100 protein-coding genes and 1 pseudogene (1 of these 101 cut by a window edge) are annotated in these 115343 nt (G+C 72.7%); 42 read left to right on the top strand and 59 right to left on the bottom strand.

Translation table 11 applies throughout. From position 1 onward, the window contains the following. Together CLV56_RS13940 and CLV56_RS13935 are read left to right on the top strand one after the other, a co-directional pair. Window positions 1-890: the 3' portion of an isopenicillin N synthase family dioxygenase gene (locus tag CLV56_RS13940; protein WP_039367689.1), read on the top strand. Its footprint begins 148 nt before the window's first position; 890 of the gene's 1038 nt are visible here — the last part of the coding sequence; the start codon falls outside the window, past its left edge; it ends in the stop codon at window positions 888-890. Between the two features lie 105 nt (window positions 891-995). Continuing rightward, window positions 996-3668: a hypothetical protein gene (locus CLV56_RS13935; protein WP_100414980.1), complete on the top strand. Its 2673-nt coding sequence runs from the start codon at window positions 996-998 to the stop codon at window positions 3666-3668. Between the two features lie 66 nt (window positions 3669-3734). On the opposite strand, the gene CLV56_RS13930 is transcribed toward CLV56_RS13935, so the two are convergent. The 3 genes from CLV56_RS13930 to CLV56_RS13920 form a co-directional block, all read right to left on the bottom strand. Further along, complete coding sequence (locus tag CLV56_RS13930) at window positions 3735-4796, bottom strand: ABC transporter permease (protein WP_039367692.1); 1062 nt, start codon at window positions 4794-4796, stop codon at window positions 3735-3737. Further along, window positions 4793-5695 (bottom strand): ABC transporter ATP-binding protein, encoded by a 903-nt coding sequence (locus tag CLV56_RS13925; RefSeq protein ID WP_100414979.1) that lies wholly within the window; start codon window positions 5693-5695, stop codon window positions 4793-4795. Before CLV56_RS13925 ends, CLV56_RS13930 begins: the two co-directional genes overlap by 4 nt. 75 nt (window positions 5696-5770) lie before the next feature. Continuing rightward, entirely contained in the window at window positions 5771-10549 is a 4779-nt protein-coding gene (locus CLV56_RS13920) for an NAD-glutamate dehydrogenase (RefSeq protein ID WP_100414978.1), read from the bottom strand. A gap of 87 nt (window positions 10550-10636) precedes the next feature. Here CLV56_RS13920 and CLV56_RS13915 point away from each other — a divergent pair, with 87 nt between their 5' ends. After that, window positions 10637-11128, top strand: coding sequence for a DUF2505 domain-containing protein (locus tag CLV56_RS13915; RefSeq protein WP_039367695.1), 492 nt, complete (start codon window positions 10637-10639; stop codon window positions 11126-11128). Between the two features lie 6 nt (window positions 11129-11134). Here the strand turns inward: CLV56_RS13915 and CLV56_RS13910 are convergent, their stop codons facing one another. The 6 genes from CLV56_RS13910 to CLV56_RS13885 form a co-directional block, all read right to left on the bottom strand. Beyond that, the gene (locus CLV56_RS13910) at window positions 11135-11602 is read right to left on the bottom strand and encodes an RDD family protein (protein ID WP_100414977.1); all 468 of its coding nucleotides are present in this window, start codon (window positions 11600-11602) and stop codon (window positions 11135-11137) included. Then, a complete protein-coding gene (locus CLV56_RS13905; protein ID WP_157805165.1) occupies window positions 11599-12372 on the bottom strand; it encodes a hypothetical protein in 774 nt (257 codons plus the stop codon). Before CLV56_RS13905 ends, CLV56_RS13910 begins: the two co-directional genes overlap by 4 nt. A gap of 103 nt (window positions 12373-12475) precedes the next feature. Continuing rightward, complete coding sequence (locus CLV56_RS13900) at window positions 12476-12790, bottom strand: hypothetical protein (RefSeq protein WP_039347059.1); 315 nt, start codon at window positions 12788-12790, stop codon at window positions 12476-12478. Continuing rightward, the gene (locus CLV56_RS13895; protein WP_039347057.1) at window positions 12787-14223 is read right to left on the bottom strand and encodes a wax ester/triacylglycerol synthase family O-acyltransferase; all 1437 of its coding nucleotides are present in this window, start codon (window positions 14221-14223) and stop codon (window positions 12787-12789) included. The genes CLV56_RS13900 and CLV56_RS13895 overlap by 4 nt, the downstream gene beginning before the upstream one ends. Before the next feature lie 9 nt (window positions 14224-14232). Beyond that, on the bottom strand, window positions 14233-15531 hold the full coding sequence (locus CLV56_RS13890; protein ID WP_039347056.1) for a CpaE/TadZ family protein: 1299 nt from the start codon (window positions 15529-15531) through the stop codon (window positions 14233-14235). Then, window positions 15528-16199, bottom strand: a complete 672-nt coding sequence (locus tag CLV56_RS13885) for a hypothetical protein (protein WP_039347053.1) — start codon at window positions 16197-16199, stop codon at window positions 15528-15530. Before CLV56_RS13885 ends, CLV56_RS13890 begins: the two co-directional genes overlap by 4 nt. Window positions 16200-16300: 101 nt before the next feature. On the opposite strand from CLV56_RS13885, the gene CLV56_RS13880 reads away from it, so the two are divergent. Further along, on the top strand, window positions 16301-16552 hold the full coding sequence (locus CLV56_RS13880) for a helix-turn-helix domain-containing protein (protein ID WP_039347049.1): 252 nt from the start codon (window positions 16301-16303) through the stop codon (window positions 16550-16552). Here the strand turns inward: CLV56_RS13880 and CLV56_RS13875 are convergent. Beyond that, window positions 16536-17045, bottom strand: a complete 510-nt coding sequence (locus CLV56_RS13875) for a hypothetical protein (RefSeq protein WP_039347046.1) — start codon at window positions 17043-17045, stop codon at window positions 16536-16538. The two genes, CLV56_RS13880 and CLV56_RS13875, sit on opposite strands and share 17 nt — an antisense overlap. A 98-nt stretch (window positions 17046-17143) precedes the next feature. Between CLV56_RS13875 and CLV56_RS13870 the strand changes: the two genes are divergently transcribed. Together CLV56_RS13870 and CLV56_RS13865 are read left to right on the top strand one after the other, a co-directional pair. Continuing rightward, the gene (locus CLV56_RS13870; RefSeq protein ID WP_039347042.1) at window positions 17144-17992 is read left to right on the top strand and encodes a LysM peptidoglycan-binding domain-containing protein; all 849 of its coding nucleotides are present in this window, start codon (window positions 17144-17146) and stop codon (window positions 17990-17992) included. Next, window positions 17989-18513, top strand: a complete 525-nt coding sequence (locus tag CLV56_RS13865; protein ID WP_039347039.1) for an Rv3235 family protein — start codon at window positions 17989-17991, stop codon at window positions 18511-18513. Before CLV56_RS13870 ends, CLV56_RS13865 begins: the two co-directional genes overlap by 4 nt. 23 nt (window positions 18514-18536) lie before the next feature. Here the strand turns inward: CLV56_RS13865 and secA are convergent, their stop codons facing one another. From secA to CLV56_RS13800, 13 genes are all read right to left on the bottom strand, one after another. Beyond that, on the bottom strand, window positions 18537-21266 hold the full coding sequence (gene secA, locus CLV56_RS13860) for a preprotein translocase subunit SecA (protein WP_039347036.1): 2730 nt from the start codon (window positions 21264-21266) through the stop codon (window positions 18537-18539). Window positions 21267-21381: 115 nt separating this feature from the next. Then, window positions 21382-22593, bottom strand: a complete 1212-nt coding sequence (locus CLV56_RS13855) for a winged helix-turn-helix domain-containing protein (protein ID WP_039347033.1) — start codon at window positions 22591-22593, stop codon at window positions 21382-21384. Beyond that, window positions 22590-23261 carry a response regulator gene (locus tag CLV56_RS13850; RefSeq protein ID WP_039347030.1) on the bottom strand — a complete coding sequence of 224 codons (672 nt, stop codon included), beginning with the start codon at window positions 23259-23261 and terminating at the stop codon, window positions 22590-22592. The genes CLV56_RS13855 and CLV56_RS13850 overlap by 4 nt, the downstream gene beginning before the upstream one ends. 27 nt (window positions 23262-23288) lie before the next feature. Further along, window positions 23289-23960: a ribosome hibernation-promoting factor, HPF/YfiA family gene (hpf, locus tag CLV56_RS13845; protein WP_039347027.1), complete on the bottom strand. Its 672-nt coding sequence runs from the start codon at window positions 23958-23960 to the stop codon at window positions 23289-23291. 113 nt (window positions 23961-24073) lie between these two features. Further along, the gene (locus CLV56_RS13840; protein ID WP_039347024.1) at window positions 24074-24859 is read right to left on the bottom strand and encodes a ComF family protein; all 786 of its coding nucleotides are present in this window, start codon (window positions 24857-24859) and stop codon (window positions 24074-24076) included. Window positions 24860-24968: 109 nt separating this feature from the next. Next, window positions 24969-26720: an LpqB family beta-propeller domain-containing protein gene (locus CLV56_RS13835; RefSeq protein WP_039347023.1), complete on the bottom strand. Its 1752-nt coding sequence runs from the start codon at window positions 26718-26720 to the stop codon at window positions 24969-24971. Beyond that, on the bottom strand, window positions 26717-28360 hold the full coding sequence (mtrB, locus tag CLV56_RS13830) for an MtrAB system histidine kinase MtrB (protein ID WP_100414975.1): 1644 nt from the start codon (window positions 28358-28360) through the stop codon (window positions 26717-26719). Before mtrB ends, CLV56_RS13835 begins: the two co-directional genes overlap by 4 nt. Before the next feature lie 4 nt (window positions 28361-28364). Then, window positions 28365-29093: an MtrAB system response regulator MtrA gene (mtrA, locus tag CLV56_RS13825; RefSeq protein ID WP_100414974.1), complete on the bottom strand. Its 729-nt coding sequence runs from the start codon at window positions 29091-29093 to the stop codon at window positions 28365-28367. Window positions 29094-29107: 14 nt separating this feature from the next. Beyond that, window positions 29108-30538, bottom strand: coding sequence for an adenosylhomocysteinase (ahcY, locus tag CLV56_RS13820; RefSeq protein ID WP_039347021.1), 1431 nt, complete (start codon window positions 30536-30538; stop codon window positions 29108-29110). A 78-nt stretch (window positions 30539-30616) separates the two neighbouring features. Next, window positions 30617-31615: an SIS domain-containing protein gene (locus CLV56_RS13815; RefSeq protein ID WP_039347019.1), complete on the bottom strand. Its 999-nt coding sequence runs from the start codon at window positions 31613-31615 to the stop codon at window positions 30617-30619. 15 nt (window positions 31616-31630) lie between these two features. Then, a complete protein-coding gene (locus CLV56_RS13810) occupies window positions 31631-31804 on the bottom strand; it encodes a Trm112 family protein (RefSeq protein WP_245857831.1) in 174 nt (57 codons plus the stop codon). Continuing rightward, entirely contained in the window at window positions 31801-33180 is a 1380-nt protein-coding gene (locus CLV56_RS13805) for a phosphomannomutase/phosphoglucomutase (RefSeq protein ID WP_245857829.1), read from the bottom strand. The genes CLV56_RS13810 and CLV56_RS13805 overlap by 4 nt, the downstream gene beginning before the upstream one ends. Window positions 33181-33182: 2 nt before the next feature. After that, window positions 33183-33530 (bottom strand): DUF3499 domain-containing protein, encoded by a 348-nt coding sequence (locus CLV56_RS13800; protein WP_039347017.1) that lies wholly within the window; start codon window positions 33528-33530, stop codon window positions 33183-33185. A gap of 94 nt (window positions 33531-33624) precedes the next feature. Here CLV56_RS13800 and CLV56_RS13795 point away from each other — a divergent pair, with 94 nt between their 5' ends. After that, entirely contained in the window at window positions 33625-34080 is a 456-nt protein-coding gene (locus CLV56_RS13795) for a metallopeptidase family protein (RefSeq protein ID WP_211288069.1), read from the top strand. 86 nt (window positions 34081-34166) lie between these two features. Here the strand turns inward: CLV56_RS13795 and CLV56_RS13790 are convergent, their stop codons facing one another. From CLV56_RS13790 to CLV56_RS13775, 4 genes are all read right to left on the bottom strand, one after another. Beyond that, complete coding sequence (locus tag CLV56_RS13790; RefSeq protein WP_100414973.1) at window positions 34167-35690, bottom strand: DUF5719 family protein; 1524 nt, start codon at window positions 35688-35690, stop codon at window positions 34167-34169. After that, the gene (locus tag CLV56_RS13785; protein ID WP_100414972.1) at window positions 35687-38527 is read right to left on the bottom strand and encodes a glycosyltransferase; all 2841 of its coding nucleotides are present in this window, start codon (window positions 38525-38527) and stop codon (window positions 35687-35689) included. Before CLV56_RS13785 ends, CLV56_RS13790 begins: the two co-directional genes overlap by 4 nt. Before the next feature lie 88 nt (window positions 38528-38615). After that, on the bottom strand, window positions 38616-38867 hold the full coding sequence (locus CLV56_RS13780) for a WhiB family transcriptional regulator (protein ID WP_170224796.1): 252 nt from the start codon (window positions 38865-38867) through the stop codon (window positions 38616-38618). 253 nt (window positions 38868-39120) lie between these two features. Next, window positions 39121-40533 (bottom strand): hypothetical protein, encoded by a 1413-nt coding sequence (locus CLV56_RS13775; protein ID WP_039347013.1) that lies wholly within the window; start codon window positions 40531-40533, stop codon window positions 39121-39123. A gap of 167 nt (window positions 40534-40700) precedes the next feature. Here CLV56_RS13775 and cofD point away from each other — a divergent pair, with 167 nt between their 5' ends. Genes cofD through CLV56_RS13760 form a run of 3 tightly spaced genes read left to right on the top strand, consistent with a single transcriptional unit; the run spans window position 40701 to window position 43408 of the window. Beyond that, window positions 40701-41681: a 2-phospho-L-lactate transferase gene (gene cofD / locus CLV56_RS13770; protein ID WP_039347011.1), complete on the top strand. Its 981-nt coding sequence runs from the start codon at window positions 40701-40703 to the stop codon at window positions 41679-41681. Then, window positions 41678-42691, top strand: a complete 1014-nt coding sequence (cofE, locus tag CLV56_RS13765) for a coenzyme F420-0:L-glutamate ligase (protein WP_039347009.1) — start codon at window positions 41678-41680, stop codon at window positions 42689-42691. Before cofD ends, cofE begins: the two co-directional genes overlap by 4 nt. A 9-nt stretch (window positions 42692-42700) precedes the next feature. Beyond that, window positions 42701-43408, top strand: a complete 708-nt coding sequence (locus CLV56_RS13760; RefSeq protein ID WP_039347008.1) for a TIGR03089 family protein — start codon at window positions 42701-42703, stop codon at window positions 43406-43408. A gap of 34 nt (window positions 43409-43442) precedes the next feature. Here the strand turns inward: CLV56_RS13760 and CLV56_RS13755 are convergent, their stop codons facing one another. Next, window positions 43443-44912, bottom strand: a complete 1470-nt coding sequence (locus tag CLV56_RS13755; RefSeq protein WP_100414969.1) for an LCP family protein — start codon at window positions 44910-44912, stop codon at window positions 43443-43445. Between the two features lie 171 nt (window positions 44913-45083). Here CLV56_RS13755 and CLV56_RS13750 point away from each other — a divergent pair, with 171 nt between their 5' ends. The 4 genes from CLV56_RS13750 to xylB all read left to right on the top strand — a co-directional run bounded on the left by CLV56_RS13750 (window position 45084) and on the right by xylB (window position 50828). Further along, window positions 45084-46256: an LCP family protein gene (locus CLV56_RS13750; protein ID WP_039347005.1), complete on the top strand. Its 1173-nt coding sequence runs from the start codon at window positions 45084-45086 to the stop codon at window positions 46254-46256. Window positions 46257-46299: 43 nt separating this feature from the next. Further along, window positions 46300-47319 carry a LacI family DNA-binding transcriptional regulator gene (locus tag CLV56_RS13745; RefSeq protein ID WP_039347084.1) on the top strand — a complete coding sequence of 340 codons (1020 nt, stop codon included), beginning with the start codon at window positions 46300-46302 and terminating at the stop codon, window positions 47317-47319. 118 nt (window positions 47320-47437) lie between these two features. Continuing rightward, a complete protein-coding gene (locus CLV56_RS13740; protein WP_039347004.1) occupies window positions 47438-49375 on the top strand; it encodes an alpha/beta hydrolase family protein in 1938 nt (645 codons plus the stop codon). A gap of 76 nt (window positions 49376-49451) precedes the next feature. Then, on the top strand, window positions 49452-50828 hold the full coding sequence (xylB, locus tag CLV56_RS13735) for a xylulokinase (protein WP_039347001.1): 1377 nt from the start codon (window positions 49452-49454) through the stop codon (window positions 50826-50828). 81 nt (window positions 50829-50909) lie between these two features. Here xylB and CLV56_RS13730 read toward each other — a convergent pair whose 3' ends face one another. Both CLV56_RS13730 and CLV56_RS13725 read right to left on the bottom strand, forming a co-directional pair. Next, on the bottom strand, window positions 50910-52079 hold the full coding sequence (locus CLV56_RS13730; protein ID WP_039346998.1) for an acyl-CoA dehydrogenase family protein: 1170 nt from the start codon (window positions 52077-52079) through the stop codon (window positions 50910-50912). 22 nt (window positions 52080-52101) lie between these two features. Next, window positions 52102-52947 carry a 3-hydroxybutyryl-CoA dehydrogenase gene (locus tag CLV56_RS13725; protein ID WP_281254247.1) on the bottom strand — a complete coding sequence of 282 codons (846 nt, stop codon included), beginning with the start codon at window positions 52945-52947 and terminating at the stop codon, window positions 52102-52104. A 141-nt stretch (window positions 52948-53088) separates the two neighbouring features. Here CLV56_RS13725 and CLV56_RS13720 point away from each other — a divergent pair, with 141 nt between their 5' ends. Further along, window positions 53089-53790, top strand: a complete 702-nt coding sequence (locus tag CLV56_RS13720; protein WP_039346993.1) for a TetR/AcrR family transcriptional regulator — start codon at window positions 53089-53091, stop codon at window positions 53788-53790. Window positions 53791-53877: 87 nt separating this feature from the next. Next, window positions 53878-54495, top strand: coding sequence for an MSMEG_1061 family FMN-dependent PPOX-type flavoprotein (locus CLV56_RS13715; protein WP_039346991.1), 618 nt, complete (start codon window positions 53878-53880; stop codon window positions 54493-54495). Window positions 54496-54602: 107 nt separating this feature from the next. Here the strand turns inward: CLV56_RS13715 and CLV56_RS13710 are convergent, their stop codons facing one another. From CLV56_RS13710 to CLV56_RS13685, 6 genes are all read right to left on the bottom strand, one after another. Next, entirely contained in the window at window positions 54603-55601 is a 999-nt protein-coding gene (locus CLV56_RS13710) for an esterase/lipase family protein (protein ID WP_100414968.1), read from the bottom strand. A gap of 118 nt (window positions 55602-55719) precedes the next feature. Further along, window positions 55720-56217: a 5-(carboxyamino)imidazole ribonucleotide mutase gene (gene purE, locus CLV56_RS13705; RefSeq protein ID WP_039346989.1), complete on the bottom strand. Its 498-nt coding sequence runs from the start codon at window positions 56215-56217 to the stop codon at window positions 55720-55722. Further along, window positions 56214-57419: a 5-(carboxyamino)imidazole ribonucleotide synthase gene (locus CLV56_RS13700; RefSeq protein ID WP_100414967.1), complete on the bottom strand. Its 1206-nt coding sequence runs from the start codon at window positions 57417-57419 to the stop codon at window positions 56214-56216. Before CLV56_RS13700 ends, purE begins: the two co-directional genes overlap by 4 nt. A gap of 19 nt (window positions 57420-57438) precedes the next feature. Beyond that, window positions 57439-58413 carry an adenylate/guanylate cyclase domain-containing protein gene (locus CLV56_RS13695; protein WP_039346987.1) on the bottom strand — a complete coding sequence of 325 codons (975 nt, stop codon included), beginning with the start codon at window positions 58411-58413 and terminating at the stop codon, window positions 57439-57441. Between the two features lies 1 nt (window position 58414). Next, on the bottom strand, window positions 58415-58918 hold the full coding sequence (locus CLV56_RS13690) for a PH domain-containing protein (RefSeq protein ID WP_039346984.1): 504 nt from the start codon (window positions 58916-58918) through the stop codon (window positions 58415-58417). Window positions 58919-58930: 12 nt separating this feature from the next. Beyond that, complete coding sequence (locus tag CLV56_RS13685) at window positions 58931-59752, bottom strand: biotin--[acetyl-CoA-carboxylase] ligase (RefSeq protein WP_245857827.1); 822 nt, start codon at window positions 59750-59752, stop codon at window positions 58931-58933. 121 nt (window positions 59753-59873) lie between these two features. Between CLV56_RS13685 and CLV56_RS13680 the strand changes: the two are divergent. Next, window positions 59874-60481: pseudogene (locus CLV56_RS13680) on the top strand (Maf family protein); the annotation flags it as partial. Here the strand turns inward: CLV56_RS13680 and CLV56_RS13675 are convergent. After that, window positions 60477-61769 carry an endonuclease/exonuclease/phosphatase family protein gene (locus CLV56_RS13675; protein ID WP_039346980.1) on the bottom strand — a complete coding sequence of 431 codons (1293 nt, stop codon included), beginning with the start codon at window positions 61767-61769 and terminating at the stop codon, window positions 60477-60479. The pseudogene CLV56_RS13680 and the gene CLV56_RS13675 overlap by 5 nt on opposite strands. A gap of 121 nt (window positions 61770-61890) precedes the next feature. On the opposite strand from CLV56_RS13675, the gene CLV56_RS20640 reads away from it, so the two are divergent. Next, window positions 61891-62058, top strand: a complete 168-nt coding sequence (locus CLV56_RS20640) for a hypothetical protein (RefSeq protein WP_157805164.1) — start codon at window positions 61891-61893, stop codon at window positions 62056-62058. 4 nt (window positions 62059-62062) lie between these two features. Here the strand turns inward: CLV56_RS20640 and CLV56_RS13670 are convergent, their stop codons facing one another. After that, the gene (locus CLV56_RS13670) at window positions 62063-62635 is read right to left on the bottom strand and encodes a GNAT family N-acetyltransferase (protein WP_100414965.1); all 573 of its coding nucleotides are present in this window, start codon (window positions 62633-62635) and stop codon (window positions 62063-62065) included. An 83-nt stretch (window positions 62636-62718) separates the two neighbouring features. Further along, window positions 62719-64239 (bottom strand): PucR family transcriptional regulator, encoded by a 1521-nt coding sequence (locus CLV56_RS13665; protein ID WP_039346973.1) that lies wholly within the window; start codon window positions 64237-64239, stop codon window positions 62719-62721. Between the two features lie 149 nt (window positions 64240-64388). Here CLV56_RS13665 and CLV56_RS13660 point away from each other — a divergent pair, with 149 nt between their 5' ends. From CLV56_RS13660 to CLV56_RS13640, 5 genes are read left to right on the top strand one after another with little or no spacing between them, the layout of a single operon-like run. After that, entirely contained in the window at window positions 64389-65468 is a 1080-nt protein-coding gene (locus tag CLV56_RS13660) for a BMP family protein (RefSeq protein WP_039347069.1), read from the top strand. Next, the gene (locus CLV56_RS13655) at window positions 65465-67063 is read left to right on the top strand and encodes an ABC transporter ATP-binding protein (RefSeq protein ID WP_100414964.1); all 1599 of its coding nucleotides are present in this window, start codon (window positions 65465-65467) and stop codon (window positions 67061-67063) included. The genes CLV56_RS13660 and CLV56_RS13655 overlap by 4 nt, the downstream gene beginning before the upstream one ends. Continuing rightward, on the top strand, window positions 67063-68172 hold the full coding sequence (locus CLV56_RS13650) for an ABC transporter permease (RefSeq protein WP_100414963.1): 1110 nt from the start codon (window positions 67063-67065) through the stop codon (window positions 68170-68172). Before CLV56_RS13655 ends, CLV56_RS13650 begins: the two co-directional genes overlap by 1 nt. Continuing rightward, the gene (locus tag CLV56_RS13645) at window positions 68169-69068 is read left to right on the top strand and encodes an ABC transporter permease (protein WP_039346971.1); all 900 of its coding nucleotides are present in this window, start codon (window positions 68169-68171) and stop codon (window positions 69066-69068) included. Before CLV56_RS13650 ends, CLV56_RS13645 begins: the two co-directional genes overlap by 4 nt. Before the next feature lie 53 nt (window positions 69069-69121). Further along, complete coding sequence (locus CLV56_RS13640; RefSeq protein ID WP_039346968.1) at window positions 69122-69583, top strand: nucleoside deaminase; 462 nt, start codon at window positions 69122-69124, stop codon at window positions 69581-69583. Between the two features lie 85 nt (window positions 69584-69668). On the opposite strand, the gene CLV56_RS13635 is transcribed toward CLV56_RS13640, so the two are convergent. After that, complete coding sequence (locus tag CLV56_RS13635) at window positions 69669-70838, bottom strand: acyl-CoA dehydrogenase family protein (RefSeq protein ID WP_039346966.1); 1170 nt, start codon at window positions 70836-70838, stop codon at window positions 69669-69671. Window positions 70839-70967: 129 nt separating this feature from the next. Here CLV56_RS13635 and CLV56_RS13625 point away from each other — a divergent pair, with 129 nt between their 5' ends. From CLV56_RS13625 to CLV56_RS13605, 5 genes are all read left to right on the top strand, one after another. Beyond that, window positions 70968-72407, top strand: coding sequence for a hypothetical protein (locus CLV56_RS13625; protein ID WP_157805163.1), 1440 nt, complete (start codon window positions 70968-70970; stop codon window positions 72405-72407). Beyond that, window positions 72404-73075, top strand: a complete 672-nt coding sequence (locus CLV56_RS13620) for a hypothetical protein (RefSeq protein ID WP_039346962.1) — start codon at window positions 72404-72406, stop codon at window positions 73073-73075. The genes CLV56_RS13625 and CLV56_RS13620 overlap by 4 nt, the downstream gene beginning before the upstream one ends. Beyond that, entirely contained in the window at window positions 73072-74280 is a 1209-nt protein-coding gene (locus CLV56_RS13615) for a hypothetical protein (protein WP_039346960.1), read from the top strand. Before CLV56_RS13620 ends, CLV56_RS13615 begins: the two co-directional genes overlap by 4 nt. 137 nt (window positions 74281-74417) lie before the next feature. Continuing rightward, a complete protein-coding gene (locus CLV56_RS13610; protein WP_100414962.1) occupies window positions 74418-77795 on the top strand; it encodes a pyruvate carboxylase in 3378 nt (1125 codons plus the stop codon). A 146-nt stretch (window positions 77796-77941) separates the two neighbouring features. Continuing rightward, window positions 77942-78859 carry a DUF559 domain-containing protein gene (locus tag CLV56_RS13605; RefSeq protein WP_100414961.1) on the top strand — a complete coding sequence of 306 codons (918 nt, stop codon included), beginning with the start codon at window positions 77942-77944 and terminating at the stop codon, window positions 78857-78859. Window positions 78860-78945: 86 nt separating this feature from the next. On the opposite strand, the gene CLV56_RS13600 is transcribed toward CLV56_RS13605, so the two are convergent. Beyond that, window positions 78946-80319, bottom strand: coding sequence for an NAD(P)H-quinone dehydrogenase (locus CLV56_RS13600; protein ID WP_245857825.1), 1374 nt, complete (start codon window positions 80317-80319; stop codon window positions 78946-78948). A 136-nt stretch (window positions 80320-80455) separates the two neighbouring features. Continuing rightward, on the bottom strand, window positions 80456-81094 hold the full coding sequence (locus tag CLV56_RS13595) for a biliverdin-producing heme oxygenase (RefSeq protein ID WP_039352690.1): 639 nt from the start codon (window positions 81092-81094) through the stop codon (window positions 80456-80458). A gap of 207 nt (window positions 81095-81301) precedes the next feature. On the opposite strand from CLV56_RS13595, the gene CLV56_RS13590 reads away from it, so the two are divergent. The 6 genes from CLV56_RS13590 to CLV56_RS13565 all read left to right on the top strand — a co-directional run bounded on the left by CLV56_RS13590 (window position 81302) and on the right by CLV56_RS13565 (window position 89132). After that, a complete protein-coding gene (locus CLV56_RS13590) occupies window positions 81302-82417 on the top strand; it encodes a heme/hemin ABC transporter substrate-binding protein (RefSeq protein WP_245857823.1) in 1116 nt (371 codons plus the stop codon). Continuing rightward, complete coding sequence (locus tag CLV56_RS13585) at window positions 82414-83484, top strand: FecCD family ABC transporter permease (RefSeq protein ID WP_039352685.1); 1071 nt, start codon at window positions 82414-82416, stop codon at window positions 83482-83484. Before CLV56_RS13590 ends, CLV56_RS13585 begins: the two co-directional genes overlap by 4 nt. Then, window positions 83481-84290: a heme ABC transporter ATP-binding protein gene (locus CLV56_RS13580; protein WP_039352683.1), complete on the top strand. Its 810-nt coding sequence runs from the start codon at window positions 83481-83483 to the stop codon at window positions 84288-84290. The genes CLV56_RS13585 and CLV56_RS13580 overlap by 4 nt, the downstream gene beginning before the upstream one ends. Further along, window positions 84287-85408, top strand: a complete 1122-nt coding sequence (locus CLV56_RS13575) for a hypothetical protein (RefSeq protein WP_039352682.1) — start codon at window positions 84287-84289, stop codon at window positions 85406-85408. The genes CLV56_RS13580 and CLV56_RS13575 overlap by 4 nt, the downstream gene beginning before the upstream one ends. Next, window positions 85408-87534, top strand: a complete 2127-nt coding sequence (locus CLV56_RS13570; RefSeq protein ID WP_039352680.1) for a hypothetical protein — start codon at window positions 85408-85410, stop codon at window positions 87532-87534. Before CLV56_RS13575 ends, CLV56_RS13570 begins: the two co-directional genes overlap by 1 nt. 89 nt (window positions 87535-87623) lie before the next feature. Next, the gene (locus tag CLV56_RS13565) at window positions 87624-89132 is read left to right on the top strand and encodes an Ig-like domain repeat protein (RefSeq protein ID WP_100414960.1); all 1509 of its coding nucleotides are present in this window, start codon (window positions 87624-87626) and stop codon (window positions 89130-89132) included. Between the two features lie 13 nt (window positions 89133-89145). Here the strand turns inward: CLV56_RS13565 and CLV56_RS13560 are convergent, their stop codons facing one another. Beyond that, the gene (locus CLV56_RS13560) at window positions 89146-89742 is read right to left on the bottom strand and encodes a TetR/AcrR family transcriptional regulator (RefSeq protein ID WP_039352678.1); all 597 of its coding nucleotides are present in this window, start codon (window positions 89740-89742) and stop codon (window positions 89146-89148) included. A 40-nt stretch (window positions 89743-89782) separates the two neighbouring features. On the opposite strand from CLV56_RS13560, the gene CLV56_RS13555 reads away from it, so the two are divergent. Both CLV56_RS13555 and CLV56_RS13550 read left to right on the top strand, forming a co-directional pair. Continuing rightward, a complete protein-coding gene (locus tag CLV56_RS13555) occupies window positions 89783-90592 on the top strand; it encodes a purine-nucleoside phosphorylase (protein ID WP_483869449.1) in 810 nt (269 codons plus the stop codon). Between the two features lie 7 nt (window positions 90593-90599). Then, the gene (locus tag CLV56_RS13550) at window positions 90600-92225 is read left to right on the top strand and encodes a phospho-sugar mutase (RefSeq protein ID WP_039352676.1); all 1626 of its coding nucleotides are present in this window, start codon (window positions 90600-90602) and stop codon (window positions 92223-92225) included. A gap of 40 nt (window positions 92226-92265) precedes the next feature. Here the strand turns inward: CLV56_RS13550 and CLV56_RS13545 are convergent, their stop codons facing one another. After that, window positions 92266-92946, bottom strand: a complete 681-nt coding sequence (locus CLV56_RS13545; protein WP_039352674.1) for a TIGR00266 family protein — start codon at window positions 92944-92946, stop codon at window positions 92266-92268. 104 nt (window positions 92947-93050) lie between these two features. Next, window positions 93051-93884 carry a universal stress protein gene (locus CLV56_RS13540; protein ID WP_039352671.1) on the bottom strand — a complete coding sequence of 278 codons (834 nt, stop codon included), beginning with the start codon at window positions 93882-93884 and terminating at the stop codon, window positions 93051-93053. 78 nt (window positions 93885-93962) lie between these two features. On the opposite strand from CLV56_RS13540, the gene deoC reads away from it, so the two are divergent. Genes deoC through CLV56_RS13520 form a run of 4 tightly spaced genes read left to right on the top strand, consistent with a single transcriptional unit; the run spans window position 93963 to window position 97843 of the window. Beyond that, complete coding sequence (gene deoC / locus CLV56_RS13535) at window positions 93963-94907, top strand: deoxyribose-phosphate aldolase (protein WP_039352668.1); 945 nt, start codon at window positions 93963-93965, stop codon at window positions 94905-94907. A gap of 7 nt (window positions 94908-94914) precedes the next feature. After that, window positions 94915-96387, top strand: a complete 1473-nt coding sequence (locus CLV56_RS13530) for an aldehyde dehydrogenase family protein (protein ID WP_039352666.1) — start codon at window positions 94915-94917, stop codon at window positions 96385-96387. Then, window positions 96384-97244, top strand: a complete 861-nt coding sequence (locus CLV56_RS13525) for an aldehyde dehydrogenase family protein (RefSeq protein ID WP_039352662.1) — start codon at window positions 96384-96386, stop codon at window positions 97242-97244. Before CLV56_RS13530 ends, CLV56_RS13525 begins: the two co-directional genes overlap by 4 nt. Then, a complete protein-coding gene (locus CLV56_RS13520) occupies window positions 97241-97843 on the top strand; it encodes a nucleoside/nucleotide kinase family protein (RefSeq protein WP_039352659.1) in 603 nt (200 codons plus the stop codon). Before CLV56_RS13525 ends, CLV56_RS13520 begins: the two co-directional genes overlap by 4 nt. A gap of 85 nt (window positions 97844-97928) precedes the next feature. Here the strand turns inward: CLV56_RS13520 and CLV56_RS13515 are convergent, their stop codons facing one another. The 10 genes from CLV56_RS13515 to CLV56_RS13470 all read right to left on the bottom strand — a co-directional run bounded on the left by CLV56_RS13515 (window position 97929) and on the right by CLV56_RS13470 (window position 109205). Then, entirely contained in the window at window positions 97929-99509 is a 1581-nt protein-coding gene (locus tag CLV56_RS13515; protein ID WP_039352711.1) for a VWA domain-containing protein, read from the bottom strand. A 99-nt stretch (window positions 99510-99608) separates the two neighbouring features. Beyond that, a complete protein-coding gene (locus CLV56_RS13510) occupies window positions 99609-100694 on the bottom strand; it encodes an adenosine deaminase (RefSeq protein WP_039352657.1) in 1086 nt (361 codons plus the stop codon). 30 nt (window positions 100695-100724) lie between these two features. Next, window positions 100725-101180: a MaoC family dehydratase gene (locus CLV56_RS13505; RefSeq protein ID WP_039352654.1), complete on the bottom strand. Its 456-nt coding sequence runs from the start codon at window positions 101178-101180 to the stop codon at window positions 100725-100727. 42 nt (window positions 101181-101222) lie between these two features. Further along, window positions 101223-102512: a thymidine phosphorylase gene (locus CLV56_RS13500; protein ID WP_039352650.1), complete on the bottom strand. Its 1290-nt coding sequence runs from the start codon at window positions 102510-102512 to the stop codon at window positions 101223-101225. Next, a complete protein-coding gene (locus tag CLV56_RS13495) occupies window positions 102509-103729 on the bottom strand; it encodes a cytochrome P450 (RefSeq protein ID WP_039352648.1) in 1221 nt (406 codons plus the stop codon). The genes CLV56_RS13500 and CLV56_RS13495 overlap by 4 nt, the downstream gene beginning before the upstream one ends. Window positions 103730-103753: 24 nt before the next feature. Continuing rightward, window positions 103754-104167 carry a cytidine deaminase gene (locus CLV56_RS13490; RefSeq protein WP_039352645.1) on the bottom strand — a complete coding sequence of 138 codons (414 nt, stop codon included), beginning with the start codon at window positions 104165-104167 and terminating at the stop codon, window positions 103754-103756. After that, window positions 104167-105423, bottom strand: a complete 1257-nt coding sequence (locus CLV56_RS13485) for an ABC transporter permease (protein ID WP_039352642.1) — start codon at window positions 105421-105423, stop codon at window positions 104167-104169. The genes CLV56_RS13490 and CLV56_RS13485 overlap by 1 nt, the downstream gene beginning before the upstream one ends. Continuing rightward, window positions 105420-106517 carry an ABC transporter permease gene (locus tag CLV56_RS13480; RefSeq protein ID WP_039352639.1) on the bottom strand — a complete coding sequence of 366 codons (1098 nt, stop codon included), beginning with the start codon at window positions 106515-106517 and terminating at the stop codon, window positions 105420-105422. Before CLV56_RS13480 ends, CLV56_RS13485 begins: the two co-directional genes overlap by 4 nt. Further along, the gene (locus CLV56_RS13475) at window positions 106514-108016 is read right to left on the bottom strand and encodes an ABC transporter ATP-binding protein (RefSeq protein ID WP_039352636.1); all 1503 of its coding nucleotides are present in this window, start codon (window positions 108014-108016) and stop codon (window positions 106514-106516) included. The genes CLV56_RS13480 and CLV56_RS13475 overlap by 4 nt, the downstream gene beginning before the upstream one ends. A gap of 109 nt (window positions 108017-108125) precedes the next feature. Continuing rightward, window positions 108126-109205 (bottom strand): BMP family lipoprotein, encoded by a 1080-nt coding sequence (locus CLV56_RS13470; protein ID WP_100414958.1) that lies wholly within the window; start codon window positions 109203-109205, stop codon window positions 108126-108128. Between the two features lie 676 nt (window positions 109206-109881). Here CLV56_RS13470 and CLV56_RS20635 point away from each other — a divergent pair. After that, window positions 109882-110109, top strand: coding sequence for a hypothetical protein (locus CLV56_RS20635; protein ID WP_157805162.1), 228 nt, complete (start codon window positions 109882-109884; stop codon window positions 110107-110109). 42 nt (window positions 110110-110151) lie between these two features. Here CLV56_RS20635 and CLV56_RS13460 read toward each other — a convergent pair whose 3' ends face one another. Next, complete coding sequence (locus CLV56_RS13460; protein ID WP_039352624.1) at window positions 110152-111330, bottom strand: amidohydrolase; 1179 nt, start codon at window positions 111328-111330, stop codon at window positions 110152-110154. Window positions 111331-111400: 70 nt separating this feature from the next. On the opposite strand from CLV56_RS13460, the gene CLV56_RS13455 reads away from it, so the two are divergent. Beyond that, on the top strand, window positions 111401-111712 hold the full coding sequence (locus tag CLV56_RS13455) for an SHOCT domain-containing protein (protein ID WP_100414956.1): 312 nt from the start codon (window positions 111401-111403) through the stop codon (window positions 111710-111712). Between the two features lie 168 nt (window positions 111713-111880). Here the strand turns inward: CLV56_RS13455 and CLV56_RS13450 are convergent, their stop codons facing one another. From CLV56_RS13450 to CLV56_RS13440, 3 genes are read right to left on the bottom strand one after another with little or no spacing between them, the layout of a single operon-like run. Further along, on the bottom strand, window positions 111881-112627 hold the full coding sequence (locus CLV56_RS13450) for a succinate dehydrogenase/fumarate reductase iron-sulfur subunit (protein ID WP_039352621.1): 747 nt from the start codon (window positions 112625-112627) through the stop codon (window positions 111881-111883). After that, a complete protein-coding gene (locus CLV56_RS13445) occupies window positions 112624-114603 on the bottom strand; it encodes a fumarate reductase/succinate dehydrogenase flavoprotein subunit (RefSeq protein WP_100414955.1) in 1980 nt (659 codons plus the stop codon). The genes CLV56_RS13450 and CLV56_RS13445 overlap by 4 nt, the downstream gene beginning before the upstream one ends. 4 nt (window positions 114604-114607) lie before the next feature. Beyond that, the gene (locus CLV56_RS13440; protein ID WP_039352618.1) at window positions 114608-115324 is read right to left on the bottom strand and encodes a succinate dehydrogenase cytochrome b subunit; all 717 of its coding nucleotides are present in this window, start codon (window positions 115322-115324) and stop codon (window positions 114608-114610) included. Window positions 115325-115343 lie beyond the last annotated feature (19 nt).

Genomic DNA, 115343 nt, shown 5'->3' with positions numbered 1-115343 from the left:
AGACGATCGCCGCGTTCGCCGACGCGCTCGACTCCTTCTTCGGTCTCCCGCTGGAGACGAAGAAGGAGTACCGCACTCCCCCGCGGATCAACCGTGGGTACGCCCCACCCAAGACCGAGTCGCTGTCCTTGAGCCTCGGGGTGGAGTCCGCGAACCGGATGAACGACTTCTTCGAGGCGTTCAACGTCGGCGTGACCGCGGACGCGTACCCGGACCTCGACCTGCCGGCCGACGACTACGCCGAGAACCTGTGGCCGAGCGAGACGCCGGACTTCCCGGCGCCCGTGCAGGCCTACTTCGCCGAGGCCGGCCGCGTCGCCCGCACGCTGACGCGGATCTTCGCCGACGCGCTCGACCTCGAGCCCGGCTACTTCGCCCCCTACACCGACCACTCGCTCGACGTCCTGCGGATGAACAACTACGCGCTCCCGCCGGGCGACATCACGCTCGACGGCGACCTGACCGGCATGGGCGAGCACACCGACTACGGGATCTGCACCGTGCTGTGGGCCGACCAGGTCGCGGGGCTCCAGGTGCTCGGCCACGACGGCGCGTGGCACGACGTCAGCCCCGCCGACGGCGCCCTCCTGGTCAACCTCGGTGACCTGATGGCGCGGTGGACGAACGAACGCTGGATGTCGACGCTGCACCGCGTGAAGCCTCCGATCGTCGAGGGGACGATCCAGCGTCGCCGATCCGCGGCCTACTTCCACGACGGCAACATCGACGCCCTGATCTCGACCCTCCCTTCGTGCGTGGGCGAGGGCAGCCGGTACGAGCCGATCACGGTGGCCGAGCACATCAGCGCGAAGCTCGCCGGCTCGCGTGCCGGTGTGCGCAACGACACCGCCCAGCGCGAGGCCGCCCGGGTCCGCGCCGCGACGGCGTGAGGATCGGCACCACGGAGGCGCAGGGCTGGACCCGGGCACCGGTCGTGCGGTCTGATACGAGATAGTCAGGGACCAACCGACCTCCCACCGAAGGACGATCGCCTGATGGCTGAGAAGCAGTCCGTCCTCGGCCGCGTCGCAGCACTGGCGCAGGCCGACGTCGACACGCTCGTCGACAGCGCTGCCGATCCGGAGGCCCTCTTCCTCGCCCTCGGGCGAGCTTTCTCGAGCACGCTGAGCGAGGCCGAGGAGGAGCTGGCGCACGCGCGTGCCTCGCTCCGGCTTGCCGAGCACGACCGGGACGAGGACGAGGAGAGCGTCGACGACTGGGGAGCCCAGGCGGCCACGGCGGCCTACCGAGCCGCCGAGCTGCGGATCGAGGGCAACCCGGCGGGGGCGGACGCGTTCGACGAGCTCGCCCGGATCGCCCTGACCCGCCAGGTGGCCACCGAGCGGGAGCTCGAGCAGACCCGCGAGCGGATCCGGGTGCTCGGCACGTTCGTCACGGAGCTGAGCCGTGCTCTCGCGAGCGCGAAGGAGCAGCTCGCGGTGCTGGAGGACCGTCGGGCACGCCAGCTGGGGACCGTCGAGCCCGGCGACGGGCGCGTGCTCGACACCGAGACGCCCAACGTCCTCGACCCGACCACCGAGCTGACGACGTTCGAGCTGAAGCTCCACCGCGAGGAGGAGCGTCACAGCGGGACGGCGAGCGTGCCGTCCTACCTCGACGCCTGGTTCACGCACCCGGCAGACCCCGCCCTGCGTGCGCAGGTCGACGAGCGGCTCGAGCTCCTGCGCCCCGACGAGGACCAGCTCGTGGAGGCCCTGACCACGCGTACGGCCGAGGCCGCGTCGCGGATGGCCGAGGAGGCGGAGCGCGTCGCCGCGCAGGCGCAGCGCGAGGCCGACGCGTTCTCGGAGGACGCCCTGGCGCGCGCGATGGGTCTGCGCGACGACGCCGACGACGCGTCGCCCGGCGAGGATCCGGAGGGCGACGACGCGTCTTTGGGCGGGGACGTCGCCGAGCACGAGGCCCCCCGCAGCACGGAGTCCGGCGAGCCCTTCGACGACCGGCCGGCAGACGCCGGTGCCGAGGTGTCGGAAGCCGAGACGCAGGACGCTGAGACGCAGGACGCTGAGACGCAGGACGCTGAGACGCCGGGTGCATCGACGCCGGAGGCAGCGGCGCCGGAGGCCGAGACGCCGGAGGCAGCAGCGCCGGAGGCCGAGACGCCGGAGGCAGCAGCGCCGGAGGCCGAGACGCCGGAGGCAGCAGCACCGGAGGCCGAGACGCCGGAGGCAGCTGAGGAGGCAGCGGCTCCGGCCGACCGGCCGGAGCCTGACGCCGTGGAGGCGGCGGTGCGCGAGGCCGCAGGAGCCGACCCGGTGGATGCCGCGCCCGTGGGAGCGCCTGCGGACGAGGCGCCCGACGACGCCGCCGAACCCGTTGCGGAGGACGCACCCGTCGCGGAGGCCGAGAGCACCGCGGACGACGCACCCGTCGCGGAGGCCGAGCCCACTGCGGACGACGCACCGGAAGCAGCCTTCGACGAACGGCGAGGCGGGCGGTCCGTCGAGCGCGCGACGGCCGAGGAAGAGGCCACCCACACGCTCGACGAGCCTCGGCAGGTCGAGGCTGAGCACGCCGACCAGCCCGACCAGCGGACCGACGTCGTCGGCGGCGAAGGGCCCTCCGACTCCGCTCGACGGGCGAGCTCCGCCGAGCGCGAGCCGACCGTGGTCATCGACTTCGCGAACCCTGCGGCGCCTCCGTCCGCCGGCACGTCGAGCCCCCCGGAGCCTCCGAGCGCACCGGTCCCGCCGAGCCCACCGGCGCCTCCGGCAACCTCGACGGACGATCGGCCCGCCGATCCGCGACCGAACGGCACCGGTCCTGCCGACCCGGCTCAGGAGTGGTTCGCGACCGCGGTTCCCGAGCTTCGACGGCGGGTCGCCCGCGGGCGGTCCGAGGTGTTCGGCTCCGAGCCGGAGCCGCCGCAGGACCCGTCCGCGGCCGCCACCGGGCCGTCGGACCCGGAGCCCCTGGGCGAGCGTGCGAGCGACGACGAGCGGCCCACGCCCAGCGGCGCGCCGGGGAGGCGCCTGCGCGACGTCCCGACCGACACGGAGGCGGCGCTCGGGGGGCCCGCCCAGGAGCAGCCGTCGCCCGCACCCACCGGCGGTCGGCGTCGCGGGACCCCGCGGGAGGAGCCGGCTGACCCGCACGACGCGTCGGCCCGGGCGCCGCGCGGTCGGGCGTCGAACGACGACCCGGACACGTCCGCCGGCGGCCCCACCGGGTCGGCCGACCAGCGCGCTGCGGCAGGGCAGTTCACCGGGGTCGCCTCGTCGCCGCGCCGCGCGCGGGTGGGCGATGCGGAGAAGTCGTACCGGATCGCCCGCTCCCAGCTCGAGACCCAGGTCGATCTCCCGGCCTTCGCCGACGGCGACCGGGCCGATGCGCCCGAGACCGGGGCCGAGCCGCGCGATGGCGCCGAGCCGCCGCAGAAGCGTGGTGAGGAGCCGGGAGACGGGTCTGCGACCCTCGACGGGGACCGGGCCGAAGGCCGGCCGGACGACGGCGACACCCCTCGGCGGGACCGTGCGCGCCCGCAGCGTCGCTTCGGCAACGGGGTGCCCTCGGCGTACGAGGTGGCCTACGACACGCCCGCGCAGCCGCCGCAGCCGCCACGGCACCCGAGCTTCCTCGACCACCCGGACGGTGGCCGGGACGCGACGGTCTACCCCTTGCGCCCGCGCCGCGACGACAGCGGGTGACCCGGCACGCTCACGCACCCGTGGTCGTGAGCGTGCCGCGGCCTCGGTCGCCTCACACCCGCGTCGTCACGCCGGGTCCCAGCGGAAGAACCGGGTCGCCAGCGCGGTCATCACCGCAGCGAACGCGAGCAGCCCCAGCATCGGCGCGATGATCGCCTCGACACCCTGGCCGCGCACCATCACGTCCGACATGCCCTCGTTGAGCCAGCGCAGCGGCAGCACCCGTGACAGCGCCTGGAGCCAGGCCGGCGCGCCGTCGAGCGGGAAGAACGAGCCGGACAGGAACGCCATCGGCAGGATGACGAAGTTCGCGAGCCCGGTGGCGCCCTCCTCGGTCTTGGAGAACGACCCGATGAACAGCCCGAGCGACAGGAACGCCAGCGTCGCCGCCGCGATCAGAGGCAGACTCAGCCACCACGAGTCGGTGAGCTGCAGGCCCATGAACGCCACCGCGGGCACGAGGAACACGACGGTCTGCATCCCGGCGAGCAGCAGCGCGGTGGTCACGCGGGCGCCGACGACCGACGGTGTCCCGACGGGCGAGAGACGCAGCCGGCGGAGCAGACCGTCGCGCCGCCAGACGACGAGGTTCGCGGCGGCTCCGAACGCCGCTCCCATCGCGATCGCCCAGCCGAGCAGCGACGGCGTGAAGAACTGGATCGGCTCCAGCGACTCGTCCTCGACCTGCTGCGGGTCCAGGGTGTACGTCGGGGGCTGGCCGGACGCGGCGAGATTGGCGCTCTGGACGATCGCCGAGACGGTGCCCTGGACGACGGCCGAGCCGACCTGGTCGGCCGCGGAGTACCACAGCACCACCTGATCGCCGTCCATCTCGATCGCCGCGTCGGCATCGCCGGCGCGGACGTCGGCGATGGCTGCGTCCCGGTCGTCGGTGCGCGTGATGTCGAGCGCGTCGTCCAGCGCGGCTCGGGTCTGCGCTGGTGCGTCGTCGATCACCGAGACCGCACCCACCTGGACGACCTCGCTCTTCGGCGTCCCGGCGTCGGCGAACAGGCTGCCGAGCAGGAGCAGGAACATCAGCGGGAAGGCGAGCGACCAGAACAAGGCCATCCGGTCCCGCAGGAACCCGCGGGTCATGGCCAACGACAGGCTGCGGAACGCCCTCATGCGCGGTACTCCCGCCCGGTCAGCTCGAGGAAGACGTCCTCGAGGGTGGCGCCCCGGACCGAGAGTCCGGCCAGCGCGTCCCGGGCAGCGAGCTCGGTGAGGACGTCAGCGGGGCGCCGGGTCGTGAGGACGATGCCGTCGCCGTCCTCGGAGGCCTCCTCGACGCCGCCGATCGACGCTCCGTCGGCAGCGGACAGGACGTCGGTCGCCACCCCGATCCGGACGGGCCGGTCGAGACCGCGCACGAGGGCGGCCGGCGTGTCCACGGTCAGGACCCGTCCGTGGTCCATGATCGCGACACGGTCGCACAGCGCCTCGGCCTCCTCCATGTAGTGGGTGGTGAGGACGACCGTGCGGCCGGAGTCGTTGAGCTGCTCCAGCAGGTCCCACAGGTTGCGCCGCGCCTGCGGGTCGAGCGCGGCGGTGGGCTCGTCCAGGAACACCAGATCGGGATCGTGGACGAGCGCGCACGCGATCGACAGGCGCTGACGCTGCCCGCCGGACAGCTTCTCCGCCCGGACCCCGGCGTGCTCGGCCAGCCCGACCTCCGCCAGCAGAGCGTCGGTCCGGCCGGGCTCCGCGCCGTAGAGCGCCCCGAACGTGTCGAGCTGCTCGCGTGCACTCAGCCGGTCGAAGAACGCCGACGACTGCAGCTGCACCCCGAACCGTGACAGCAGCTCGGGCTCCCGCTTCGACGGGTCCCGGCCGTCGATGCGCGCCTGCCCGCCCTGGGGACGCCGCAAGCCCTCCAGCATCTCCAGCGTCGTCGTCTTGCCCGCACCGTTCGGCCCGAGGAGTCCGAAGAACTCCCCGGGCTCCACGGTGAAGGACACGTCGTCGGCCGCACGGACGGCGCCGTACGCCATCTCGAGGTGATCGGCCTCGACCCGCAGTCCCATGTCTCTCCCTCCGCCGCCTCTACTGGTTCATTACATGACTAGTGAACCACAGAACCTTGGTCAGGTCGAGAGCCTTCAGGTCAGCAGCGTGCGCACGACCCGCAGGCCCACCGAGAGACGCGCCAGGTCGGGGGTGTCGGCGCCCCAGATCTCCTCGAGCGTCTCCTCGGCCCGCGCCAGGACCGCAGCCTCCGACTCCCCCCAGGCCTTGACCCGCTCGTGCGGCGACTGCTCGGGGTCGGTGGAGGCGAGGACCTGGCGGGTCAGCTCCGCCTGCACGCCCATCAGGTCGTCGCGCAGCGCCGCCCGCGCCATCGAGCGCCAGCGGTCGTCGCGCGGCAGCGCCTGGACCCGATGGCTCAGCAGGTCGAGCCCGAGCTGCTGGGACAGCTCGAAGAACACCCGCCCGACCTCGTCGGCGTCGGCACCGGAGCCGAGCGCCACGTCCGCGACCGCGATCGCGGCGTACGCCGTGGGCAGTGCCGCGAACTCCCGCGCGTCCTGCTCCGGCACGCCGGACGCGGCGTAGGAGTCGACGCGCTCCTGCCACGCCTCCCGCTCCCGACCGACCATCAGCTCGGGCAGCTCGCGCCGCAGCCGGTGCACGACCGGGTCGAAGTGCGTCACCGTCTCGTCGACGTCGGCGTAGCGCCGGTGGTTGATCAACCAGCGCGCCATCCGCTCGACCAGCGCCTGGACCGCGCCGCGCATCTGCTCCTGGACGTCGGAGCCGACCCGGTTGTTCAGGGTGTCGACCCGCTCGACGAGCTCGCCCTCACCGCAGATCTCCGCGGCGATCGACCGCGCCCGGGCCAGGTCCGAGGCCGATGCTCCGGTCTCGCCGGACAACCGGTGGAAGAACGAGATGCCCGCCCGGTCCACCATCTCGTTCGCCACCGCGGTGACGACGATCTCCTTGCGCAGCGGGTGGGCGAGCATCTCCTGGCGGTAGTCCTGCCGCAGCGCCTCGGGGAAGTAGCGGTACAGGTGCGCACGGTAGTAGTCGTCGCTCACCAGGCCGGAGTCCATCAGCTCGTCGGTCAGGACGATCTTCGTGTACGCGAGCAGCACCGCGAGCTCCGGCGCCGTCATCCCGACTCCCTGCGACCGCCGTTCGGCCAGCTGCTTGTCCGACGGCAGGTCCTCGAGCCCACGGTCCAGGTAGCCCGCCTTCTCCAGCCGCATCATCCAACCGGCGTGCGCGTGCAGGAGACTCACCGAGTCGGCGACCGAGCCGGCGAGCGACACGTTCTGCGCGTCGTTGTGCTCGAGCACCAGGCGCGCCACGTCGTCGGTCATCGTCGCCAGCAGGCGGTCGCGGGCCTGGGGCTCGAGGTCGCCGCGGTCGACCACCCGGTCCAGGAGGATCTTGATGTTGACCTCGTGGTCCGAGGTGTCGACCCCGGCCGAGTTGTCGATGAAGTCGGTGTTGATCCGTCCCCCGGCCAGCGCGTACTCGATCCGGCCCAGCTGGGTCAGCCCGAGGTTGCCGCCCTCGCCGACGCAGCGGCAGCGCAGCTCCGCGCCGTCGACGCGGATGGTGTTGTTGGCCTTGTCGCCCACGTCGGCGTGCGACTCGGTCGACGCCTTGACGTAGGTGCCGATCCCGCCGTTCCACAACAGGTCGACCGGGGCGAGCAGGATCGCCCGCAGCAGCTCCGGCGGACGCATCGAGTCCACGTCGTCGTCGATCCCGAGCGCCTCGCGCATCTGCACCGAGACCGGGATCGACTTGGCCGTGCGGGAGAACACCCCACCGCCGGCGCTGATCAGGTCGCGGTCGTAGTCGTCCCAGCTCGACCGGGGCAGCGCGAACATCCGCTGCCGCTCGACGAACGAGCGCGCCGCGTCCGGATCGGGGTCGACGAAGATGTGCCGGTGGTCGAACGCCGCGACCAGGCGCGTGTGCTCCGAGAGCAGCATCCCGTTGCCGAACACGTCGCCCGACATGTCGCCGACCCCGACGCAGGTGAAGTCCTCCCGCTGGCAGTCGACCCCCATCTCGCGGAAGTGCCGCTGCACCGACACCCAGGCGCCGCGCGCGGTGATCCCCATCTCCTTGTGGTCGTAGCCCGCCGACCCGCCCGAGGCGAACGCGTCACCGAGCCAGAACCCGCGGTCGAGCGAGATCCGGTTCGCGATGTCGGAGAAGCTCGCGGTCCCCTTGTCCGCGGCCACGACGAGGTACGAGTCGTCGCCGTCGTGCCGCACGAGGTCCGGCGGCGGGACCACCGCGTCGCCGACCCGGTTGTCGGTCAGGTCGAGCATCGCCGAGACGAACGTCTCGTAGCACGCGATCCCCTCCGCCTGCCAGGCCTGCCGATCCTTGGCCGGATCGGGCAGGCGCTTGCAGAAGAACCCGCCCTTCGCCCCGACGGGCACGATCACGGCGTTCTTCACCATCTGCGCCTTGACCAGCCCGAGCACCTCCGTGCGGAAGTCGTCGCGACGGTCCGACCAGCGCAGCCCGCCGCGCGCGACCGCACCGAAGCGCAGGTGGACGCCCTCGACGCGGGGCGAGTAGCAGAAGATCTCGTACGCGGGCCGCGGCTCGGGCAGGTCCGGGATGTCGCGCGGAGACAGCTTGAACCCCACGTACGAGCGGGGCCTCCCCCGGTCGTCCCGCTGGAAGAACGACGTGCGCAGCGTCGCGCGGATCAGTGTCCGGTACGAGCGCAGCACGCGGTCCGCGTCCAGCCCCTCGACGTCGTCCAGCAGCGTGCGCAGCAACGACTCGACCCCGTCGACCGACGTGCCCCGGTCGCCCTCGCGAGCCGGGTCGAAGCGCGCCTCGAACAGGTCGAGCAGGCACCGCACCGCAGCCGTCTCGGCCAGCAGCACCGCCTGCAGGGACTCCGGGCTGAACGGCGTCCCGGCCTGCTGCATGTAGCGGGCATAGGCACGGAGCACCACGACCTGGCGCCACGACAGCTCGGCGGCGAGCACCAGACGGTTGAACCCGTCGACCTCCGCGCGATCCTCCCAGCACGCGACGAAGGCGTCGGTCAGCCGCGCGAGACCGGCGTCGTCGGGTCGTCCGGACACCCGTGCCGAGAACGCGTACACCCACACCGGGCGGGGCCGGCTGGCCCACTCGTACGGCCGCTCGTCCAGCACGTCCACGCCGAGCGACGCGAACACCGGCAGCACGTCGGTCAGCGCCGCCGGCGCGGTCGTGCACAGGCGCAGCGTCAGCGACACGGGGTCGTCGGGATCACGCAGCACCCGCACCGCGATGTCGCGACCGGCGGCGAGCATCGAGCGGACCGCGATCAGGTCGTCGACGGCCTCCGACGGGCTCACGTCCTCGGTGTAGTTGGCACCGAACGCCCCTTCGAACCCGGCGAGCGTCTCCGCCGTGCGCGACGAGCCGAGCCGCGCGTCGACGGCGTCGGCGAGACCGTCCTCCCACGAGCGCACCACCGCCGCGACGTCCGCCTGGAGGCGGTCGGCGTCCAGCGTCCCGAGCGCGTTGCCCCGCCGTGGCCGGACCACCAGGTTGACCCGCGCGAGCCGCGACTCGCTCACCCACACGCTGTAGTCGATCGTGGGGTCCCCGCCGACCCGCTCGGCGACCATCCGCTCCACCTCGCGCCGGACCGTCGTGGTGTAGCGGTCGCGCGGCAGGTACACCAGCACCGACAGGAACCGGTCGTAGGTGTCACGCCGGACGAACAGCCGGACCTGGCGTCGCTCCTGGAGATGGATCAACGTCTCCGCGATGTGCGCCAGCGAGTCCGCGGGCACCTGGAAGAGCTCGTCGCGCGGGTAGGTCTCGAGCAGGTCCAGGATCGCCTTCGCGGCATGGCTGTCCGGCTCGTACCCGAGAGCCGTCACCACCCCGGCGACCTTGCTCGACAGGATCGGGATCCGCGTCACGCTGCCGGTGTACGCCGACGACGCGAGCAGGCCGAGGAAGCGACGCTCCCCGACCACGTTGCCGGCCGCGTCGAACGTCTTCACGCCGATGTAGTCGAGGTACGCGGTGCGGTGCACGGTGGCGCGGGAGTTCGCCTTCGTGATCACCAGCAGGGTCCGTTCGCGGGCCCGCGCGCGGACCTGCGGCGGCAGCCGGTCGAACGACGAGCCGTCGCGTCCGCGGCTGCGCGACGGCGTCCTCAGGATGCCCAGACCGCTGGATCCCACCGGCGCGAGACGCTCGTCGCCCGGCTCCCCGACCAGGTCGTACTCCCGATAGCCCAGGAACGTGAAGTTGTCGTCCGCGAGCCACGCGAGCAGCTGAGCGGCCTCCTGCACCTCGTCGTGCGGCAGCCGCGGCGGGTCGGATCGCAGCTCCGCGACGATCTCACGGGCACGGGAGCGCATCGGGTCCCAGTCGTCGTTGACGACCGCGACGTCGCGCAGCACCCGTCGGACCCCCGCCTCGATCGTGCTCGCGGCGTCCGGGTCGTCGACCGCGTCGATCTCGAGATGCATCCACGACTCGCGGACACCGACGTCCGCGGCGCCGTGGGGGCCCAGGAAGCTGAGCAGACGCCCGTCGGCGTCCCGCTCGACCACCGGCTGCGGGTGCACCAGCCAGTCGACCTCGTAGCCGGCGCGGCCGAGGTACCCCACGGTGGAGTCGACCAGGAACGCACGGTCGTCGGTGACGACCTGGAGGACGAGGTGCCCCCCGGCGTCCCAGCCGTCCTCGCGGCCCTCCGGCCGCCACACCTTGACGAGGGTCTCACCGGGGCGGCGGCGCGCCGCCAGCTCGGCGTGGTTGCGGACGGCGCCCACCAGGCGCGCGCGGCTGCGCCGGGCGGTCTCCTCCTCGGGAACGTGCAGGTAGTAGCTGTGCAGCATGGCGTCGACGATCTCGTCGACGTCGTGCGATCGGTCGAGGGACACCGTTGTCCCCTCCTTCGCGTACGTCGGGATGACTCCCCAGCACACTAACCTTCGACGGTCGGGGACCGGCTGGCATGATGGCTTCCCATGAAGCTGCGCGAGTCCGCCGAGTACCCCGGGGCCACCTGCGAACAGGTGTTCGCGCTGGTCACCGACGACGACTTCCGGGCCGAGGTCTGCGAGAAGATCGACGCGATCGCCTACGAGGTCACCGTCACCCACGAGGGCGAGGACACCCGCATCGTGATCGACCGGACCCTGCCCGCCGACCTGCCGGACTTCATCAAGAAGCTCACCGGCGACGTCGTCGACGTCCGCCAGACCGAGGTCTGGGGACCCGCCGACGCCGACGGTGTGCGGCACGGGCGGATCGACATGGTGGTGAAGGGTCAGCCGGCGTCGATGGCGGCCACCGGCACGATCCGCCGTACGGCCTCGGGCGCCGAGGTGCTCGTCGAGGGCGAGGTCACCGTGAAGATCCCGTTCATCGGCAAGAAGGTCGAGCCGATGATCGGGCAGGTGATCAGTGCGGCTCTGCGCACCGAGGCCGAGCAGGGCCGCCTCCGGCTCCAGGCCTGAGGGCCCTCACACGGTCGCGGCGCTGCTGCGCCAGGCGTAGACGACGCTCGTGCGGGTGAGCAGGTCCTGCACCGAGCGGGAGCGGTGGTCGACCGCCGACCAGAACAGGCCGACCGGGAACGCCACGACGATCAGCCCGCGCAGCATCGCTCGCGGGAGCCGCACCCGCTCGCCGTGGTGGACCACCCGCACGCCCATCAGCACCCCTCCGAGCGTCCGCCCGCTCGTAGCCCAGCACGTCACCAGGTAGACGAACAGGTAGGCCGCGCCGAGGGCGAGGAACACGATGAAGGGCCACCGCGGCCAGCTCCAGCCCACCGGGTTGACCAGGAACGACAAGGCGGCCACCGCCGCGTACGTCCCCGCCGCCGCAGCCACGCCCAGCCCGTAGTCGACGGCACCGGCGATCGTGCGCGTCACCACACCGGCGGGACGGCCCTGGAGGTCGGCACCGGGGCCGTGCGAGGCGCTCACCGGGTGCCCGCGCTCTGCCGGCGCCGCCGCAGCAGGATGCGATCCACGACCCGGGCGACGGCCTCGTCGGCGCTCGCGGCACCGGTGCGGGCCTCCACGACCATGTCGGTCGCGATCCCGGTGGAGGACTCCCGGATGATCTCCGGCAGGTCGACGTCCTCGATCACCTCGTTCGCGAGCGCATCGAGATCGACGCGGTCGCGCACGAGCGCCGTGAGGTCCAACCCGTCGAGAACCTGCATCACGACGCGGTGCAGGTCGACGCGGTCGAGGACGGTCGCGGTGAGGTCGAGGTCGTCCAGCGCCGCGGCCACGACCTGCCCCAGGTCGACCTGCGTCAGGACCACGTCGGTCAGGTCCAGCGCACCCAGCGCCGCGCTCACCACACGCCCGAGGTCGACCCGTCCGGTCACGACCTCGGTGAGGTCGAGCTCGTCCAAGGCCACCGTCACCACCACCGCGAGATCGACCCGGTCGAGCACCAGGCGAGTCAGGTCGAGCTCGTCGAGCACCCGGTCGACCACGACCGGGACCAGCGCCCGCGCCGACCCGACGGCCCGACGGCCGAGCTCGCGACGGCGCTCCGCTCCGCGCGACGCCAGACGCGCGACGGCCGGCCCGGGCGCGACCGCGGCCGGCACCAGCGGCGGGTACGCAGCGCGCCGACCGAGCGCGACCAGAGCAGGTCCGGCGACGGCGCGCACCGCGACCACCCCGCGACCACCGAGCGTCGCGGCCAGGTCGGCCACGCCCACGACGAGGTCGGCCACCGGCACATCCGCTCCACCCGGGCGGTCGGCACGGGAGTCTGACGGTGACGGGTCCACCCCCCGAACCTAGTCCACCGGCGCCCCCTCGGCGCTGCAACGGCGCCTACTCCTCCGCGAGCAGCGTCTCCAGCTCCTGCGTCGCGTACCAGGCGAGGTCCTCACCGACGTGCAACGAGGCGACGTCCGCCCGGTCGACGTCACCGGGCGGCGTGACGGCGGCCGCCTCGACGGCCACCACCAGAGCCTCGCCCCACCGCTGCTCCGCCAGCTCCCCGGCCTCCACCATCGCGTCGTACTCGTCCTGCTCGTCCGTGCTCGCCGCCTCGACGACGGCGTACGAACCCGCCGCGAGCTGCCCGACGTCGCTGAGCGCCCGCAAGGCCGGCCGGTCGGTCGCGAGGTACGCGCGCCTGCTCATGCGCCCTCCTCGGACCGCGGCGCGGGGACGCCCCGGGGGGCACGCAGGCGGTTCGGGCTCGCCGTCTCGACGAGCTCGTCGAGCGCCTCGCGCAGGCACTGGCCCAGCACGTCGGCACCCGCGACCGCCTGCCGGTCCGCGAGCACGCCGTAGCCGACCTGTCCCTCGTAGGACGTCACGCCGATCGAGATCGTGTGGTCGCCCGACAGCGGGATCCCCGGGTAGGTCTCCGCGACCCGGGCGCCGGCGACGTACATCGGCTCGCGCGGGCCGGGGACGTTCGTGACCACCACGTCGTAGCTGTGCTCGGGCTGGCCCTGCGCGACGCGCGCCCCCACCGCGTGGAACGTCGTCGGAGCGAATCCGGGCAGCGATGCGAGGGTGTTCGCGGCGACCGCGACACCGGTCTCCTTGTGCGCCTTGAGCACGTAGGAGACCTGGTGCAGGCGGACGACCGGGTTCGACTCGCCGACCGGCAGGGCGAGCAGGTGACCACGCACGGTGCTGCCGTAGGAGGTGGGCAGCCCGTCGTCCGTGGCCACCGACATCGGCACCAGCGCGCGCACCCGCGTCGCGTCGGTCACCGGGAACCCCTGCGCCAGCAGGTAGCCCCGGATCGCACCGGCGACGGTGGCCATCACCACGTCGTTGACGGTGCCGCCGTGCACGTCGCGCACCTGCCGGTAGTCGTCGAGCGACGTGCTCACCGTGACGTAGCGTCGGTGCTGGCTGAGCCGTGCGTGGAACGGGCCGTCACCGTCCGGCCCGACCGCCTTGATCACCGGGAGGGTCTGCGCGAACCGGGTCAGGCGGGTCTGGGCACGGTCGAACCCGACGCCGACGCGGTCGATCGCCCGGGTCGGGTGCAGCGCCGCGTCGACGAGAGAGCCCGCGAGCAGCGAGCCACGCGGCGGGCGCGGGCGCGGAGCCCACCCGTCGGGCGGGACGTCGCGGTCGTGCGCCGACTCGTCGAGCAGCACCTGGGCGAGATCGACCGTCACGGACCCGTCGACCAGCGCCTGGTGGGACTTGATCAGCAGAGCGACCCGGTCCTGCTCGAGCCCCTCGATCAGGTAGGCCTCCCACAGCGGGCGGGAGACGTCGAGGCGGCGAGCGACGAGCCGGGCGACGAGCTCGCGCAGGCCCTCGTACGTCCCCGGTGCCGGCAGCGCGGACCGTCGTACGTGGTAGGTGAGATCGAACGCCTCGTCGTCGATCCAGACGGGCGGTCCCAGCCCGCCCGGCACCCCGACGACCCGCATCCGGTAGCGCGGGACGAGCGCGATCCGCTCCTCGATCACGCGCAGCAGCGTCTCGTAGTCGAACCGGCGGTCGCCGTGCTCGAGGATCAGCAGGGTCATCACCTGACGCGGCTCGTTCGAGGTCTCCTCCGCGAGGAAGGTGACGTCCAGAGGGTCGAGTCGGTGCGGCACGCAGACAGGCTACGCCAGTCGGAGCACGCCGGCCGTGATGTCGCGCGCCAGCCGCGTCAGCGACTGCCGCAGCGCGCTCGCCGGCACCGCCTCGGCCGGCGTGCGGCCGTGCACGAGACAGCGGTCGGTGGCCGTCCGGTCGAGCGCGACGAACGACCTCGGCTCCACCCCGGCGAGCCGACGCAGCGTCGACGTGATCTCCGCCTCGCTCCAGCCCAGGCTCCCTCGCACCTGGTTGACGACGACGACCGGCGGGTCGACCACGAGCTCGGCCAGGTCGAGCAGCGCGCGGCTGAGCCTCGCCAGCCCGACGGGGTCGGGGGTCCCGACCACCACCACGACGTCGGCCGCCAGCAGCGCCTCGCGGTTGAGCGACAGGCTGCGCCCGCGCGCGTCGTCGACCGCCTCGAGGCCGGGCCCCAGGTCGACCACCACGTCGCCCAGGCGGCGTCCGGTCTCGAGCACGATCTCCAGCGCCGCGGGGCGGATCCCGCCGGAGCGACGCGGGTGGCTCGGACCGGTGAGCACCGACAGGCGAGGCCCGACGCCGCGCAGGCACGCGAGCAGCCCGGCCTCGTCCAGCCGGCCCGCGGACGCCTGCCGCGCTGCCGCGAGCAGCCCGCTGACCTCGTCCAGCATGGCGAGCGCCTGCGCCTGGGAGCCGCCGCGCAGGTCGGCGTCCGCGAGGATCGTGTCACGACCTGCGGCGGCGAGCTCGCCGGCGAGCCCCAGCGCCACGGTGCTCCGGCCCGGCGCACCGTGCGGCCCCCAGACCGCGATCACGCGGCCGTCCGCGGAGCCGCCACCGCCGCCGGCCCCCTCCCGTCCGGCCTCCACGTGCCCGGCCCCCACGTGGCCGGTCACCTCGTCTCCCGGCGTCCCACCCGGCTCGACCGGGCGCGCGTGCGGCGCCCTGCCGGAGCCGCCGGCCGTGGCCGGCCCCGTCGACGCGCGCTCGGCCGAGCGCCGGCGAGCCAGCTCCGCGACCTGGTCGAGCTCGGTGAGGCTCAGCACGTGACCGATCCCGAGGGCGCCCGCTCGCTCTCGTGCGCTCCCCGGACCCGGCCCCTCGACCGCGGCGACCAGCACCTCCTGCTCAGCGATCCGACGCACGACGTCGGTGTCGAGACCTGGCAGCGACGCCGAGACCAGCGCGACCCGTACGCCTCCGCCGGCCGCCGTCGCCACGGCGTCGGCCACGTCGACGCAGCGCCGCACGACCACGAGGCCGTCGGCCGCCACGGCTGCCGCGACCAGGTCGGCCTCCCACGGCTCGCCCCCGGCCGCCAGCAGCACCGGGACGCTCACCGGTCGCCCCGGACCCGCACGAGGGTGACCCGGCCGTCACCGAGGGCGCCGATCGCCCCGGCCAGGGTGTCGCGCGACGAGGGCACGTCGACCAGGACGTGGCCCGCGGGGTCGCCCGAGAACGCGTCGGGCTCGCCGACCGACGCGACGACGACGTCGCGCAGGACCCGGCGTGCGGGTCCGCGCTCCCCCGAGTGCGGCGCGACCCAGACGTCGACCCGGTCGCCCGCAGCCAGGTCGGCAGGCATGGAACCGGCCGCGACCGGGACCGGCAGCTCGGCCGCCTCGGAGGCCTCCACGCTGGTCACCGCCGATCGCGGGACCAGCGACCCGGCCGGCATCGCGTGGGCCCACACGGCCTCGGTGTCCGCCGACAGGTCCTCGGAGGCGAGGGCGTAGCTCCCGAGACTGCCGTCCGGCAGCCTGGCCTCGGTCGGCTCGAGCACCGTCTCGGAGACCGGCTGGCCGGCCCGGACGTCGGTCCGGACGGTCCACACCGTCGTGGTGTCGGCGACCGAGGTCACCAGGAGCGCACCGAGGACCGCGGCGACGGCGACCAGCGCGATCCCGCCGAGCGTGCGCGGGTGCTGCCACCCCGGTCGGGTCAGGCGTCGGACGTCGGCGGGGCCGTGGGTCGGCGGGGAGGTCGTGGAGGCTGCGCGGGGCATGCGGACTATTCATGCCGTGCTCGGCGCGATCCGTCTACCCCTTGTCCACAGCCCGGCGGTCCGTCGTCGCGTGGGAGCCGGCGGCTGGCAGACTGTGACCCATGCCCATCGGTTCCTCGACCCCGCGTTTCCTCACGCTGGCCGACGTCGCCGAGGTGCTGAACGTCTCCGAGCGCCAGGCCTACGCCCTGGTCCGGCGCGGCGAGCTCCGTGCGATCAGGGTCGGCGGCAAGGGGACGTGGCGGGTCGAGACGAGCGCGCTGGAGGAGTACATCTCGGGCGCCTACCAGGCGGCTGCCGACCACATCGCGGCACACCCGTTCGCCGACGAGGACGTCAGCGCGGACATCTGAGCGCGACCACCGAAGCGAACGGCACGATCTCGCCCGCGATCTCGACGTAGTCCTTCCCGACCCGTGTCGGCGCGCCGTACAGCGTCGATCCGTCGATCAGGATGACGTGGACCTCGTCGGCGTCGCGGTGCAGCGCCGCCCAGGCGTAGCGCCACGACAGCCGCCGCTGGACCTCCCCGCGCGCGAGCGCCGGACTGCGCTCGTCCGAGCGCACCGAGGCGACCTGGTCCAGCGAGACGACCCAGTCGGTGAGGGCGTCGTGGTGGACCAGGATCCACTGCGCCGTCGCGAGCGCGAGCTCGCCGCGGACGACCCCGGCCCCGTTGACGCGAACCTGCACCGTCGTCCCCAGGCACCGGTCGACCCAGGAGACCTCGGCGCTGCGCTCCTGCGCGAGCTCGTCGATCAACCGGTCGCGGTCGGCGAGGTCGGCGCCCTCGGCCTGCTGGAGGAGGTCGGACTCGAGGTCGGCGAGGCGTTCGGACCAGGTCATGGCGGAACTCTAGCGAGCAGCCTCGTCCTGTGGACAACCGATTGACAGCGTCATCAGACGTAGGCAAACGTAAGTCAACGTCATGAAAGGAGAGTCCCATGCGTCGTGCTGCGACCGTCGTGCTCGCGCTCGCGCCGGTGGTGCTGTCGGTCTGGCTCGTGCCCAGGGCGAGCGCAGCCGCCCTGGTCCTCGCCGCGACGTTCGACCCCTCGGTGCGGCAACCGGCCGGAGCCGGAGCAACCCCGGGCGACGCGACCGCCGCCGCGCTCGCCGCGATCCCCACGGTGGTCGCCGCGGTGGCGACCGGCTGGCTGGCCGCGACCGTCCTGCTCGCCTGTCTCGCCCGCGTGCTCGGCACCGGGACGGGCTGGCTGCTCCGCGCGACCCCACGGCCGTGGCGCTGGGTGATCATGACGCTGGCCGGCTGTTCGACGATCGCGCTCGCACCGACCTCGGTGGCCGCCGACGGGTCGAGCGCACACCCGGGACGCGCGGAGCGCGCCCCGCTCGAACGGGTCGTGGGTCTCGCGCTCCCGGACCGTCCGGCACGGTCGGTCGTCCGGGCCTCCGACGCCCCGCCCGCCGACCGCAGCCGCCCTGCCCTGCCTGAGGTGCGCCCGCGCACGAGCGCACCGGGATCCGGTGGACACTACGTCGTCCGCGCCGGCGACTCGCTGTGGTCGATCGCCGCTCGCGAGCTGGCCGGCTCCCGCCGCTCGGCCACCGTCCGCGTCGTCGACCGCCGTTGGCGCCGCTGGTACGCCGCGAACCGCTCCGTCGTCGGTCCCGATCCCGACCTCCTCGTGCCTGGCACGCCGCTGCGACCGCCCGGGCGGACCACAGCACGCCGACCGACGTCCGCGGCGGCGGGCGACGCGGCACGACCGTCCCGCAGCCCAGCAGCCACGACCCTCACCGACCCCCGTGAGCACCGAGGAGACCGATGACCATCCGCAGCACCGACCTGACGCTCGTCCGTGGCGACCACCCGGCACCGATCCCCCAGGTCCGCGGCCAGTGGGCCCTGCCGCTGACCGACGGCGCGAACGCTCTCGCGCTCGATGCTCCACCACGTCCCGACGTGCGGGTGGGGCCGCCACCGGTACGCCTGCGCGCGGTCGAGGACGAGGACCTCGCGGCGCGCGGCGCCCGACTGGTCCAGGCGGTCCTCGAGGTGCAGGCCGGCACCCGACCTCTCGGGCAGCTGGCACGCGTGCTCCGGACCGACGTGCACGACCAGCTCCAGCGTCGCCTGACCCTGCTCGCACGCACCCGACGCCCGCGGCCGACACCTCCGCCGCGTGCCCGGGTCGCCTCGGCCCGGGCCTACCAGCCGCACCCCGACGCCGCGGAGATCAGCGTCCGGGTCGTCCAGGACGGACGGTCGCGCGCCGTCGCCGCGCGGATCGAGTACGACCGCGAGCGACGCGAGCCGACCTGGGTCTGCACGGCGTTCTGCTGGAGCTGACCGGCCCGTGCGGACCGGCCGGGTCAGCGGTTGCGCTTGCGCGACTTGCGCTGCTGCTTGGCCTTCTGCCGGGCCCGCGCCTTCGCCTTGTCCTGACGGGCACGCTCGTTGGCGTCGGCCGACGGCGCGTCGTCCTCCTCGTCCACGGTCTCCACCTCGACCTCGCCGGTCTCGGTGGGGCCGCTGTAGGTCAGGTGCTCCTCGTGCTCGACCTCGAGGCCCTTGGCCGAGACCGACGTCTCCCCCGCCTCGCCGTCCTCGGCCACCTCGACGTCGACGTTGAAGAGGTAGCCGACCGACTCCTCCTTGATCGCGTCCATCATCGCGGTGAAGAACTCGTGGCCCTCGCGCTGGTACTCGACGAGCGGGTCGCGCTGGGAGTAGGCCCGCAGCCCGATGCCCTCGCGCAGGTAGTCCATCTCGTAGAGGTGCTCGCGCCACTTGCGGTCGACCACCGAGAGGACGACCCGGCGCTCGAGCTCGCGGACGACCTCCTCGCCGAGGGCGGCCTCACGCTTCTCGTAGGCCGCGGCGGCGTCGGCGGTGAGCGCCTCGCTGAGGACCTCGCGGGTCAGACCGGAACGACCACCGTGCGCCTCCTCGAGCTCGGCCACCGAGACCGAGACCGGGTAGAGCGTCTTCAGGCCCGTCCACAGGGCGTCCAGGTCCCACTCGTCCGGGAAGCCCACGGCGACGCCGTTCACGTACCCCGACACCGTGTCGGTGATCATCGTCCGGACCCACTCGCTCAGGTCGGCGCCCTCGAGCACACGCCGGCGCTCGCCGTAGATCACCTCGCGCTGACGGTTCATCACGTCGTCGTACTTGAGGATGTTCTTGCGGGTCTCGAAGTTCTGCCCCTCGACCTGCCCCTGGGCCGAGGCGATGGCGTTCGTGACGCTCTTCTTCTCGATCGGGACGTCGTCCGGGACCTTCAGCGACGTGAGGATGAAGTCGACCCAGTCGGCCTTGAAGAGCCGCATCAGGTCGTCCTGAAGCGACAGGTAGAACCGCGTGTCGCCCGGGTCGCCCTGACGGCCCGAACGACCACGGAGCTGGTTGTCGATGCGGCGGGACTCGTGCCGCTCGGTGCCGATCACCGCGAGACCGCCGAGCGCCACGACCTCGTCGTGGTCCTCGGCGACCTGCTTCTCGATCTCCGCGACCTTGTCGGGCCACGCGGCCTCGTACTCCTCGGGTGTCTCGACCGGGTCGAGTCCCTTCTCGCGCAGCGCCTGGTCGGCCAGGAACTCGACGCTGCCGCCGAGCATGATGTCGGTGCCGCGGCCGGCCATGTTCGTGGCGACCGTGACGGCACCCTTGTGGCCGGCGACGGCGACGACGGCCGCCTCGCTCGCGTGCTGCTTCGCGTTCAGCACCTGGTGCGGGATCCGCCGCTTCTTCAGCAGCTTCGAGAGCCGCTCCGACTTCTCGACGCTGGTCGTGCCGACCAGGATCGGCTGACCCGCCTCGTGCCGCTCGGCGATGTCGTCCACGACCGCGTCGAACTTCGCGTCCTCGGTCCGGTAGACCAGGTCCTTGTGGTCGGTCCGGGCGATCGGCTTGTTGGTCGGGATCGGGACGACGCCGAGACCGTAGATCTTGTCGAACTCGCTGGCCTCGGTCATCGCCGTGCCGGTCATGCCGGACAGCTTGGAGTAGAGCCGGAAGTAGTTCTGCAGCGTGATCGTGGCGAGGGTCTGGTACTCCTCGCGGATCTGGACCCGCTCCTTCGCCTCGATCGCCTGGTGCAGGCCCTCGTTGTAGCGGCGGCCCTCGAGGATGCGCCCGGTGTGCTCGTCGACGATCAGGACCTCGCCGTTGATCACGACGTAGTCCTTGTCGCGCTTGAACAGCTCCTTGGCCTTGATCGCGTTGTTGAGGAACGAGATCAGCGGGGTGTTGACGGCGTCGTAGAGGTTGTCGATGCCCAGGTGGTCCTCGACCTTCTCGATGGCCGGCTCCAGCACCGAGATGGTCCGCTTCTTCTCGTCGACCTCGTAGTCCTCGTCGACGCTCATCGGCCCGACGATCGTGGAGAACTCGCCGTACCACTTCACCTCGTCCTGCGTCGGACCGGAGATGATCAGCGGCGTGCGCGCCTCGTCGATCAGGATCGAGTCGACCTCGTCCACGATCGCGAAGTTGTGCCCGCGCTGGACGCACTCGTCCAGGCTGTCGGCCATGTTGTCGCGCAGGTAGTCGAAGCCGAGCTCGTTGTTCGTCGCGTAGGTGATGTCGGCGTGGTACGCCTCGCGCCGACGGTTCGGGGGCATCGACGGGAGGATCACGTCGGTCGTCAGGCCCAGGAACCCGAAGACGCGGCCCATCCACTCGGCGTGGTACTTGGCGAGGTAGTCGTTGACCGTCACGACGTGCACGCCCTTGCCCGACAGGGCGTTCAGGTAGCTCGGCAGCGTCGCCACCAACGTCTTGCCCTCACCGGTCTTCATCTCGGCGATGTTGCCGAGGTGCAGCGCTGCGCCGCCCATGATCTGGACGTCGAAGTGGCGCTGACCGAGGACGCGCTTGGCCGCCTCACGCACCGTGGCGAACGCCTCCGGCATGAGGTCGTCCAAGGTCTCCCCGGCCTCGAGCCGCTCCTTGAACTCGTCGGTCATCGCCCGCAGCTCCTCGTCGCTGAGCGAGACGAAGTCGTCCTCGAGGGCGTTGACCTGCTTCACGATGGCCTGCAGCTGGCGAAGGATCTTGCCTTCACCAGCGCGCAGGATCTTGTCGATCACCTTGGGCACGGAAACGCACTCCTGAGAACTTGCGGGGAAGCCGCAGCGGCCGGGCCGGTGGCCAGCGACGGCAGATCGCCTCCATCCTAGGCGACCGCCAGGCGCAACCGTACCCCTGTCGGTGTCACGAACGAGCGACGGCCGCGGCCAGCGCGCTGCTCAGGTCCCCCAGCGGCTCGACGACCACGTCGTCCAGTCCGAGCCATCCGCCGAGGGCACGCAGGTGGTCCGCGAGCCGGTCGGCGACCCGGTCGACGTCGATCCCGGACTCGCCCCACGCGGCCTTCACCAGCAGCCGCCCACCGGGCCGGTCGGCCTTCAGGTCCACCCGCGCGACCAGGGCCTCGTCGAGCAGGAACGGCAGCACGTAGTAGCCGTGGACCCGGCGCGAGGCCGGGACGTAGATCTCGATCCGGTAGCGGAACCCGAACAGGCCCTCGGTCCGCGACCGCTCCCACACCAGCGGGTCGAACGGGCTCAGCAGCGCCTCCGCGCGCACGCGCCGAGGCACTCGTGCGGAGGCGGCGAGGTAGCCGGGCCGGCTCCACCCCTGCACCGCCACCTCGACCAGCTCGCCGGACTCGACCAGCTCGGCGACCGCCCGACGAGTCTGACCGACGGGCATCCGGAAGTAGTCACGCAGCTGCGCCTCGGTCGCCACCCCGTGCGAGGCGGCCGCCCGACGGACCAGCGCACGACCAGCCTCCGCCTCGCTCAGCGCCGGCGCCTCCCACCACCGGGCGGGGACCACCCGCTCGGCGACGTCGAAGACCCGCTCGAAGGCCTGGTTGCGCCGGACGACGGCGATCTCCCCGGAGAGGAAGAGATACTCGAGCGCACGCTTCGTCAGCGACCAGTTCCAGCCCCAGTGCTCCTTCGACCGGGCACCGGTCGCCTCCTCGAGGTCGCGCGAGGTGACCGGGCCCCGGTCGCGCACCCGGGCCAGGAGATCGTCGGCGACCGCCGGCCGCCCGGCCCCGCCGGACCACGCGTGCCCGTCGCGGCGGTACTCGTCCATCCGGTGCCGCATCACGGGCCAGAGGTCGACCGGCATGTAGGCGGCCACGTGCGCCCAGTACTCGACGAGGCAGCGCGGCGAGCGCTCGGCGGCGGTGTGCAGCAGGTCGGGATCGTAGGGTCCGACCCGGCTGAACAGCGGTAGGTAGTGTGCGCGCTGCAGGACGTTCACCGAGTCGATCTGGAGCACGCCCGTGCGCGCGACCGCACGGTCGATCGTGCGTGCCGTGACCTTGCGGTGCGGAGGGTCGGCGAATCCCTGCGCGGCGAGCGCGACCCGGCGAGCGGTCGCCGCGGACAGCGGTCGGGCCGCCGTCATGGGTCGAGCAGCCGCTCGCGCACGGCGTACGTCGCCGCCTCGACCCGGGAACGGAGCTGGAGCTTCTCCAGGATGTTGCGGACGTGGTTCTTCACGGTGTTCTCGCTGATGAACAGCTCGCCGGCGATCTCACGGTTGTTGCGCCCCATCGCCACCAGCCGCAGCACCTCGAGCTCACGGTCGCTCAGGTGGGTCGCACGCGCGGGCTCGCCCTCGCGGCTGGCCATCTGGCGGAACTCCTCCAGCAGGCGGGTGGCCATCGGCGGGCTGATCAGCGACTGGCCGGTCGCCACCTTGCGCACGGCGTCGCTGACCTGGTCGACCGAGGAGTCCTTGAGCAGGTAGCCCGCCGCGCCGTTGCGGACCGAGTCGAACAGGTCCGCCTCCTCGTCGCTCGCCGTCAGCATCACGATGCGCGCCGACGGAGCGACCGCCTTGATCGCCGCCGCGGCCTGCGGCCCGCTCATCCCGGGCATCCGGACGTCGAGCAGCACCACGTCCGGAGCGCTGCGCGCCGCCGCCTCCACACCCGACGGACCGTCGTGCGCCTCCTCGATCACCATCCCGGGCTCGGCGGACAGCACCAGCCGCAGGCCGCGGCGGAAGAGCTCCTGGTCATCGACCAGCAGCACCTGCAGCGGCTCGGCAGCCTCGTCGGGAGCGTCCATCGCCCCCGATCATGCCACCGCCCACCGTCAGCCGGACGCCGCGTCGATGCCGGGCGCGCCGATGTCGTGCGCGGCGGCCGCCGACGGATCGAGGTGGATCACCCCGTAGTCGTAGCCGTGCCGCCGGTACACCACGCTCGGGTGGCCGGAGTCCTTCTCGACGAACAGGTAGAAGTCGTGGCCGACCAGCTCCATCTCGTAGAGCGCCTGGTCGAGCGTCATCGGGGCCGCCCGGTGGGTCTTCTCCCGCACCACCAGCGGACCCTCACCGCGGACCTCGACCGGGCCGGCGTAGTGGACGGCGTCGATCGGCTCCTCCTCGACCGCCTCCGCACCGTCGCCGTTCGTCGCGGCGAACTCCGCCACCGACATGGGCGTGCGGTTGCCGTGGTGCACCCGCCGTCGGTCGGCGGCCTTGCGCAGTCGCGCCTCGAGCTTGTCGATCGCGCCGTCGAGCGCCGCCAGGTGCTCGTCGGCGCAGGCCTCGGCCCGGATCACCGGGCCACGGGTGCGGACCGTGATCTCCACTCGCGCCGCCCGGTCGCTCTGCCGGGGGTTGCGCTCCTTGCAGGCCTCGACGACGACGCGCTGGATCTTCTTGCGCTGGTCGTGCTTCTCGATGCGGCGCATCTTCTCGTCGACGTAGTCCCGGAAACGCTGGCTGATCTCGCAGTTGTGGCCCTTGATCACGACTTCCACGAGGCCTCCTCGAGTGGGCGACCCACCACCGCGTCAGGGGTGGCCCGGGTCGCGGTGGATGCGGTTCACATGCTCCGACCGTAGTCGGGTCCGCGGCTTTCCACCAGAGATGGTCACGGGTCGCCGGCCGCCGACGCGCGCCGTCGCCGCGCAGCCGCCACCGACGCGACAGCGACCGGCGTCGCCCCCATGCCGCCGAGCGCCCGGACCGCCTCGGCCACCGTCGCGCCGGTGGTGACGACGTCGTCGACCACGACGAGCGTCGCCCGAGGAGCAGCGGTCCGGAACCGATGCGTACCCCTCGGCCCGAAGACGCCCGCGACGTTCTCGGCGCGGGCACGGGCGTCCAGCCCCGCCTGGTCCGCGACCGGCCGCACCACCCGCAGCAGAGTGCCGACGCGGACGTCCAGACCCACCGAGCCCAGCCGTCTCGCCGCCTGCCGCGCAAGATCCCCGACCGCGTCCCGACCGCGCCGGCGCACCGCGGCCCGCCGCGACGGCACCGGCACCAGCACGACGCGGCTCCACAGGTCCCCGCTCGGAGGCGGACCGGCCGACCCGTCCGGACCCGGCACGACTGCCCCCGCGAGTGCCGTCAGCACGGCCACGGCCAGCAGGTCCCCGAGCATCGGCCCCAGGTCGGCACGGCCCTGCTCCTTGTAGGCCGCGAGCACCGTCGGCACGAGGCCGGTGTAGTCGAGGGCCGCGGCCGGCGGTGCCGCCAGGGTCGCGCGGAGCAGAGCCGGAGGTGGGTCCGGCCATCGGGCGACGGGTCGCGCCCGCAGGCGCGCCCGGCACTGCCCGCACAGCCGGGTGCCCGGGCTGGAGCAGCCGCCGCACCTCACGCCGAGGACCAGATCCGCCAGCGCCTCCCGGTGCCGGTCCCAGGTCGCACGCACGACTCACCATCCTGCCGGGGTGCACGGCCCCGGGACCCGATCCGTCGGTGCTCTGCGGACCACCGCTCCCTGAGGACGAGATCCGGACGCGGCCGCGTCCCCGGCCGGCTCAGCCGGCGAAGCTCGGCACGCGCACCGGCTCCTCGGCGACCGGCTCCCAGCGTCCGTCGGTGTCCTGGGTCCTCAGCAGCCCGTCCGTCCCGTGCACGTAGAGCGGGTCGGTGAGCTGGCCCGGACAGAGAACCTGCACGGCGTTGCCCTGCGAGAGCAGCCCCAGGCGCACGGCGCCGGTCAGGCTGCTGGAGCCGTCCACCGAGATCACCGAGACCTGCGGCGCACGGTCCTGCGCCCGCGCGAGCACCGCGATCGACGTCGGCGACCGCCAGGCGGCCGACATCGGGCTCCCGGTGCCCGCCGGCAACGGAAGCTCGCGGACGTCGGACAACCCCAGCACCGCGCCGGTCTCCGGGTCGTAGCGGACCGCAGCCACGAGCACGATCCGGCGCCCCCCGTCGGCCGTGGCGGTCGCCAGCACCCGCGCGCCGTCCCCGGTCAGCTCGAATCCGGTGACGCGCGCCTCCGCGAGCAGGCCCGTGGCCACGGACCGGGTCCGCTCACCGGGGACACCCACCGTGATCGTCGTCTGCCCGCGGCTGCGGTCGACCACCCACAGCCGCCCGGCCGCGTCCCAGGACGGGCGGAGCAGATCCGTACCGGTCGTGACCGTCGTCAGCTCCGGCTCGTCGCTGAGCGGCGAGACCTGGACCAGGGTGCGGGTGCGGGAGACGACGGCGATCGACGACGCGTCCGCCGACACCCGGAAGTCGTCCACGGGGTGGGGCTCCGAGCCCCACGGCCCCGCGAACGGGCTGACCGTCGCCCGGTCCACGACGACCAGCCGACCCTCGCGCATCGCGAACAGCTGCGCCGGCAGCTGCGCGGCCGGGTCGAACTGGTTCCACGAGTCGACCCGCTGGACGTCCGGCATGTCGGGGAGGGCGATCGGCTGGTCACCGACCAGGATCTCGACGCCGGTCACCCCGGGAACCTGTCGGAGCGTCCAGACGATCTGCGCGGACATGCGCTCGGCCGCCTCGGTCCCGATCCCCGAGTCCGCCCCGCTGAGCTGGACGTGCGCAGTCCCCTGGCCGTCGATCTCGACCGGCCGGGCGAGGGTGTAGGTGTCGGGGATGAACGTGCGCGCCTGTCCCCCGACCAGGCCGGCCGGTCCGGCCAGCAGCGACTCCATCAGGTACGTGGCGCGGTTCTCGTCGTCGGGGAGGTGGACCGGCTCCGCGACGAGCTGCTGCCCGGTCGGGTTGAAGAAGTACGCGCTCACGAGGTCGTAGTAGCTCTCGAAGAACGACGAGGTCACGAAGATCCCCGACGGCGGGTTGGCGATCCTCCACTGGTCGTCCTCCGAGACCAGCCTGAGCTCCAGGTGCTGGTCGCGCTGCCCCGGCACCGCGTACCGGCCCTGGGACGTCAGCACCGCCTCGCGCACCAGGTCGAGCGCGACGTCCTGCTCGGGACCCGACACCTCCGGCTCGGAGACCGAGGACTGCGAGTAGACGGTGACGGAGGCCCGGGGATTCCAGTCGGCTCCGGCATCGGCGGTCAGGAAGCGGCGCGCGATGTCGTAGCGGACGGGCGAGGCCATCATCGCCTGGAGGTAGCCGTTGACGATGTCGCGCGGGCTCGCTCCGTCGGCCGGACCCGCCGGTCGGATCCGCGCCGGCGCCGGCTGCTGGGGCCGGCCGGCCTCGTCGGTCCGGACCGGGCCGCTGTCGGGGATCGACACGCAGCCGCACAGCACGGACCCGAGCAGCACCAGCAGGACCACCCAGCGTCGCGCGATCACGGCGCCCCCCTCCTCTCCAGCGCGCCGCCCTCCACGTCGGGGACGAGAGGCAGCGGCGAGCGCTGCGGGTCGTCACCTGCGCGGCGCGGCAGCGTGAGTCGGAACTGCGCACCCTGGCCCGGCTCGCCCCACGCCTGGAGCCAGCCGTTGTGCAGGACGGCGTCCTCGAGCGCGATCGCCAGCCCCAGCCCGGTCCCGCCGCGGCTGCGCTCGCGCGAGGGGTCCGCGCGCCAGAAGCGGTTGAAGACCATCTGCGACTGCCCCGGCTCCAGACCGGCGCCGTAGTCGCGCACCGCGACCGCCGCGCTCGTGGTGCCCTGCGCGACCAGGACGTCGACACGCTCGGACCCGGAGTAGTGGATCGCGTTCGCGACGAGGTTGCGGACGATCCGCTCGATCCGGCGGACGTCCGCCTCGACCGGCACCGGCCCGTCGGCGACGACGCGCAGGCTGACGCCGTGGCGGGCGGCGAGCGCCTCGTACTGGGTGCACACCCGCTCGGCCAGGTCGACCAGGTCGATCGGCTCGACCTCGAGACGGGCCGCGCCGGCGTCGAACCGGCTGATCTCCAGCAGGTCGGCCAGCAGCGACTCGAACCGCGCGAGCTCGGTCTGCAGCAGCTCGGTCGACCGGGCCAGCGACGGATCGAGCTCGCCGCGGGCGTCGTGCAGGATGTCGGCTGCCATCCGCACAGTCGTGAGCGGCGTCCGGAGCTCGTGGGACACGTCGGAGACGAACCGGTGCTGGAGCCTGGACAGCTCCTCCAGCTGACGGATCTGACGCTGGAGGCTCTCCGCCATCTTGTTGAACGACACGCTCAGCCGAGCGATGTCGTCCTCGCCGCGGACGACCATCCGCTCCTCCAGCCGGCCGTCGGCCAGGCGCTCCGCGATCCGGCGCGCGAGCCGCACCGGCGTGACGACCTGCCGCGTCACCAGCCAGGCGACACCGGAGGAGAGCACCGCGAGGGCGATCCCGCCGTAGACGAGCGCGTTGCGCACCAGCGCGAGCGTGTCCTCCTGGTCGGCCATCGAGAACGTGTAGTACAGCGCGTACGTCTGCTGCCCGTCCGGCATCGTCAGCAGGTCGCCGACGACGATCGCCGACGACTCCGGCTCCCCGGTCTCGGTGGACAGCCGCGTGAACGTGTACGCGGGCCCGTCACCGGCGGCGACGCTCGCGGCGAGGTCGTCCGGGATCGACTCGGCGACCAGGCCCGACGACGACACCACCGTCGGCTCCAGCCCGCGGTCCGTGCCGCCGGTGATCGGCCCCTCGAGCAGCACGAGGTACGACGGCGGCGAGCCGGAGCGCTCGGCGAGGTCGTTGACCAGCGTGCGCAGGACGTCCGGGCCGGATGCGGCCTCGGAGACCGCACGGACGTCGAGCGACTGCTGCGCCGCGCTGAAGCCCGACCGGGACTCCGAGAGCGCGACGGAGAGCCGCGCGTTCGTGAGACCGTCGGCGACGCCTTGGAGGAGCAGCCACCCGACGACGCCGATCACGACGATCGAGGTCGCCATCGTGGTGATCACGACCCGCGCCTGCACCGAGCGACGCCACAGCGACACCGCGGGCAGGACGAGCCGCCGGGCGCGCAGCAACCCCCGGCGCAGCCACGTCGGGGGGCGCGCCCTCATCGGATCAGGCGCCGCCGGCCTTGTAGCCCACGCCGCGGACGGTGACGATCACCGTCGGGTTGTCCGGGTCGGGCTCGACCTTGGAGCGCAGTCGCTGGACGTGGACGTTGACCAGCCGCGTGTCGGCGGCGTGGCGGTAGCCCCACACCCGCTCGAGCAGCACCTCGCGGGTGAAGACCTGGCGCGGACTGCGAGCCAGGCACACGAGCAGGTCGAACTCGAGCGGGGTCAGCGACAGCGGAGCGCCGTCGCGCGTGACCTCGTGCCCGGGCACGTCGATCGTCAGGTCGCCGATCGCCAGGGTCTCCGGATCGGCCTGCTGGTACGCACGGGTGCGGGCACGGATCCGCGCGATCAGCTCCTTCGGCTTGAACGGCTTGACGACGTAGTCGTCGGCCCCGGACTCGAGCCCGTGCACCACGTCGGTCGTGTCGCCCTTCGCGGTCAGCATGACGATCGGGACCCCGGACTCGGCCCTCAGGAGCCGGGCGACCTCGATCCCGTCGATCCCGGGCAGCATCACGTCGAGCAGGACGACGTCGGGCTCGAAGGCGTGGAACGCGTCCATCGCCTCCGTGCCCGTCATCACGACGTGCGGCTCGAAGCCCTCCGCGCGCAGCACGATCGTGAGCATCTCCGCGAGCGCCTCGTCGTCGTCGACGACGAGGACCTTGCCCCCGCCGGGACCGGCCGCACCCGCCGGGTCGACAGCGCCGGCGCTGTCCTCGTTCATCGTCGCGCCACCGCTCAGTACCGGTAGTGGTCCGACTTGTACGGGCCCTCGACCGCGACGCCGAGGTAGTCGGCCTGCGCGGCGGTCAGCTCGGTCAGCTCGACACCGAGGGCGTCGAGGTGCAGCCGCGCGACCTCCTCGTCGAGGTGCTTCGGCAGGGTGTAGACGCCGACCGGGTAGTCCGCCGTCCGGGTGAACAGCTCGATCTGCGCCAGCACCTGGTTGGTGAACGAGTTCGACATCACGAAGGACGGGTGGCCGGTCGCGTTGCCGAGGTTCAGGAGACGTCCCTCGCTGAGCACGATCACGTCGTGGCCGTTCGGCAGCGTCCAGCGGTCCACCTGCGGCTTCACGTTCGTGCGGGTGACGCCCGGGGTCGCGGCCAGCCCGGCCATGTCGATCTCGTTGTCGAAGTGACCGATGTTGCCGAGGATCGCCTGGTGCTTCATCCGACCGATCTGCTCGGCGGTGATCACGTCCTTGTTGCCGGTGGCGGTGACGATGATGTCGGCCGACTCGATCACCGAGTCCAGCCGGGCCACCTGGTAGCCGTCCATCGCGGCCTGGAGCGCGCAGATCGGGTCGATCTCGGTGACGATCACCCGAGCTCCCTGGCCGCGCAGCGAGTCCGCGCAGCCCTTGCCCACGTCGCCGTACCCGCAGATCACCGCGACCTTGCCGCCGATCAGCACGTCGGTCGCGCGGTTGATGCCGTCGATCAGGGAGTGGCGGCAGCCGTACTTGTTGTCGAACTTCGACTTCGTGACCGCGTCGTTGACGTTGATCGCGGGGAACTGCAGCGACCCCTCGCGGAACCGCTCGTAGAGCCGGAGCACACCGGTGGTGGTCTCCTCCGTCACGCCCTTGATCGCGCCGGCGATCCGGGTCCAGCGCTGCTGGTCGGCTTCGAACGACCGGCCCAGGACGCGCAGCAGCTCCTTGAGCTCGGCGTTGTCGGTCGAGTCGGGCGACGGCACCGCGCCGGCCTTCTCGTACTCGACGCCCAGGTGGAGGAGCAGGGTGGCGTCGCCGCCGTCGTCGAGGATCATGTTCGGGTCCTCGCCACCCGGCCAGACCAGGATCTGCTCCGCGCAGTCCCAGTACTCGGCGAGGGTCTCGCCCTTCCACGCGAACACCGGGACGCCGGCAGGCGCGTCGACGGTGCCGCCGCGACCGACGACCACCGCGGCGGCGGCCTCGTCCTGGGTGGAGAAGATGTTGCAGCTCGCCCAGCGCACGTCGGCGCCCAGATCGACCAGCGTCTCGATCAGGACCGCGGTCTGAACGGTCATGTGCAGCGATCCGGCGATCCGTGCGCCGGCGAGCGGCTTGGTGGCGCCGTAGCGCTCACGCATCGCCATCAGGCCCGGCATCTCGTGCTCGGCGAGGGAGATCTGCTCCCGGCCCGCTCCGGCCAGGCTGAGGTCGGCTACCGAAAAGTCCATGCGCACATGGTAGCCAGCCGGGCACGCGACGGAGTGCGCGCACGCACATCCGGAGGCCGGCAGCGGCTCCTCCCGGGCTCAGAGCCCGAGGCCGACCGCGACGTACGCCGCGACGAAGCCACCGGTCGCGACCAGCGCCGCGTACCGCCCGAGCGCGTCGCCGTCGTGGGCGGCCACGGTGTCCACCCCGACGTCGTGCCGCTCGGCGGCGCCGGCCAGACCGCCGCGCTCGGCGCGGACGCGCGGGTCGTCGCTGCCGTCGTCGAGCACCACCAGCCGGGGTCGGGCCGAGGCCTCGCCGTCGACCGGATCGGCGAAGACGTCGCGCGGACCTGCGGACTCCAGCAGCGGGACGAGGTCGGTCGCCGGGCCTGCGAACGTGGGCAGCCCCGCCACCCTGCGCAGACCTTCGGCCCATCTGCGCGCGGCGCGGGCCGCCAGCACGGAGCCGCCCCACAGCAACGGCTGCGCGTCGCCGACGGCGTCGGCGACCTGCTTCGCCCGGTTGCTCCCGAGATCGCGGAACGGCGAGCACGCGATCGCCACGGCGTCGAGGCACCCGGCGACGCCCTCGGCGTCGGTGCTCGGAGCGAGCCCGGCCGCGTGCAGGGCCTGCAGCACCGCCACGCACGCGGCCAACGGGTCGGCGGTGACGACCGGGAGCAAGGTCGTCCAGCGCCCGGCCGCGTCCTCGGCCAGCGCCGAGTGCGGAGCCGCCGCGACCAGCAGCATGCAGCCACGGCGCTGCGCCTCGGCGACCGCCGCGCGCGAGGCCGCGTCGCCCGAGGACGTCACGACCACCAGGTCCAGGCTGCTCGCCCAGGCCGGCAGGGACGGGCGGTCCCACGCGACGAACGGGACCGGGCTCACGGGCTCCAGCACCGCCCGCAGCAACCGTGCCTCGGCGCCGACCGCGACCACCGCCCGCGGGGACAGGTCCTGCGGCGCCGCCCCCTGGTGCTCGGTCGCGCTGCGAGCGTCGACGCGGACGCGGGCGCCGGCCTCCGCGAGCTCACGGAGCGTCGCGTCGGCGCGTGCGAGCGCCGCCTCCTCGTCGAGCAGCGCGTCGTCGAACACGTCGGCTCCGGACTCTCAGTCGCCGATCGGCCGGGCCTCGTCGACGAGCATCACCGGGATGTCGTCACGGACCGGGTACGCGAGCCGGCACAGGTGGCACACCAGCTCCTCACGGTCGACGTCCACGGCGGGCGTCGCACGGCACTGCGGGCAGACCAGGATCTCGAGCAGCGTCGGATCGATCTTCACGCGTTCTCCTTGTCCTCGATGAGCGCGAGCACGTCGTCGCGCACCTGCCGCATCCGCTCGGCGTCGACGGCCTCGACGTTGAGCCGCAGCAGCGGCTCGGTCTGCGAGCTGCGCAGGTTGAACCACCAGTCGTCGGCGTTCACCGTCAGCCCGTCGAGCCGGTCGGTGTCGTGCTCAGCGTAGGCCGCGGCCACCCGGGCGGTCACCTCCGCGGCATCGGCGACGGAGCGGTTGATCTCCCCCGAGGCGTGGTACCGGTCGAACTGCGCCGCCAGGTCGGAGAGGGTCCCGCCGGAGCCGGACAGCGCCGCCAGCACGTGCAGCGCGGCGAGCATGCCGGAGTCGGCGAGGTAGAAGTCGCGGAAGTAGTAGTGGCCGGAGTGCTCGCCCCCGAACACGGCGCCGGTGCGGGCCATCTCCGCCTTGATCAGCGAGTGGCCCACGGGGGTCCGTACCGGGGTCCCGCCCTGCTCGAGGATCACCTCGCGGACCGTCCGGGACGTGATCACGTTGTGCAGGATCGTGGCCCCCGGCGTCCCGACCAGGGCGCGGCTCGCGATCAGCGCGGTGATCGCCGAGGGCGAGACCGGCTCGCCGCGCTCGTCGATCACGAAGCAGCGGTCGGCGTCACCGTCGAACGCGAGGCCGAGGTCCGCCCCCTGCTCGACGACGGCCCGCCGGAGGTCGACGAGGTTCGCTTCGTCGAGCGGGTTCGCGGGGTGGTTGGGGAAGGTGCCGTCGAGGTCCAGGTAGAGGCCGACCATGTCGACGTCGAGCCGCGACAGCACCGGCGGGACGACCAGCCCGCCCATCCCGTTCGCGGTGTCGACGACGACCTTGAGCCGGCGAGCCCCCTGCGGCATCGGCACGAGCTCGAGCAGCCGCGCGACGTACGGTGCGAGCGCGTCCCGCTCGGCCAGGTGGCCGGGCTCGGGGGCCGGCTCGAGGTCGCCGGAGGCGAGGCGGGCGACCGCGGCGAGGCCCGTGTCGCGCCCGACCGGTCGTGCACCGGCGCGGCACAGCTTCAGGCCGTTGTCCCCGGGCGGGTTGTGGCTCGCGGTCACCATGACGCCCGGCAGGTCCCACAGCCCGGAGGCGAGGTAGAGCATGTCGGTGGAGGCCAGGCCGATGTCGACGACGTCGGCCCCGGTGCTCCGGATGCCGTCGGAGATCGACCCGGCCAGAGCGGGCGACGAGACACGCATGTCCCGCCCGACCACGACACCGCCGCCGGGCGTGGAGGCAGCACCGCTCTCGACGGCGAACGCGGCGCCCAGGGCGTAGGCGACCTCGCCGGAGAGCACCTCGGGTGCGGCTCCGCGGACGTCGTACGCCTTGACCAGGACGGCCAGCCGGTCGCCGATCGAGTCGCTCACGTTCACTCCTGGGGGTCGAGGATCCGCAGGTGCCCGCGGCGAGGACCGTCCGCACCCGAGATCGTTGGGGGTGCGGTGCGCGCGGCCTCGCGAACCACGTCGGCCAGCGCCTCGAGGTCGTCGTGGGACGGCGTCGACGCGGCGACGGGGTCGAGTGCGAGGCGCAGCACCTCCCAGCCGCGCGGCGCGGACAGGCGCTCGCTGTGGTGCTCGCACAGGTCGTAGCTGTGCGGCTCGGCGTGGACGGCGAGCGGACCCAGCACCGCGGTGCGGTCGGCGTAGACGTACGTCAGGGTCGCGACGGCCGGACGCAGGCAGGCCGGCCGGGTGCAACGACGCTGGGGGCTCACACCCGCGAGACTAGCGTGCGCACGCCCGCTGCGGCGCGGCGGCGCACCGCTCCCGACGCTTGCGCGGCACGGGCCGATCGCGTAGGACGAGGGGGTGTCGAACCGACGTCGCACGACGACCGACCCGCTGGACGAGCCGCGGCGAGGGCCGCGACGCGACCGGCGCGGCCGCGGGTTCCGCGGGCCCGTCGCGCTGCCCGGCCCGCTGAGCCCCGACGGCGTCCCCGGAGCCTGGGACCGGCGGGCCCGGTTCGACACCGCCGTGATCGGGGCCGTCGCCCGGCTACGGCCCCGCTACGCCGACGCACTGGACGCACTCGACGTCGCCGTCGAGGACGTCCCCGTGCTGCCCCGACGCTGGCCGGACGAGGTCCCCCTCGGCATCGTCGATCCGCACCCGCGACGACCCCGGGTCGTGCTGTTCCGCTGGCCGCTCCAGCACCGGGCACCCGACCGTGCCGAGCTCGACGAGCTTGTCCTGACGGTGCTGGTCGACCAGCTCGCGACCCTGTGGCAGACCGACGCGGACGAGATCGACCCGCGTTCCTGACGCGCGCGTGCGCGACTCGGCCGATCCGGCCACGAACGTCACGGCCCGTTCCTCCCCGAACCGACCCCGTCGCGGTCGGGAGGGGGTCAGGGGGCGGGTCGGACCGCCGGTGCCGGCTCGGCGACCGGGGCCGCGACCATCGGGTACGACGCCAGCCCGCCGTCGGTGAAGGCGACGGTGCCGCGGACGGGGTCCTTCGCGGTGAGGGTGAGGTAGGACGCGTCGGACGGGTCGGTCCCGAGGGTCTTCTCGTTCAGGGCGACATCGCCGGTGCGACCCGGCTGCAGCTCGACCTGGGTGCTCCCGACCTGCTCGCCCGTGTCGTCGTAGGCCTCGAGCCGCACGGTCGTCGGATCCTCGGCGTCGGTCCCGAGCAGCAGCCGCGTCGGCGCCGGCGCGTCACCGAGGTCCATCGGCACGATCGCCTGCCCCTTCCACGGCTCCCCCGCCGCCGTGTAGGTCGCGTCGTCGTCGACGACGGTCCGCAGCGCAGCGGTGACGGCGACGTCGGAGGACAGCCGCAGGGTGAAGGCGTCCTCGCCCACGTCGCCCGGAAGCTTCACGGTGGCGATGGACTCCGGCCCGACCTCGATCGACTCCAGACCGGTCGGGGTGAAGGTCGCGTCGGCGGTCTGCACGCTCGGCTCGACGACCGCTCGCCGGTCGGTCGGGTTCGCGATCACCAGCGTCCGCTCGCCGTCGGCCTTCACCGCGCCGGTCAGCACCTGGTCGCGCGCCGGCGCCGCGGCCTCGGGGAGCCACTCGCTCCCGGCGGGCAGCAGGCCGTCGGCCCGCACGTCCGCCGCGGCCACGGAGACCGCTCCGCGCCGTACGTCGACGCGCACGGCGAGCTCGTCCACGCCGGCTGCGAGGCGGTCGAGACGCACCGTGCGCGGTGCGTCCGGCTCGACCACGATCCCCGCGCCGCCCGGGGCCTCGATCGGGCCCGAGGGGCCGTAGACCGTGACGTCCACGACCGCCTGCTGCGCGGTGGTGGTCGTCAGCTGCAGCGCGGTGCGGTGCTCGGCGGTGGTCCCCGCGGCAGCGAACCAGTGCTCGGTCCCGGCCCGACCGCAGCCGGTCACGGCCAGGCCGCCTCCGAGGTCGTCCGAGGCCTCGACGGCAGCGTACGCCGCCGTGCCCGGCGCCACGGCACCGTCGGCGACGATCCGCACGGCCTCGGTGTCCGCCTTCGGAGCGGCGATCGACCAGCCACCTGCGACGGCCCCGGTCAGGGCCGGCGCCCGCCCGTCGCCGGGCAGCCGCACGGCGCTGCGCTCGCCGTCGGCCCCGGAACCGGGGAGACGGCCCACCATCACGGCCGACGGGTCGGCGCCACCGCGCTCGGCGAAGGCCGGGCAGGCGTACGCGAGGCGGGTCACGGTCTGGGGGGTCGGCGCCTCGACGTCGTCCGGCTGCGCCGGGTCGTGCAGTGCGGCCACCCCCACGAGCCCGACGGCCACCGCGATCGCGGCGATCGCGAGCCGACCCGAGCGGGCGGCGAGCGCCGAGGCGGCCGAGGTGGTGGCCACGACCTGCTCCTTGATCCGGCGACCACCGCCACGGCTGGAGCGCGAGGGGCGTGGCGCGTCCGGTCCGGTCCTGCTCATCGCGGCCCTCCTCTCGTGCGGTTGCGGCCCGGTGCGGCGACGACGAGCGCGATGAGCAGGATCGCGACCTGCACCGACGCCACCCAGCCTCGGCGCTGCGAGGTCGGGGGGTCGTACGGGTCGTCGGGCTCGGCGTCGAACACCCACACGCGAGCCCCCTCCGGCCCGCCGGACGCCTCGAGGCCCGGCGCGGCGTCGAGGGTGTCGACCAGCGTGTCGTCGGCGGGGGACGGCAGGTACACCGCACCGATGCCGTAGTCGGCGAGTCCGCTCAGCACCCGCGTCGTCGGGGTGGACAGGAGAGCCCGGACGTCGTCGTCGAGCGGGGCGTACGCCTCGGGGCCGGCGAGCACCGCTTCGTCACCGAGGCGCATGCCGTCGCCGCTGACGACCTGCGCGGAGACACCGCCCTCGGCGGTGCCCTCGATCACGAGCGTCGACGAGCCCTGCTCCGCGCGGGCTGCGAGGTAGGCCGGGACCTGCTCGGCCGAGCCGCGGTCGAGCGGGTCGTCGGAGCCGCGCACGACCCACCAGCCGAGGGCGACGACCGGGGTGGCGACCGCCAGCGCGACCAGCAGCGCGACCACGGGGCGAAGGGCGACGGCGAGGTCGCCGCCGGCCCGCATCCGCTCGGCGAGCCCGTCGGCCGCCAGGCCTGCGGCGGCAGCGAGTGCCGCGAGCCACAGGGTCGCCGGCACCCCGACCCACACCGGGCCGGTCGAGATGCCGTCGGTGAAGGTCGTGCCGGCGGCGACGACGGCCCACGCCAGCGCCCACAGCCCCACGGCCCAGGCGACCAGCACGCGCGGTCGCGTCGCCGGACGCATCAGGGCGGCGGTGCCGGCCAGCGCGACGCCGATCCCGAGCAGAGCGGGCGCCGTGCCCGGGCCTGCGGCGTGCCCCAGGCCGAGCTGCCATGCGGCCACGTCGAGGCTGCCGACGCCGGCGTCGGCCCTCCCGGCCTCCCACCACCAGGCGCCGGGGTCGACGGCGCGCGACCACATCCAGGAGCCGAGCACGAGCCAGGGCAGGACCAGCGCCGTGAGCACGCTCGGCCAGCCCTGCCGGCGGAGCCGGACGGCCGCTGCGACCAGCAGCGGGATGCCCGCCAGGAGGTAGGTGACCGGTGCGAAGGCGGTCGCCAGCGTGAGCCACAGGCCGAGCCTGACCCCGTCGGCGACGCGTGGACGGGTCATCAGCGCGGCCGCGGAGTTCACCATCGCCGGCGCGGCCGCGAGGGCGACCACGGTGCCGATGCGGCCCTGCGCCAGGGCTCCGGAGGCGGCGACCAGCAGGCCGTACGTCGCACCCCACCAGAGCTGGACCCACGGCGAGGCGAACAGGCGGCGCGACAGCCGGTGGGCGGTGAGTGCGGCGATCAGCACGCCCGCGAGCAGCACGAGCGAGACCGCGAGGTCGGCGTTGCCGCCGAGCACCGTGCCCACGGCGGCGAGCGGCACGACGTAGCCGGGCGCGGCGACGTCGCTGCCGATGGAGACGTCGTGGGAGGAGGCGAAGAAGAAGGTCCACCACGCGCTCGCCGTGTCCGGCGCGGGCAGCAGGGCGCCGCCGGACAGGAAGCCGGACCCGATCAGGGACCGCGCCGAGACCAGGGCGGCCAGAGCCAGGACGACGGTCGCGCCGAGCCACGGGTGGCGCGACAGCAGGGAGCCGCTGACCGGCAGCTCGTCGTCGACCTCGCCGATCGGGCGGGCCTCGACCGCCGCCCTCCGCCCGGTGGACTCCGGCGTGGGCCCGACGAGGGTCGAGACCAGGTCGCCCACCGTGTCCAGGCCGTGCCGGTACGGAAGCAGGGGCGAGGGAAGGAGCCGCGCCCGGACGTCGCTCTGGTCGACCCGGGACGCCGCCGCGCGGCGACGACGCGCGGCGATCATCGCGAAGGGTCTGCGGTAGACCCCCAGCACGCCGAGCATCTCGTCGGCGGCCTCGCGCGGCGCCTTGGCGACCAGGAGTGCGAGCGAGCGGAGCACCGTCCCCAGCAGCAGCCGGACCGACTGCCAGGCGAAGCCGGCGCGGCCGGCGTTCGCGAGCAGGGTGTACGTCGCCGCGCGACGCTGCTCGCGGCGCGGCCGCGGCGCGCGGCTGCCGGGCCGCAGCCCCGTGCTCGCGGCCTCGACGTGGAAGAACACCGACGCCGGGACGGCGCGGACGCGGTACCCCCGGCGTGCCGCCCGCCAGCCGAAGTCGACGTCGTCGAAGAACAGCGGGAGGTTCGGGTCGAACCCGTCGAGGTCGTCGAGCACCCGTCGGCGGACGAGCATCCCGGCGGTGTTGACGGCGAGCACGTCGTGGGGGCGGTCGTGCTGACCCTGGTCGGGCTCGCCGCGCTCCAGCCCGGTCTCCCGCGACCCGGTGCCGGTGATCGTGACGCCGACCTCGAGGAGGCGCTTCAGCGACGGCCACTCACGCAGCTTCGGTCCCGCGGCGCCGATGTCGTCGGACTGGGTGACCTGGTCGAGGAGGTGCGCGAGCGCGTCCTCCCCGGGCGCGGCGTCGTCGTGGAGCAGCCAGACCCACTCGCTCGCCGGGGCGCCGTCGAGCGCGATCCGGACGGCGTCGCCGAAGCCCACATCGGCCGGGGCGGTCCGGATCGAGGCGGGGTGGAGGTAGCGCGCGAGGATCTCGCGGGTGTTGTCGGTCGACGCGACATCGACGGCGACCACCGCGCTGGGCAGATGGCTCAGCCGTGCGAGCGAGTCGAGCACGGTCGGCAGCCAGCGCGAACCGTTGCGGCAGACGATCACCGCGGTCACGGTCGGCGGGTCGGCGATCCAGCTCCGGGAGGGCACCAGCCCCTCGTCGACGCCTTCGATCATAGGAGTCGGAGTCTAGCCAGCCGCACCCCAGCGACCGACCGTCGGGACCTCGCGGCCCGGTCGGGCTCGGCCTCGCGGGCCGTCGGAGCTACACGGCGCGCTTCTTGACCTTGCGCCTCTCACGCTCGGACAGGCCGCCCCAGATCCCGAACCGCTCGTCGTGCGCGAGCGCGTACTCCAGGCACTCGTCGCGCACCTCGCAGGTCAGGCAGACCCGCTTCGCCTCGCGTGTGGAGCCGCCCTTCTCCGGGAAGAACGCCTCCGGATCGGTCTGCGCGCACAGGGCGCGATCCTGCCAACCCATCTCCTCGGCGTCTGCATGGAACATCTCCGTGTCCATCAGTCTCGCCTCCTCGACCCCTCGTGAATCCCCGTGTGGTGCGCCGTCCGCTGACGCCGGCACCCGACCCACACCCCTCGTGGGCCTCGATCCGGGTCTGGCGACGTCGGATCGAGAGTGCCGGGCCGCCCGAAAGGACGACACGTATGAAATTACAAGCCTGTCAATACCCGCTCGTCAAGTCGAAAGGTGTTAGAAGGCGGTCCGCACCTCCTGTGGTGCGGACCGCCTCGCGGGTGCGGACGGGCTCCGATCAGCGGTCCGGAGACCACCAGGACGGCGGATCCTGGTCGCTGCCGCGCGTGCCCGGACGCCCGTCGTCGGAGCCCGAGGCCGATTCCTCGGCCGACTGCTCGCGCGGGTTCCACGGGTCGGACGCGGGCGTCGTCGCGTCGGCGCTGCGACCGTACTCGGTCGACCGGCCGTAGTCCGACCCGCGCGCGTCGTCGCTCGACCACGACACGGCCTGGCGGTCGTAGGTCCACTGCCCGTACGCGGTCGGCTGGTGGTCGTCGGCGGCCGAGCGGGCCCACCCGCTCGACTCCGCGCCCGAGCCGTCGTCGGCTGCGCTCGTCGTCGAGGAGGACCAGCCGCCCGACGCCGGATCCGAGCTCTGCTGCCCGTACGCCGCGGGGTCGTACGCCGACTGCTGCCCGTACGCGGACGGGTCGTACGTCGACTGCTCGCCGTAGCCGGACTGCTGCCCGTACGCCGCGGGGTCGTACGCCGGCTGCTGGCCGTAGGCGGACTGCTGCCCGTACGCGGACGGGTCGTACGTCGACTGCTGGCCGTAGGCGGCCGGGTCGTACGTCGACGGCTGGCCGTAGGCGGCCGGGTCGTAGGTCTGCTGACCGTAGGCCGGCTGCTGCCCGTACGCCGACGGGTCGTAGCCCGACTGCTGGTCGTACCCCGACGGCTGTCCGTACGACGGCTGCTGCCCGTACGACGACTCGTACGAGGTCGGTTGGGCGTACTGCGGCTGCTCGGGCGCGTCAGCGGGCCGGGCCGGCGGGTCGAAGGTCACGTCCGCACCGGCCGCGCGCGGCTGCTCCACGGCCTCGGCTGCAGGCTGGGCGGACCACTGGGCGGTCTCCTCGCTCGGAGTCTCCTGGGCCGCCGCCGCGGGCTGCGCCCAGGCCTGCCCGGCCGCGGGGGCCCAGGCTGCCTGGTTCCCGTAGGCGTTCGACCAGTCCGCGGCGGGCTGCCCCTCGGCCTGCGGCGCCGGCTGCCACGCCGCCGGCTGCGCCTCGGTCGACGACCACGCGTTCTGCCGTCCGGCCGGGGCCGGGGCCTCGCGCAGCGCGGCGACCCCGATCAGCAGGGCGATCGCCGTCAGCCCGAGACGCGCCAGCACGCCCAGCACGAAGGTGAACGGGGCGTAGACGCCGGAGGCGAGGCCCACGACGAGGCCGACGAAGCCGAGCAGCGCGCTCACCGACAGCAGGGCCAGCGCGACGATCACGACCGTGCGTGCGTGCCGCCCGGGCTCGCCGACCCGCAGCGCGGTCAGCACGGCGAGTCCGGTGACGAGGATCTCGGCGATCCCGACCCCGCCGTTGTAGCCGCCGTCGACGATCCGCAGGAACGACGCCAGCAGGCTGGCTGCGACGACCGCGAGCAGACCGAACGCCAGCGCGTCGCGGTGCTTGTGGATGAATTCGGTCACGGACCCTCCTCGGGCGTGCGACACGACACCGGTCGCGTCCGACACGAGTTCACGGGGGTGGCGGGGGTCGCCGACACCCGTGCGGACTCGCCCACACTACGCATCGTGTGGTTCCTGCCAACCCCCGGTGCACACCACGGCACCCGAGGGGGTCCGACAATGGAGCCATGAGGATCACCGTGCTGTCCGGAGGGATCGGAGGCGCGACGTTCACCCAGGGCCTGCTGGGATGCGTCGACGACGAGACCGAGATCACCGTCATCGGCAACACCGCCGACGACATCTGGCTCCACGGACTGAAGGTCTGTCCCGACCTCGACACGCTGATGTACACCCTCGGCGGGGGCATCGACCCCGAGCGCCGGTGGGGCCGCGCGGAGGAGACCTGGGCCGTGAAGGACGAGCTCGCGGCGTACGGGGCGGAGCCCACGTGGTTCGGGCTCGGCGACCGCGACGTGGCGACCCACCTGGTGCGGACGCAGATGCTGTCGGCCGGCTACTCGCTGACCGACGTGACCCGCGCCCTCTGCGTGCGCTGGCAGCCCGGCGTCCGGCTGCTCCCGATGAGCGACGACCGGGTCGAGTCGCACGTGGTGGTCGACGACGAGGAGTCGCCGTCGGGCCGGCGCGCGATCCACTTCCAGGAGTACTGGGTCCGGCTGCGCGCGAGCGTGCCCGCCCGCGACGTCGTGATGGTCGGGATCGAGTCCGCCCGGCCCGCCGCCGGCGTGGTCGAGGCGATCGCGGAGGCCGACGTGGTCGTCCTCCCCCCGTCGAACCCGGTGGTCTCGATCGGGCCGATCGTCGCCGTCCCCGGGATCGGTGAGGCGTTGCGGACGACGACGGCTCCGGTCGTCGGTGTCTCACCGATCATCGGCGGCGGCGCTGTCCGTGGGATGGCCGACCAGCTGCTGGACGGCCTCGGCGTCGAGGTCAGCGCCGGCGGGGTCGGGACGCGGTACGGCGCGCGGGCGACCGGCGGTCTGCTCGACGGCTGGCTGGTCGACACGTCCGACGCCGACCAGCTCGACGTGCTCGAGGACGCCGGTCTTCGGACCCGCGCGGTCCCGCTCTACATGTCCGACGAGGAGACGACCGCCCAGCTCGTGCGCGACACCCTCGCGCTCGCGGAGGAGGCGCGCGCGTGAGGTTCGAGGTCCTCGGCGTCGACGGCGTCGGCGAGGTCCGGGCCGGCGACGACCTGGTCGACCTCCTGCTGGCGACCGGAGTCGAGCTGCGCGACGGTGACGTCGTCGCGGTGACGAGCAAGGTGGTGAGCAAGGCCCTCGGGCTGGTCTCGCGCGCGGCCCGCGAGTCGCTGGTCGACGCCGAGACCGTCCGGGTGGTCGCTCGGCGCGGGCCGACCCGGATCGTACGGACGCGCGCGGGTCTCACCATGGCGGCCGCCGGGGTGGACGCCAGCAACACCGAACCCGGCACCGCGCTCGTGCTGCCCGACGACCCCGACGCCGAGGCGGCGCGGCTGCGCGACCGCCTCGTCGAGCGCACCGGCCGCGCCCTCGCGGTCGTGGTCACCGACACCGCCGGCCGCGCGTGGAGGCGCGGGCAGACCGACATCGCCATCGGTGCCGCGGGACTCACGGTGCTCGACGACCTCGCCGGCAGCACCGACCCGTACGGCAACGCGCTGCAGGTCACGGCGGCCGCGGTCGCCGACGAGGTCGCGGGCGCCGCCGACCTGGTCGCGGGGAAGACCGGCGGCGTCCCGTTCGTCGTCGTCCGCGGGCTGGACCCCCGCTGGATCGGGTCGGCGACGCGGGCGTACGACCTGGTCCGACCGGACGACGAGGACCTGTTCGGCTGGGGCGCGCGCGACGCGGTGGAGGCGGCGCTGACGGGGGCGGGCGACGGGTTCGGCGCTCCGGAGCCGGACGGGGCCGCCCGCGTGGTCGCGCTGGCCGGCGGCGACGCCGACCTGGTCACGGTGGACGCGGGTGCGCTCGCCCCCGGGAGCGGCGGCGCGGACGACGCGCCGTACGACGCCCGTCGGGTGGTGGTCCGCGTCCGCAGGGCCGACGACCCGAGAGCGTGGGCCGAGGCCGGGCGGGTCGCGGAGCGCCTGCGGATCGCCGCGATCGCACACCGCTGGGCGATCGAGGTCGTCCTGGCCGGCGACGGGCCGCCGCCCGCACCCTAGGGTGGACGCGTGACCATCCCCGTCCTGCTCGCCCGCGCCCTGGCCACCCAGCCGGAGCGGCCGTTCGTCACGTTCTACGACCTCGACTCCGGCGAGCGGATCGAGCTGAGCCTCACGACCACCGCGAACTGGGTCGCGAAGACCGCGAACCTGCTCCAGGACACGCTCGGCAGCGACGACTCCACCGTCGTCCGGATCGACCTGCCGCTGCACTGGCAGACCGCCGTGTGGGTGCTCGCGACCTGGACGGCCGGCGCCACCGTGACCCTCGACGGCGACGCGGACGTCCACGTGGTCGGACCCGACGGTCTCGACGCCGCCGGCGGGGCCGACGAGGTCGTCGCCCTCTCGCTGCGCCCGATGGCGGCTCGCTTCGTGACCCCGCTGCCGCCCGGCGTGATGGACTACAACGCCGAGGTGGGCGCCCACGGCGACCGCTTCACGCCGTACTACCCGCCGGCCGGGTACGCCCGGGCCGTCCGCCGTGACGACGGCGACCGGTCCCATGCGGAGCTCACCGCGAGCGCCGAGGGGGCGTTCGATTCCGGGGAGCGCCTCCTGATCGTGGGCGAGGACGCGGCCCCGCTGCTCGAGGCCCTGCCCGCCGCGCTCGCGGCGGACGGCTCGCTCGTGCTCGTCCGCTGCGTCGACGCGGAGCCCGACCCGGAGCGGATCGAGGCGCTGCGTACGACCGAACGCGTGACCCGGACGCTCTGACCGGCACGCGCGGCGTCAGCAGGAGGCACCGGCGTCAGCAGGAGGCACCGAGGTCGTCGGCGGCGTTGACCCGGTCCTCGCGGGTGGTCTCCTCGCTGGTCTCCTCGGACGTTCCCGCATCGCTCGCGCCGGCGCCGCCCTTCTTCGCCTTCTTCTCCGCCTCGGCGGTCGCGGCGTCGGCCTCGGCGGCGCCGTTCTCGGACCGCTCGATCGCCGTCTCGACCATCGAGCGGATCTCGTCGAAGTCGGGATCGCTGGTGTTGACCGCGGGTGGGACGAGCGAGACGACGGAGACGTTCGCATCCCGCGCCCGCAGGGCGAGGTCGACGAACCGGTCGAGGTCGGCCGCCGGGATGTCCGTGCGGAGCATCCGCTTGCTGGAGTCCGCGATCGCGGTCGCCTTGAGCAGCACGGTCTGCGGGTCGAGCTGTTGGAGCATCGCGTTCATCAGGCACTTCTGCCGCGCCATCCGGGAGTAGTCGGAGTTCTCGACCCGGCTGCGGGCGTACCAGAGGGCCTCGCGGCCGTCGAGACGCTGCTTGCCCTTGGGGATGTAGCCCGTGATCGGCGACCCGATGCCGCCGATCGCCACGGGCTCGCGGACCTTGACCTTCACGCCGCCCACCGCGTCGACGAGCTTCGACAGCCCCCGCATGTTGACCATCGCGTAGTACGTCACCGGGAGGCCGGTGATCTCCTCGATCGTCTCGCGGGTGGCCTCGAGCCCTGGCTGCTTGATGCCGTCGAACTCCTCGGCGTTGTCGGCGACCCAGGTGTTGATGCTGTTCAGGTAGCAGCCGTCGCAGTCGAAGCCGTCGGGGAAGTGCTCGTGCATCGGGCTGTCCTCGGGGAACGGGACGTTCGCGAGGTTGCGCGGGAGGCCGACCAGGACCACGTCGCCGGTGTTGGCCTCGACGCTGGCGACCGTCATCGAGTCCGGCCGAAGACCCCAGCGTCCGTCGCCGGAGTCCCCGCCGAGCAGGAGCACGTTGTAGCGTCCCTCGTCGGCCTCGCGGACCACGGTCGAGCCGAACACCGTCGTGATGAAGTCCCGCTGCACCGCCATCAGGTGCGCGGCGACGAAGAGGCTGCCCGCCGTGACGAAGCACAGCGCCGCGCTGATCCCGCTCATCGTCAGCCGGTCGCGGCGCGTGAGCTCGAGCGGTGCGCCGAGGCGCCAGGCGTCCGCGAAGAGCGCGACCCAGCCGAGCGCCAGCACGACCAGGCCGATCCGCAGGACGCCGAGCACCGTGGGCGAGGTGAAGATCCCGAGCACGATCGACCGGTCCAGCCACCACAGCAGCGCGAGCAGCCCCGCCGCGATCCACAGGCCGCCCCAGATGCGCAGCGCGATCCGGCCGACGCGGCGGTGGCCGGCGATCAGCTGGGCGGAGCCGGGGACCAGGAGCGTCATCACCATCAACGACAGCGCCCTGCGGAACCGGACCCTCGACGGGTCCGCCTCGGCTCGGGCGCCGCGCGCTGGGGAGACGACCTCGGTCATGGGCTCCTCGAGGGCCGGGACGGCTATGTCCGCATCGACGGTTTCGTCCGTCAGTATCACCGTCGCCGAGGCGCCCGACGGTGCGACGCGCCGAGCGAGCCGCCGCAGGCGGGCGTACGGGCGGGTCCCGCCTCGGCCCGGGGGTGCCCTCGGTCCGGTACCGTCGGGCGCATGCCCGATCGCCCATCCCGCCCGAACGGCTCCGAGAGCGACTACGGCTGGCTGTACGGTCCGGGTCAGGACGACGCGACCCGGATCTCGGGCCCGGCCGACGACGCCACCCGCGTGCAGCAGCGGCCGGACGCACCCCAGCAGCGCCCGACGCCTCCCCCGGGCACCCCGCCCCCGGGACCGCAGCCGGGCCGCTCGGGCGGATCGGGCTCGGGGCGGCGCCGCGTACGGATCCGGTGGCGCCGGGTGATCCCGATCGTGATCGCCGCCTGGCTGGTCTTCCTGGTCGCGATCCCGTTCTGGGCGTGGAGCAAGGTCAACCGCGTCGACGCGGATCCCGAGGGCGACCGACCGGGCGAGCAGCCCGGCACGACGTACCTGATGGTCGGGTCGGACAGCCGCGAAGGGCTGACGAAGCAGCAGCGCAAGCAGCTGAAGACCGGCGACGCCGAGGGCCAGCGCACCGACACGATCATGATGCTGCACATCGGGTCCGGCCCCGCGACGCTCATCTCGATCCCGCGCGACTCGCTCGTCCCGGTGCCGGGATACGGCACGACGAAGATCAACGCCGCCTACGCGTACGGCGGGCCGAAGCTGCTCGTCCAGACCATCGAGGACGCGACCGGGGTGCGGATCGACGACTACGTCGAGATCGGGTTCGCCGGCTTCGTCAACCTCGTCGACGCGGTCGGCGGGGTGGAGATCTGCCCGAAGCAGGCGATCGACGACCCGGACGCCGGCCTCGACATCGAGAAGGGGTGCCAGGACGTCGACGGTGCCACGGCCCTCGGGTACGCCCGCTCCCGGCACAGCTACGACTCCCAGGATCTCCAGCGGGTGCAGGCGCAGCGCGAGGTGATCGGCGCGATCGCCGACGAGATCAAGTCGCCGATGACGGTGCTCAACCCGGTCCGCTACTTCCAGGTGCTCGACGGCGCGGCGACGTCGGTGACCGTGAGCGATGACATGGGGCTGTTCTCGGCGGTCCGCTTCGCCTGGAACCTCGCCGCCACCTTCGGCGGCTCCGGGCTGAGCTGCACGGTCCCGATCGCCGACACCGCCGTGCACTGGGACAGCGACCGGGCCGAGCGGATGTTCGGCCTGATCGCCGAGGACCGGACCGACGAGATCGGCAAGAAGCTCTGCACGGACGACGGCCTGCCGCGGTAGCGGACGGTTGCCGCCGGTCGTCGCGGTGTGTGTGAATGTCCGCGTGAAGCCGCCGACGATCTACGACGTCGCCGCCCGTGCCGGCGTCGCGGCCTCCACGGTGTCGCGGGCACTGCACGTGCCGGGGCGGATCAGCGAGGCGACCCGGGCGAAGGTCCTCGCCGCGGCCGACGAGCTCGGCTACGCCCCCGCGCCGAGCGCACGCCGTCCACGCGCCCGGCACGCGACGGTCGCCATGGTGCTGTCCGACATCACGAACCCGCGCTTCTTCGAGACCATCCGCGGGGCCGAGCAGCGCGCTCGCGCCGCGAGCACGACCCTGGTCCTCGTGAACGCCGAGGAGTCGGCGCAGGTCGAGCACGAGCAGATCGATGCGCTCGCCCGCACCGTCGACGGCTTCGTGCTCGCTGCGAGCCGGCTCACCGATGACCGGCTCCGGGCGGTGGCGGCGCTGCGTCCGACCGTCCTGCTGGATCGTCAGCTCCCGGGACTCGACAGCGTCACGCTCGACACCCGCTCCGGCTGCCGTCGGATCCTCGAGCACCTCGCGGCGTTGGGGCACGCGTCGTTCACCTACTGCGCCGGACCGGTGGGGTCGTGGATGGGCGCGAAGCGGTGGGCGGCGCTGCGGGAGGGTGCCGAGACGTACGGCCTGCTCGCGCGGCGCGTCGGCCCGTACACGCCGACCGTCGCGAGCGGGCGCGACGCGGCCGACACCGCCCTGGAGTCGCCCACGACCGCGATCGTGGCGCACAACGACCTGCTCGCGATCGGGGTGATGCAGCGGCTGGCCGCGCGCGGCGTGCGGGTCCCGGCCGACGTGAGCGTGATCGGGTTCGACGACGTCTTCGCGGCGGCGCTCGTCGGCCCGTCGCTGACGACGCTCGGCGGTCCCGGGGCGGAGGCGGGACGGCTCGCGGTGGATCTGCTGCTCGACCGCCTCGGCGGCGCGCCCGGTCGCGGAGGCGACGCGGGCCAGGTCCGGGTCCTCCCGACGCAGCTGGTCCAGAGGCAGTCCACCGGAGCCGCGGCCCCGCTGGCAACCGCCGTGGCAACCGATTGACGCCGGACGGCGGGCGTGGTGAGAGTGGACCGTCCATGTGACGGACGTCACGTACCGCCAGGCGGACCTCAGCGCCCTGGCGGGGTGGTGCCCAACTGCTCTCGAGAGAAGGCCGACGATGCCCACACCCACTCGACGCGACGTCCTCCGGGGCGCCGCCGCCACCGCTCTCGGCGCCGCAGTCGCCCGGGCCGCCCTGGACCCCAGTGCCGCCGCAGCGCACCCGCGCGACCACCGGCACCGGCCGCGCCCGACGCCGCTCGGCCCGGCCCAGTCACTCGACGGGCGCCCGCTGCCGACGCTCGACGACAGCCGCCCGAACCGGCTCCCGGACGAGATGGTCGGCTACTGGGAGAAGTCGTTCGACGTCGGCGGCGCCGTGCGTACGGCCAAGGTCTACATCGCGCCCGGGACACCGATCCGCTCGTACTACACGGTCGTCGCGGTCCCCGACGGCGTGGAGACCGGCGAGTTCCTGGTCGCCAGCGGGTGGCGCGACGTCGCCGACGAGCGCAGCGAGGGCCTCGTCGTGCTCGAGCCCGGCGACGGCGGCTGGAAGGCCGCCGCGGACGAGTCCGCCTACGTCGAGGCCGCCATCGGCTTCTACCAGTCGAACGGCTACTTCTCGATCTTCGGGGAGCACTACCTGGTCGGGTACGGCGCGGGCGCGGCGCCCCTGGAGACCTGGGCCGTCGCCAACCCGCTCAAGGTGATCAGCCAGGTCTACCTGGACTCCGACGGGGTGGCCGCCGGCGTGCTCTCCGAGATCGGGCCGCGCACGTTCGACGGGACCACCGCACCGGGCTACACCACCGTCGACTTCCCCGACGGCTTCGACCTGATCCGGCACGACGAGGTGCTGGTGCCGACCTGGCACGTCCACCCCGACCGCAGCGCGAAGGCGACGATCGCGTACTGGCTCGGCGCGAACGACACCGACCGGCACGCACGACGCGACCGCGTCCTCGGCTGGACGTACCACCAGCGTCGCCGGTCCGAGCGCTGGATGACGTCGTACTCGGGGCCGATCTCGCAGGTCTCGGTCCAGCCGCGGGCGATGCGCCACGCCGACCGGAGCACGACCCGCCAGGTCGTCGCGTTCCTGACGTTCTACACGCGCTACGAGAACTTCTTCGCCTACGGCAACCAGGTCCTCCAGCGCGCCGACTACGCCGACCTCGGGATCGAGGTCCGCACGATCGAGGTGGCCGGCACGCTGCGGGAGTACCTCGTCTACGTCCCCGACTCCGCCCGGCGCCGGCACGGCCGCGAGGACGCCCCGGTCGTGTTCGTCTGGCCCGGCAACACCCAGACCGACCGGGTGTTCATCGACTCGTCGGCGTGGTGGCAGGTCGCGCGGGACGAGGGCTTCGTGCTCGTCGTCGTCTGCGAGGACTACAGCTCGGCGATCTCGGTGACCCACCGCGACTCGAACGCGTTCTTCCTCGAGCTGCGCGACGTCGTCGCGCGCGACTACGACGTCGACCCGACCCGGTTCTACAGCACCGGGCAGTCGCTCGGGAGCCTGGTCTCGCAGACGTTCGCCATCGCCAAGCCCGAGTACTTCGCCGCGGTCGCGTCCACGTCCTTCACCACCGCCCCGAACTCCGCGGGCGAGATCCAGATGGACGGCGAGACCTACCCGGCGGCGAACCAGCCGATCCCGAACTACCAGATCTACGGGTACGGCGACCTCGGCTTCCTCGAGGGCACCCTGTGGGACGACATCGACAACCGGCTCGACAGCTGGGCCGCGTACCACCTCGGGGTCAACGGCCTGACGCTCGACGACGTCGACGACCTCGACGGCGAGCGCCACGGTTTCGAGGACCGCTTCCAGACCTGGACGTGGTACGCGCCCGGGACGTCGGTGCCGGCGGTGAAGGTCACGCGCAACCTCTACCGCTCGCACAACAACATCCCCGAGGAGTCTCCGATGCTCTGGGACTTCCTCAAGCACTACCGCAGCGTCGTGGGTCGGGACGGCACGGTGACGCGGTACTACAGCCCGTCGGCGTTCCGACGGCGCCGGGACGCCGTCGAGATCGAGGCGTGAGTCTCTCCCGGCCGCAGCGGGAGGGTTGCGGCCGGGAGGCTTCCCACGAGGTCGCGGGAACGGCGATGCTGGTCGCATGACTCTCGTCGCCGGCGTGGACTCCTCGACCCAGTCCTGCAAGGTCGTCGTGTGCGACCCGGACGACGGCACGGTCGTCCGCGAGCGGGCCGTCCCCCACCCGGGTGGGACCGAGGTCGACCCCGCGGCCTGGTGGAGCGCGCTGACCGACGCGTCGGAAGGGCTGCTCGACGGGGTCGCCGCGCTCTCGGTCGCGGGCCAGCAGCACGGCCTCGTCCTGGTCGACGACGCCGACCAGGTCGTACGGCCGGCGCTGCTGTGGAACGACACCCGCTCGGCCGGCGACGCCGCGGCTCTCATCGAGGAGGCAGGCGGTCCGCAGGCGTGGGCCGACGCGGTCGGGACCGTTCCGGTCGCCAGCATCACGGCCACCAAGCTGCGCTGGGTCGCCCGCCACGAGCCGGAGCTCGCCGACCGTGCCGCCCGCGTGATGCTCCCCCACGACTGGCTGACCTGGCGGCTGACCGGCCAGGGCGAAGTCGTCACCGACCGCGGCGACGCGTCGGGGACCGGGTACTGGTCGCCGGCCACCGGGGCGTACCGCGATGACCTGCTCGAGCGCGCGTACGGCCGGGTGCTCGACCTGCCCCGCGTCCTCGCCCCGGGCGAGCCGGCCGGGCGCACCGCGGACGGGATCCTCGTCGGCGCCGGGACCGGCGACAACATGGCCGCCGCGCTCGGGCTCCAGGTCGAGCCCGGGGACGTGGTGGTCTCGCTCGGGACCAGCGGGACGGTCTTCACCGTCGCGGAGGCGCCGAGCGCGGATCCGGCCGGGACGATCGCCGGGTTCGCCGACGCGACCGGCCGCTACCTCCCGCTGGTGTGCACCCTCAACGCCGCCCGGGTGCTCGACGCGACCGCTCGGATGCTCGGGACGGACGTGGACGAGCTGAGCGACCTGGCGCTCAAGGCGCCACCGGGCGCGGACGGGCTCGTGATGCTGCCGTACCTCGACGGCGAGCGGACCCCGAACCTGCCCGACGCCACCGGCTCGCTCGACGGTCTGACCCGCGACAACGCGACGCCGGCCCACCTCGCCCGCGCCGCGGTCGAGGGGATGCTGTGCGGACTGGCCGACGGCCTCGACGCGCTGCGTGCCGACGGGTGCGCCGCCGACCGGGTGCTGCTGGTCGGTGGCGCAGCCCGGTCACCGGCCGTACGGGCGATCGCGCCGACGGTGTTCGGGACGGACGTGTGGGTGCCTCCGACCGCGGAGTACGTCGCGCTCGGCGCCGCCCGCCAGGCCGCGTGGGCGCTGACCGGCACGCTGCCGACGTGGCCCCGCGCCGACGAGCGGTGCGTGCCGGCGGACGCCTCCGGTGACGCGGTCCGCCGCGCGTACGCCACCGTGCGCGCGTCCCGCCACGGCGTGTGACCCACCCCGACCGCGATTCGTCGAGTTGCGGCGCGATCACAGCCGCGATCTTGCGCCGCAACTCGACGAATCGGGGTCGGATCAGAGCTGGGACTGGATCCCGCCGAGCAGCTGGCGGGCCATGACGATCCGCTGCACCTGGTTGGTGCCCTCGTAGATCTGGGTGATCTTCGCGTCGCGCATCATCCGCTCGACCGGGTAGTCGCGGGTGAAGCCGTAGCCGCCGAGCAGCTGGACGGCGTCGGTGGTCACCTGCATCGCGGTGTCGGACGCGAACGCCTTCGCGGCCGCGCCGAAGAACGTCAGGTCGGCGTCACCACGCTCGCTGCGTCCGGCGGCGGCGTACGTGATCTGCCGGGCGGCCTCCACCTTCATGCCCATGTCGGCGATCATGAACTGGAGACCCTGGAAGTCCGCGATCGACTTCCCGAACTGCTTACGCTCCTGCACGTAGCCGAGCGCGTAGTCGAGGGCGCCCTGCGCGACGCCGACCGCCTGGGCAGCGATCGTGACGCGGGTGTGGTCCAGGGTGCGCATCGCGGTCGCGAAGCCGGTGCCCTCGGCGCCGATCATCCGGTCCGCCGGGATCCGCACGTCGTCGAGGTAGACCTCACGGGTCGGCGAGCCCTTGATCCCGAGCTTCTTCTCCGGAGCGCCGAACGAGACCCCCTCGTCGGACTTCTCCACCACGAACGCGCTGATGCCCTTCGAGCGCTTCTCGGGGTCGGTCACGGCCATCACGGTGTAGAAGTCGGACTCGCCGGCGTTGGTGATCCAGCGCTTCACGCCGTTGAGCACCCAGCCGTCGCCGTCGCGGACCGCGCGGGTCTTCATCCCGGCGGCATCGCTCCCGGCGTCCGGCTCCGACAGGCAGTACGAGAACATCGCGGTGCCCGCGGCGAGCGGGGTCAGGTACGTCTTCTTCAGATCCTCGCTGCCCGACAGGATCACCGGGAGGCTGCCCAGCTTGTTGACCGCCGGGATCAGCGAGGACGACACGCAGGCGCGAGCGACCTCCTCGATCACGAGCACGGTCGCGAGCGCGTCCGCACCCGCGCCGCCGTACTCCTCACCGACGTGCGGTGCGTGGAAGTCCGAGGCGACCAGGGCGTCGTACGCCTCCTGGGGGAAGCGCGCCTCCTCGTCCACCTCGGCGGCGTAGGGAGCGACCTTGGCGTCGCAGACCGCGCGGACGGCCTCACGGATCGCCTGGTGCTCCTCGGACAGCGCGAACATCGGCTGGTCGGTCATCGTCGTGTCGTTCCTTCGTGGTTCAGGCGTAGGTGTAGAAGCCGCGGCCGGTCTTGCGGCCGAGCAGGCCGGCGTCGACCATCCGGGCCAGCAGCGGCGGCGGCGCGTACAGGGGCTCCTTGAACTCCTCGTACAGCGACTCGGCCACCGCCTTGGTGGTGTCGAGACCGATCAGGTCGGCGAGCGCCAGCGGGCCCTGCGGGTGGGCGGCGCCGCGCACGAGCCCCTCGTCGATGTCCTCGGCGGTGGCGAAGCCCGACTCGAGCATCCGGATGGCCGACAGCACGAACGGGATCAGCAGCGCGTTGACGACGAACCCGGCACGGTCCTGGCTGTCGATCGCGTGCTTGCCGAGGTCCTCGTGCACGAACGCACGGGCGAGCTCGGTCGTCTCGGTCGCGGTCAGCAGACTCGGCACGAGCTCGACCAGGGAGAGGACCGGCACCGGGTTGAAGAAGTGGATCCCCATCACGTGCGTCGGGCGCTCGGTGACGGTCGCGAGCTTCATGATCGGGATGGACGACGTGTTCGACGCCAGGATCGCGTCCGGGGACGTGACGATCCGGTCGAGCGCACGGAACAGCTCGGTCTTCGCGGCCTCGTCCTCGACGATCGCCTCGACGACCAGCTCACGGTCCGCCAGCGCCTCCAGGTCGGTGCCGACCGTGATCCGCTCGAGCACCTCCTCCGCGCTCGCGATCTTGCCGCGGTCGGCGGCGCGGGACAGCGACTTCTCCAAGCGGGCCCGGCCGGCCTTCGCAGCGGCGTCGCCGGACTCGACGACCAGCACGTCCTTGCCCGCCCGGGCCGCCACCTCGGCGATGCCGGCGCCCATCAGGCCGCAGCCGACCACTCCCACTCGCTCGATCGCTGTCATACGTCCGCCCTTCGGGTCTCGGGTGAGGGACTCGCGGGTCTCGGTGCCGACCCGCGGGTCTCGGTGTGGACTCGCCAGGACCGACGGTACTCAGTCCCGCCGTAACGGTACCAGGGTCCGTACACTGACCCCATGCCGACCACTGCCTCCGTCCACGACCGGCTGCGCGCCGCCGCGTTCGACCTCTTCGACGAGCAGGGGTACGACGCGACCACGGTCGACGCGATCGCCGCACGCGCGGGTGTCGGCCGGACCACCTTCTTCCGCGCGTTCGCGTCGAAGGAGGACGTGATCTTCCCCGACCACGCGAGCGTCCTCGCCGAGATCGAGGCACGGCTGCGCGCGGCCAGCGACGGCGCGTCGTTCCTCGCGGTGACCGAGGCCGCCCGGCTGCCCCTGCGGCGCTACCTGGACGAGGGTGAGTTGGCACGCCGCCGCTACCGGCTGACGAGCACGGTCCCGGCCCTGCGGGCCCGCGAGATCGCGACCACCGCGCAGTACCGCCGCACGTTCCGCCGCTTCATCGACACCTGGATCGGCGACGACCCGCTGGCGCCGCTGCGCGCGGAGCTGATGGCCGATGCCGTGGTCACCGCGCACAACCACGTGCTGCGCACCTGGCTCCAGGGCACCGGCGACGACCGCAGCGCGGAGACCGCCTTCGACGTCGCGATGGCCGAGGTCCGCCGGATCTTCCTCGACTCCGCCGTCGCGGGCAGCGACGGCGACGGGACGACGGTGGTCGTGATGCGCTCCGGCGCATCGCTGACGTCGGTCCTGCCGCGCCTCCAGGCGGCCCTCGACGGACCAGAGACGGCGCGCAGGCGGACGTAGCGCGATGGCCCGCCGCCGGACCGGTGACCGGCGAGCGGCGGCTCAGGTCCCACCCGTTAGCGTGGCGGTCGACGAAGGAGACGCCGCATGCCCACCGAGATCACCAGCATCGACGAGCTGCGCACGCTCGTCGGGGAGCCGACGCCGATGGTCCGCGACAAGGTCCGCGAGACGCTGAGCCCCGACCAGACCGCGTGGATCGCCCGCTCGCCGTTCTGCCTGGTCGCGACCTCAGACGCCGACGGCCGCTGCGACGTGTCCCCGAAGGGCGACCCCGTCGGGATGGCCCACGTGGTCGACGAGAAGACCGTCCTCGTCCCCGAGCGTCCCGGCAACCGGCGCGTCGACGGGTTCGCGAACGTGCTCCAGAACCCGCACGTCGGACTGCTCTTCCTCGTACCGGGCCGCGGCGACACGCTGCGCGTCAACGGCACCGCCCGGCTGCTGACCGACGTCGACGAGCCGGCGCTGGAGGTCAAGGGACACCGGCCGACGCTCGTCCTCGAGGTCACCGTCGAGGAGACCTTCTTCCACTGCGCGAAGGCGTTCCTGCGCTCCAAGCTGTGGGAGCCCGAGACCTGGGAGCCCGACGCGCTCCCCCCGCGGGCCCGGATCGCGAAGCGCGAGTGGCCCGACGTGCCGCTGGCCGACCTCGAGAAGCGGTACGGCTCGGCCTACGGCGACAACCTGTACGTCGCGGGCTGAGGCCCGAGGGCTCGATCGGGCTCGCGCCTCGCCCGCCTCGACCACCGGAACCCCTCGCGTACAGCAGCGTCGGGACCCCGGAGGCATGGGGTCCCGACGCCGTCCGATCAGCCGACCAGCTGCGTGTTGCCGAAGATCGGGGCCTGCGCGAAGCACCAGATCCGGTGCTGGTCGCTCGGATCGAGCTTGTTCAGGACGATCTGCGCGACGTTCTTCGAGTACGCGATGGACAGGTGCTCGCTCTTGTCGATCGAGCACACGTCCTGCAGGTGGATGTTGTCGACCTGCGGGCCGCCGCCGTTGATGAACGCCTGACGCCACGGCGTCACGACCTCGTCGTACTGGGTGGCGATCACCGTGTACTTGATGCCGGGCACGGTCTCACCGTTGCCGTTGACCTGCTGGTAGAACGGCGACTGGGGCTCGGGGCTCTTGTCGGCCTGCTGCTGCGCCGCCGGCATCTTCACCAGCTCGAGCAGATCCATCGCCAGTCCGAACAACCGCAGCGTCTTGCCGAGCTCGGTGATGCCCGACAGCGTGGTCGCATGGTTCGACGGTGCGAGCCCGATCACCTGGTTGACCTTGCTCGGCGCGATCAGGTTCGCGTAGTAGCGGGCGATCGCACCGCCCTGGGAGTGCCCGATGAGGTCGACCTTCGAGGCACCCGTGGACGCGAGCACGCGGTCGACGAACGGGGCGATCTGGTTGGCGCTGACGATCATGTCGTCCGTGCCGTTCAGGAACTTCAGACCGGTGGTGTTGCCGTAGTTCAGGGCGTAGACGCAGTAGCCCTGGTCCTCGAGGATCGGGCTGAGGCCGTTCCAGTTGCCGTAGGCGTTCTCCCACGTGCCGTGCACGAGCACGACCGGGTTCGGGTGCTTGCTGCTGGGGTCGCAGCCCCAGTCGTTGGCCCCCATCGGGTTCTTGTCCGGCTGGAGGATCGACTTGCCGTAGGCGGCGGGGAACGACGAGTCCTCGCCCAGCGGCGCGTAGCGGATGTCGTGCGGCCAGGGCTTGACCCAGGCGGCGTTGGCCTGGGCGGGGATCAGCGCAGCGACGAACAGCACCGTCGTCAGCGCCGCGAGCAGGCGGAGTGCGGTCTTCATGATGTGCGGACCTCGTGACGTTGGGGGTCGACGCCCGCACCGGACCGGCGGCCCGACGAGAGAGGGAGGCGTCCGTACCGGAGAGTAACGTGACGCCCGTCACGATGTAAACACCGTGTCACTCGCGGTTACGGACCCGCTCCCCCTTCGTGCGCGCCGCCTCCGCGAGCCGCCCCTGGAAGTCCACCATGGCCTCCCGCAGCACCGGGTCGGAGGCCGCCAGGATCCGGACCGCGAGCAGACCGGCGTTGCGGGCGTTGCCGATCGAGACCGTCGCGACCGGCACACCGGCCGGCATCTGCACGATCGACAGCAGCGAGTCCATCCCGTCGAGGTGCTTGAGCGCCACCGGGACCCCGACCACCGGGAGCGGCGTGACCGCGGCGAGCATCCCCGGCAGGTGCGCGGCACCACCGGCCCCCGCGATGATCACCTCGAGCCCGCGCACGTGCGCGTCGCGGCCGTACGCCAGCATCTCGTCCGGCATCCGGTGGGCGGAGACCACGTCGGCCTCGAACGCGACCCCGAACTCCTCCAACGCGACCGCCGCCGCCTCCATCGTCGGCCAGTCCGAGTCCGACCCCATCACGATCCCGACCCGCGGTGTCGCACTCATCGCGCTCCCTGCCCTTCGTGCTCGTCATGCTCGGCCTCGTCGTCCAGACGGCCCTCGAACCACGCGGCAGCATGGCGAGCACGCTCCCGTACGTCGTCGAGGTCGTCGCCGTACGCGGTGACGTGACCGACCTTGCGGCCCGGCTTGACGGCCTTGCCGTACAGGTGGACCTTCAGCTCCGGGTCGCGCGCCATCACGTGCGGGTAGGCGTCGTACAGGTGCCCGACGTCACCGCCGAGGACGTTCACCATCACCGTCCAGCGTGCGCGCGGCTTCGGCGAGCCGAGGGGCAGGTCGAGCACCGCACGCAGGTGGTTCTCGAACTGCCCGGTCACCGCACCGTCCATCGACCAGTGCCCGGTGTTGTGCGGGCGCATCGCCAGCTCGTTGACCAGCACCCGTCCGTCGGCGGTCTCGAACAGCTCGACCGCCAGGAGTCCCACGACGTCGAGCTCGCCCGCGATCCGCATCGCGAGCATCTCCACGGCCGCGGCGGCCTCGTCGGACAGCCCCGGCGCCGGCGCGGTGACCTCCCGGCAGATGCCGTTCTCCTGGACGGACTCGACCACCGGGTACGCGGCGACCTGCCCGGACGCCGATCGGGCGACCAGCGCCGAGAGCTCGCGCACGAAGTCGACCTTCTCCTCGGCGATCACGGGCACCCCGGACGCGAACGCCTCGGCCACCTCCGGCGCGTCCGGTCCGTCGACGACCCACACGCCCTTGCCGTCGTAGCCGCCGCGGGTGGTCTTCAGGACGACCGGGAACCCGCCCACCTGCTCGGCGGCTCGGGCGACGTCGGCGGCGTCGACCACCGGGGACCACCGCGGGTTCGGGCCACCGAGCTCCCAGATCCGCTCGCGCATCGCCTGCTTGTCCTGGGCGAAGATCAGCGCGTGCGGCCCCGGACGACACGCGTGTCCGGCCGCGTCGAGCGCGCGGAGGTGCTCCGGCGGCACGTGCTCGTGGTCGAAGGTCACGACCGCGCACCCCTCGACGACGCCCTCGAGCGTCGCGAGGTCGCGGTAGTCGCCGACCGTCGTGTCGGGGTTGACCTGGGCGGCGCTGACGTCGGGCCCCTCGGCGAGGAGCCGGACGCCGACCGCGAGGGAGACCGCCGCCTGCTCCATCATCCGGGCGAGCTGGCCGCCTCCGACGATCGCGAGCGAGGGGGCGTCGATCGGGCTGCTCACGCCCGACATCGTATCGGCCGCCGCCGGCTCAGCCGTTGTACGCCCAGCGGTGCCGCACGACCAGCGGCTCGACGTTGCCGAAGCCTCGCAGGTGCCGCTGCGCCATCGCGCGGGTCTCGAACCGGTCCGACAGCCCGGCGGCGGTGGTCTCGTCGATGATCACGCGGTTGCGCCGCGCGACCGCGGTCAGACGCGCCGCCAGGTTGACCGGCGGGCCGTACACGTCACCGAGACGCGAGATCACCGACCCCGTGCCGATCCCCACGCGCACGTCGGGAAGGTTGCGGTCGCGCCCGATGTCCGCGACGATCGCGAACCCGATGTCCACGCCCATCTCCGGCCCGTCCGCGACGAACAGGACGGAGTCGCCGAGCGTCTTGATCGGTCGTCCGCCCGCCTGGGTGACGACATCGATGCACCGGCTCTCGAACTGCTCCACGAGATCGGCCAGACCGTCGTCCGCCAGGTCGTTCGAGAGCGCGGTGAAGGCCACCAGGTCGGCGAACCCGACCGTCATGGTCTGGTGCAGCAGGTCCTCCTCGTCGGCGGCGAGCGCCTGCGCGCGGCTGGCCGACGCGGCCAGGTGGCGGCGCCACGCGTACACCAGGAGACGCTCGAAGACCGGACCCATCGCCTCGGCCACGTCCTTGCCGCTGCGCGTCCAGCGCTCCGGACCCGCGGCGCTGTCCTCGCGCCGCTCCAGCAGCTCCGCGATGGTCGAGATCTGCCACTCCGCCAGCCGCGACATCGTCGACCCCAGCGCCCGGGTCAGCCGGACCACGGTGTCGTCGTCGACCAGCCCCGACCCGACCACCGCGCTCACGGTCTGCAGGGCGTCGACGTCGGCGGGCACGAACGCCTTGGTGTCGCCGGAGTCGGGGAACCCGAGGGCACGCCACAGCCTGCGCGCCTCCTCGTACGAGATCCCGGCCGCGGCGGCCACCTCGTCGCTGGTGAAGGTCGGCTCCGCGCCCATGATGGCGCGCGTCAGCTCGTCGGCCACGTCAGATCCGCTCGTCGCTCTCGGAGTCGGGGTGGTGGGCGCTGAAGACCAGCGTGGTCAGCTGCCGGTGCACGTCCTCGACCTGGGGGACGTCGACGATCTTCATCCCCTCCTGCTCGCTCGCGTCGTGGACGATCAGGGTCCCGCAGCCGAGGATCCGGTCGGACAGGTGCTTCTCGTACGCCACGTCGTTGATCCGGCTGAGCGGGATGATCCGGCCGGAGCGGGTCAGCAGACCGGTCTGCTCGATCAGCCGCTTGTTCGTGATCGTGTACGTCGTGGTCAGCCACCGCAGGAACGGCAGCAGCACCCACCACAGCAGGATCAGGACCGCGACGACGATCACGACGAGGCGGACGGTGCCGGAGGTGACGGCCGAGGTGAACCCGGCGGCACCCGCGATCAGGATGAGCACGACGAACGGGACGAGCAGCGCCTTCACGTGCGTGCGGACGGTGAGGACTTCGCGCTCCCCCTCGATCAGGAGCTTGCTGGAGACGGCCACAGGGTCATCGTGTCACGTCCGGGGTCGCAGGTGGACCACGTCGCCTGCGCTGACAGGGCTGACCCGGCCCGCGGCGGCGATCTCGACGCGACCGCCGGTGTCGATCCCCACCGCGTCGCCCTCGAGGGTCGAGCCGTCGGCGAACGTCGCACGGACCGGTCGCCCGACCGTCGCGCTCACCGCGAGGTACGCGTCGCGCAGCCCGGCGGCCGGGTCCCCGCCGGCGGCCGCCCAGCCGGCGTAGCGCCGCTCGAGCGCGCTCGCGTAGGCGACCAGCAGCGTCGTGCGGTCGGTGCTGGTCGCGCCGAGGTCGGCGAGCGAGACCGCGGTCGGGACCCCGATCTCGTCAGCCCGGACGGTCACGTTGATCCCGCACCCGACGACGGCCGCCGGACCGCTCGGCGTCTCGACCCGCTCGAGCAGGATGCCGGCGATCTTGCGGTCGTCGGCGGCGACCACGTCGTTCGGCCACTTCAGCAGGACGTCCACGCCGACGTCGGCCAGCGCGTCGACGACGGCGACGCCCGTGAGCAGCGGGAGCCACGTCCATCGCTCGGCCGGAACGTCCGGGCGCAGCAGCACCGAGGTCGCGAGTGCGGACCCCCACGGGGTCTCCCAGCCACGGTCGAGGCGTCCCCTGCCGGCGGTCTGGTGATCGGTCGAGACCAGCGTCCCCTCCGGCGCCCCCGCCGCGGCGAGGGCGCGCAGATCGGCGTTGGTGCTGGCCGACTCCGCGACGATCCGGACGTCACGCCACCACGAGCCGGGCGTACGGAGGGCGGCTGCGACCGCCTCGGCGTCGAGCGGGCTGCGGTCGTGCGCGTCGTCGGTCACGCTGCTCAGCGTGTCACACCCCGCCCTGCGCGACGCACGACGATGCATCGGGCGGCCGGGCCGGGTCGAGCGGCGGCGACGGCCGGCGGGTCGGGGTGCGACGATCGTCTAGCCTGGCCGCGTGCGGATCGTCCTCGCCTCCCAGTCCCCCGCCCGGCTCGCGACCCTGCGCGCCGCGGGCATCGAGCCCGAGGTCGTCGTCTCCGGCGTCGACGAGTCGCTCGTGGTCTCCGACGACGCGTCCGTGCTCGCGACACAGCTCGCGCGCCTGAAGGCCCGCGCGGTCGCGCACCGGCTCAAGGACGACGACGCGCTCGTGATCGGGTGCGACTCGGTGCTCGCGTTCGACGGCGCGATCCTCGGCAAGCCCGGCGACGCCGACGTCGCACGCGAGCGCTGGCGGGCGATGCGGGGCCGGTCGGGCGTCCTGCACACCGGCCACTCCGCGCGGATGGGTCAGCACGAGGTCGCCGAGTCGGCCGCGACCACCGTGCACTTCGCCGACGTGACCGACGCGGAGATCGACGCGTACGTCGCGAGCGGGGAGCCCCTGGCGGTCGCGGGCGCGTTCACGATCGACGGGCTCGGCGGTGCGTTCGTGGAGCGGATCGAGGGCGACCACCACAACGTGGTCGGCCTGTCGCTGCCGCTGCTGCGCCGGATGCTCGCGCGGCTCGACGTCGCGTGGACCGACCTGTGGACCGCCGGCCGCTAGGCGGGCGGATCAGCGGCGCGGCGACGCGACGTCGATCCAGACCAGGCGGTGGTCGCTGCTCGGGAACGGGAAGGTCCCGACCGGCAGGAACGCGGGGTCCGAGCTGAGCGGCCAGTGCACACCCGCGTCGAGGACCCTCATCCCCTTGCGCGGCAGCACGTAGTCGGCCCGCAGGTTGCCGGGCGCGCCGTCGGCGAAGTCGGCGGTGTCGTACGCCGGGTCGCCGACGTGGTCCGCGTTGGCGCCGCCCTGGAGCGCGGCCTGCTCCACGCCGCCCTCGCTCGACGGGGTCGCGCGGGAGTCGACCAGCGGGTGGTCCAGCAGCTGCTGCGCCGAGCCGTCGATGCTGTCGCCGTCGAAGGGGTCGGAGTTCTGGTCGCCTGCGATCACGAACCGCTCCCCCGGCTTCAGGCCTCCGTACACGCCGTCGTCGTCGTAGATGTAGGCGCCGGCCTTCTTGCCGGGACCCACGTAGTCGGCCCAGAACCGGATCTCGTCGTGGTTGCGCCGACCGTTCCAGTCGACCGCCGGGTCGTCGAACGTCGGCGGGGTGGGGTGGCTCGCGAGCAGGTGCACGGTCTCGCGCCCGATCCGGACCGGCACGTCCCAGTGGCTCTTCGACGACAGCCGGAACGAGTCGAGCTCCGGCCCCGGCGAGTACCAGTCCGCGGGCTCCGGCGTGCTCGGGTCGTCCGGCAGCAGCGCGCCTGGCATGTCCTTCCACCGGAAGAGCTGGAACGTCCGGACGGATTCGGTGTCGATCGGGTAGCGGGACAGGACCGCCATCCCGTACTGACCCGGGAACAGCCCGAAGCCGTGGGCGTCGTCGCCGCCGCCGACCACGCCGTTGTTGTTGTAGTCGAAGCCCGACGGGACGCCGGTGTTCGAGGGGGCGATGAACGAGTAGCGGTACGTGATCGGCCGCTGACCGTCCTGCCCGACCTCGAGGTAGTTCTCCTGGAAGTCGGCGAGCGCCTGCGGGTCGTAGTCGAACTCGTTGAGCAGCAGCACGTCCGGGCGCGTCGTCTGGATGATCTGTGCGACGGCCGCCGGCTGCGCGCTGCCGGGCGAGGCCAGCTCGGCACCGAGCGCACCCTCGGTGGCGCGGTTCAGCGACGCGTTGAAGGTCGCGAACCGGACCGGGTCCTTCGTGTGACCGTGCCCGCCGTGGCCGTGACCCTTCCCGCCGCGGTGGTGGTCGCCGGGGCGACCCTGGCCCGCGTACGCGGCGGTGGAGCTGAGCGCGGCGGTCGCGACCAGACCGGCGGCGGCGAGTGTGGCGGTGACGGTGGTCCTGCGCATGCGAGCTCCTCGGGGTCGGTCCACGACCTCACCATCCTGGCGCAATCCGCGTCGGCTGTGGTGAACGATGGTTCGCGGGCGCGCGAACACCGAGCGACGCACACGGCGCGCGGCGCGATCGGTGACCGGGCGCATGGGCGGCGCGGACCGGCTCACGGGTGAGCACGACCACCGGGCGCGCCTGGTCGAGGTGCGCGATGTGGATGTCCCGCATCAGGCATCGATCGCGACGGTGGCGGCCCATGTCGTCGAAGTCGTCGTAGTCGCCGGGCTCCTCGAGGATGCGTAACTCGTCACAGCCGTCGCACCATCTCCACCTCGCGACCGCCGTCGGGGCGCGGGTCGGCGATCGACTCCCCCGTGAGCACGAAGCCGTGCCGGCGGTAGAACGCGATCGCGCGCGGGTTGCGCTCGTGGACGTGCAGGTGGAGCGCGTCCAGACCCTGCTCGTCGCGGACCCACGCGCAGATCGCCTCGAGCAGCGCCGGGCCGACCGGCCCGCCCCGCGCCTCGGGTGCGACCCAGACGCCGACGAGGTTCGCACGTCGATCACCACCCGTGCCTGCGATCGGGCCGAGGTAGTCCGGCGGCCCGTCGGTGACGAAGCACAGCATGGTCGCGACCCACCGGTCGGGCAGGACCTCCTCGCCGCCGGCCGTCCAGCGCGCGACGAGATGGAGCGCGTCCGGCTCCAGGTTGCGCCGGACCCGGTCCCGCCAGCCGGCCTCGTCACGCTCGAGCGCGTCCTCCAGCGGCTCGAGGAAGGCCAGCGGGAAGTCGCGGATCGACCGCACCCGGATGTCGCGCACGCGCGCCCACTCGTCGGTGCGCGGACGGTGCAGGTCGTACGCAGGTCCCTCGGCCATGCGGCAGTCGTACCACCGCCCGGTGCCCCGACGCGATCAGTTTGGCCGAGCGTGGTTTGCGTCGCGGTCCGGCGTGCCCGGGCTCACGCCCGGTTGCCCGCCGAGCTGCGCAGCCGCCAGCTCAGGAGCGCGAGATCGAGGGCGGTCCGCCGCTGCCGGTCGTCGAGGTCGAGCCCTCCGAGCAGCCGCGTGATCCGCTCCAGCCGGCCGTAGAGCGTCTGCCTCCGGATACCGAGCGACCGGGCTGCGCCGGACTTCGACAGCCCGGCCTCGAGATAGGCGTCCAGCGTCGCCATCAGGTCTGCCCCCTGCCGGGCGTCCTCCTCGAGCAGCGCCCCCAGCTGCTCGTCGATGAAGCGCTCCAGCTCTGGGTCGGCGACGACCGCCGACAGCAGCCGGTAGACCCCCAGGTCGCTGGCCAGCACGACCCGCGACCCGAGACCCAGCCCGCGGGCGAGCCCGGCGGCCTCGCGTGCGCCGGGCAGGGAGCGGACCAGGCCGGCGACGTCACGTACGGCCGGGCCCGCGGCGAGCCGGACCACGCTGCCGCCGACGGTCGCGGCGAGCTCGGCGTCGATCGCGTCGGCGAGCTCGTCGAGCCGCGCCCGCAGGTCGCCCGGCCGCACGGTCGCTGCCACGAGCACCTCGCCGTCGACGTCGGCGACCAGGCACGGCCCGAGGGTGTCGCGGGCGGCCTCGGTGATCGCGGCGACCCCCGTGCCGGCCGTCGTCAGCGTCGTCACGTGCACGCACAGCCCGAGCGCCCGTGCACCCGACCGCACGGCGAAGCCCACCGCCGCGGCGCGCTCGGCGATCCGCGAGCTCGAGAGGTAGCGACCGGCAGCGATGTCGCGGAGCAGCTCGCCCCGAGCCTGGGGCGCGGACTGGGAGCCACGCGACGCCTGCGCGAGGCTCACCGCGATCGCGTTGGCGCACAGCACGGCGTCCTCACGGGTCGTCGGCGACGCGGGCGCGCCGACGACCAGCCGTGCCCACGCCGGGCTCCCGACGTCGACGGCGAACGACTCCGCAGCCGCGCCGCCGACGTCCCCACCGGCGATCAGGTCGCCGTCGAGGCTGTGCACCGCCGCCGGCGCCCCGAGCAGGTCGGTGATCTCGGCCAGGAGGTCGCGGGTCGCCGAGCCCGCGGCCAGCGCGCGCTCCAGGCGGGAGGAGACGTCGCGGGCACGGCGCAGCGCCACCACCTCGGCGTCGAGGAGCAGCGGATGGACCGTCTCGGTCACCTCGATGAACGGGACGACGCCGTGGAGGAGGATCAGCGGGAGCCCGTGCTGCTGCGCGACCTCCCGAAGCTCGCGCGGGGCCCGGGGAAACGTCCGCCCCAGCTCGAGCAGGAGCGCAGCCACGCCTTGGCGCGCGAGCGCACGGACGTACTGCCCCATCGCCGCCGCCGACAGGCCGACCAGGCCGAGCCCGGTGGTCAGGAGCACCTCGCCGCCCCTGAGCAGCGGGGAGATCTCGTAGATCTCCGAGGTGTGCACCCATCGGACGGGCCGCCGGTCGAGATCGTCCCCGACGACGACCTCCGGGCGAGCGGGTGCCATGACGGGATGGTCGAGCAGGTCCTGCACCGTGAACGCCACGAGGTCGACCCTGCCGCAGACGGCGTTCCCACGGGAGACAGTTCGTCCAGTCGTTACCGATACGAAATGACGAACTGTCCCTTGCCGGAGCAGGCACCTCACGCTTGACTGCGCAGGACACGATCAGCCCGACCACCTCGGAGAACCGCATGCGCCAGCCCTTCTCGCCTCGAGCAGCACGCCGTACGCTCCGCCGCGTCCGCACCACCGCGGCCGTCGCCGCGAGCAGCCTCGCCCTCCTCGCGCTCGCGGCCTGCGGCGGGAGCACGGGTGAGGAGTCCGAGACCGCGGACGGCGACGCACCCCTCGTGTACGGCGTGTTCGCGACGCCGTTGGAGGAGCCGTGGGACGGCGCCATCCACGCCGCTCTCGCCGAGGCGGCCGACGAGGGGGAGATCCGGTACCAGCACGTCGACAACCTCTCCACGGCTGACGCGATGGAGCGCGCGCTCCGCGACATCGCCGAGAACGAGCAGCCGGACGCGATCGTCGGCGACGCCTTCGCCGCCGAGGACGCCGTACGCGCGGTCGCGGCCGACTACCCCGACATCGTGTTCGCGTTCGGGTCGGGCGGGAAGCCGCAGGAGCCGAACTTCAGCGTGTTCGACAACTGGCTGCAGGACCCGGCGTACCTGGCGGGCATGCTCGCCGGCGGCCTGACCGAGTCCGACACCATCGGCGTCGTCGGCGCCATGCCGATCCCGGAGGTGAACCGGATCGTGAACGCGTTCATCGCCGGCGCGACCGAGACCAACCCCGACGCGACCGTGAAGGTCTCGTTCATCAACACGTTCTTCGACCCCGCCGCCGCGAAGCAGGCTGCGCAGGCGCACCTGTCCGCCGGGGCGGACGTGCTGTTCGCCGAGCGCGACGGTGTGATCGCGGCCGCCGAGGAGGCCGACGTGCCGGCGATCGGGATGATGGTCGACCAGGAGGAGGAGGCGCCGGGGCACGTCGCCACGTCGCTGATCTGGCACATGCGCCCGACCGTCGACGCCGTGGTCGCCCAGGTCTCCGACGGCGCGGAGGCGGTGGACCTCGGCGAGTACTCGTTCATGAAGGTCGGCGGCTCCGAGCTCGCCGAGCTCAACACCGACATCGTCGGCGGCATCCCGGACGACCTCGTCGCGGCCGTCGAGGACAAGGAGGCGCAGATCATGGACGGAAGCTTCGTCACCCCGGTCGACGAGACCACCCCCGCGGGGTCGGTCGACGCCGGCGGGAAGTGACGGACGGAACGTCGCCCGGGCTCGATACCCCCGCGAGCGCGGGCGACCCCCCGTACCTGCAGCTGCAGGGCGTCACCAAGCAGTACGGCTCGCTGGTCGCGAACGACGACGTGAGCCTGTCGGTCGGCCGTGGCGAGGTCGTCGGGCTGCTCGGCGAGAACGGCGCCGGCAAGTCCACTCTGATGAAGGTCGCGTACGGGCTGGTGCGGCCCGACACGGGCACGCTGAGCCTCGACGGGCGGCCGCGCACGCTCGGGTCGCCCCGCGAGGCACGAGCCGCCGGCATCGGGATCGTCACCCAGGAGTTCTCCCTCGTGGAGACGATGACCGTCACCGAGAACGTGGCGCTGGCCACGATGCCGCTCGGGCGCGTCGACCTCGCCGCTGCGCGGGCGCGCGTGCTGTCGACGCTGGACGAGACCGGTGTCGACCTCGACCCGGACGCCCCGGTCGAGGCGCTGTCGATCGGCGAGCGCCAACGCGTCGAGATCGTCAAGGCCCTGGTGCACGAGTGCCGGATCCTGATCCTCGACGAACCGACCGCCGTTCTGGTCCCCCAGGACGTGGAGGCGCTGTTCTCCACCGTCACCCGGTTGCGGTCGGCGGGCCTCGGCGTCCTCTTCGTCTCCCACAAGCTCCGCGAGGTCGAGCGGATCTGCGACCGCGTCGTCGTGCTGCGTCGCGGCCGCGTCGTCGCCGAGCGACCGATCGGCGACGTCGACGCTCGCACGCTGGCCGCGCTCATGATGGGCGACGCCGAGCCGCCGTCGACGGCCGCCGCCGGCGCCCTCGGCGCGACCGACGAGCCGGCTCCGGAAGAGCAGCCCCACGCTGCCCGGCAGGACGGCCCGGCGCGGCCGCGGCTGGCCGTCGCCGACCTCACGCTGGTGCGGTCCGGTCGACGGGTGCTCGACGACGTGGCGCTCGAGGTCGGACCGGGCGAGATCCTGGGAGTCGCCGGCGTCTCCGGCAACGGCCAGACCGAGCTGCTGGAGGCGCTCGCCGGCACGGCGACCCCGTCGGGGGGCCGGATCGAGCTCGACGGACACGACATCACCGGCGCGGACGTCCCGGCCCGGCTGGAGCGCGGGCTCGGCCGGCTCACCGAGGACCGCAGGGCCAGCGTCGTCGGCACGATGACCGTCGAGGACAACCTCGTGCTCGAGGACCTCGCCAGGTTCACTCGCCGCGCCGGGCTGCTCGACCGCGGCGCTGTCCGGGCCCACGCGGAGGAGCTGATCGCGCGGTACGCGATCAGGGCGCGTCCCACCGACCGGGTCGCCACGTTGTCCGGCGGGAACATGCAGAAGGTCCTGCTCGCCCGGGCGCTCGCCCGGCGGCCCCGCGTCCTCCTCGCCGCACAGCCCACCCGTGGGCTCGACGTCGGCGCCTACGCCTACGTCCACGAGCAGCTCCTCGCCCTGCGAAACGAGGGCACCGGGGTGCTGCTGATCTCGGAGGACCTCGACGAGCTGCTCGCGCTCGCCGACCGCCTGGTCGTGCTGCTGCGCGGCCGCGTCGTCGGTGCGCTGGACCGCGCTGACGCGACCCCGCAGCGCCTCGGCCTGCTGATGACGGGCGGGGAGGCGGCATGATGCCCGTGCGGATCGCACTCCGCGACACCCCGCCGCGCTGGACCGCTGCGGCCGCCGTCGCCGTCGCCGTCGTGCTCACCCTGGCCCTGACCGCCGTCCCGATCCGGCTGGCCGGTGCGAACCCGCCGGCGGCGTTCGAGCGGTACCTGCTGACTCCGCTGACCTCGGGTCACGGCCTCCAGGAGGTGCTGCTCACCGCGACCCCGCTGATCTTCACCGGCATCGCGGTGGCGATCGCGTTCCGCGCGGGCTACTGGAACATCGGCGCCGAGGGCCAGTTCCTCGCCGGGACCGTCGGCACGACCGCCGTCGGGCTCTGGTTGGCCGACCTGCCCGCCGCGATCGCGCTCCCCCTGGGCCTGCTCGCGGGTGCCGCCGGCGGGACCGCGTGGGCCCTGCTCCCCGCGTGGCTGCGTCGTCGCGGTGGGATCGACGAGGTGGTGACCACGCTGCTGCTCAACCCCGTCGCCCTGCTCGTGGTGCAGGGCCTGCTGAACGGCCCGTGGCGCAACTCCGAGAGCGGCTTCACCGACTCCGACCGCGTCGGGGCGGGGTACGACCTCGGACCGATCCTGCCCGGCGGCCGGGTCCACTGGGGCTTCGCGATCGCGCTCGTCGTCGCCGCGGTGGCCTGGGTGGTCACCACCAGGACGGCGACCGGCCTGCGGATCCGCGCGTGCGGCCAGTCGCCGAAGGCGGCCGCGTTCAGCGGGATCGCGGTCGACCGGATCCAGTGGCGGTGCGCCCTCGCCTCGGGTGCGGTCGCCGGGCTCGGCGGGGCGTCGCAGGTGATGGGCGTGCAGCACCAGCTCACCGCCACGATCAGCGACGGCTACGGCTACACCGGGATCGTGGTGGCGACGCTCGGCGGGCTGAGCGCTCTCGGCGTCGTCGCTGTCGCGCTGCTGCTGGGCGACGTCACCGTCGGTGCGCAGAACGTCTCCCTCGTCCTGCAGGTGCCGACCCAGCTCGGCGACGTGTTCAGCGCCCTCCTGCTGCTCCTCGTGCTGGCGTGCCTGGCCGGACGACGCTACCGCCTGGTCCGCCGGCCGCCGCCTCGTACGGCTGACGGTGCGCCGCCCCGTACGGAGAGGAGGGAACGCTCGTGAGCATCAACCTGCTGGCCCTGGTCGGGGCGACCCTGACGATCGCGACCCCGCTGGTCTGGGCCGGGATCGGCGAGCTGGTCGTCGAGCGGTCCGGCGTGCTGCACCTCGGGATCGAGGGGGTGATGTACGCCGGCGCGTTCGTCGGGTTCGTCGCGGCGCTGGAGTCGGGGTCGCCCTGGGTGGGCCTGGGCGCCGCCGTCGTCGGCGGGATGGTCTGCGGGGCTCTGATGGCGCTGCTGACCGTCGGGCTCGGTCTCAACCAGCACGTCTCCGGCATCGGACTGACGCTGCTCCTGATCGCGGTCTGCGAGTTCTCCGCCCGGCTGCGCTACGCCGGTGAGCGGCCGCGGCTGGCCGAGAAGTTCAGCACGCTCACCGACGCGAACCCGGTGGTCGCGCAGTACGGCCTCACCTACGTCGCGTTCCTCGCGCTGGCGCCGGCGGCATGGTGGGTGCTGCGCTCGACCGGCGCCGGCTTCCGGCTCCGGGCCGTCGGCGAGAGCTTCGAGGCGGCCGACGTCGCGGGCATCTCGGTCCGGTGGACCCGGACCTGGGCGCTGGTGGTGGGCAGCGCGTTGATGGCGGTCGGCGGTGCGTTCCTGACGCTCGCCGTGCTCGGCAGCTTCACGATCGACATCATCAACGGCCGCGGCTGGGTCTGCGTGGCGCTGGTGATCTTCGCGCGCTGGCGGGTCTGGCCCGTCGTCGGCGGCGCGCTCGTGTTCGCCGCGACCGACGCCCTCCAGCTGCAGCTCGCGATCACGTCGGCCTTCGCCGACGTCCCGCGGGAGCTGATGCTCGCCCTCCCGTACCTCGCGGTGATCGCCGCGCTCGCGGTCTGGGGCCGCGCCGTGTGCTACCCCGCCACCTACCTGCGCCCGTACGAGCGCGGGTGAGCCCGGTACGGCCTCAGCACCGACCGGCCCGAGTCCTGAACGAAGGAGATCCCATGTCACGACCGAGCGACCACGACCTGCTCGCGCTGGCGCGCGCCGAGGCCGAGCGCGGACGGGACGAGGGCGGCATCCCGATCGGCGCCGCCCTGATCGCCGCGGACGGGACGGTGCTCGCCGTCGGGCACAACCGTCGCGTGCAGCAGGGCAGCGCGATCCGGCACGGCGAGACCGACTGCCTGGAGAACGCCGGACGCCTGCCCGCATCGGTCTACGCCGGCGCGACGATGGTGACCACGCTGTCCCCGTGCGACATGTGCACCGGCGCGATCCTGCTGTACGGGATCCCGCGGGTGGTCGTCGGCGAGAACACCACGTTCTACGGCGGCGAGGACCTGCTGCGCGAGCGGGGTGTGGAGCTGGTCGTGCTCGACGACCCGGCGTGCCTCGCGCTGATGACCGACTTCGTCGCCTCGAACCCGAGCCTGTGGAACGAGGACATCGGGGTCGAGGACTGACCGCGCTCGCGATGTGACGCGTTCGCCACCGAATCGTGTCGTGCAGACGGTGGAGAACGCGTCGAATCGGGGGCGCGAGCGGAGGCTACTCGACCGGGAGGCCGAGGCCGCGTGCGATCAGCATCCGCTGGACCTCCGACGTGCCTTCGCCGATCTCGAGGATCTTCGCGTCACGGTAGAAGCGCGCGACCGGATACTCCTCCATGAACCCGTACCCGCCGAAGACCTGGGTCGCGATCCGGGTCGCGGTGACGGCCTGCTCGGAGGTGTACAGCTTCGCGACCGCGGCGGCCTGGGTGAGCTCGGGGCCGGTCACACCGGCATCCTTCATCGCCGCCGCCTCGTAGACCAGCGCACGCGCTGCGCGGGCGGCGACGGCGAGGTCGGCGACCTGGAACGCGACCCCCTGCTTGCGCCCGATCGGAGCACCGAACGTGGTCCGCTCGGTCGCGTACCCGCGCGCCATCTCCAGGCACGCCTCGATGCAGCCGAGCGCGAGCGCGGCGATCGCGATCCGACCGTCGACGAGCGTCGCGAGGAACTGCGCGTACCCGCGACCCCGCGTCCCGAGCAGGTTGGCGGCCGGGACGCGGACCGAGTCGAAGGTCAGCGGGTGGGTGTCGGAGATGTGCCAGCCGAGCTTGTCGTAGGCCGGCTCGACGGTGAACCCCGGCGTGCCGGACGGCACGACGATCGTCGAGATCTCCGCGGAGCCGTCGTCGCGCGTGCCCGTACGGGCCGTCACGGTGACGAGGGAGGTGATCGCCGAGCCGGAGTTGGTGATGAACTGCTTCGCGCCGTCGACGACCCACTCGTCACCGTCGAGCACGGCGCGGGTCTTCGTCGCACCGGCGTCCGACCCCGCACCCGGCTCCGTGAGCCCGAACCCGGCCAGCGCCCGTCCTGCGACCAGGTCCGGCAGCCACGCCTGCTTCTGCTCGTCGGTCCCGAACGTGAGGATCGGGTTGATCCCGAGACCGACCGCGGCCTCCAGCGTGATGCCGATCGACTGGTCGACCCGGCCGAGCTCCTCGATCGCCACGCACAGGCTCGTGAAGTCGCCGCCGGCACCGCCGTACTCCTCGGGCGCCGTCAGGCCGAACAGCCCCAGCTCGCCCATCCTCGCGACCAGCTCGACCGGGAAGTGGTGGTCCCGGTCCCACTGCGCGACGTGAGGAGCGATCTCGGCCCGGGCGAAGTCGCGGACGACCCCGCGGAAGGCCTCGTGGTCGTCGGAGAGGAAGGAGTACGCCATGCCCGCGATGTTAACAGTCATTAACCTGACCGCCCAGCGTCCCGCTCGGCACAGCCGCACCCTAGAATCGTTGCGCGCCGCCATCACCTTGCTCGGCCGCGTCCCCCACCGTGCGACCGAGGAACCGTCGTGACCCAGCACCCCCCGCAGCGCCGTACGGTCGGCTGGTCTCGACGGGCTCGACCGGCGGGGATGCGGGCTCGACGGGCGGGGGTGCGGGCTCGACGGGCGGGGGTGCGGGCTCGACCGGCGGGGGTGCTTCTCGTGCTCCTCGCCGCCCTGCTGCTCGCAGCGGGGGCGGCCGCGAGCGCGACGACCTCGCCCGACGACCCCGACGGCACGCTGCGTCACAACGACCTGCCGGTCCCGACCAGCATCGACGAGATCGCCGAGCGGCTGGGCGACGACCCGATCCTCGTCGAGTCCGTGCTCGGCAACGGCGCCACGGCGCAGGCCCGCGACCGCATCCGCGCGGTCACGGACCAGTCCACCCTCGACGTCCCGGTCTACGTGGTGATGACCGCGCTGGTCCCCGCCCTGAACGAGTCCGACCCGGCGGGCGACCTCGCGATCCGGCTCCACTCGCGCCTCGGCGACGGCGTCTACGTCGTCGCGCTCTCCGAGGGTGTGATCGGGCTCGAGGCGTGGGGCGTGCCCGACGAGCTCGGCCTCAGCGCGGCCCGCTACGACGCGCTGGAGGCGGGGCATCGGTACGTCGACAGCGAACGAGGCCTGTCCACCCCCGCGATCGTGGAGATGATGGCCACCATCGCCGCGGCCGGCCCGCCCTGGGCGTACGACGACGCGACGGTCGAGCAGATCGCGAGCGACCCTGCGAACTGGCGCCCCGACACCGACCGCAGCGACGACACCGACGGCGCCCGTACCCCGGGCGGACGCGCGATGCTCGCGACCGTCGCGTTCCTGGGGACCTTCCTCCTCGGTCTGCGTCTCGTGCTGTGGGCGCGTTCTCGTGGCGGCAGCGCGATCCCCGCCACCGGCCCGACCGTCACCGACCACGCGAACCTCCGCGCGACCGCCGAGTCCGCGCTCGACCGCCTGGTCACCCGGCTGCGCCGCGTCCCCAGCTCCGAGCGCGCCGACGCCGCGCTGCACGACCGGGCCGCCGCCGAGACGCTCCTCGCCGCCGTCGACGGACCGGACCGCCTCGCGCCGGACGACAAGGACGGCACGCGGCACCTGGTCGGCGTCCTCGTCCTGGCTCGGGCCGGGCTCCACGAGCTCGACGACCGCCGGCGCGGCAGCGACCCGGGGCCGTACCGCCCGTGCTTCTTCAATCCCCTGCACGGTCGCGCGACGGCGACGATCGACTTCGGGCGCGGCGGCTCCGCGCTCGCCGTCCACGCTTGCACGAGCTGCCGCCACGCGATCGCGCGGGATCGCACACCGTCTGCGTTCGTCGGTGGACCGACCGGTCTCCTCGGCGGCCGCCCCCAGCCGTACTACACCGAGGACGGGCTGTTCGCCGACACGGCGTACGGCTCGACGGGCACGGACTTCGCCTCGGACGTCATCGCCGCCGCGGGCCGGAAGGAGCGGTCGCGATGAGCGTGCTCGCACGTCTCACCTGGGTGATCGTGGTCGCCGGCCTCGCCGCGCTGGCCGCGGTCGGAGCCGTCCGTCTGCTCGGCGTGCCGTTGCCCGGCTACGAGCCTCCGCCCCCGGGCGACGTCGCGTCGGCGGCGATCGAGACCCTGCCCGAGGACCACCTCTACATCGTGCCCGAGATGGCGGGCGTGCTGTCCGACGAGGAGCGCGCGGCGGTGAGCGCCGCGGCGGCCGCGTCCGACCCCGCCGTCTTCATCACGATCATCAACGAGTCGAGCGAGTCGGGCTGGTTCATCCCGCACGACCTCCGCGACCAGATCATGGTGGGCGTCGACCTCCCCGGCCAGTACCTCGTCTGGGACGGCACCACGTACGGGACGTCCGGCACGCTCGGCGGCAACCTGGGCTACATCGACACCGACCTGACCGGCAAGAACGACGCCGCTCTCCTGCGCTACGTCGACGCCGTCGACTCCACGACCCTCGAACCCGCCGACGAGTTCGACTACTGGGGCGGACTCGGCGGCGGCATCACGGCGGGACTGCTGATGGTCCTCTGCGCGTACCCGGCCCTGATGCTGGTCGTCGGCATCGTCCGCGTCATCGCCGGACGGTCGTTCCTGCTGCCGGGGCGCTGGCGCACCCTGGTCACCGGGCGGTCGGCATGAGCGGCGCACCCGCGGACCTGGACGCGATCTGGGCCTCGCTGTCCGAGTCCGGGGTGTACGTCGACCCGTCGATGCGAAGCCAGGTCTCGCAGGCGGAGGAGTCGCAGATCGCCCAGAACATCGCCCGCGCCGACGAGCCGATGTACGTGGTGGCCTACCCGCTGGACTACGGCGACGAGTTCGGCGGGCGCGTCGACGACCTGCTCGCGACCCTGCACGACCACAACCCGGAGCCGGGGCTCTACCTCGGCGCCGACCCCGGCTTCTCCGAGCCCCGGACCGAGGCGAAGTCCTGGGACACCACGACGATGGACGAGTACCTCGGCTACCAGGCCGGGTTCGCGGCCGAGGCGGACAATCCCGGCGACGTCGGCGCCCAGCTCGTCGACGCGACCGCGATGCTCGCCGACGGCACCGTCACCGAGAGGTACGACGCGGCGTGGGCGGACTACCAGGCGAGCAGCGAGTCCTCCACGTCGACCGGCTCGTCCTCGTCCTACGACGACGGCGGTGGCGCTGCCGTCGGCGTGTCGATCTCGGTCGCCGTCGTCGCGGTCCTCGTCGCCGGCGCTCTGGTCTGGCGGCTGAGGTCCAAGCGCAAGCCCGCGAACAGCGGGGGCAGCACGTTCGCGCTGCCCGACTCGGTGCTGAACCGCGTGCGGGCCGCGCACGACGAGCAGCTCACCCGGCGGGCCGACGCGGACCTGCTGGCGCTCGGGGAGGCGATCGACGAAGCCGAGATGTCGTCGGACACGGCCACGTGGCGCGCGGTGCTGGACCACTACGACGCTGCCCGCCGGGTCCGCGGCGGCGACGACCGCAACCCCCGGACGCCGACCGACGTGCTCGACATCGTCGGGGTCGTCGTGCTCGTCGCCCGCGGCCACGACGCGCTGGCCTCGGCCGCTGACGGCCGGCCGTACGTCCCCTCCACGCCCTGCTTCCTGAACCCGCTGCACGCCCGTGCCACCGGGAAGGTGACGCTCAAGGGACGCTCGGAGAGAGTCGACGTGCCGGTCTGCCCCGCCTGCCGGAGCGACCTCAAGCAGGGGCGCACCCCCGACACGCTCGACGTCGTCGTCCGCGGCGAGCCGGTGCACTACTTCGACAGCGGCCGCGAGCCCTGGGCGTCGAGCGGGTACGGGGCGCTGAAGCCCGACCTCGTCACCCAGGTGCACGCGATCAAGCGCTGGTCGCGCCGCTAGCGTCGGTGGCGGCACCGGGTGCGTCCGGACTGCGACCGCTCGCGAGCGGCCGCTGTGAGCCGCGATACGTTGTGACCGGCCCGGGCGCCACCGCCGCGCGAGCCGAGAACTGTCGCGCTCCCGATCGGAGTTCCTGAGTGTTCCGCAAGATCGTCGTCGCCAACCGAGGCGAGATCGCCGTCCGTGCGTTCCGAGCCGGCTACGAGCTGGGCGCCCGGACCGTGGCCGTCTTCCCGTACGAGGACCGCGGCTCCGAGCACCGCCTGAAGGCCGACGAGGCCTACCAGATCGGCGAGGTCGGCCACCCCGTGCGCGCCTACCTGGACCCGGAGGAGATCGTCGCCACCGCCGTACGAGCGGGTGCGGACGCGGTCTACCCCGGCTACGGGTTCCTGTCGGAGAACCCGGCGCTCGCCCAGGCCTGTGCCGACGCCGGGATCACCTTCGTCGGCCCGTCGGTCGAGGTGCTGCGACTGACCGGCAACAAGGCCCGTGCGATCGAGGCGGCTCGTGCCGCGGGCGTCCCGGTGCTCGCGTCGGTCCCCCCGAGCCGCGACGCCGACGAGCTCGTCGCGGCCGCCGACGCCCTCCCGTATCCCCTGTTCGTCAAGGCCGTCGCCGGTGGCGGCGGCCGTGGGATGCGTCGCGTCGACGACCCGGCGCACCTGCGCGACGCGGTCGAGACCGCGATGCGCGAGGCCGAGGGCGCGTTCGGCGACCCGACGTGCTTCATCGAGCAGGCCGTCGTCGACCCGCGCCACATCGAGGTGCAGGTGCTCGCCGACGCGACCGGCGAGGTCGTGCACCTGTACGAGCGGGACTGCTCGGTCCAGCGGCGCCACCAGAAGGTGATCGAGATCGCGCCCGCCCCGCGGCTCGACCCCGAGGTCCGGGAGCGGATGTGCGCCGACGCCGTGCGGTTCGCGCAGTCGATCGGCTACACGTGCGCGGGCACGGTCGAGTTCCTGCTGGGGCCCGACGGGTCGTACGTCTTCATCGAGATGAACCCGCGGATCCAGGTCGAGCACACCGTGACCGAGGAGGTCACCGACGTCGACCTGGTCCAGGCGCAGATGCGGATCGCCTCCGGCGAGACGCTGGCCGACCTCGGCCTGACCCAGGACTCGATCACGGTGCGTGGGGCGGCGATGCAGTGCCGGATCACGACCGAGGACCCGGCCAACGGCTTCCGGCCCGACACCGGCCGGATCACCACGTACCGCTCCCCCGGCGGCGCGGGCGTGCGGCTCGACGGCGGCACGACGTACGCCGGGGCCGAGGTCAGCGCGTACTTCGACTCGCTGCTCACCAAGCTGACCTGCCGCGGCCGCGACTTCTCCGCTGCGGTCGAGCGGGCCCGGCGTGCGGTGGCGGAGTTCCGGATCCGGGGCGTGACGACCAACCTCGCGTTCCTCTCCGCCGTGCTGGGCAACTCCGACTTCGTCGCGGGCGGCGTGACCACCTCGTTCATCGACGACCACCCCGAGCTGCCCGACCAGCAGCCGTCGGCCGACCGCGGCACGAAGCTGCTCAGCTACCTCGCCGACGTGACGGTCAACCGCCCGCACGGAGCCGCGCCGGACCTCGTCGACCCGCGGACCAAGCTCCCGCCCGTCGACCTGTCGGTGCCGGCGCCGTCCGGGTCGCGGCAGCTGCTGCTGGAGGTCGGGCCGGAGGAGTTCGCGCGGCGGCTGCGCGCCCAGACACAGGTCGCGGTGACCGACACGACGTTCCGCGACGCCCACCAGTCCCTGCTCGCGACCCGCGTGCGCTCGTACGACCTGATGGCCGCCGCGCCCGTCGTCGCGCGGACCACGCCCGAGCTGTGGTCGATCGAGGCCTGGGGCGGCGCGACGTACGACGTGGCGCTGCGCTTCCTGTCCGAGGACCCGTGGCAGCGGCTCGCGGCGCTGCGCGAGGCGGTCCCGAACGTCTGCCTCCAGATGCTGCTGCGCGGGCGCAACACCGTCGGCTACACCCCGTACCCGACCGAGGTCACCGACGCGTTCGTCGCCGAGGCTGCCGCCACCGGGATCGACGTGTTCCGGATCTTCGACGCGCTCAACGACGTCGAGCAGATGCGTCCGGCGATCGAGGCCGTACGGGCGACCGGGACGGCCGTCGCCGAGGTCGCGCTCTGCTACACCGGCGACCTGATGGACCCCGACGAGCGGGTCTACACGCTCGACTACTACCTCGGGCTCGCCGAGCGGATCGTCGATGCCGGTGCGCACGTGCTCGCGATCAAGGACATGGCCGGGCTGCTGCGCGCCCCCGCCGCCCGCCGGCTCGTCACGGCGCTGCGGGAGCGGTTCGACCTGCCGGTCCACCTGCACACCCACGACACGCCCGGCGGTCAGCTCGCGACGCTGATGGCGGCGATCGACGCCGGGGTGGACGCGGTCGACACCGCGGCCGCGTCGATGTCCGGCACGACCTCGCAGCCGCCGATGTCGGCGCTGGTCGCGAGCACGGACCACACCGACCGTACGACCGGCCTGTCGCTGCGCGCGGTCAACGACCTCGAGCCGTACTGGGAGGCGGTGCGCAAGGTCTACGCGCCGTTCGAGGCCGGGCTGCCGTCCCCGACCGGGCGCGTCTACCGCCACGAGATCCCCGGCGGGCAGCTGTCGAACCTGCGGCAGCAAGCGATCGCGCTCGGCCTCGGCGACTCCTTCGAGCAGATCGAGGACATGTACGCCGCCGCGAACGACATCCTCGGGGACATCGTCAAGGTGACACCGTCCTCGAAGGTCGTCGGCGACCTCGCGCTGCACCTGGTCGCGGTCGGGGCGGACCCGCGCGACTTCGCGGAGAACCCGAGCACCTACGACATCCCGGACTCCGTGATCGGCTTCCTCGCGGGCGAGCTCGGCGACCCGCCGGGCGGGTGGCCGGAGCCGTTCCGGACGCGGGCACTCGAGGGGCGGACGGTGAAGCCGGGTGAGACCGCCCTGGAGCCGGCCGATCGCGAGGGCCTGGCTGCGGATCCTCGCCGCACGCTCAACCGTCTGCTGTTCCCCGGCCCGACGAGCGACTTCGAGAAGGCGCGCAGCGAGTACGGCGACGTCTCGGTCCTGCCGACCGCCTCGTACTGGTACGGCCTGCGGGCGGGCGAGGACGTCGAGGTACGGCTCGAGGAGGGCGTGACGCTGATCCTCGGGCTCGAGGCGATCAGCGACGCCGACGCCCGCGGGCTGCGCAACGTCCTGTGCACGCTCAACGGCCAGCTGCGTCCGGTGACGGTGCGGGACCGCTCGATCGCGAGCGACGTGGCGAGCGCGGAGAAGGCCGACGCGTCCGACCCGATGCACGTCGCCGTGCCGTTCGCGGGAGTCGTGACGCCGGCGGTCGGTGTCGGGGACGTCGTCGAGCCCGGTCAGGTGGTGGCGACGATCGAGGCGATGAAGATGGAGGCTGCGATCACCGCCCCGGTCGGCGGCACGGTCGCCCGGCTCGTGATCGACGCCCCCCACCAGTCCGAGGGCGGCGACCTGCTCCTCGTCCTGGGCTGACCCACCGACCGCGATTTGTCGAGTTGCGGCGCGAATCCAATAGCGGGATCGCGCCGCAACTCGACAAATCGCGGTCGCTCGGGGCCTTGTCCACAGCCTGATCGAGCACCGCTCACGGGACGACTCATACGGACCAGGCTGTCGGGATGGACTCGATCCCGCCCGCGCTCCGAGGACGGCCGTTCACGCTCGCCGACGCATCCCCGTACGGTGTCGAGCGCCATCATCTGAGGACCCGACGGTTTCGACGGCTGCTTCGCGGCGTCTACGTCGTCGCGGACACCCCGCTCACGCTCACGACGTGGCTGCGCGCCGCGCTCCGCACCCTCCCCGAAGACGCCGTCGCGAGCCACCTCTCGGCGCTGCGACTGTGGGGGCTCGAGCTGCGCCGCCTCCACCCGCTGCACTTCTCGACGAACACCACCCAGCACGTGCTCCGACCCGAGCTCCGTCTTCACCGTCGGCGCGGTCGGCTCCACCCGTACGTCCGCGATGCGATCGCGTGCACCGGCCCCAACCGTACGTACGTCGACTGTGCGACGATTCTGAACACGATCGAGCTGGTCCAGGCGGCGGAGTCCCTGATCCATCGCGAGCACACGACGAGGGCGCAGCTCGCGGCGTACCTCCAGCAGTGCCACCTCGACGGCGTCCTGCGGGCCCGCCGCGCCTTCGCGTTCGTCCGCGAGCGCGTCGAGTCGCCGATGGAGACGCTCGTACGGCTGGCTCTCGTGTTCGCTCGCCTACCGGAGCCCGACTGCAACCCCAGGCTGTTCGATCGGGCCGGCCTGTTCGTCGCCCGGTGCGACCTCGTGTACGAGGACTACCGCGTCATCGTCGAGTACGACGGCGTGTGGCACGAACGGTCGAAGCACCAGCGGGCCCGCGATCGGGACCGGCGCGAGGCGCTCGAGAAGCTCGGCTGGACCGTGATCGTGGTCTACGACACCGATCTCGCGACGAAGCGGGCGATCGTGTGGCGCGTGTTCCAGGCCCTGCGCGACCACGGATACTCGGGCGAGCCGCCACACTTCAACGCCACGTGGTCCCGTTGGTTCGACTGACCGCGCTCCTCCCCGATTCGTCGACTTGCGACGTCAATCCGGCGGTGGGATCGCGCCGCAACTCGACAAATCGCGGTCGGGACGCGTCAGCGGCGCTGGTGGAGGCGGCGTGCGGCCTCGGCGGTCGATCCGCTCATCGACGGATAGACGGTGAAGGTGTTCGCGAGCTGGTCGGTGGAGAGTCCGCAGGAGACGGCGAGCGAGACCGCGTGGATCAGCTCGCTGGCGCGGGGCGCGACCACCACGCCGCCGATGACCGCACCACCCCCGGGTCGGCAGAACAGCTTGACGAATCCGTCGCGGACGCCCTCCATCTTCGCGCGGGGGTTCCCCGAGAGCCGCAGGGTCAGGACCTCGGCGTCGACCTCCCCGGCGTCGACCATCTTCTGGCTGACCCCGACGGTCGCGATCTCCGGCGCGGTGAAGACGTTGCTCACGACCTGCCACAACCGCAGCGGCTGGACGGCGTCGCCGAGCGCGTGCGCCATCGCGATCCGCCCCTGCATCGCCGCGACGGACGCGAGCATCAGGACGCCGGTGACGTCGCCGGCCGCGTACACCCCGCGGGCGCTCGTCCGCGAGACCCGGTCGACCGACACGAACCCGCCGTCGTCGGTCTCCACCCCGGCCGAGTCGAGCCCGAGCCCGTCGCTGTTCGGGATCGAGCCGAGCGCGAGCAGGCAGTGCGAGCCCTCGACCGTACGGCCGTCGGTGAGCGTGACGAGCACGGTGTCGCCCTTGCGCGCGACCGAAGCCATCCGCGAGCGCGACAGGACGTTCATGCCGCGCCGGGTGAAGACCTCCTCGAGCACCACGGCCGCGTCGGGGTCCTCGCCGGGGAGCACGCGGTCCCGGCTCGAGACCAGGGTCACCTCGCAGCCCAGCGCCTTGTACGCGCCGGCGAACTCCGCACCGGTGACGCCCGACCCGACGACGATCAGGTGCTCCGGCAGCTCGTCGAGGTCGTAGACCTGCTCCCAGGTCAGGATCCGCTCGCCGTCCGGCACCGCGCTCGGCACGATCCGCGGGTGTGCGCCGGTCGCGAGCAGCACGACCGGGCTGCGAAGCTCCTCCGTGCCGCCGTCGTCGCGCGTGACCAGCACGGTCTCCGGGCCGTCCAGCCGCCCGGTCCCGGAGATCATCTGGACGTTCTCCCGCTCCAGGCGGCGGCGGATGTCGTCGGACTGCGCGAGCGCGAGCCGCTTCACCCGGTCGTTGACCTGATGCAGGTCGACCGTCTCGTCCCCGACGCCGCGGATCCCGAGCTCGGACGCGGCCGAGACCTCGGTCATCAGGTCGGAGGTGGCGATCAGCGTCTTCGAGGGGACGCAGTCGGTCAGGACGGTGGAGCCGCCGAGGCCGTCGCGCTCGACGACCGTGACCTCCGCCCCGAGCTGCGCAGCGACCAGCGCTGCCTCGTACCCACCTGGACCTCCACCGACGATGACGACGCGATTCACGCCGTCCATTGTCGCGCACACTCCCGTACGTCACCTGCTCGGGCGCCGCGTCCACGATCTGCCGACTTCCGGCGCGAACCGACGCCACAGATCCGACCGGAACTCGACGAATCGCGGTCGGGAGAGGCGGGAGGGGTCAGCGTGACATCTCCGCGAACAGCGCTTCGTTGCAGGCGAAGGCGGCCCGCACCTCGTCGACCACCCGAGCGGTCTCGCCGTCGCTCAGCCCCAGCCCGTCGAGACGCGCGCGGTAGGCGTCCTTGTACGGCTTCGGCTTCGGCACGGCGTCGAAGGCGTAGAACGACGTGCCGTCCGCGCCGACGCCGTACTCGCGCTGCAGGATCCGCCCGATCGCCTGCCCGCCCGAGAGGTCGCCGAGGTAGCGCGTGTAGTGGTGCGCGAGGTACGGCACCGGGTCGCCCGCCGTGGCGAGGACGCGGTCGGCGTACGCCCGGGCGGCCGGACCGATCCCGACGCGCTCGGCCCAGTCGTCGCCGACGATCGCCCTCAGGTCGGACTCGATCGACGGGAGGCGGTCCAGCGCGGGGTCGTGCACCGCGGCGACCACGCGGTCGGACGCGAGCGACCGCCCGACGGTCTCGAGCGCGTCGTAGACCGGCGCGAGCTGGCGGAGGAAGCGCCCGTAGGCGGCGACGTCGGAGCGGCCGGCGAGCAGGTCCGCCATGAAGGTCGACGACTCGGCGGACTTGTGCTCGGCTGCCGAGCCCTCGCGCATCGCCGTGGACAGAGAGAGGGGGGCGACGGTCGTGGTCATGGGGGTACCTCCGAGGCCGGTAGTGGCGTTCTGACGTCGTGTCATGTCATGATGACACAGCGTCAGGATGCTTCTGACATCACGTCACAATATTCGGACACCCTGTTCATAGGCAAGGCTACCCTGTGTTAGCCTCCACTCAGTTATTGAAGCCTTGCCTATCGCGATCGCCTCTCGGGCCCTCGGATCGCGAAGAACGGAGCAGCCGTGCTGCGGCGTCCCCCCTCGCTCTCCCGGACCTGGACCCCGGTCGCGCTCCCCGCCCTCCTCGTGGCGATCCTCGCCGGCTGTGCCACCCCGGGCCCGCAGGCGGAGGCGTCCGGCACGATCACGGACATCCCGGCCCTCGCGGAGGCGACGCCCGCCGACGACGCGAAGGCGTACGAGGGGGAGCTCCAGCTGGATCTCGGGGACGCGATCCCCGAGCCGGTCACCGAGGACCCCGTGCAGGACCTGCCGACCACCGTCACCGATGCGCAGGGGACGAAGGTCGAGGTCGACGCCGCCCGACGGGTGCTCGCGCTCGACCAGTACGGCACGCTCTCGCAGACGGTCTACGAGCTCGGACTCGGCGACCTGCTCGTCGGCCGGGACGTCTCGACGACGTTCGAGCAGGCCGTGGACCTGCCGCTCGTCACCCAGAACGGTCACGAGCTGAACGGCGAGGCGATCCTCGACCTCGAGCCCGACCTGATCCTCACCGACACGTCGCTCGGCCCGTGGGACGTGATCGAGCAGATGCGCGACTCGGGCGTGGCCGTGGTCGTCGTCGAGAGCGGACGCAGCCTGGACAACGTCAGCGAGCTGATCGGGCAGGTCGCCGGAGCGCTCGGCGTCCCGGACGCCGGCGACGCCCTCGCGAAGCGGACCCAGGCTGCGATCGACGACGTCGAGGCCCAGGTCGAGGCCACGACCCCCGCTGCCGTCCAGGAGCAGCTGCGGACCGTGTTCCTCTACGTCCGGGGCCAGTCCGGCGTCTACTACATGTTCGGCGAAGGGTCCGGCGCGGACGCGCTGATCGACGCCGCCGGCGGGTACGACGTCGCCCGGGAGATCGGCTGGGACGGGATGAAGCCCCTGAACGACGAGGGACTCCTCGCCGCCCAGCCGGACGCGATCCTGATGATGAGCAAGGGCCTGGACTCGGCCGGCGGCGTCGACGGGCTGCTGGACCGCTACCCGGCGCTCGCGCAGACCCCGGCCGGACAGCACCGCCGCTTCATCACCCTCCCGGACAGCCAGATCCTGTCCTTCGGCCCCCGCAGCGCCGACGTGATCAACGCCCTGGCGGTCGCGCTGTACGCCCCGGAGGCGCTGTCGTGACGACGAGCGCCCCGGCCGCGACACCGACGGCGCGCATCAGCGGCACGGTCCTGCTCTTCGGCGGCCTCTCCGTCGCGCTCGTCACGCTGGTCGTCGTCTCGGCGGGCACAGGTCAGCTCGCGATCAGCCCGAGCGAGGTCGTCGGCTCGGTGCTGCACCGCATCGGCATCGACGCCGGGCCGATGCCGGCCCACCCCGAGGGCGACGCGGCGCTGTGGAACATCCGCTTCCCGCGCGTCGTGATGGCCGTGATCGTCGGTGCGTCGCTCGCCACGGCCGGCGCCCTGATGCAGGGCGTCTTCGGCAACCCGCTCGCCGAGCCCAGTGTCGTCGGCGTCTCCGCCGGCGCCGCCGTCGCCGCCGCCACCGCGATGGTCTTCGGGCTGGCGGCGCTCGGCACCTGGACCGTGCCCGCCCTCGCCTTCGTCGGAGGCCTCGTCACCACCCTGCTCGTGTACGCACTGTCGCGTGCCGGCGGTCGTACGGAGGTCGTCACCCTGGTGCTCACCGGGATCGCCGTGAACGCCGTCGCCGGGGCGCTGCTCGCCCTGCTGATGTTCCTCGCCGACACGCAGGCCCGCGAGGAGATCGTGTTCTGGCAGCTCGGCAGCCTCAACGGCACCCGCTGGGACTACGTCGCCGTCGTCCTGCCGTTCGCGGTCGTCGGGATCGGCGTCGCGATGCTGCTCAGCCGCAAGCTCGACCTGCTCGCCCTCGGCGACCGCGCCGCCCGCCACCTCGGCGTCGACGTCGAGCGACTGCGGATCGTCTCCATCACCCTGGTCGCCCTGCTGACCGCCGCCGCGGTGGCGTTCTGCGGGATCATCGCCTTCGTCGGCCTGGTCGTCCCGCACCTCGTGCGGATGGTCGTCGGGCCCGGCCACCGGCTGCTGCTCCCCGCGAGCGCCCTGGGCGGCGCGGTCCTGCTCGTGGCGGCCGACCTGGTCGCCCGCACGGCCGTCCCGTTCGCCGAGCTGCCGATCGGCATGCTCACGTCCCTGATCGGCGGCCCCGTCTTCTTCGTGCTGCTCCGCCGGACCCGCGCGACGTCGGGAGGGTGGGCATGAGCGCGTCGGCGCACCGGCCCCCGCTGCAGGTGCTCGGGGCGCAGGTCTCGTACGACGGCGTGACCGTCGTCGACGAGGTCGACCTGGACGTACGGGCGGGCGAGATGCTCGCGCTCGTCGGCCCGAACGGCGCCGGCAAGTCGACGCTGCTCGGCGTGCTGGCCGGCGACGTGGACCTGACCGCGGGCCGCGTCCTCCTCGACGGCGAGCCGATCACGCTGCGCAGGTCGGGCGAGCTCTCGCGACGGCGCAGCGTCCTGCTCCAGGAGCACCGGCTGTCCTTCCCCTTCACCGTCGTCGAGGTGGTCGCGATGGGGCGTGCCCCGTGGTACGGCCGCGACGAGGAGGACGCGGACGAGGCGGTCGTCGCCGACGCGATGCGCCGTACCGACGTCGAGCACCTGGCTCGCCGCCGCTTCCCGACGCTGTCCGGGGGCGAGAAGGCGCGGACGTCGTTCGCCCGGACGATCGCGCAGGAGACGCCCATCGTGCTGCTCGACGAACCGACCGCCGCGCTCGACATCGCCCACCAGGAGGCCCTGCTCTCCGAGGCCCGGCGGCTGGCCGACACGGGGCACGCGGTCGTCGCCGTGCTGCACGACCTCTCGCTCGCCGCCGCGTACGCCGACCGCGTCTGTGTTCTCGCCGACGGACGGGTCCGCGCCGACGGGCCGCCCGCCGACGTGCTGCGAGCCGACCTGATCGAGGACGTCTACGGCTACCCGGTCGACGTCTTCGTGCATCCCCGGACCGGCGACCTGCTGGTCACCCCGCTCCGTCCGCACCGCCTGGAGGTGCCGCGATGAACCGCACCCGTACCCCGGCCCGCCTGCTCACTGCTGCCGTCCTCGTGCTCGCCGGCCTGAGTCCGGTCGTCCTCGCCGGGTCGGCGCAGGGCGCGGCCCGTGTGACCGTCACGAACACCGACGGCGGCTCCACCGCCAGCGCCTCAGGCCCGACGACGCTCGCGGTCAGCGGCCGCGGGTTCCAGGCGGTCAAGGGCGGCGCCGGCGGGATCTACGTCGCATTCGGCTGGGTCTCGGACCCGACCGGCGGCTCCTGGGCGCCCTCGCGCGGGGGCTCGTCCGGGACGGACTACCGCTACGTGCCGGACTCCCGCGACGCGTCGAACGCCGGCCACCAGCGCTTCGTCGCGTTCCCGGGCGCCGAGACCGCCTCGTCGGCGAACGACGTGATGAGCGGATCGGGTGGCTGGAGCGTCACCGTGAGCGTCCCCGGACCACGATTCACCTCCGTCGACGCATCGGGCAGCAGCGTCGAGGTGGACTGCACGCAGGTCACGTGCGGTGTCATCACCATCGGTGCGCACGGGATCACCAACGCCAACAACGAGACGTTCACCCCGGTCACGTTCAGCGGCACCGCGAGCGGCGGGTCGGCCTCCGCGGGCTCCGAGACCGACGGCGGGTCCGCCGCCGCGACGGCCGTACCGACCGAGGCCGCGACCGTAGCCCCGAAGCCGGCCGGCAAGCCGAAGGTCGCCGTCGACCGGTCGACCGCAGCCGTGGGCCGGGTGCTCGCGTTCACCGGCTCCGGCTTCACCCCCGGCGAGCAGGTCGTCGCCGTGCTCGACGACGGCGTCGCCGCGGTCGGCCCGCTCGGCGCGGGCGCATCGGGCGAGATCGCCGGCGTGCTGCAGCTGCCCGCCGGGATCGAGCCCGGGACGCACGTGCTGCGGCTGACCGGCGCGGCGAGCGGCGCGGCGCCCGAGATCGCCTTCGCGGTCGCCCCGGCCACGGTCGAGACCGAGGTCACCGAGACCGCCGCAGCCGACACGGGTCCCACGACCGCCTCCTGGCTGTTCCTCGCCGCCGGGGCGGCGCTGCTGCTCGGCGCCCTGGTCGTCGCCGTCCTCCGGGTCCGCCGGTCCCGTCGCCCCCGACTCCAGGCAGGAGCCCACTGATGCGCAGGATCGTCGTCGCCGTCTGCGCCGCGCTCGTCGCCCTGACCGTCCCGTGGGCGGTCGCCTGGGGCGAGGAGTCGGCGACGACCGCGCGCGAGGTCACCTCGGCCACGCTGCGCTGGGGGCTGTCGAACGAGGCGAACAACGCCGCGTTCGCACCGGGGACCTACAACTTCCTCTCCGCGGGAGAGGTGCCCGACCCGGGCGGCCCGGGCCAGGAGGTGCCGCGGTCGGACTGGTCGGCGAGCGCCCCGGGCGTCCGGATCGAGAAGCGGCGGGCCGACGGGTCGTACGGCCTCGCGACCTGGGCCGGGCTCACCACCGACGCGAACGGCGTCTCGACCCGCCCGGCGACCAACGGCGTGTTCTCCGACCACCAGGTCGTCCTCGACGACGCCTCCGGCTGGGTCGACCCGACCAGTGGCCGCGCGGAGGTCACCTGGGACGGGACGTTCAGCGCCGTGGCCTACTCCGGGATGACGTTCTTCGTGGTCAGCGACCCCGTCCTCTCCGTCCGCTCCAACGGCACGGGGACGTTGACCGCGACGCTGTCCGGCTACGGCTCGTCGCAGAGCGACCCGAACGCCTGGAACCCGGTCAGCCCTCGCACGGTGACCATGGCGACGCTGTCGGGCGTCTCGGTCGGCGACGACGGCACCGTCGTCACACCGGACTACGCCGGGGTCGCCGCGACGGGGGTCAGCACGCCGCAGAACCGGTCGCAGAGCGGCTGGGGTGCCTGGCCGCAGTCGTTCCTCGACTTCCAGACCGTCGCCGGTTCCGCGGAGTACTGGTACAGCACGGGCTCGTCCGTCGACGCGTACAAGGCGCCCCTGCCGATCGAGCTCGCCTGGACCCTCGCCGGGGACGTCGTGGTCGACCCCGAGGAGCCGGAGCCGACCGACCCGACACCGACGGCGCCGGAGCCGACCGGCCCGACACCGACCACGCCCACGTCCCCCGGCAGCGGCACGGGCGGGGGTGGCACCGCCAGCGGCACCTTCACCGTCGACGACGCCCAGCTCCGATGGGGTGTCTCGAACGAGACCAACAACGCCGCGCACGCCCCGGGCACGTACAACTTCTTCTCCGCCGGCTCGGTGCCCGACCCCGGTCGTGGCGGCGAGACGATCCACGAGCGGGACTGGTCGGCCCACGACGGCGACGTCCGGATCGAGAAGGCGACGTCTGCCGGCACGTACCGCCTCGCGACCTGGAAGGGCCTGAGCACTGCCCCCGACGGCGGTGCCCTGACGTCGGCGAGCAGCGGTGTCTTCTCCGACCACCAGGTCGTCCTCGACGGCGGCAGCGGCACCGTGGACGTGAAGCGCAGAAAGGCCACCGTGCGCTGGACGGGAACGTTCACGGTCCTGCTCTACTCCGGGATGTCCTTCTTCTCGGTCTCCGACCCGGTCCTGAAGGTCCGCGACGGCGTCGGCCGGATCGACGCGACGTTGAGCGGGTACGCCTCCGACCGGGACGACACCAGCGTCTGGGAACCGGTCGCGCCGCGATCGGTCCGCCTCGCGAACCTCGGTCGGGTCTCGCTGGAGCGCAGCCGCGGCTTCTCCGCCCGCCCGTCGTACGCAGGGGTGCGCTACTCCGCGCCGAGCGGCTCGATCGCGCAGAACCGCTCCGCCGACGGATGGGGCGCGTTCCCGTCCTCGTTCCTGCGGTTCGTCGAGAAGATCGGGACCGCGGCGTTCTTCTACAGCACCGGGTCGTCGACCGACCGCTTCAAGGCCCCGCTGCCGGTCACCGTGAGCTACGAGGCCTCGACCCCCGCGAAGGTGCCTGCCGACGACGACGACCCCGCGGACGGCTCCGCCGGGGGCACCACCTCCTCGCCCGCGACGACCGCGGCTCCGACGGGAGCAGCCTCCCCCGCACCGGCGCCCGCGGTCGGCGCGGCGGCTCCCGCGCCGCTGTCGACCGGCACCGCCTCCGACACGGTCGTCGGCGCCGCGGTCCCGGTCGGCACCACGGAAGGGATCCAACCGGTCGCCGCGACGACGCCCGCTGCACCGCCGGCCTCGTGGCCCTGGTGGGCCGGGGCCGCCATGGCAGTCGGTGCTGTCGCCGTGACCATCGGCTCCCGGCTGCTCACCCGGCGCCCGAGCCCGTGAACCCCAGCCGCCCCACGACCGACCGACCCACCCCAACGTGCGACCGGACTGACGCGGTCGTCCACCTGATGAAGTAAGGAGCACCACCCATGTCCTCGACCCTCACCCGGCGCCTGTCGCGCGCCGTGGCCGGCGTCGCCGCCACGTCGCTCGCGGCGGGTCTGCTGGCCGTCGCCGCCCCAGCCTCCGCCACCCCCGCAAGCGGTCCCTCTGCCGCCGTGACCGCAGAGGAGGCGTCACCGGCCGTCACCCTGAGCCGCACGGAGTTCTTCCCGAACGGCACCGCCGAGGTCACCGTGACCGGGACCGGCTTCGATCCGGCGCTGGCCACGGGGACCCGTCCCCCGCTGGCCGGCAAGCCCTCGGGCACGTACGTGGTGCTGGGGCGGTTCGCCGACGTGTGGAAGCCCTCGGAGGGCGGCTCGCGCGGCCGCTTCGACACCACCCGGTGGGCCGTGATGGCCGACGACATGGCCACGATCGGCGGCGCCGCCGCCGGCGCGATCGAGCTCGGCGCCGACGGCTCGTTCAGCACGACCTTCACCGTCGACAAGGCGGCGATCGACGCGGTCGCCGACAGCGGCAACTACGGCGTGTACACCTACGCCGGCGGGGGCGCGAGCCAGCCGCTGTACGAGACCTACACCCCCATCGCCTTCGTCGAGCCGACCGTGACGCTGAGCGAGAGCACGTTCTCGGTCGACGGCTCGCAGGAGATCACGGTCACCGGGACCGGCTTCGACCCCGCCGCGGGCAACGTCGGCCTCTACGCCGCGTACGGCCGGCTCCCGCACCCGTGGAAGCCGTCGGCGGGCGTGACGCTCGCCGCCGACGCGTTCGCCGACGCCGCGTGGATCCAGAAGGCGCAGATCTCCGCGACCGGCGGGTGGAGCACCACGCTCGAGATCAGCAAGGCGGCGGCCGACGCGATCTCCGACGCCGGCGAGTACGGCGTCTACACGATCGGTGCGCACGGGATGACCGTCGCCTCCTACGAGACCTACAGCCCGGTCACCTTCGAGCAGCACACTGCGAAGGTCAAGGTGACGGCGCCCGCCCGCAAGCCGTTCGGTCGTACGGTCAACGCCAACGTCGTGGTGACCTCGCCCGGTGACGTCACCGGCAAGGTCGCCCTGTACGACGGCAAGCGCCGTCTCGGCACGAAGGCCGTCGCGAAGAACGGCAAGGCGACGTTCCGTCTCCCGTCGCGCCTCGGCGTGGGCCGCCACCAGCTGAAGGCGTCCTTCGACTCGACGAACGCGCTGGTCGCCGACGCGACGTCCGGCACCCGTGTCCTCAGCGTCTTCAAGGCGCCGACGAAGACCAAGGTCAAGGTCGCGAAGAAGCCGAAGCGCAAGGCCAAGGGCAAGCTGAAGGTGACGGTCGCCGGCACCCCGAAGGCCGCCGGCAAGGTCAAGGTCGCCGTCCGCGGCAAGGGCGTGAAGAAGTCGTTCACGCGCAAGGTCCGCTCGGGCTCGGCCAAGGTCACGCTGCCGCGTCTGCGGAAGAAGGGCACCTACAAGGTCACGGTCGTCTACCTGGGCAACGGCACGCACCAGAAGTCGGCGAAGACCCTGAAGATCAAGGTGAAGCGCTGACGAGCAGCCGCCCTCAGGGCTGAACCCCGACGGCCCGGAGCACGAACCGCTCGGTCATCTCGACCGCGGCTTCGCGCTCCGGGCCGTCGGCGTCCGGGACCTGCCGGCCCTGGAGGCACGCGATCACGAGTCCGGTCGTCAGCCGCAGGTCGTCGATCTCGAACGTCCCGAGGTCCCGGCCGCCCGCGAGGACGCGGGCGAGCAGCTCCTCGACCAGGACGACGTGCTCGCGCATCTGGCCCAGCGCCTCCGGCGACAGGAACGACGCGAGCCGAGGCCCCAGCCCCGTGTGCAGGTCGCGGGAGAGCGCGAAGTGCATCCGGACGTACGTCCGCAGCTGGTCGACGGGGCCGTCGGCCTGCGACAGGGCCTGCTCGACCGCGTCGACGTACCGCTGGGTCTCGTCCATCGCGAACTCGAGGGCCAGCGCCTCCTTGTCGGCGACGTGGTTGTAGACGGCCGTGCGGCCCACCCCGGCGCGTGCCGCGACGTCGCTGAGGCGGATCTGGTCGTACCCCCGCTCGGCCAGCAGAGCACCGAAGGCGTCGAGCAGCCGGCGCCGGGTCGCGGCGCGGTGCTGGGCGAGGTTCTCGCCGATGATCTTGGGCACCGCGTCACAGTAGCGCCTGCGTTAGGGTGACGCGGTGAGCATCGACCCCGGCCTGTCTGCGTACTCCCCCGACGACCTCGCCCGCGCGGCCGCCGCCGAGCTGCGGGAGCGGACCGGGGGCGACCACGACGTCGCGCTCGTGCTGGGCTCGGGCTGGATGCCCGCCGCGGACGCGCTCGGCGAGCCCGAGCACGAGATCGCCACCGCGGAGCTCCCGGGCTTCCTCGTCCCGGCGGTCGCCGGCCACGGCGGGAAGGTCCGCTCCGTGCGGATCGGCGACACCCGCGCGCTGGTGTTCCTCGGGCGGACCCACCTGTACGAGGGGCACGGCGTCGACCGCGTGGTGCACGGCGTGCGGACCGCTGCGGCGGCGGGCTGCCACGCCGTGGTGCTGACGAACGGATGCGGCGGCCTCCACGAGACCTGGAGCCCGGGCACGCCGGTGCTGATCTCGGACCACATCAACATGGCCGCGACCTCGCCGCTGCGCGGTGCGACGTTCGTGGACCTCACCGACCTGTACTCCTCCCGGCTGCGGGCGCTGTGCCGCGAGGTGGACCCGACCCTCGACGAGGGCGTCTACGTCCAGCTGCCCGGGCCGCACTACGAGACCCCTGCGGAGATCCGGATGATCCGCACGATGGGGGGCGACCTGGTCGGGATGTCGACCGTGCTCGAGGCGATCGCGGCCCGCGAGGCCGGCCTGGAGGTGCTCGGCATCTCACTCGTCACGAACCTCGCCGCCGGGATCACCGGCGAGCCGTTGAACCACGAGGAGGTGCTGGCCGCCGGCGCCCACGCCGCGGAGGAGGTCGGCGAGCTCCTCGCGCGCGTGATGCCGAGGATCTGAGCGGGCCGTGAGCGAGCAGGTGCGCCGCGCCGCCGAGCAGTGGCTGGCCCAGGACCCCGATCCGCAGACCCGCGCCGAGCTGCAGGCGCTGCTGGACGACGGCGACGACGACGCCTTGGCGGAGCGGTTCGGGGGGCGGCTCGAGTTCGGCACCGCGGGCCTGCGCGGCCCGCTCGGCGCCGGGCCGACCCGGATGAACCGCGTCGTGGTCGCGCAGGCCGCGGCGGGGCTGTCCGCGTACCTGCGCGCACGCCACGACACCCCGACCCTCGTGATCGGCTACGACGCCCGGCACAACTCCGCGACGTTCGCGCGCGACACGGCGCAGATCGCCGCCGGCGCGGGGGTCCGGGCGCTGCTGCTCGACCGCGCGACCCCGACGCCGGTGGTCGCCTTCGCGATCCGGCACCTCGGGGCGGACGCCGCCGTCGTGGTCACCGCGTCGCACAACCCGCCCCGCGACAACGGCTACAAGGTCTACCTCGGCGACGGCTCCCAGATCGTCCCGCCCGCCGACGCCGACATCGCCGACGCGATCGCCGCGGCCGGACCCGTCGACGCGCTCCCCCGCTCCGACGCGTACGAGGTGCTCGGCGACGAGATCACCTCCGCGTACGCCGACGCGGTCGCGGCGCTCGCGGACCCGACGACCCCGCGCGACCTCGTCGTCGCGTACACCGCGATGCACGGCGTCGGGTCGCGCACCGTCCGCCGGGTCGTGCAGGCAGCGGGGTACGCGCCGGTGCACGAGGTCGCCGAGCAGGCCGAGCCCGACCCCGAGTTCCCGACCGTGTCGTTCCCGAACCCCGAGGAGCCCGGCGCGACCGACCTCCTGCTCGCCCTCGGCGACGCCGTCGGGGCCGACGTCGCGATCGCGAACGACCCCGACGCCGACCGCTGCGCGGTCGCGGTGCCGACGGCGACCGGCTGGCACCAGCTGTCCGGCGACGAGGTCGGCATCCTGCTCGCCGACCACCTGCTGCGCCGCGGCACGCCGGGGACGTACGCGACCACGATCGTGTCCGCGTCGATGCTGGGCCGCCTCGCCGCCGCGTACGACCGGCCGTACGCCGAGACCCTGACCGGGTTCAAGTGGATCGGTCGGGTGCCGGAGCTGGCGTTCGGGTACGAGGAGGCGCTCGGGTACGCCGTGGCGCCCGCCGTCGCGCGGGACAAGGACGGGATCTCGGCGATGCTGCTCGTGCTCGAGCTCGCTGCCGGTCTCAAGGCCGAGGGCGCGACGCTGCGCGACCGGCTCGACGCGATCGCGCGCGAGCACGGGCTCGACAGCACCGACCAGCTGTCGATCCGGGTCGACGACCCGGCGCAGATCCGCGACGCCGTCCAGCGGCTGCGCGACGCACCGCCGTCGGTGCTCGGCGGACTCGACGTGCAGCGGGTCGACGACCTCGCCGTCGGGTCGGCGGACCTGCCGCCGACCGACGGGCTGCGGCTCGTCCTCGCCGACGACGCGCGGGTCGTCGTACGGCCGTCCGGGACCGAGCCGAAGCTGAAGTGCTACCTCGAGGTCGTCTCGGCGACCGACGACGGTGTGGACGCAGCCCGGATCGCCGCCGCGGCGCGGCTCGACGCGATCCGGGCCGACCTGGCCGAGGTGCTCGGGCTCGGCTGACGCCCCGACCGCGCCGTCCGCCCCGACGAGTGCGCGCGCGTCAGCTGCGGCTGTTGTCGCGCGGCAGCTTCGGGATCAGCCAGCCGAGGAACGCCTGCGCGCTGCGGGTCTGGAGGTAGACCCGTCCCGGGCCCGTCACGTCGACGACCAGACCCTCGCCGGACAGCATCGTCGACTTCCAGCCGCCCACCTTGCGGACCTCGTAGGTGACGTCGGAGCCCCAGCCGACGACGTGGTCGGTGTCGATCGTGTAGGTCTGACCGGCGGCGAGGTCGACGGACTCGATCGCGCCGTAGCTGGCGGTCAGCAGCGGACCGGTGCCGGTGCACTTGAGCAGGACCAGCCCGGCTCCGCTGAACATCCCCTTCGCGCCACCCCACTTGCTGTCGACGTCGATGTCACCGCCGGAGGCCAGATAGGCCCCCGAGGCGAGGAACACGGTCTGGCCGGTCAGCTGCCACTCGACGATGTCGCCGGGCAGCGTCGGCGCAAGCCGGATCTCCCCCGGACCGTCCTTGGCCGTGAAGGTGTTCATGTAGAAGGACTCGCCTCCCAGGGAGCGGCGCAGACCCTTCATGAAGCCGCCCTGGGAGGAGGTCTCGATCTCGACGTTCGGCGACTTCGCCAGCATCGCGCCCGACTCGGCGCGGACGGTCTCGCCCGGGGACAGGGTGCATCGCGCCACCGCGTAGGCGGGCGCGGAGGTGATCTCGGTCTCCATGGTCCGTCAGTCTGGCAGCCCCCGACCCCGATTCGTCGAGTTCCGGCGCGAAAAGGCACCCCAAATCCCTCCGGAACTCGACGAATCGCGGTCGGGGCGAGAGCTCAGCGGACGACGGCGACCGGACAGGCGGCGTGCTGGAGGAGGGTCTGGCTCACCGAGCCGAGGAGCAGCCCCTCGAACGCGCCGCGGCCCCGGGAGCCGACCACGACGAGCGCCGCGCTCTGCGACGCCTCGATCAGCGCCTGCGTCGACGGCACCGGGATCGCGTCGGTCGTGACGACCACGTCCGGGTACGACTCCGCCGTCACCGCGACCAGGTCGTCGAGGAACCGCTCGGCGATCGCGACCTCGTCACCGACGTTCGTCGGCACGTAACCCGAGAGCACCGCCGGACTCTGCGCGGACGTACGGAACGCGTAGACGACCCGCAGCTGGGCACCCGTCGCCTCCGCGTGCGCGAACGCCCAGCTCAGCGCCGCCACGCTCTCGTCCGACCCGTCGGCACCGACCACGACCCGCGTCGCCGCGGCATCCGCCGGCTCGCGAACCACCACCACCGGGCAGGGTGCGTGCCGGGACACGTGCTGGCTGACCGACCCGATCAGCAGGCCCTCGACGGCCCCGTGCCCCTTCGCCCCCACGACGAGCGCGGACGCGTCCCCCGCGGCGGCGATCAGCTGCTCGGCCGGTCGGCCCGTGCGGGTCTCCACCTCGTACGACACGCCCGCGGCGTCCAACCGCCGGCGCACCTCGGCGACTCGGTCCTCCGCCATCTGCCGACCCCAGTCGGTCTCGGCCTCCTCGGCTCCGAGCACGTCCACGACGCGCAGCGGCACCGACGCCCGACCGGCCAGGTCTGTCGCCCACGCGACCGCCAGGGCGCTGTCGGCCGAGCCGTCGATCCCCACGGTCACAGGTCCACGTTGCTCACTCATGCCCCCAGCATGCCGCGCGCTCGCGGTGCGGCGCGCACGGGACCTGTTCTCCGGCGCCGGGGTTCGTAGACTGCAGGGGTGACCACCACCTCCGAGCCCGCGGCGTCCGACGTCGCCCCGCTCCTGACGGACCTCCCGGGGGTCGACGCCGTCGGCCTGGAAGCCCGGGCCGCGGCCCTCGCCACCCGCTCGATCAAGAAGGAGGCCAAGGCCACGGCGATCGACCTGGCGATCTCGATGGTCGACCTGACCACGCTCGAGGGTGCCGACACCCCGGGCAAGGTCCGCTCTCTGGCCGCCAAGGCGCTGCGCCCCGACCCGTCGGACCCGACCTGTCCCCAGGTCGCGGCCGTCTGCGTCTACCCGGACCTCGTCGCGACCGCGCGCGAGGTCCTCGGCGACGCGCCGATCGGCGTCGCGAGCGTCGCCACCGCGTTCCCGTCGGGCCGGGCCCCGATGTCGGTGAAGGTCGACGACACCACGATGGCCGTCGAGGCCGGGGCCAGCGAGATCGACATGGTGATCGACCGTGGCGCGTTCCTCGCCGGCGACCTGCGCAAGGTCTACGACGAGATCGTCGCCATTCGCGCGGCGTGCGAGCGCCCCGACGGGTCCCGTGCCCACCTCAAGGTCATCCTCGAGACCGGGGAGCTCGCGACGTACGACAACGTCCGCAGGGCGTCCTGGCTCGCGATGGCGGCAGGCGCGGACTTCATCAAGACGAGCACCGGCAAGGTCTCGCCCGCGGCCACGCTCCCGGTCACGCTGCTCATGCTCGAGGCCGTACGGGACTACCGCGACGCGTTCGGTCGCCAGATCGGCGTGAAGCCGGCGGGCGGGATCCGCACCACCAAGGACGCGATCAAGTACCTCGTCACGGTCAACGAGACCGCGGGCCTGGACTGGATGACGCCGACCTGGTTCCGCTTCGGCGCCTCCAGCCTGCTCAACGATCTGCTGATGCAGCGTCAGAAGCTCACCACCGGCCGCTACGCCGGACCCGACTACGTCACGATCGACTGAGGCAGGCATGACCGACCACGCGATCCCACCCGTCGCCCTCGAGTACGCGCCCGCGCCCGAGTCGCGCGCGATCGTCGACCTGCGGCCCTCGTACGGGCTGTTCGTCGACGGTGCGTTCGTCGACGGCGCCGACGGGCGCTCCTTCAAGACCGTCAACCCGGCGAGCGAGGAGGTGCTCGCCGAGGTCGCCGAGGCAGGCGACGCCGACGTCGACGCGGCCGTCGCCGCCGCCCGGCGGGCCTACCAGCGGGTCTGGTCCCGGATGCCCGGCCACGAGCGCGCGAAGTACCTCTACCGGATCGCCCGGATCCTCGCGGAGCGGTCGCGCGAGCTGGCCGTCCTGGAGTCCCTGGACAACGGCAAGCCGATCCGCGAGTCCCGCGACGTCGACGTGCCGCTGGTCTCGCAGTGGTTCTTCTACTACGCCGGATGGGCCGACAAGCTCGAGCACGCGGGCCTCGGTACGAGCCCACGGCCGCTCGGCGTCGCCGCCCAGGTGATCCCGTGGAACTTCCCGCTGCTCATGCTCTCCTGGAAGATCGCGCCCGCCCTCGCTGCCGGCAACACCGTCGTCCTCAAGCCCGCGGAGACGACGCCGCTGACCGCCCTGCTCTTCGCCGAGATCTGCCAGCAGGCCGACCTCCCGCCGGGCGTGGTCAACATCGTCACCGGCGCCGGGGAGACCGGTCGCGCCCTCGTGTCCCACCCGGGGGTCGACAAGGTCGCGTTCACCGGGTCCACCGACGTCGGGCGTCAGATCGCCCGCTCGGTCGCCGGCACCGACAAGCGGCTCACCCTCGAGCTCGGCGGCAAGGCCGCGAACATCCTCTTCGACGACGCCCCGCTCGACCAGGCCGTCGAGGGCATCGTCTCGGGCATCTTCTTCAACCAGGGGCACGTCTGCTGCGCCGGCTCACGCCTGCTGGTCCAGGAGAACGTCTACGACGACGTGATGGACCGGCTGAAGCGCCGCATGACGACCTTGCGCGTGGGCGACCCGCTGGACAAGAACACCGACGTCGGCGCGATCAACTCCCGCGAGCAGCTCGACCGGATCACCGAGCTGGCCAGGACCGGGGACGCCGAGGGCGCGGAGCGCTGGTCGCCTCCGTGCGACCTGCCGAGCAGCGGCTTCTGGTACGCGCCGACGATCTTCACCGGCGTCACCCAGGCCCACCGGATCGCCCGCGAGGAGATCTTCGGACCGGTGCTGTCGGTCCTGACGTTCCGGACGCCCGACGAGGCGGTCGCGAAGGCCAACAACACGCCGTACGGACTGTCGGCCGGGGTGTGGACCGAGAAGGGCTCGCGGATCCTGGCGATGGCCGACCGGCTGCGCGCCGGCGTGGTGTGGGCCAACACGTTCAACAAGTTCGACCCGGCGTCGCCGTTCGGCGGCTACAAGGAATCCGGGTACGGTCGCGAGGGCGGGCGGCACGGGCTGGCTGCGTACCTCGCCGAGGGAGGCGAGGACGCGTGAGCCGGCTCGACGTGCGCAAGACGTACAAGCTCTACATCGGTGGGGCGTTCCCGCGCTCGGAGTCCGGGCACACCTTCGAGGTGTCCGATGCGAAGGGCCGCTTCCTCGCGAACGCCGCGAAGGCCTCCCGCAAGGACGCGCGCGACGCCGTCGTCGCCGCGCGCAAGGCGTTCGGCGGATGGGCGGGACGCACCCCGTACAACCGGGGGCAGGTCCTCTACCGCGTCGCGGAGATGATCGAGGGACGGCACGACCAGTTCACCTCGGACGTCGCCGCGGCCGAGGGTCTGACCAAGCCGCAGGCCGCCAAGAAGGTGGACGCCGCGATCGACCGCTGGGTCTGGTACGCCGGGTGGGCCGACAAGCTCGCCCAGGTCACGGGCAACGCCAACCAGGTCGCGGGGCCGTTCTTCAACCTGTCCTCGCCGGAGCCGACCGGCGTCGTCGCGGTGGTCGCCCCGGCCGACGACAGCCTCCTCGGGCTGGTGAGCGTGCTCGCTCCCGTCATCGTCTCGGGCAACACCGCGGTCGTGGTCAGCTCGTACGAGCGCCCGCTGCCGGCGATCACGCTCGCGGAGGTGCTCGCGACCTCCGACGTCCCCGGGGGCGTCGTCAACGTGCTGACCGGCGACGCCGACGCGCTCGCCCCGTGGCTCGCCGCGCACCTGGACGTGAACGCCCTCGACCTCACCGGGATCACCGACGCCGAGGGGGCCGCCGAGCTCGAGGCCGAGGCGGCGGTGAACCTCAAGCGCGTGCTGCGCCCGAGCGCACCGGACTGGACGGCGACGCCCGGGATCGGCCGGATGACGACGTTCCTCGAGACGAAGACCGTCTGGCACCCGGTCGGCGTGTGAGCGCGCCGGCCCGCGTCGTCGTCCTCGCAGGTCCCTCCGGCTCCGGCAAGTCGCGCGTCGCCGAGCGCAGCGGCCTGCCGGTGCTGCGGCTCGACGACTTCTACCGCGACCACGACGCACCCGGGCTGCCGCGCGTACGGTTCGGGGACGTCGAGGTGGTGGACTGGGACGACGTCGCGTCGTGGGACCACGACGCCGCCTGCGACGCGCTGGAGCGGCTGTGCCGGAGCGGGACCTCCGACGTCCCCGTCTACGACATCGCTGCCAGCCGGCGTACGGGGTCCCAGCGGCTCGCCCTCGGCGGAGCGCCGCTCGTGGTCGCCGAGGGCCTCTTCGCGCCCGACGTCGTCGCGGAGCTCGCCGAGCGGGGACTGCTCGCGCAGGCGTTCTGCGTCCGTCACCAGAGGATGGTCACGTTCGTCCTGCGACTCGTGCGGGACCTGCGGGAGAAGCGCAAGCCTCTGGGCGTCCTGCTGCGCCGCGGCTGGGCGCTGATGCGCGCCGAGCCTGCTGTGGTCGCGGCGGCGGTCGACCGGGGCTGCAGCCCGGTGACGCCTCGCGCGGCCGAGCGCCGGATCGCGGCCCTGCGCGGCGCCTGAGCGCCCCCGATGTGACGGCTTCTCCACCGAATCGCGTTGCTGATTCGGTGGAGAAGCCGTCGAGTCGCGGCGGGGTGTGACGCGCTCAGCCTCGCGACTGCAGCGCGTCGACGAACACGGCCGGGATGTCGGCGGGCTCGCGGGCGATGTACGAGAGACCGCCGGTGACGTTCGCGATCTTCTTCAGAGCGGACTCGTCGGCGTCCTTCGTGATGCCGAGGGCGATCACGATCACCGGCCGTGCGGGGTCGCGCTCGCGCTGGAGCGTCGCCAGCAGCTCCGACAGCGACAGGCTGTTGCTGTCCTCGTTGCGGCCGTCGGTCAGCACGATCACGCTGTTGACGGCGCGCGGGTCGTACTGCGACTGCACGGTGCGGTAGGCCGCCAGGACGGTGTCGTAGAGGCCGGTCCCGCCGCCGACGAGCGAGCCGAGCTCGGAGGTCACACGCTCCTCGACCCTGCGGTGGGTGACGCCGCCGCTGGACGAGCCGAGCCGGCGGATCGGAGCGAGCTCCTTGTAGTCCTTGTCGCCGTCGAGGCCGACCGAGAACGCCCACGTGCCGATCTTCCACGAGTCCGGCATCGCGGCGAGACCCGTGAGGGCCGACTGGATCGTGAGCTCCATCCGGGTCGAGTCTCCGGCCTGCGCGGCCATCGAGCCGGACACGTCGATCACGGCCAGCGTCTGGCCGGGGAGCGCGATCGAGGACCACGACCGGAGCAGCTTCGTGACCGCCGCCGGGTCGTCGACCGTGATCGGGGTGAACGCGCCGACACCGCCCTCGTCGGGCGCAGCGCCGTCCGGGGTGCGGAACCCGGCGGCCGTCAGGTCACCCACACCGCTCGCGGAGCTGAGCGCACCGGCCAGCGCCGAGGCGGCGTCCGTCGCCGTGTCAGCCGTGACGGCGAGCGGGTAGTTCAGCATCATCGTGCCCGTCTTCGGGACCACACCGGTGAGGGCCGCGGCGTCCGGGTTGGACGCCAGCGCCTGCTCGGTCAGGACGACCGTGCTGCCGCCCGCTGCCTGCTTGATCAGGCCGGCGTTGTCGGAGACCGCCTTGTCGACCGTCTGGTTCTGGGCGAGCGCCACGACCGCGGCCGAGACCTGCTCGGCATCGGTGACGCCCTTCGCGGCCTCGGCCTGCGAGGCGATCAGCGGGACCGTCGCCTCGGTCGACGCGAGCGGGTCGCCGCTGACGAACTGCGGGGACGACAGCGCCTGGAGCCAGGTCTGCGGGCTCGCGATCGCGTCCGCCTGACCGGCCAGGACCACCGGGGTCGCCGCGACCGACTCCGAGACCACCTGAGGACCCTGGGCACCCTCGACGAGCTGCGCCTGGACGCGGCCCAGCCACAGCGTCGAGTCCGGGATCCAGATGTCCGGCACACCGTCGCCGACCGCGATCGACTGCGCGACCACGGCGGGCGCCTGCGCCTGCACGTCGTAGGTGGTGCACGCCTCGTCCGCGGCGCGCTCGGCGGCCGAGGTGACGACCTCGGCGATCTCCGGCGACGCCGCTACCGAGACGTCGGTCGTCGACGCGCAGTCGGCGACCGCCGGCTCCTCGTCGTCGCGCAGCACGAAGACGCCGGCCAGGATGGAGGCAACGACAAGGAGACCGATGCCGTACTGCCACTTGCGTGCAGCATCGCTCTCCTTGGACATGGCGTGTCGGCCGCCCATGAGTGCTCCCTACGTTGGGGGGGTCGTCTGGTCACACACATGGTCGTGTGGTGTCTCGCACACGACCGCGGGGCCAAGGTATCAGAGCGTGTCGAGAGACCGCGTATCATATCCCGGTTTGACCACGTCCTGGATCATCGCGAGGCGCTCGTCGAAGGGCAGGAAGGCGCTCTTCATCGCGTTCACCGAGAACCATCGCAGGTCGTCCAGCCCGTAACCGAACGCCTCACTGAGCAGCGCCATCTCCCGGCTCATCGACGTCTGGCTCATCAGGCGGTTGTCGGTGTTGACGGTCACCCGGAACCCGAGGTCGGCCAGCGTGCCGACCGGGTGCTCGGCGATCGACGCCGCCGCTCCGGTCTGGACGTTCGACGACGGGCACAGCTCCAGCGGGATCCGCTTGTCACGGACGTACGCGGCGAGCCGCCCGAGCCGCGGGGCCGACGGGTCCGACGTGTCCACGTCGTCGATGATCCGGACGCCGTGACCGAGCCGGTCGGCGCCGCACCACTGGATCGCCTGCCAGATCGAGGGCAGCCCGAACGCCTCGCCGGCGTGGATGGTGAAGTGGGCGTTCTCGCGGTGGAGGTACTCGAAGGCGTCGAGGTGCCGGGTGGGCGGGTAGCCCGCCTCAGCGCCGGCGATGTCGAACCCGACCACGCCCGAGTCGCGGTACGCCACCGCGAGCTCGGCGATCTCCAGGGAACGCGCCTGGTGCCGCATCGCGGTGAGGATCTGACGCGCGACGATCGTCCGCCCCGCACGCTGCGCCTCGGCCGTGCCCTGGGCGAACCCCTCGCGGACCGCATCGACGGCACCGGTCAGCGTCAGCCCCGCCGTCAGGTGCTGCTCCGGGGCCCACCGCACCTCGGCGTACACGACCCCGTCGCCGGCGAGGTCGACCACGCACTCGCGCGCGACCCGGACCAGGTCCTCGGTCGTCTGCATCACGGCGACGGTGTGCTCGAAGGTCTCGAGGTAGCGCACCAGTGTGCCGGAGCCGGCCGCGTCGGCGAACCAGCGGCCGAGGTCGTCGGGGTCCTCGACCGGCAGGCGGTGACCGATCCGCTCGGCGATCTCGGCCACGGTCTGCGGCCGCACCCCTCCGTCGAGGTGGTCGTGCAGCAGGACCTTCGGAACCCCTCGGATCTCCTCGAGCGTCAGCATGCGGCCAGCCTAGTGGCCTGCCGCTGCTCCTCAGGAGCCGAGCAGCAGCACGACGGTCTCGGCGACGCAGGCCGGCTTGTCCGAGCCCTGGATCTCGATCGTGTAGCGGATCGTGACCTGCTGGCCGGTGGGGATGTCCACCACGTCGCCCAGCGCGACGTGTCCGCGCACCTTCGATCCCACCGGGACCGGCGCGGGGAACCGTACCTTGTTGAGGCCGTAGTTCACCTTGGCGGCGTCGCCTGCGAACGCGAACACCTGGGACCCGAACAGCGGAACCAGCGACAGCGTCAGATAGCCGTGGGCGATGGTCGAGCCGTACGGCCCCTCGAGCGCCTTCTGCGGGTCGACGTGGATCCACTGGTGGTCCCCGGTCGCGTCGGCGAACGCGTCGATGCGGTCCTGGGTGACCTCCAGCCACTCACTCGTCCCGAGCGTGGTGCCGGCGGCCGAGGCGATCTCGTCCGAAGAGTTGAGCACGCGCATGACCTCACCGTATCCGTGACGTGGGCCACACCCGACGTCGGGTCAGGTGATCCGGTCCAGGATCACCGAGTCCCGGACCGGCGTGGGCTGCTCGCTCAGCTCCAGGCCGTCGTCGAGCGCCGCCAGGGCACGCGGGAGGCGTTCCGGGGTCTCGGTGTGCAGGGTCATCAAGGGCTGTCCGCGGCGAACCCGGTCACCCAGGCCCACGTGCAGCTCCACGCCCGCGCCGGCCTGGACCGTCTCCCCCGGCCGCGAGCGTCCCGCCCCCAGCCGCCACGCCGCGAGCCCGACCGCCATCGCATCGATCCGGGCGACGTACCCGTCTTCCTCCGCCGCGACGACCTGGATGTCGGCGGCGTGCGGCAGCGGCGCGTCCGGGTCGCCCCCCTGCGCGCTGATCATCGCGCGCCAGCAGTCCATCGCGCGGCCGTCGGCCAGGACGTCCGCGGGGTCGATGTCGTCACGACCGACCGAGGCGAGCATCTCCCGCGCCAGCGCGAGGGTCAGCTCGACCACGTCCTCCGGCCCGCCGCCGGCGAGCACCTCGACCGCCTCGGCCACCTCGAGCGCGTTGCCGGCGGTGCGCCCCAGCGGCGTCGCCATGTCGGTCAGCAGCGCGCGGGTGTCGACCCCGGCAGCGCGGCCCAGCTCGACCATCGTGCGCGCGAGCTCACGGGCGTCGTCCAGGTCCTTCATGAACGCTCCCGACCCGACCTTGACGTCGAGCACGAGCGAACCCGTGCCCTCCGCGATCTTCTTGCTCATGATCGAGCTCGCGATCAGCGGGATCGACTCGACGGTCCCGGTGACGTCGCGCAGCGCGTACAGCTTCTTGTCCGCCGGTGCCAGACCGGTGCCGGCCGCGCAGATCACGGCCCCGACCTCGTCGAGCTGCTCGAGCATCGCGGCGTTGTCCAGGTCGGCGCGCCAGCCCGGGATCGCCTCCAGCTTGTCGAGGGTCCCGCCGGTGTGTCCGAGCCCGCGACCGGACAGCTGGGGCACGGCGACGCCGCAGGCCGCCACGAGGGGGGCCAGCGGGAGAGTGATCTTGTCGCCGACGCCGCCGGTCGAGTGCTTGTCGGCGGTCGGCCGCGACAGCGACGAGAAGTCCATCCGCTGCCCGCTGCGGATCATCGCGTCGGTCCAGCGAGCGATCTCCTCACGGTCCATCCCGTTCAGGACGATCGCCATCGCCAGGGCCGACATCTGCTCCGGCGCGACCACGTCGCGGGTGTACGCGTCGACCACCCAGTCGATCTGGGAGCCGCTCAGCCGGCCCCCGTCCCGTTTGGTCGCGATCACCTCGACCGCGTCGTGCTCCTGCGGCGTCATGCTGCCTCCTTCAGGTCCACCTCGACCGACTCGAAACCGCGCAGCACCCAGGTCGGGCGCCGGGGAGCCACACCGGTCAGCTCCACGGGGCCGAACCGCTCCAGCAGACCACGCAACGAGATCTCCAGCTCCATCCGCGCCAGCGGCGCGCCGAGGCAGAAGTGCAGGCCCATACCGAACCCGACGTGCGGGTTCGGGTCACGAGCGACGTCGAAGGCCGCTGCATCGTCGAACACCGCGGGATCGCGGTTCGCGGAGCCCATCAGGCACGCGACCGTCTCGCCCGGGCGCACCGTGGTCCCCTCGATCTCGACCTCCGTGGTCGCGGTCCGCTCGAACAGCTGCAGCGGCGCGTCGTAGCGGATCAGCTCCTCCAGCGCCGTGGCCACCGGCACCTCGCCGGCCAGCACCCGGTCGCGCTGCCACGGGTGCGACAGCAGCGCGTGCAGGCCGTTTCCGAACACGTTGACCGACGCCTCGTGGCCGGCGTTGAGCAGCAGGACGACGGTGGCGACCAGCTCGTCGTCGGACAGGCGCGTCCCGGAGTCGCGCTCCGCGATCAGGTCGGTGAGCAGGTCGTCCCCGCCGCGGCCGTCTGTGATCGCCCGCTTGCGCACCTCGACGAGATCGGCGACGTACGCGCTGAACTCGGTGCTGGCCTCGATCGCCTGACGCTTCGTCGCGTCGTCGACCCCCTCCTCGTACATGTGGACGATGCCCTGGGACCAACCACGCAGGCGCGCGTGGTCGTCCCCGGGCACGCCGAGCATGTCGCAGATGACGTAGACCGGGAGCGGCTCGGCGTACGCGCCGAGGACGTCGACCGTCCCGTCGCCGGCGGACGCGAGGTCCGCGACGTCGTCCAGCATGCGTGCCGTCAGGGCCTCGACCCGCGGGCGCATCCGCTCCACGTGGCCACGACCGAACGCCGCCGCGACCAGCCGGCGCAACCGGGTGTGCTCGGGCGGCTCGTTCTCCATCATCTGGTTGCGGTGCAGCGCGTTGAACGGCTCCATCTCCTCGACCGGGTCCCAGTCGGTCCAGATCCGACCGAGCCGGCGGTTGCGGAGCGTGGCGGAGACAGCCGCATGGGTCGTGGCGAGCCACCGACCGGTCGGTGCGTGCCACAGCATCGGCCCCTGGTCCCTCAGCTCGGCGAGCGTCGGGTACGGGTCGGCCACGAAGGCCGGGTCGGCCAGATCGACGTCGGTGTCCACGACGCCATCATCGCCCGCGGGGCGTCAACCCTGCGCGCCGAGGTCGGTGGCGTCGAACGCGTCGGGCAGCACCTCGGTCATCGGCACCGGCCCGCGTGCGGTGAGCAGCTGCGTCGTCGGGCGGCCGTTCTCCCAGAGCAGCTGGCGGCACCGACCGCACGGCATCAGCGCCTGGCCGTCGCGGTCCACGCAGACGACGGCGACGAGCTTCCCGCCGCCGGTCGCGTGCAGCGCCGAGACCATCCCGCACTCGGCGCACAGTCCCACGCCGTACGCGGCGTTCTCGACGTTGCACCCGACCACGACCCTGCCGTCGTCGACGAGGCCAGCGGCGCCGACGGGATAGCCGGAGTACGGGGCGTAGGCCCGGCGCATCGCTCCGGTCGCCACCTCGCGCAGCGCCTCGAAGTCCGGCTCCTGCGCAGACGTGTCCGCCACTATCCGGCCTGACCCTTCTTATAGGGCTTTCCGTCGGCTGCCGGCATCCTCAGGCGTTGCGTCCCCAGGGCCAGGACCAGCAGCGTCGCGACGTACGGCGTCATGCCGGCGAACTCGCGCGGCACGGAGTCGCTGTTGAAGAACCACACGAGGAACGCCACGCCGATGATCGCGTAGAGGGAGGTGTTCAGGCGGTCTCCCTGACGCAGGCGCAGGATCGCGAACACGAACAGCAGGACCGCCACGAGCAGCAGCAGCGCGTGCACCGCGTCGTTGCTGCGCAGCTGCATCGCGTCGGTGTAGCCGAACATCGTCGCGGCACCGGCCGCACCGAACGGCCGCCAGTTGCCGAAGATCATCGCCGCGAGGCCGATGTAGCCGCGCCCGCCGGTCTGGCCGGTGACGAAGCCGCTGGACGAGACCAGCACCAGCATGTAGCCGCCGAGCCCGGCGAAGACCCCGGACATCACGACGCCGATGTACTTGTAGCGGTAGACGTTGACGCCCAGCGTCTCGGCCGCCTGAGGGTTCTCGCCGCACGACCGCAGACGCAGCCCGAACGCCGTGTGCCACAGCACCCACCAGGTCAGGACGACCAGGCCCGCGACCAGGTAGACCATGATCGACAGACCGTTGGTCAGGGCGCCGACGACGGCGGAGAGGTCGGATACGAAGAACCACCCCTGGCCCGCCAGGTCGCTCGCGGCCTCCCCCAGCCACGGGATCTCGATCCGTGGGGGCGTGTCGAGGCCGGTGAGCTGCTTGATGCCGCCGCCCTGGAGGTCGCGGAAGTACGCTTCGGCCAGGAAGCTGACCGCGCCCGCGGCGATGATGTTGATCGCGACGCCGGAGACGATGTGGTCGACGCCGAAGGTCACGGTCGCGATCGCGTGCAGGATGCCGCCGAGCGCGCCCATCAGCGCCGCGCCGATCAGACCGACCCACGGCCCGTAGAAGTAGGTGAAGTAGGCCGCACCCCAGGTGCCGAGGATCATCCCGCCCTCGAGACCGATGTTGACCACGCCCGAACGCTCCGACCACAGACCGCCGAGGGCCGCGAGCAGGATGGGGCAGGTCGCGATCAGCGCGGCCTGCAGCGTCCCGACGGAGTTGAGCTGGCCCGCCCCGCTGAAGACCCGGACGGTGGACACGATCGCGAGGAAGCCGACGGTGACGAGCAGCCACAGGTAGCCGCGACCGAGACGCGCGATGCGCCCGTCCGGCGACTGCGTGGGCTCGGGTGCCGTGGTGGTCATACCGCCACCTCCTCAACACTCGGGGACGACGGTCCGGAGGACTGGGCCACCCGCCGTTCCTCGGCCCGCAGGCGGTAGCGGCGGACGAGCTCGTAGGCGATCACGACTGCGAGCACGATCACGCCCTGGGTGATCTGGATGACCTCGACCGAGATCCCCGCCTCGATCGTCAGGCGGTTGGACTGCTCGTTCAGGTAGGCGAACAACAGGGCCGCGAAGGCGATCGGGAGTGCCTTGTTGCGGCCGAGCAGCGCGACCGCGATGCCCGTGAAGCCGAGCCCGGTCTGGAACGTCGAGCCGTAGTAGTGCGACGACCCGAACAGTGAGGGCATCCACACCAGGCCGGCGATCGCGCCCGAGATCAGCATCGCGAGCAGTGTCATCCGGCGGTTGTTGACGCCGCTGGCGATCGCGGCCGTCGGTGACTGACCGGTCGCCCTCAGGTCGAACCCGAACCGGGTCCGGTTGAGCACGAGCCAGAACGTCACGCCGGCGATCACCGCGAGGAGCCCCACGGTCCACACCTGGCCCGCGGACTGCTCGAACGGCTGCCACCCCGGCACCTGGCTCGACGCCGGGATCTCGGTGGTCCGGCGGGAGTCACCGACCTGGGTGCCGTACGTGTTGAGCATGTAGCCGGTGAGGGTGATGGCGATGGCGTTCAGCATGATCGTCGAGATCACCTCGCTGACGCCGCGGTAGACCCGCAAGAGACCGGCGATCCCGGCCCAGGCGGCACCGGCGGCCATCGCCACGATCAGTGCCCCCAGGACGTTCAGGGCGCCGGGCAGGATGGCCGCTCCGGCGAACACCGCGGCGGCGTAGGCCGCCATGCGGTACTGGCCCTCGACGCCGATGTTGAAGAGGTTCATCCGGAAGCCCACCGCAGCGGCGAGCGCGGACAGGTAGATCAGTGACGTCTGGTTGACGATGTTGACCAGGAGGCGGTCGACCGGCCAGGAGAAGATGATGGCGAGGAAGTCGGAGGCCGAGCCGCCGGAGATCTCGATGACGATGCTGGTGACGACCAGTGAGAAGGCGATCGCCAGGAGCGGGGCGGCCAGGGACAGGCCGAACGAGCGGAGCCTGTTCATGCGCTCTCCTTCGCTCCGGTCATCGCCGCGCCGAGGTCCTGCGGCGTCACGTCACGTGGGTCGAACTCGGCGACCAGTCTGCCTCGGAGCATCACCTGGATCCGGTCGGACAGACCGATCAGCTCGTCGAGGTCCGCCGAGATCAGGAGCACCGCGAGTCCGGCGCGCCGCGCCTCGTTCATCTGCTCCCAGATCGCGGCCTGGGCTCCGACGTCGACACCGCGCGTCGGGTGCGAGGCGATCAGGAGGCCCGGCTGCCCGGACAGCTCGCGACCGACGATGAACTTCTGCTGGTTGCCGCCCGAGAGCGCGCGAGCGGTCGTGTCGATCCCGGGGGTGCGGACGTCGTACTCGGTGACGATCCGCTCGGCGTCGGTGCGCGCACCGCCGCGGTTGATCCAGCCCTTGCGGACCGCCACCTGCTCGTAGGCGTGGCCGAGGATGCGGTTCTCCCACAGCGGCGAGTCGAGCAGCAGTCCGTGCCGGTGCCGGTCCTCGGGGATGTAGCCGATCCCGGCGGCGCGACGCCGGCGGGTGGGCCACCCGGTGACGGCTCGCCCACCCAGCTCGATCTCGCCCGTGCTCGGCCGGATCGCCATCAGGGCCTCGACCAGCTCGGTCTGGCCGTTGCCCTCGACACCGGCGACGCCGAGGATCTCGCCCCGGTGGATGTCGAAGGTGACCGAGTCGAGCACCGTGCGCCCGAAGCTGTCGACGTACGTGAGGTCGCGCACGGCGAGCTGGACCTGATCCGTCACCGTCGAGTCGCCGTGCTGCGGCTCGGGCAGCTCGGAGCCGACCATGAGCTCGGCCAGCTGGTGCTTCGTCACCGACCCCGGCTCGGCGTCGCCGACCGTCGTGCCCCGTCGCATCACCGTGATGGCGTCCGCGACGGCGAGCACCTCGTCGAGCTTGTGCGAGATGAAGAGCAGCGTGTGGCCCTGCTCCTTGAGCCCGCGGAGGTTCTCGAAGAGCGCGTCGACCTCCTGCGGGACCAGCACGGCGGTCGGCTCGTCGAGGATGATGATCTTCGCGCCGCGGTAGAGCACCTTGACGATCTCGAGCCGCTGACGGGCGGCGACACCGAGGTCCTCGACGAGGAGGTCGGGATCCAGACCGAAGCCGTACCGGTCGGAGATCGCCTGCACCTCCGAGCGCGCGGCGGCGCCGGTGCCGTGGAGCTTCTCGGCGCCGAGGACGACGTTCTCCAGGACGGTGAGGTTGTCCGCCAGCATGAAGTGCTGGAAGACCATGCCGATCCCGCGTGCGATCGCGTCGCTCGGACTGCTGAAGCCGACCGTCTCGCCGTTGATCCGGATCGTCCCTGAGTCGGGCTTCTGGACGCCGTACAGGATCTTCATCAGCGTCGACTTGCCGGCGCCGTTCTCACCGACCAGCGCGTGCACCGTCCCGACGTCGATCGTCAGGTCCACGTCGTGGTTCGCTACGACGCCCGGAAACGTCTTCGTGATCCCGGCCAGCTCGACCGCTGCGGTCATCCTGCTCCTCTCACCTCCCCGCCCACAGCGGGGTCGGGCCCGGGAACGGCTGCGCCGTCCCCGGGCCCACCTCGACCTTGACGATAGGCCTCAGCGTCCTATCCCGCGATCACGGAGCCGTCGGAACCTCGATCTCGCCGTCCACGATCTGCTGGGCGTAGTCGTCGAGGTCGCCGGAGATGTCGTCGACGTACCCACCGGAGGTGGAGTAGCCGACGCCGTCGGCCGCCAGGTCGTAGACCTGGTAGCTCACCAGCGGCTCGTCGTTGGAGACGGCCTCGATCGCGTCGAACGCGGCCACGTCGACCCGCTTGAGCATGGAGGTGAGGATGTGCTCCTGCTCGTCCGGCGAGGCCGTCTGGTACTGGTCGGAGTCGACACCGATCGCCCACATGCCCTCGCCTGCCTGGACCGCGGCCTCGAAGACGCCGGCGCCCGAACCACCCGAAGCGTGGTAGATGATGTCGGCGCCCTGGTCGTACATGCCGGTCGCGGCGGCCTGGCCGCCGGCCGGGTCGTTGAAGCCCGTCGTGTTGGACTCCTCGATGTAGGTCACGTCGACGGTGATGTCGGGGTTGACCTCGGTCGCGCCCGCGACGTAGCCCGCCTCGAACTTCTTGATCAGGTCGGTGTTGACGCCACCCACGAAGCCGATGTGGTCGGCCTCGGTCTTGAGTGCCGCGGCCGCGCCGACCAGGAAGGAGCCCTGCTCCTCGGCGAAGCCGAGGTAGGCGACGTTGTCGTTCGGCTCGTCGTCTGGGTCGAATCCGTCGACGACCGCGAAGTTGATCTCCGGGTAGTCCGGAGCGACCGCGTTGACCGCCTCGCTGTAGAGGAAGCCCACCGCCAGGATCGGGCTGTTGCCGGCATCGGCCAGCTGACGGAGGCGGTCCTCGCGGGCCGACTCCGGCTCGCCGTCCTGCGCCTCGGCCTCGGTGCAGGTCGCACCCAGCTCGTCGACCGCCTGGGCGACACCCGCGGCGGCGGCGTCGTTGAACGACTTGTCGCCCTGGCCGCCGACGTCGTACGCGACGCCGACAGCGGGGCCGTCGCCTTCGGCAGCCGTGCAGTCGAGCGCGTTGCTGCTCTCGCTGCCGCTGTCGCTGCCACCATCGCTGCTGCTGTCATCGCTACCGCACCCGGCCACCGCCAGGACGGCGACCGCGGCGAACGCGGTCAGCTTGCCCATTCGACGCAAGAGGACTCCTCAATCGAAAACTCGTGCAACCCGGGGTCGTCCCCGGATGATCTTCAGACAATAACCCCGCTCACGGACGAGAACTGCCACATGGCTACCTCTGTCCCAAGGCGATACGCACTTGTTACCGGGCGGCCACGTCCGGCTGCGCCAGCAGAGCCGGACGGGCACGAGCTGACCCGTCGGTTCGCTACGTTCGTTCCGCGCGGCGAACCGCTCGTCGCCTCCTGAAGAAGGGTGGCCCCTACCCATGCGAAGACAGAACCGTGCCGTGTCCCTCACCCTCGGCCTCCTCCTGTTGGCGGGACTCGGTTTTCCGAGCACAGCTGCGGGCTCCGTCGAGCGGACCGGCGCCGATCGTGCCGTCGCTCAGCCCCAAGCCACCCAACGAACGTCGCATGCGCGGCTCAACGGACGCACGTACTGCCGGACCGCCCGAAGCTCGGGTTCCTCGATCCAACAGTGCATCAAGGTCCTCAAGGTCATACGAACACGCTTCAGGCTCGGCGACGCCGCAGTCTTCGCGAACCGCTCAGACCGCCCAGTTACCGTCACGTGCAGAGTGGACGAGTCGAAGACGTTCAAGTGGGGCACGTCTCTCACGATCACAGGAGAGTTCGGTTCCCCATGGATCTTTACCAAGCTGTCCGCAAGTGTCTCGTTCGACGTGAGCCGGTCCAAGACAACTACCTTCTCGTCAGGAGTCTCGAGCACGATCCCGAAACGCTCGAAGCTGTACTGCTATAGCGGGATCAAGGAGCCCGTCTTCAAGGTCCGGGAGTGCTGGACCACCCCGAACGGCAAGTGGTGCAAGAAGAAGCGAGTGCACGCGCCCCGCCGGACGAAGTGGATCATCAGCAATCGCGATCTTGGCTACCGATTCGCGAAGGACTGAGCGGGCACGTACGCACACCCAGGGCCGTCCCCGCCCTGGGTCTCAGACCGTCGCGCTCGCCAAGGCCGACATCGCCAGCACCTTCGCACCGACGGCGACCGCGCGCTCGTCGACCCGGAGATTGCCCTGGTGCAGGTCGTACGTGGGGCCGCCCGGGGTCCGGGTGCCGAGGCGCCCCATCGCGCCCGGGACCGACTCGACGAACCAGGCGAAGTCCTCGCCGCCGAGGCTCTGCGTCGTGGTGGTCACCGCGCTCGGGCCGAGTGCGGCCGCGACGGCGTCCCGCAGCAGCTCGGTCGACTCGACGTCGTTGACGACCGGCGGCACGCCGCGGGTGTAGGCGACGTCGGCGTCCACGCCGTACGGCGCGACGATCTCGCGGACCAGGGCTCGCACGAGGTGCTCGGCGTCGTGCCACGCGGCGGCGTCGAGCATCCGCAGCGTGCCGCGGACCTGCCCGGAGGAGGGAATGACGTTCGGGGCGCTGCCGGCGTTGATGCTCCCCCACACCAGGCTGGCGCCGGCCCTCGGGTCGACCCGCCGCGACAGGGCCGCCGGCAGCTGGGTGCACAGCGTCGCCAGCGCGAACGTCAGGTCCTGGGTGAGGTGCGGGCGCGAGGTGTGCCCGCCGCGGCCGGCCAGCGTCACCGTGATCATGTCGGCGGCGCCGGTGAGCGAGCCCTCGCGGAGGCCGATGGTACCGACGTCGAGTGCCGGGTCGCAGTGCAGGGCGAACACGCGCGAGACCCCGGTGAGCGCCCCGGCCGCGAGCGAGGACAGCGCGCCACCGGGCATCACCTCCTCGGCGGGCTGGAAGACCAGCCGCACCCGGAACGGCAGCGCTCGTGCGTCGTCGAGCGTGGCCAGCGCCCCTGCCGCGCCGAGGAGCGCCGTGGTGTGGACGTCGTGGCCGCAGGCATGCGCCACGCCCGCGACGGTCGACCGCCAGGGATCGGTGGTCGTGTCCTCGACCGGGAGCGCGTCGAGGTCCGCTCGCAGCGCGACGACGGGTCCGGGGCCGGACCCGACCTCGGCCACGAGTCCGGTCGCGCCCAGCGGGGAGCAGGTCAGCCCGAGCTTGTCGAGGTGCCGGGCGACCACGTCGGTGGTGCGGTGCTCCTGCCACGACAGCTCGGGGTGGGCGTGCAGATCACGCCTGATCTCGAGCAGGTCGGGGACCAGTGCGTCGACAGCATCGACGAGGTCCGAAGGCGTGAGCATGACCCCAGGCTACCGTTACGCTCTCGCCAGGACGCCCGCAGAACGGTGGGCAGGATCCCCGGGAGGGGCCATGGGCGACGAGCTCATCTTCGGCAGCGTCGGTCTGATCTTCACCGTGTTCCTGGCATTCGTCGCGATCTTCTTCTTCGTCGTCGTGGCCTTCATGGTGATCGCCGTCCGCCGCAACGTCCGCGAGGCTCGCAGGCACGGCCTCGACCCGATGACGATGGAGACGACGGCCATGGCGAGGGCCATCGACGGCTCCATGTTCGCCGGGAAGTCGCTCGAAGCCCGGCTCGCCGAGCTCACCAGCCTGCGCGACCGCCAGATGATCACGCAGGACGAGTACGAGGCCGCCCGCTCCCGCGCGCTGACGCAGTAGCAGAAGGCCTCGGGTCTCGATCACTCGCTCCGCTCGCGCCTCGACCAGCGGGAACCCACACGCTCCGCTCGCGCCTCGACCAGCGGGAACCCACACGCTCCGCTCGCGCCTCGACCAGCGGGAGTCGTTCGTCGAGGCCGAGCGGAGCGAGGATCGAGACGCCGTACGTCAGGCCTTGCCCTTGGCGAGGGCGCCGAGCAGGTCGCGGTTGAGTCGCGAGATCGTCGACAGCGGGATCCCCTTCGGGCAGGCCGCGGTGCACTCACCGATGTTCGTGCAGCCGCCGAAGCCCTCGGCGTCGTGCTGCTCGACCATCCCGAGCACGCGCGAGTCGCGCTCGGCCTGCCCCTGCGGCAGCAGGCCCAGGTGGGTGATCTTCGCGGCCGTGAACAGCATCGCCGACCCGTTCGGGCACGCGGCGACGCAGGCGCCGCAGCCGATGCACGTCGCCGCCTCGAACGCGTGGTCGGCGTTCTCCTTCGGCACCGGGATGTTGTTGGCCTCGACGGCCGATCCGGTCGGAGCGCTGATGAAGCCGCCGGCCTGGATGATCCGGTCGAACGCGCCACGGTCGACGACGAGGTCCTTGACGACCGGGAACGTGCCCGAGCGCCACGGCTCGATGTCGATCACGTCGCCGTCGTTGAAGGAGCGCATGTGCAGCTGGCACGTCGTCGTACGCTCCGGGCCGTGCGCCAGCCCGTTGATGACGATCCCGCACATGCCGCAGATGCCCTCGCGGCAGTCGCTGTCGAACGCGATCGGCTCCTCGCCGGTGACGGTGAGGCGCTCGTTGAGCACGTCGAGCATCTCGAGGAACGACATGTGCTCGGAGACGTCGTCCAGCTCGTAGGAGACCATCTGGCCCTCGGCAGACGGGTTGGCCTGCCGCCACACACGAACGGTGATCTTCACTTGTAGCTCCGCTGCTTCATCTCGACGTACTGGTAGACCAGCTCTTCCTTGTGCAGGACCGGCTTGCCGCCGTCCTCGCCGCCGTACTCCCAGGCGGCGACGTAGGCGAACTCGTCGTCGTGACGCAGCGCCTCGCCGTCCTCGGTCTGGCTCTCGACCCGGAAGTGACCACCGCAGGACTCGCGGCGGTGCAGCGCGTCGATGCACATCAGCTCGCCGAGCTCGATGAAGTCGGCGACGCGGTTGGCGCGCTCCAGGGTCTGGTTCAGCTCCTCGTTCGTGCCGGTGACCTTGACGTCGCGCCAGAACTCGGTCTTGAGCTCACGGATCAACTCGATCGCCTTGAGCAGGCCGCCCTCCGAGCGGGCCATGCCGCAGTACTCCCACATGATGTTGCCGAGCTCACGGTGGAACGAGTCGACGGTGCGGGAGCCGTTGATCGACAGCAGCTTCTCGATCCGGTCGGTGACCTGGGTCCGTGCCGCGACGGCCTCGGGGTGCGACTCGTCGAGCGCCTCGTACGGCCCGTCGGCGAGGTAGTTCGCGAGGGTGTTCGGGAGCACGAAGTAGCCGTCGGCGAGGCCCTGCATCAGCGCGCTGGCGCCGAGACGGTTCGCGCCGTGGTCGGAGAAGTTCGCCTCGCCGGTCACGAACAGGCCGGGGATCGACGACTGGAGGTCGTAGTCGACCCACAGCCCGCCCATCGTGTAGTGCACCGCCGGGTAGATCCGCATCGGCGTCTCGTACGGGTTCTCGCCGGTGATCTGGGCGTACATGTCGAAGAGGTTGCCGTACTTCGCCTCGACCGCCTTGAGCCCCAGCCGGTCGATCGCGTCACCGAAGTCGAGGTAGACCCCGAGCCCGCCGGGGCCGACGCCGCGGCCCTCGTCGCAGACGTACTTCGCGGCGCGCGACGCGATGTCACGCGGCACCAGGTTGCCGAACGAGGGGTACTGGCGCTCCAGGTAGTAGTCGCGGTCCTCCTCGGGGATCTGGCGCGGGTCGCGGTCGTCACCGGCCTTCTTCGGGACCCAGATCCGGCCGTCGTTGCGCAGCGACTCGCTCATCAGGGTCAGCTTCGACTGGTAGTCGCCGGAGACCGGGATGCAGGTCGGGTGGATCTGTGTGTAGCACGGGTTGCCGAAGTAGGCGCCCTTGCGGTGCGCACGCCACGTCGCCGTGACGTTGCTGCCCATCGCGTTGGTCGAGAGGAAGAAGACGTTGCCGTAGCCGCCGGAGGCGAGCACGACCGCGTCGGCGAAGTGGGTCTCGATCTCGCCGCTCACCATGTCGCGCACGATCACGCCGCGGGCGCGACCGTCGACGACGATCAGCTCGAGCATCTCGTGCCGCGTGTTCATCTCGACCGTGCCGGCGGCGACCTGCCGCTCCAGCGCCTGGTACGCGCCGATCAGCAGCTGCTGGCCGGTCTGGCCGCGGGCGTAGAACGTGCGAGAGACCTGCACGCCGCCGAACGAGCGGTTGTCGAGCAGACCGCCGTACTCGCGGGCGAACGGGACGCCCTGCGCGACGCACTGGTCGATGATCTCGACCGAGACCTGCGCGAGGCGGTAGACGTTCGACTCGCGGCTGCGGAAGTCGCCGCCCTTGACCGTGTCGTAGAACAGCCGGTAGATCGAGTCGCCGTCGTTGCGGTAGTTCTTCGCCGCGTTGATGCCGCCCTGCGCGGCGATCGAGTGCGCCCGCCGCGGGCTGTCCTGGTAGCAGAAGCTCTTGACGTGGTAGCCGCCCTCGCCGAGGGTCGCGGCCGCCGAGGCGCCCGCCAGACCGGTGCCGATGATGATCACGCTCAGCTTGCGGCGGTTCGCCGGGTTGACCAGCTTGGCCTCGAAGCGACGGGTGTCCCACCACTGCGCGATCTCGCCGCCGGGCGCCTTGGTGTCGGCGACCGGAGAACCCAGCTCGTACAGATCGGTGAAGGCGTCGGTGCGTTCGTTGACGTTGACGTTGGTCATGGAATCAGCCCACCCATCCGAAGAAGATCGCGAACGGCGGCAGCAGGAACCCGATCGTGATGATCGCGGCCAGCGCGTAGGCGAGGACGTTGAGGTTGCGGCGCGCGCGGGCGCTGGTGTTGGCACCCAGCGTCATGCACGCGGCCCAGATGCCGTGGCGCAGGTGGAACGCGACCGCGAGCAGCGCGATCGTGTACGCGAGCACCATGTACCAGACTTCGAACGTGTTGACGACCCGCTCGTACGGGCTGCCGGACGCGCCACCGGGGTGGATGTCGTTCGTCGTGAGGTTCAGCAGGTGGAAGATGATGAACGCGAAGATGATGACGCCGCCCCAGCGCAGCGTGAACGACGCGTAGGAGCGCTGGAAGCCGCGGCGGTTCTGGGTCGACCGGTAGCGCCGGCCGCCCACCGCACCGCGGGCCTTGCGGTCGCGGATCGTCAGCGTCACCGCCGAGTAGATGTGCGCGATGATCGCCGCGAGGAGCACGACGCGGACGATCCAGAGCGCGCCCTCGTACGGAAGGAGCGGCTCGCCCAGCGTCCGCAGGTGGTGCGCGTACTCGTCGAAGGCAACCTGGCCGCTGAAGACCTTGAGGTTGCCGTACATGTGCAGGAGCAGGTAGCCCACCATGATGAGGCCGGAGACCGCCATCAGCGCCTTCAGCGCCACGGTGGACCGCCTCGCGGTGACCCGCTTGGTCGTCTCGGTTGTCGCCACCCGATCACGATAGGACGAA

The sequence above is a fragment of the Mumia flava genome (assembly GCF_002797495.1).
In the GTDB taxonomy this organism is placed as follows: domain Bacteria; phylum Actinomycetota; class Actinomycetes; order Propionibacteriales; family Nocardioidaceae; genus Mumia; species Mumia flava.
Note: the sequence above shows the minus strand (reverse complement) of the source record. Positions and strands in the feature narration are given on the sequence as shown.

What these genes read in the sequence shown, in the direction of transcription:
- CLV56_RS13640 (WP_039346968.1), top strand. Translation starts at nt 69,122, where the DNA reads ATGTCACGACCGAGCGACCACGACCTGCTCGCGCTGGCGCGCGCCGAG.
- CLV56_RS13720 (WP_039346993.1), top strand. Translation starts at nt 53,089, where the DNA reads ATGCCGACCACTGCCTCCGTCCACGACCGGCTGCGCGCCGCCGCGTTC.
- CLV56_RS13565 (WP_100414960.1), top strand. Translation starts at nt 87,624, where the DNA reads ATGTCCTCGACCCTCACCCGGCGCCTGTCGCGCGCCGTGGCCGGCGTC.
- CLV56_RS13650 (WP_100414963.1), top strand. Translation starts at nt 67,063, where the DNA reads ATGCCCGTGCGGATCGCACTCCGCGACACCCCGCCGCGCTGGACCGCT.
- CLV56_RS13850 (WP_039347030.1), bottom strand. Translation starts at nt 23,261, where the DNA reads ATGGACGCTCCCGACGAGGCTGCCGAGCCGCTGCAGGTGCTGCTGGTC.
- CLV56_RS13660 (WP_039347069.1), top strand. Translation starts at nt 64,389, where the DNA reads ATGCGCCAGCCCTTCTCGCCTCGAGCAGCACGCCGTACGCTCCGCCGC.
- CLV56_RS13605 (WP_100414961.1), top strand. Translation starts at nt 77,942, where the DNA reads ATGGACTCGATCCCGCCCGCGCTCCGAGGACGGCCGTTCACGCTCGCC.
- CLV56_RS13875 (WP_039347046.1), bottom strand. Translation starts at nt 17,045, where the DNA reads ATGACCTGGTCCGAACGCCTCGCCGACCTCGAGTCCGACCTCCTCCAG.
- CLV56_RS13445 (WP_100414955.1), bottom strand. Translation starts at nt 114,603, where the DNA reads ATGACCAACGTCAACGTCAACGAACGCACCGACGCCTTCACCGATCTG.
- CLV56_RS13515 (WP_039352711.1), bottom strand. Translation starts at nt 99,509, where the DNA reads ATGTCCAAGGAGAGCGATGCTGCACGCAAGTGGCAGTACGGCATCGGT.
- CLV56_RS13505 (WP_039352654.1), bottom strand. Translation starts at nt 101,180, where the DNA reads ATGCGCGTGCTCAACTCTTCGGACGAGATCGCCTCGGCCGCCGGCACC.
- CLV56_RS13455 (WP_100414956.1), top strand. Translation starts at nt 111,401, where the DNA reads ATGGGCGACGAGCTCATCTTCGGCAGCGTCGGTCTGATCTTCACCGTG.
- CLV56_RS13715 (WP_039346991.1), top strand. Translation starts at nt 53,878, where the DNA reads ATGCCCACCGAGATCACCAGCATCGACGAGCTGCGCACGCTCGTCGGG.
- mtrA (WP_100414974.1), bottom strand. Translation starts at nt 29,093, where the DNA reads ATGAACGAGGACAGCGCCGGCGCTGTCGACCCGGCGGGTGCGGCCGGT.
- CLV56_RS13475 (WP_039352636.1), bottom strand. Translation starts at nt 108,016, where the DNA reads ATGACCGCAGCGGTCGAGCTGGCCGGGATCACGAAGACGTTTCCGGGC.
- CLV56_RS13595 (WP_039352690.1), bottom strand. Translation starts at nt 81,094, where the DNA reads ATGACCACGACCGTCGCCCCCCTCTCTCTGTCCACGGCGATGCGCGAG.
- CLV56_RS13545 (WP_039352674.1), bottom strand. Translation starts at nt 92,946, where the DNA reads ATGGAGACCGAGATCACCTCCGCGCCCGCCTACGCGGTGGCGCGATGC.
- CLV56_RS13470 (WP_100414958.1), bottom strand. Translation starts at nt 109,205, where the DNA reads ATGGGCAAGCTGACCGCGTTCGCCGCGGTCGCCGTCCTGGCGGTGGCC.
- CLV56_RS13700 (WP_100414967.1), bottom strand. Translation starts at nt 57,419, where the DNA reads ATGTCGGGCGTGAGCAGCCCGATCGACGCCCCCTCGCTCGCGATCGTC.
- CLV56_RS13480 (WP_039352639.1), bottom strand. Translation starts at nt 106,517, where the DNA reads ATGAACAGGCTCCGCTCGTTCGGCCTGTCCCTGGCCGCCCCGCTCCTG.
- CLV56_RS13570 (WP_039352680.1), top strand. Translation starts at nt 85,408, where the DNA reads ATGCGCAGGATCGTCGTCGCCGTCTGCGCCGCGCTCGTCGCCCTGACC.
- xylB (WP_039347001.1), top strand. Translation starts at nt 49,452, where the DNA reads ATGACTCTCGTCGCCGGCGTGGACTCCTCGACCCAGTCCTGCAAGGTC.
- mtrB (WP_100414975.1), bottom strand. Translation starts at nt 28,360, where the DNA reads ATGAGGGCGCGCCCCCCGACGTGGCTGCGCCGGGGGTTGCTGCGCGCC.
- CLV56_RS13900 (WP_039347059.1), bottom strand. Translation starts at nt 12,790, where the DNA reads ATGAGCAGGCGCGCGTACCTCGCGACCGACCGGCCGGCCTTGCGGGCG.
- CLV56_RS13730 (WP_039346998.1), bottom strand. Translation starts at nt 52,079, where the DNA reads ATGACCGACCAGCCGATGTTCGCGCTGTCCGAGGAGCACCAGGCGATC.
- CLV56_RS13670 (WP_100414965.1), bottom strand. Translation starts at nt 62,635, where the DNA reads ATGGCCGAGGGACCTGCGTACGACCTGCACCGTCCGCGCACCGACGAG.
- CLV56_RS13755 (WP_100414969.1), bottom strand. Translation starts at nt 44,912, where the DNA reads ATGACCGAGGTCGTCTCCCCAGCGCGCGGCGCCCGAGCCGAGGCGGAC.
- CLV56_RS13710 (WP_100414968.1), bottom strand. Translation starts at nt 55,601, where the DNA reads ATGAAGACCGCACTCCGCCTGCTCGCGGCGCTGACGACGGTGCTGTTC.
- CLV56_RS13620 (WP_039346962.1), top strand. Translation starts at nt 72,404, where the DNA reads ATGAGCGTGCTCGCACGTCTCACCTGGGTGATCGTGGTCGCCGGCCTC.
- CLV56_RS13575 (WP_039352682.1), top strand. Translation starts at nt 84,287, where the DNA reads ATGAACCGCACCCGTACCCCGGCCCGCCTGCTCACTGCTGCCGTCCTC.
- CLV56_RS13935 (WP_100414980.1), top strand. Translation starts at nt 996, where the DNA reads ATGGCTGAGAAGCAGTCCGTCCTCGGCCGCGTCGCAGCACTGGCGCAG.
- CLV56_RS13740 (WP_039347004.1), top strand. Translation starts at nt 47,438, where the DNA reads ATGCCCACACCCACTCGACGCGACGTCCTCCGGGGCGCCGCCGCCACC.
- cofD (WP_039347011.1), top strand. Translation starts at nt 40,701, where the DNA reads ATGAGGATCACCGTGCTGTCCGGAGGGATCGGAGGCGCGACGTTCACC.
- CLV56_RS13500 (WP_039352650.1), bottom strand. Translation starts at nt 102,512, where the DNA reads ATGACGCCGCAGGAGCACGACGCGGTCGAGGTGATCGCGACCAAACGG.
- CLV56_RS13855 (WP_039347033.1), bottom strand. Translation starts at nt 22,593, where the DNA reads ATGACGGCGGCCCGACCGCTGTCCGCGGCGACCGCTCGCCGGGTCGCG.
- CLV56_RS13580 (WP_039352683.1), top strand. Translation starts at nt 83,481, where the DNA reads ATGAGCGCGTCGGCGCACCGGCCCCCGCTGCAGGTGCTCGGGGCGCAG.
- ahcY (WP_039347021.1), bottom strand. Translation starts at nt 30,538, where the DNA reads ATGGACTTTTCGGTAGCCGACCTCAGCCTGGCCGGAGCGGGCCGGGAG.
- CLV56_RS13930 (WP_039367692.1), bottom strand. Translation starts at nt 4,796, where the DNA reads ATGAGGGCGTTCCGCAGCCTGTCGTTGGCCATGACCCGCGGGTTCCTG.
- CLV56_RS13780 (WP_170224796.1), bottom strand. Translation starts at nt 38,867, where the DNA reads ATGGACACGGAGATGTTCCATGCAGACGCCGAGGAGATGGGTTGGCAG.
- CLV56_RS13865 (WP_039347039.1), top strand. Translation starts at nt 17,989, where the DNA reads ATGACCATCCGCAGCACCGACCTGACGCTCGTCCGTGGCGACCACCCG.
- CLV56_RS13615 (WP_039346960.1), top strand. Translation starts at nt 73,072, where the DNA reads ATGAGCGGCGCACCCGCGGACCTGGACGCGATCTGGGCCTCGCTGTCC.
- CLV56_RS13635 (WP_039346966.1), bottom strand. Translation starts at nt 70,838, where the DNA reads ATGGCGTACTCCTTCCTCTCCGACGACCACGAGGCCTTCCGCGGGGTC.
- CLV56_RS13530 (WP_039352666.1), top strand. Translation starts at nt 94,915, where the DNA reads ATGACCGACCACGCGATCCCACCCGTCGCCCTCGAGTACGCGCCCGCG.
- purE (WP_039346989.1), bottom strand. Translation starts at nt 56,217, where the DNA reads ATGAGTGCGACACCGCGGGTCGGGATCGTGATGGGGTCGGACTCGGAC.
- CLV56_RS13885 (WP_039347053.1), bottom strand. Translation starts at nt 16,199, where the DNA reads ATGCCCCGCGCAGCCTCCACGACCTCCCCGCCGACCCACGGCCCCGCC.
- CLV56_RS13485 (WP_039352642.1), bottom strand. Translation starts at nt 105,423, where the DNA reads ATGACCACCACGGCACCCGAGCCCACGCAGTCGCCGGACGGGCGCATC.
- CLV56_RS13460 (WP_039352624.1), bottom strand. Translation starts at nt 111,330, where the DNA reads ATGCTCACGCCTTCGGACCTCGTCGATGCTGTCGACGCACTGGTCCCC.
- CLV56_RS13925 (WP_100414979.1), bottom strand. Translation starts at nt 5,695, where the DNA reads ATGGGACTGCGGGTCGAGGCCGATCACCTCGAGATGGCGTACGGCGCC.
- CLV56_RS13915 (WP_039367695.1), top strand. Translation starts at nt 10,637, where the DNA reads ATGAAGCTGCGCGAGTCCGCCGAGTACCCCGGGGCCACCTGCGAACAG.
- CLV56_RS13750 (WP_039347005.1), top strand. Translation starts at nt 45,084, where the DNA reads ATGCCCGATCGCCCATCCCGCCCGAACGGCTCCGAGAGCGACTACGGC.
- CLV56_RS13870 (WP_039347042.1), top strand. Translation starts at nt 17,144, where the DNA reads ATGCGTCGTGCTGCGACCGTCGTGCTCGCGCTCGCGCCGGTGGTGCTG.
- CLV56_RS13790 (WP_100414973.1), bottom strand. Translation starts at nt 35,690, where the DNA reads ATGAGCAGGACCGGACCGGACGCGCCACGCCCCTCGCGCTCCAGCCGT.
- CLV56_RS13675 (WP_039346980.1), bottom strand. Translation starts at nt 61,769, where the DNA reads ATGCGCAGGACCACCGTCACCGCCACACTCGCCGCCGCCGGTCTGGTC.
- CLV56_RS13785 (WP_100414972.1), bottom strand. Translation starts at nt 38,527, where the DNA reads ATGATCGAAGGCGTCGACGAGGGGCTGGTGCCCTCCCGGAGCTGGATC.
- CLV56_RS13510 (WP_039352657.1), bottom strand. Translation starts at nt 100,694, where the DNA reads ATGCTGACGCTCGAGGAGATCCGAGGGGTTCCGAAGGTCCTGCTGCAC.
- CLV56_RS13540 (WP_039352671.1), bottom strand. Translation starts at nt 93,884, where the DNA reads ATGAGTGAGCAACGTGGACCTGTGACCGTGGGGATCGACGGCTCGGCC.
- CLV56_RS13880 (WP_039347049.1), top strand. Translation starts at nt 16,301, where the DNA reads ATGCCCATCGGTTCCTCGACCCCGCGTTTCCTCACGCTGGCCGACGTC.